Raw genomic sequence first — 87,241 nt, 5'->3', positions numbered from 1 at the left:
CCCCCCCCCCCCGCCCCCCCCCCCCCCCCCCCCCCCCCGCCCCCCGCCCCCCCCCCCCCCCCCCCCCCCCCCCCCCCCCCCCCCACAGGCGTTTCAGGGGTTGCATCGAGGCCTGGCATCACGTTTTTTTCAAGTTCGATCCCTCACAATCCCCCCGAATTAAATTTTATTCATTCACCTCTCCGGCAGCGCGGGCGTGTAGCGCTGTTGTCGCCCATACTCCTAAAATGCGACGGTTTTTCAAGGCCGTTGCAATACGGCACCTTCAACTCCATCGAGTCTACTCGCGTGAAAATCCGTCTTTCGATCCTCAGCCTGTTCTTCGCTTTCACAGGCACCTTCATCACGCACAATGCCAGCGCGCAGGAAACGATCGCCGCCCCACGGGACACCACCAAGCTGCAAGTCGCCTCGGGCAGCGCGCTGCTGCTGGATTTGCAGACGGACAAGGTGGTCTATTCGAACAATCCGGACGTGGTGGTTCCCATCGCGTCGGTGACCAAGTTGATGACCGGCCTGATCGTGCTGGATGCCAAGCAGAACCTCGACGAGTACATCTCCATCACCATCGCCAACACCCCGGAAATGAAAGGGGTGTTTTCCCGGGTCAAGCTCAACAGCGAACTGTCGCGCCGGGACGTCCTGCTGATCGCCCTGATGTCATCGGAAAACCGCGCCGCCGCCAGCCTTGCCCATCATTACCCGGGCGGCTATGCGGCATTCATCGCCGCCATGAACGCCAAGGCCAAGGCGCTGGGCATGACCAGCACCCATTACGTCGAGCCTACCGGCCTGTCGATCCACAACGTTTCCACGGCGCGTGACCTGACCAAGTTGCTGATCGCCGCGCGCAAATACCCGTTGCTGAGTGAACTGAGCACCACCAAGGAAAAGACCGTTACGTTCCGCAAACCCGTGTATAGCCTGGGTTTCCGCAACACCGACCACCTGGTCCACAAGGCCAATTGGGACATTCAGTTGACCAAGACGGGCTTCACCAACGAAGCCGGCCACTGCCTGGTGCTGGTGACGAAGATGGGTAACCGGCCGATGGCGCTGGTGATCCTCGACGCGTTCGGCAAGTACACGCACTTCGCCGATGCCAGTCGGATTCGCAGCTGGGTGGAAACCGGCAAAAGCGCGAGCGTGCCGGCGGTAGCGCTTCAGTACAAGGCCGCCAAGAACCTCAAGAGCCGCCAGACCGGGGTGGTGGAAGCGTCCAAGTAATCACTTGGACGAAAGGGGGGGGGGCGCTCGCTCCCGCAGGCTGCGCAGTGGCGCTCGATCCTGAGCGCCTCGCCCTCCAAGGGACCAGGCCCCTCGTCCCGGTGATCGATCTCAGGGTTTCAAGTCGCCCAGCGGGTCATAGGCCCGGGACTCCTTCTTCTCCTGCTTTTCCTTGTCCAGCGGCGCCTTGGCCGGCCCGACCGGATCGACCTGCGGATCATCAAGATCCGGCGAATCCGGGTCGAAGCCCAAATCATCACCAGACGAGTGATCTGACGAATGTGGCCCGGTAGGTGTTTTCGTCTGTGCCATGGTTGCCTCCTCGAATCATGGCCGGGAAAACCCCGGCCCTGACGGTAAGAGCCTCAGGCGCGTCGGGTCGTGCCCGCCAAGTGACGAACGGGGCAACCATCACTTCGCGGCATTCAGCGCCTGGGTGGCTCTTGCGGCGGCTTGCTCCTGCCCTGCCCCGGCCAATTCCTGCGCGGCCTTCAACCAACGCTGTGGGTCGACGTTGGCCGGGAGCTGCGTCGGCCGTTGCATCAACACTGCCCAACTGCCTGCACCTTGATAATCGGATTCGAAGGCGTTGAAGCTCATCGATTCGCGACGATTCATGCCCGAGCGCAACAGGACGGTCTGCTTCTGGCGGTTGTAGCCGGCCAGGATTGCGTACCGTGGCTCGGGCCAGAACGGCGTCCCGCCGTTGTAGCGCACCAGGACCGGATAGCCCGCGGCGACCTGCTCCAGCAACGCGGGCAACTGTGCACCCAGTGGATACACCACCAATCCGTACTCCCGCGCCAGGGTGGGCATGCTGCGCTGCAAATCGGCTTCGCCGCCAGGCAGGTGCAAGGGCTTCTCCAGCAATCCCGGTGTGATCACCGTGCCTTGGAACGTCAACAAGGCCGCCAGTGATTGTGGCGCCCCCTGGTACATCTCGCCTCGGTAGAACGGCACGCTGTTGAGTTCCACCCGCTCGGGCAAGCGCTGGATCCGTGGCGACACATCGCTCGCGCAACCGGCCAGGGTCGCCAGGACCGCCGCCAGGACCAGTGATCGAAAAGAGGGAATGACCGGCAACATGAGGACTCTCTTGTTCAGGCACCCGGCATTCGGACCGGGCTTGGGCTGTCGATCATAAAGCGCCCATAGGCCTGGGTATAGCGTTAAACAGCAGTTCCAGGGGCTGGATAGAACCAACCGGTCCGCTTCCGTCGCCACCGATCGACTGCCTGAAACACTGCATCGACTAGACTGTCCATTGAACTGAGTGCGTTGTCCCGGAATGGGATACAAGGAGGCACAGATGAGCCTGACGACGACAATTCTGATGCTTATATTTGGTTGGCTGAGCGTAGCCACGGCCATGCTGTGGGGTGTGCTGCGAATCGCTCGACGCCATCATCCCGCGCCGTCCGCCCAAGCGAAAAAACCCGCAGGACCCGCCCGGCGCCACGCTGCGGCACATTGACGTCCACTTTTGCCAACCTGAAAAAAACCGCCCGGACCTGAGCCCGGGCGGCTTGCGTGTGCCTGGAATCAGGCGTTGTCAGCCAGCGCCTTCTGCTTGGCGCGTCGGGAGAGCATGTTCAACACCTCGATCGCGGCCGAGAACGCCATCGCGGCATAGATGTAGCCCTTGGGCACGTGGGCGCCGAAGCCTTCGGCAATCAGCGTCATGCCGATCATGATCAGGAAGCCCAGGGCCAGCATGACCACCGTCGGGTTGTCGTTGATGAACTTGGCGAGCGGTTCAGCCGCCAGCAACATCACCAGCACCGAGACCACGACGGCGATGATCATGATCGGCAGGTGCTCGGTCATGCCCACGGCGGTGATGATGCTGTCGATGGAAAACACCAGGTCCAACATCAGGATCTGACCGATCGCGGCGGCGAAACCCAGGGTCACGCCGGAGGTGGCGGTCTTCGGGTCATGGGGCGCCGGGTCCATGCTGTGGTGGATTTCGGTGGTGGCTTTCCACAGCAGGAACAGCCCGCCGGCGATCAGGATCATGTCTTTCCAGGAGAACGCCTGGCCAAGGATCTCGATGACCGGTTCGGTCAGTTGCACAATGAAGGCGATGGTGCTCAGCAAGCCCAGGCGCAGGATCAGCGCCATGCCGATACCGATCCGCCGCGCCTTGGCACGATGCTGCTGGGGCAACTTGTTGGTCAGGATCGAAATGAAGATCAGGTTATCGATGCCGAGCACGATTTCCATCACGACCAAGGTTGCCAGGGCGATCCACGCGGTGGGGCTGGCGGCGAGCTGTAGAAGATAATCCATGGGTCAGTCCTGGCGGGTAGGGGCTTAAAGGGTCTTGGTCGAGGTTTCCGAAGCTTCGGTGTCGTCCGCTGGCTTCTTGCCAGGGTTGATCAACCCACCACTGGCTTCGCTGAGGGCCTGCTCGGCGGCCTTGTAGGTGTCATCGATGGCCTGCTTGGCCGTTTCCGCGGCCTGGCCCATCAACTGCTGGGCGCTTTTTTCGGCTTGCTCGCACCCCACCAGCGTCATTGAAACGGTGACCAACATTGCAGCGAGTCCCAGGGTTTTATAGCGCATGAATGAATGCCTCTTCAGAAATGACAAAGCGCACGAAAGGTGGCCCTCCAATGGCAAGGCATTCTAAAGACGGGAATACTTCAGGAAAATTCGTATTTTTAGCGGTTATACTTCGTTTTTTACGAACTGTGTGAGGCCATGCTCAATTACCGGCAACTGCATTATTTCTGGGTCGTGGCCAAAACCGGCAGCATCGTGCGCGCCTGCGAACAGCTGAACCTGACTCCGCAAACCATCAGCGGCCAGATCGCCCTGTTCGAACAGACCTACAACCTCAAGTTGTTTCGTCGCGTCGGGCGCCAATTGGAACTGACCGAGGCCGGCCGCCAGACGCTGCCCTACGCCGAACACATGTTCCAGATTGGCGGGGAGCTGGAGTTGATGCTGCGGGCCCAGCCCAACGAGCAACAGACCCTGTTTCGGGTCGGGGTGGCCGACGTGGTGCCCAAGTCCATCGTCTATCGGCTGCTGGCACCGACCATGGAGCTGGAGGAAGCGCTGCGCATCACCTGTCGCGAGGACAAGCTGGAGCGATTGCTGGCGGACCTGGCGATCCAGCGCCTGGACCTGGTGATCTCCGACAGCCCGATGCCGACCCACCTGGACATCAAGGGCTACAGCCAGAAGTTGGGCGAATGCGGCATCAGTTTCTTCGCTACCGCCGCGCTGACCGAACGCTATGGACAGGATTTTCCCCATGGCCTGCATGACGCCCCGCTGCTGATTCCCGGCCCGGAAACCGTGGTGCGCAGCCGCCTGCAACGCTGGTTCGCCGAACAGCAGATCCAGCCGCGGATCGTTGGTGAGTTCGATGACAGCGCATTGATGCAGGCCTTCGGCCAATCAGGCAGCGGGATCTTCATTGGCCCGAGCGTGATCGCCGAAGAGGTGAAGCGCCAATACGGCGTGGAGGTGATTGGCCAGACCGACGCAGTCAGCGAATCCTTCTACGCCATTTCGGTGGAACGCAAAGTCAGCCACCCGGGCATCGTCGCGATTGCCGAGGGCGCGCGCCGCGAGCTGTTCAGCGCCTAGTGGAACACGCTGGGCGGGGCTTGAAGGTCATCAGCGCCATCGCCAGCAGAATCGAGACCAGGATGAACCCGGCCGCGGCAAACCCCACCTTGCCCAGGCCGAGGGTATCGATGACGCGTCCGCCGATCATCGCTCCCAGGCCAATTCCCAGGTTGGCACCGGCGATGTTCAACGAAGCGGCGAACGCCGGCGCTTGCGGGGCCGCCTTCATCAACCGGACATGGCTGACCAGGAACAGCGCCGCCTGGGTCACGCCCCAGATGCCCATGGCCGCCGCCAGCCCGAGGGTCGAATGAATGCTCGGCACCAGCGCCACCATGCCGCCAATCATGAACAGGCAAAACACCATCGACGCGATCAACGGATGCCGGTCCACCGCGCGACCGCCCAGGGAGTTGCCCACCAGCCCCACCGCGCCGAAGCCCATCAGGCACCAGCCCACCAGGGTGCCGTCGAAACCGGCCAGGCGTTCGAGGATGTCCGCCAGGTACGTGTAGGCGGTGAACATGCCGCTGAAGACCAGGATCGACAACAGCACGTGGCCCTGCATCAAGGGGCTGCGCAGGATCTTGAATTGCGAGCGGAAGCTCACCTGCTGCTGGTGCAGGTTGGTTCTGGGCAAGTAGATGAACAGCAGCAACGCCTTGGCGAAGGCAATCACCGCCAGGATCGCGAAGGCACTGCGCCAGCCGAACGCATCGGCCACCAACGTGCCCACCGGAATGCCGAACACCGTGGCGCAGACGATACCGAAGCCGATCCGGGCGATGGCGCGTCCGGCGTGTTCCGGCCCGACGATGTCCACCGCCGTTTCGCTGGCCAGCGCCCAGAACACCGGCAGGCCCAGGGCAGGCAGCAACCGGGCGATGGCCATTACCCAGATGTTGGGGGCGAACGTCGCCAGCAGATTGGCCAGGCCGAACATCACCAGCACGCTGATGAACAGTTTGCGCCGCTCGACGCGAGCGAACCAGGCCGTCAGGAACGGTCCGAACGCCGCCACGGTAAACGCGAACAACGTCACCAGCAGCCCGGCCTGGGGAATGCTCACCTGCAGGTCTCGGGCGATGGAAGGCAACAGGCCAACGATGACGAACTCCGTGGTCAGCACGGTGAACCCGGCGGCCGACAACAGGAAAATCGGTAACAACATGCAAAACTCCAGCGAAACGACGACACCAGCGTCAGCCCGAGGGCTCGCTGGCGGATAAGGAAAGTGAGAAGGACACAGCCTAACAGAATGCGCCCGGGAGCAAAACGCAGTTGGGCCACGCAGTGACGGATCGTCACAGGTCCGTCAGATTTTTCAGCGGGCTGTGATAAAGTCCGCGGCCTGCAAACGCCGTCGTTCTCCCGGTCCGCTCATGTGGCCTGCCCGCTTGTTGCCCTGATGCATCGACCGTCGCACACAATAAAATCAGAGATGCCGCTATGACTGCTTCGTCCCCGTCCTTTTTCCAACGTCTCACGCGCACCAGCCTGGTGACGCAAATCATCATCGGCCTGGTCGCCGGTATTGTCCTGGCATGGCTGGCGCCCGAGCTGGCGAAATCCACCGCCTTCATTGGCAAGGTCTTCGTCTCCGCGCTCAAGGCCGTGGCACCGATCCTGGTGTTCGTGCTGGTCATGGCGTCGATCGCCAACCATAAGCACGGCCAGGAAACCCATATCCGGCCGATCCTGTTCCTCTACCTGCTTGGCACGTTCGCCGCGGCTGTGGTCGCGGTGGTGGCCAGCACACTGTTTCCGTCCAGCCTGGTGCTGTCGACCCAGGACGTTGCCGTCACGGCACCCGGCGGCATTGCCGAAGTGCTGCAGAGCCTGCTGCTCAGCGTGGTGGACAACCCGGTCCGGGCACTGATGGACGGTAACTTCATCGGCATCCTGGCCTGGGCCATCGGCATGGGCGTCGCCATTCGCCATGCCGGCGAAACCACGCGCACGGCGCTCGATGACCTGTCCAACGGCGTCACGGTGATTGTGCGGGTGGTGATTCGCTTCGCCCCACTGGGGATTTTCGGCCTGGTGGCCTCGACCCTGGCCACGTCCGGCTTCAGCGCCCTGCTCGGCTACCTGCACCTGCTGACCGTGCTGATCGGCTGCATGCTGTTCGTGGCCCTGGTGGTCAACCCGCTCATCGTGTTCTGGAAGCTGCGTCGCAATCCGTTCCCGCTGGTGTTCACCTGCCTGCGCGAGAGCGGCATCACCGCGTTCTTCACCCGCAGTTCGGCGGCGAACATCCCGGTGAACCTGGAGCTGAGCAAGCGCCTGGGCCTGCACGAGGACACCTATTCGGTGTCGATTCCGTTGGGCGCGACCATCAACATGGCCGGCGCCGCCATCACCATCACCGTGCTGGCCCTGGCGGCCGTGCACACCCTGGGGATCGCGGTGGATGTACCGACCGCCGTACTGTTGAGCGTCGTCGCGGCCATCTGCGCCTGCGGCGCATCCGGCGTGGCGGGCGGCTCGCTGCTGCTGATTCCGCTGGCGTGCAGCCTGTTCGGCATTCCCAGCGAAATCGCCATGCAAGTGGTCGCGGTGGGGTTCATCATCGGCGTGCTGCAGGATTCGGCGGAAACGGCGCTGAACTCGTCCACGGATGTGCTGTTCACGGCGGCCGCCTGCCTGGGCGAGGAAGAGAAGCTCGCCCGCTCGGCGTAGGGCTTGCGGTAGCGTGGCTGCCATTTTCGCGAGCAGGCTCGCTCCCACATTGGATCGCTGTGTCCTATGGGCGCGAGCCTGCTCGCGAAACGCCGAGGCATCCACCCGCGAGGTAACGGGCCCGCACAAAAAAGCCCGGAACGGCTCACACCGTTCCGGGCTTTTTCATGGCCGAGGGGGTTAGAACGCGCCCATGTAGTCGCGCTTGCCCACTTCCACGCCGTTATGGCGCAGCAAGGCGTAGGCGGTGGTGACGTGGAAGAAGAACTGCGGCAGGCCGTAGGTCAGCAGGTAGTTCTGGCCGCTGAAGCGCTTCTCCTTCGGGGTGCCCGGGCGCGTGACGATCTCGATGCCTTCCTTGCCGTCGACCTGCGCAGGGCTGATGCCGTCGATGAACGCCAGGACCTTGGCGATCAGGGCTTGCAGCTCGGCGAACGTGGTTTCGCTGTCGTCATACTTCGGCACTTCGATCTCGGCCAGGCGCGCGGAGACACCCTTGGCGAAATCCACCGCGATCTGCACCTGGCGCACCAGGGGAAACATGTCCGGGTACAGGCGGGCTTGCAGGAAAGCCTCGGGGGCGATGTTCTTCGCGGTGGCGTGAGCTTCAGCCTTGTTCAGGACGTCGCTCAGGGCGTTGAGCATCTGCTTGAAAACCGGGATGGAAGCGGCGTACAGGGAAATGGTCATGGCGATCTCTTGCAGGTGGCGGGGATGGGCAAAACAAACGGATGCGATTATAGCCACGACGTGTTGCATCGCTTGTCTTTTATTGCGCAAGGATTAGGCTAGGCGGCTTCCACAGCATAGGGAACGCGCGATGAGCATCGAAGAACAACACCAGGCTGAAGAACCACGGCTCAATAGCACGGAAATCCGCATCCTCGGTGCGCTGGTCGAAAAACAGGCCACCAACCCCGAGACCTACCCGCTGACCCTCAATGCCCTGGTCCTGGCCTGCAACCAGAAGACCAGCCGCGAACCGGTGATGAACCTCAACCCTGGCCAGGTCGGCCAGAGCCTGCGGGCGCTGGAAGGACGCGGCTTTACCAGACTGGTCATGGGCAGCCGCGCCGACCGTTGGGAGCATCGCATCGACAAGGCCCTGGAGCTGGTTCCGGCCCAGGTGATCCTGATGGGCCTGCTGTTCCTGCGTGGCCCGCAAACGGTCAATGAACTGCTGACCCGCAGCGGGCGCATGCACGACTTCGAGGACGCCGAACAAGTGGTGCACCAACTGGAGCGCCTGATTGCCCGCGGCCTGGCACTGCTGGTGCCGCGCCAGGCCGGCCAGCGCGAAGACCGCTATGTGCACGCCATGGGCGACCCGGCGGACATCGAGGCGATCCTCGCCGCCCGCCACCAACCCGGCGAACGTCAGGCTGCCGGCGGCGTGTCGCTGGAGCGCATCGAAGAACTCGAGGCGCGGATCGCCGCCCTGGAAGAGCGCCTGGCGCGACTGGAGTGATCAGGACCGGGCGAAAGCCACGGCCTTTTCGAACTGCTCCAGGCTGGGCCGCACGCCGGTGTACAGCACGAACTGCTCCAGGGCCTGGATCGCGATCACTTCCAGGCCGGTGATGACCCGCTTGCCTTCGGCCCGGGCGCGCACGATCAGCGGCGTTTCCGGGGGAATCGCCACCACATCGAACACGGTTTCGGCGGCGGCGATGGCCTCGGGAGCGAACGCCAACTGGTCGGCTTCCGGGCCACCGGTCATGCCGATCGGCGTGACATTGACCAGCATCTGCGGCCGCAGGTCACCCAGTTCCGCCTGCCATTCATAGCCCAGGGATTCGGCCAGCGCCCTGCCGGCGGTTTCATTGCGGGCCACGATCAGCCCCTTGCGGTAGCCACCGTCGCGCAAGGCGCTGGCCACGGCCTTGGCCATGCCGCCGCTGCCGCGCAGGGCGAAGGTCGAATCCTTCGGCACTGCATGGGTCTGCAGCAACTGCGCAACGGCGATGTAGTCGGTGTTATAGGCTTTCAAATGGCCATTGGTGTTGACGATGGTGTTGATGGACTGGATCGCCGCGGCGGAAGGATCCAACTCATCGACCAGGGCGATGCAGGCTTCCTTGAACGGCATCGACACCCCACACCCACGAATACCCAGCGCGCGAATCCCACCCACCGCGCCCGGCAGGTCCTGGCTGGTGAACGCCTTGTAGTAGAAATTCAGGCCCAGTTGTTCATAGAGATGATTATGGAAGCGCAGGCCGAAGTTTCCGGGCCGCCCCGACAGGGACATGCACAACTGGGTGTCTTTGTTGGGACTGATCTGCATGCGGTTCTCCTTGCATTCACTTTCAGACAGACGGGATCGCCGCCCCGGCCGACCTTACACAATATTTACCCAAGGGCGTTGCGAATCCTGAGAAAATCGCGGTCATAGCAAGTAACCCCGCGACCCTAATCGGGTCTGCTACAGACCACAGGCGACGGGGCCGGAACGAGGAACAGCCATGAAACGTAAACTTCCCATCATCGCCCTGCTCGTGGGGGCACTCGCGGTCACCGGCCAGGCTTCCGCCCATGGCCACGGTGGTTGGGAGGGGCCCGCCGTGTTTGGCGCAATCGTCGGTTCGGCCATCGTTGGCTCAGCCATCATCAACCGCGATCGGCCGGTGTATGTGCAGCAACAACCGGTCTACGTCCAGCCGCAGCCGGTCTATGTGCAACAGCCACCACCGGTCTACTACCAGCCGCAACCGGTGTATGTGGAGCAACCGATCTACTATCGCCCAGCGCCGGTGTATTACGGGCCACCACGTGGCTATTACTACGGCCCTCCCCGTGGTCATTACGGCCGCTGGTAATCCACTGCCATGACACATAAAAACCAGCCTGTGATCGAGCGTCACAGGCTGGTTTTTCCAATCAAGGGCCAGGAAAAGATGTCGACTGGACCGCGGCTTTCGCGAGCAGGCTCGCTCCCACATTAGGTCCGGGGCGGTCCGGGGTTGGTGTACCGCCGCAAATCCCCGTGGGAGCGAGCCTGCTCGCGAAGGCGGTGGGCCAGAGAATGTCGACTGACCTGCCGTCAGCGCGAGCAGCCTCGCTCCACCGTCGGTGTTGCTTGGCGTCAGACGTGCTCGCTGCTTTTCAGCCGCACTGGCGGCTGTTCGATGGAAGAGTGGGCGGGCTCGGCCACCACGGGGATTTCGTTGCCGTCACAGTCGTGCAGCTTGCCGTCGCTGAAGTAATCACCTTCGCGCAGCGCCGCCAGGTCCTGGTAGCGCAGCACCCTTTCGGTGCCGGCGGCGAAGACCGACTGCTGGTCGGAGTTGCCCGTGGTGAAGTGGTTGAACGCCAGGTTCAACACGATCGCCATGATGGCCGAGGAGCTGATGCCCGAATGGAAGATGGTCGCGAACCAGCTAGGGAAATGATCGTAGAAATTCGGGGCGGCGATGGGGATCATGCCGAAGCCGATTGAGGTGGCGACGATGATCAGGTTGACGTTGTTGCGGTAGTCGACCTTCGACAGCGTGCGGATACCACTGGCCGCCACGGTGCCGAACAGCACGATGCCGGCACCGCCGAGCACCGAGGTCGGCACTGCGGCGATCACCCGGCCCATGAACGGCAGCAGGCCAAGCACCACCAGGAACACCCCGCCGGTGGCGACGACGAAACGGCTCTTGATCCCGGTCACCGCCACCAGCCCGACGTTCTGGGCGAAGGCACTCTGGGTGAAGGAGCCGAAAATCGGCGCGATCATGCTCGACAGCATGTCGGCCCGCAAGCCATTGCCCAGGCGCCGAGAGTCGACCTTGGTGTCGATGATCTCACCCACCGCCAGGATATCGGCGGAGGTTTCCACCAGGGTCACCATGATCACGATGCACATCGACAGGATCGCGGCGATGTGAAAGGTCGGCATGCCGAAGTGAAACGGCGTCGGGAAGCCGAACATCGGGCCCTGGCTGACCGATGAAAAATCCGCCATGCCGAGGAACACCGCGATGACGGTACCGATGACCATCGCCAGCAGAATCGACAGGCGCGAGATGGTTGCACTGCCCATCTTGCTCAGCAGCAACACCAGCACCAGGGTCACCGCCGCCAGGCCGATGTTGGCCATGCTGCCGAAGTCGGCGGCGTGGCTGTTGCCCCCCATTGCCCAGCGCGCGGCCACTGGCATCAGGGTCAGGCCGATGGTGGTGATCACGATGCCGGTGACCAGCGGCGGGAAGAACCGGGTGATGCGCGAGAACACCGGGGTAATCAGCAAACCGATCAGCGATGCGGCGACCACCGCGCCGAGGATGGCCTGGAAGCCGCCCTCCCCGCCGGTGCCGACAATCGCCACCATGGTCGCGACGCCGGAGAACGATACGCCTTGCACCAGGGGCAACTGGCAACCGAAGAATGGCAGGCCGAGGGTCTGCAACAGCGTCGCCAGGCCCCCCGCGAACAACGACGCGGCAATCAGCAGACCGATGTCCGCCGGTGACAGCCCGGCCGCCTGGCCGATGATCAACGGCACGGCGACGATGCCACCGTACATGGTCAACACATGTTGCAGGCCGTAGGCCATATTCGCGCCGACGCCAAGGTTTTCATCCTCGGGCCGTGGAAGTGAAACATGGGGCGTTTTCATGGTTCGGGGGTTCCCTGTTTTTTGTTATGCGCACACTGTATTCAAAACTCGGAACAAATGTCCATAGAGTTGTATACAACTTGCAAGTCGCATCATGAACAGGAAGTCACCCCGATAACCGGGTAACCCCCGCTCCCGGTTTCAGAGAAGCCCCAGCACGGCCGGGCGCAGGATCTCCCTGGGCGGCAGTCGCAGGTCGAATGCCTGCTCCAACAGCGCCATCAATTCATCGGCATCGTCGATCACCCGTCGCTCGCTCTCCTGCCCTATCCGGTGCACGGCGTAGCTGTTGCCGTTCAGCGTCTTGCGAAAGCCGTCACCGGTGCGGGCCACCATCAGGCGCCCCATGAACGGCGAGTCCGGGTGACTGCACACGTACCAGTTGCCGACGGTGTAGTCGATGTCTTCCTGGCGTTGCAGGTCGAACAGGTACATCGGGCGCCATTCGTCGCCAACCTTGGCACGCAACAGGTAGCCGTCCTCGTGGGTATCGATGCGATACGGCTCATGGGGAGTGGATTGGCTGTCCCGGCTGTCCAGCAGCAGCGGCGCCGTGGGGACCATGCCGCCAAAGCCGACATCAGTGATGTAGCGCACGCCGTCGAACGTCACCAGGCTCAGGCGATGGGTCCGCGCCGGCCAGGCCCCTTCGGGGGCATTCATCACCACCCGTCCGGTGATGCCTCGGGCGTCGAAGCCCAATGCCTGTAGCAGGGCCAGGAACAGTTGGTTGAGTTCATAGCAATAACCACCCCGGCCCTGCTCGAAGACCTTTCGCTCAACCGACTCGAGGTCGATGGCCACCGGCTGGCGCAGCAGCGTCGACAGGGTTTCGAAGGGGAATTCGGCGGTGTGGCGGTTTTGAAGTCGACCCAGTGCTTCGAGCGTCGGCGCCGGTGGCGCGTCGAAACCCAGGCGCCGCAGGTAGCGGGCCGTATCGCTCAGTTGTGCATGGCTCATGGCGGTGTCCTTCCCCGGTCTGGCGCAGCGCCACCGGCAGCGCGCTGCTGATGGCCCCAGGTATAAGGCATTCCCCGCCGGGTGACAACGCTACCGTCGTTTGCGCGACGCCAATCGGATCCAGGTGGGCGCGTGATCGCTGGGGTGTTCCTGGTTCCGCACCCAGGCGTCCACGCCCGCCTCGCTCAGGTAAGGGCTGGCCACCGGGTTGAGCAGCAAATGGTCGATGCGCAGCCCGGAGTTTTTCTGCCAGTGCTGGCGGAAATAGTCCCAGAAGGTGTAGATCCGCTCGTCCGGATACAGGTGGCGCAACGAGTCGGTCCAGCCCTGGTCCAGCAGGCGCTGGTAGCACTCGCGGCTTTCAGGTTGCAACAGCGCATCCTTGAGCCAGGAGCGCGGGTTGTAGATGTCCATGTCGGTGGGTACGACGTTGTAGTCACCGGCCAGCACCACCGGATGATCGCTGGCCTGGAGCGCCCGGGCGTAGTCGATCAGCCGCTCGAACCAGGCCAGCTTGTACTCGAACTTCGGCCCCGGCTGCGGGTTGCCATTGGGCAAGTAAAGACACCCCACCAGCACGCCATGCACCGCCGCTTCCAGGTAGCGGCTGTGGCTGTCGCCCTCGCCACCGGGCAGGCCGCGGCGGCTCTCCAGCGGCTGCGCATCACGGGCGAGGATCGCCACGCCGTTCCACGACGCCTGGCCGTGCCAGATCGACCCATAGCCCACCGATTCGATCTCCGCCGCCGGGAAATCCTTGTCGAGCGCCTTGAGCTCCTGCAAGCAGACGATGTCCGGCTTCTCTCGTTCGAGCCATTCCAGCAGGTTGGGCAGCCGGGCCCGGATGCCGTTGATATTGAAGGTCGCGATACGCAGGTTTTTCATGGGCCACCACTCGAAATACCGGGACACTGGCTGTGACCGACGACAAGCCCCGGTGGTTGCAACGAATACTCAGGAACCGGTCCTGGGCAACGACTGGCGGTCCTGCAGCAGGTCGGCGAACGCCTGCTTGTCGATCGGACGGCTGAGGAAGTAGCCCTGGACCTCATGGCATTGATCCGAACCCAACGAACCCAGCTGGGCCAGGGTTTCCACGCCTTCGGCGGTCACGGTCAGGCCCATGGCCTTGCCCAGGTTGATGATCGCCTGCACCACCGCCCGGTCATTGCTGCTGTTGCTCATGGACGCGATGAAGCGCTTATCGATCTTGATACCGTCGAACGGGTACGTGCGCAGATAACCCAGGGACGAATAGCCGGTGCCGAAATCGTCCATGTTCAAGCGCACACCCAGTTCCTTCAGGGCGTTCATGGTGTGCAACGCGCCGTCCACGTCGTTGAGCATCACGTTTTCGGTGATTTCGAGCTCCAGGCGACTGGCTGGCAGACGGGTCTCGATCAACACCCGACGCACGTCTTCCACCACATCGCTGCGCTCGAACTGCGCTGGCGACAGGTTGACCGAGACCATCAGCTCACCCGGCCAGCTCAGCGCGGTTTCACAGGCTTCGCGCAGCACCCAGTGGGACAACGGGACGATCAGGTCGGTCTGCTCGGCCAACGGAATGAAGGCGTCGGGGCCCAGTAACCCCTGGATCGGGTGCTGCCAGCGCACCAACGCCTCGACGGCGACAATGTCACGCCCGTCGACGGTGTAGCGCGGCTGGAAGTGCAAGACGAATTCATGATTGCGCACGGCCTGGCGCAGGTCGTTTTCCAGTTGCCGCCGGTGCTGGATCTGGTCGTTCATCTGCGAGGCGAAATAGCACCAGGTTCGCTTGCCTTCGGACTTGGCCTGGTACAAGGCGATGTCGGCGCAACGGATCAGTTCACCGGGGACGTAGCCCTGGCGCCGGCTCACGGCGATGCCGATGCTGGCACCGATGTGCAGCGCATGGGTTTCGTAATGGATCGGCTGCTGCAAACTGGCGATCAAGCGCTCGCAGAAACGGTCGATCTCGGCGGTGTGCTCCATGCCGCTGAGGACCACCACGAACTCATCCCCGCCGAGGCGCGCCACCAGGTCCTGTTCACGGGTGCAGTCGCGCAAGCGTTGGGCCACTTCCAGCAGCACCGCGTCACCGGCCGGATGGCCGAGGGAGTCGTTGATCGGCTTGAAGTTGTCCAGGTCCACCATGAGCAGCGTCAGCGGCGCAGAGTGCTCCTTGGCCAGCAGCGCGTCGTCCAGGTGGCGTGCCAGTTTGTTGCGGTTCGGCAAGCCCGTCAGCGCATCGTGCAGCGACAGATGCTGGACCTGGGCATGGGCCGCCACTTCATCGGTGATATCGCTGGCCGTACCGCGATAGCCCACGACTGCCGCCTTGTCGACGATCGGTCGCGCCGACACCCGGCAGAAACGCAATTGTCCGGAATGATCGCGGTAGGAACAACGCAGGTTGCTGGAACTCTGCTCCTGGGTGAGGCTGCCCAGCCACAGGGCAATCGGCGTGGTGTCGCAGTACAGCAGTTGTTCGATGTCCTGCCCCAGCCATTGCCGGTCGGAAAACCCGGTGACGGTATTGAAGCGTGCGGACAAATAGGTGATATGCCCTTGGCCGTCGATTTCCCAGATCCAGTCGGAGGCCGCCTCCGCCACCGCGCGAAAGCGTTCTTCGCTGGCCTCCAGGGCCTGCGTCGAGCGTTCCAGGCTGTCGTAGCTGGCGTCCACCTGCCGTGCCGTGCGCAGGGCATAGCGGAAAAAATACCCGGTCAGCAGCGCCAGGATCAGCAACGCGCCGCCCAAGGGCGGCAACAGTGACCACAGCAGTTGCTGGCCGGGTCGCTCCAGCCGGGAGACCAGGCTGTAGCCCGTGCTGTCCAGCGGCACGGCGGGCTGGCCCGGCGCCAGTTCCGCATCCTTGACCAAGTGCAGGTCGGTCAGGCCGTAGCTCTTGCCCAGGGCACGCAGCTTGACGTGGGTCAGTTGGTCGACGAACAACAGCACCGACGTGCCCTTGGGGTCGACCCGGGGCCGCTCGTCATTGGGCAGGATCACCGAGGCGGTGACAATGGCCGGCCAGCCTTCGAACAGGGTGTAGTGGACCGCTGGCGCGGTCAGGTCGGCCTGGGCCTGCAACTGGTCCACCAGCGGTTCCAGCGGCATGTCCATGTAGGTAGTTGCCTCGGCCGGCAGGTTCTGCCCGCGCACCACGGCATACTTGGTGCGCTCGCGGTCGATGACGAACACGCCTTCGTAGCCATCGTTGGTGAACAGGGTCTTGCCCATGTTCTGGTCGGCATAGGCCCATTGCACGTCGACCTCGCCGTTGAGGTGTTCGTAGGCCGTGGTCCAGTAGGTGTAGCTGGTGATGTAGTTCTTCGACGCGGTGATCCGGTTTTCGACCGCCCGCTCGGTGTAGAAGAGGGTCTTGCGCACGTCTTCGACATCGAGTTTCCGGGCGATATTGAACAGCGCCGCCACGGCCACCAGCACACCCACGACGAAAAGCCCGCCGACCACCAGCACCAGGCGCCGGGTGATCGGGGTGTGACGGGGGGTCTGGGAAAGTGTAGTGGCTGCAAAATCCATGGCCTGCTCCTGTCCTGTCGACGCCGGCTTCGGTGTGAAGAAGCGGAGTGTCTGAGCAATGGACCTTGGCCAGGCCCCGATGATTCCAACCAATCTCAGCGATCCGAGCGCTCCAGCGCATCGAGGCCGCCTTCCATGGACAAGGCCGCCACGCGGTTGCGGCCGTTGTGCTTGGCTTGATAGAGCGCCGCATCGGCCCGCTGGATGAACACTTCGATGCTGTCCAGGCTGCTGGGGACGAAGCAATAGCAGCCCAGGCTCACCGTCAGGTACCCGGTGGGGGAACCGGAATGGGTGATGTGCTTGTCGATCACCCGGCAACGGATCTGTTCGGCCAGCGCCAGGGCGCCTTGCAGGTTGGTATCGGGCAGCAGCACCCCGAATTCCTCGCCGCCATAACGCACCGCGAGGTCGGCCTTGCGATGGCAGCAGTCCTTGAGCACCTTCGCTACTTCCGCCAGGCAGTGATCCCCAGCGACATGCCCGTAGGTATCGTTGTAGCGCTTGAAGAAGTCGATATCGACCATGATCAGGCTCAGAGGGCTGCGCTGGCGGGCACCGCGGCCGAATTCGACGTCCAGGGCCCGTTCGAACAGCCGGCGGTTCGCCAGCCCGGTCAGGCTGTCGTGGGTGGCGATCATCTCCAGGGTTTTCTGGGCCTTGCGCAGGTCCGCCTCGACCCGCTCGCTGTTGCGCACCTGGCGCACGAAGACCCAGCCGAACAGGCAGATGCCCACGACCACCAGGGCCACGATCAGGCTGGATTGGAAAGCCCTGTCGTGCCAGCCGGCCAGGATCGCGTCTTCGGACATCGCGGCGGTGACCACCAGCGGATAGCTGCGCAGATGATCGTGCCCATAGAGCCTGACGACCCCGTCGACAGCGGAGCGAATGGTCACATCGCCAGCCATCACGCCCGGCAGGTCATGGTTGAACAGATGCTCCTCGGTCAGCGGCCGGCCGATCCGCGCCTCATCGAAGGGCCGCCGGGCCAGCAGCGTCCCGTCGGACAACGCCAGGGCCATCTCGCCTTTGTCGTCCAGGCTGAAGCTTTGGAAGAACTGCTCGAAATAGGACATCTTGATGCCGGCCATCAGCACGCCCTGGAACTCACCGTTCTCGTCATTCAGGCGCCGGGAAACCGGAATGATCCACTCGCCGTTCTGCCGACTGCGGATCGCCGGCCCGATATGGGCGATCAGCGAGGCGTTCTGCTGGTGGAAAAGGAAGTACTCCCGGTCCGCCACCCCTGCACCCCTCTGCAGATTGTCGAAGGAGGTCACGACCCAGTGGCCGTGCTTGTCGAACAGGAACAGGCCGTGCAACTGCTCGAGGGATTGCACCCGTCGAGCGAAGTTCTTTTGCAGGCGCGGTTGCTGGTCCGGGCCGAATCCGTCGATCTGGATCCAGTCCGCCAGGCTGTCCAGGACCACGTCGGCCTGCAAGAAGGTGTCCTGGGCCTGCTGGGCCATGGCCCGGGTGAGGTTGGCCGAGGCGATGCGGGCCGTTGCCAGGTCGTGGCGGCGGGACTGCTCCACCTGCAAGTACAGCAAACCACACAGGCACAGGCACACCGTCGCGATGAAAATGACTGCGGCCTTGAGCAGGGGTAGGCGTTTGAGGGCACCGCCGGGGGGATGGAACGGGTCGATAATGGGGACTGGCAAGCGAATTCCTGAGGGGGGCAAACCCCGAGCAGTTCGCTCAAAGCCCCCAATATCCGTGAGCTTATCCTACCGCTTGAGGGGCGGCAATTTGCCTTTATTGGCCAGCCGATAGGTGGCCGGATGGATCCAAAATTCGCTCGTTGGCCTCTACTCAAGCCGTCCGCGGGAAACGCCGTTGATCTCGCTTGACTGCCAGGCATCTGCCCGGCTACTAGTGGCGCCAATCGCCTTCGACAGCCCAGTGCCCTCGCCGACCATGAATACACCGCCCCCGATCGCCGATGCTCCTTTGTCCCGCCCTCGCACCGTCGGCCTGCGTGAGGCTTTCTGGTTCTGGCTCAAGCTGGGTTTCATCAGCTTCGGCGGCCCCGCCGGACAAATCTCGATCATGCACCAGGAACTGGTGGAGCGCCGGCGCTGGATCTCCGAGCGCCGTTTCCTGCACGCGCTCAACTACTGCATGGTGTTGCCCGGGCCGGAAGCCCAGCAACTGGCGACCTACCTGGGCTGGCTGATGCATCGCAGCTGGGGTGGCGTCATCGCCGGGGTGCTGTTCGTGCTGCCCTCGCTGTTTATCCTCATCACCTTGTCGTGGTTGTACATCGCCTTGGGCGAAGTGCCGGTGGTGGCGGGCATCTTCTATGGAATCAAGCCGGCCGTGACGGCCATCGTGGTGCACGCCGCCCACCGGATTGGCGCCCGCGCATTGAAGAACAGTTGGCTGTGGGCAATCGCCGCCGCCTCGTTCGCCGCCATCTTCGCCTTCGACGTGCCGTTCCCGTTGATCGTGCTGGGCGCCGCCGCCATCGGCTACCTGGGCGGTCGCTGGGTGCCTGGGAAATTCAGCCTGGGCGGCCAGGAGGCCCGGCACGAATCCTTCGGCCCGGCGCTGATCGACGACGACACCCCGACCCCGGAACACGCCCGGTTCAGCGGCTTGAAGCTCGCTCGGCTGGCGCTCATCGGCGCGTTGCTGTGGAGCTTGCCGATGGGCCTGCTCACCGCGCTATACGGTTGGGACGGCACCTTGACGCAAATGGCCTGGTTCTTCACCAAGGCCGCGTTGCTGACCTTCGGCGGCGCCTATGCGGTCTTGCCCTACGTGTATCAGGGCGCCGTCGGCCACTTCGGCTGGCTGACGCCGACCCAGATGATCGACGGCCTGGCCCTGGGCGAAACCACCCCCGGCCCGTTGATCATGGTGGTGGCGTTCGTCGGCTTCGTCGGCGGCTACGTGATGCAAGTGTTCGGCCCTGACCAAGCCTTCCTCGCCGGTGCGGTGGCCGCCGCGCTGGTGACCTGGTTTACCTTCCTGCCCTCGTTCCTGTTCATCCTGGCGGGCGGCCCCCTGGTGGAATCCACCCACAACGCGCTGACCTTCACCGCACCGCTCACCGCAATCACCGCCGCCGTGGTCGGCGTGATCCTCAACCTCGCCTGCTTCTTCGGCTACCACGCGCTGTGGCCCCACGGCTTCTCCGGAACACTGGACTGGCCGTCGGCAATCCTCGCCAGCGCCGCGGCCGTGGCGCTGTTCCGCTACAAGCGCGGGGTGATCCAGGTATTGCTGGCGTGCGGGCTGACGGGGTTGGTGGTGCATTTGTTGCGTTAGGTGCGTGGGCGAAATCCATCAAACGGCAGATGCCAAGACCAGGCGCCACCGCGGCAGCGCTTGTATCAAGGCCTCATGACACAGCGCAAGGCAAACGCCATGCCCCTTCAGCTAAGCTCAACCCATCATCACGACAGGGACTATCGACATGAGCAAGGCAGACGAGTTGGCCGCCAAACTGAGGCAGGCCCAGCGGACACAGGCCGACAACGACCACTGCGCCGACCTGGCCATCGAACATTGGCCTGCCCAGGTCAACGAGCTGTACCGCCAGATCGAAACCTGGCTGGCCCCGGTCTGCGAGGCCGGGCTGGACATTCGGCGTAACCCCACCCATGTATTCGAAAGTCATTTCAGCGGGTCGACGTACAGCTATGCGATCGATCAACTGGTCATCGAAGGCAATGGCCGGCGCCTGACTTTCGACCCCGTCGCCCGCTTTACCCCAGGCGGAGCCGGACGCGTCGACATCCACCTGCACGGCCAGGAAAGCTACCTGCTGCGCACCCTGGGCGAGCACGGTGAATCGATTTGGCACATCAACACCGTGCCTCAAGGGCTGCAATCGCGCCTGGACCCCATTGCCGTGGACGAAGAAGCGTTGCTCTCGGTAGTGGAAAAAGGCCTGGGGCTCTAACGCAAATGGGCGACCTTCACAGGTCGCCCATTTGCGTTAACGGAACCGGTCAGCCGGCGGAGGGATTGACCGCGGCGACGAGCCCATCGGGCAGGATGTCGATCGACAGCGGCGTCGCGCCGGTCCTGGGCCTGCCCATGAGCTGGTTCAAGGCGTTGTCGATCTCGTCCGCCGCGCCCTGGGCATGATGGGCATTCGCCCAGGTCCAGTAGCGCTCGGACAGCAGCCCGCCTACCGCCTGTGCGCACAATTCGTCGCTGCTGATACCCATTTTCCCCGCGGCAGCGATCACGGCCATAAGGGCTTGTTCCAACTGGGAAATACGCTCGGTGGTCACAACGCAAACTCGAAGATCACGAGTTCGAAGTCTATCAGCATATCAATATGCCACCAACCGCAGGCGCTCAACGGTCGTCTTCGACGCTGTCGAGACGGACTGGCGGCTTGCTGACAACGTCTGCCGCCCTGGAGAAACTCATCAGGAGCGGCATCCTGTCCGCCAGTCAGGTACGACAGGTCAGTCATTGGCGATCAAAGGCTGTTCACGCTGGGTCCAACCCAGGCCTCTCGGCCCTTGCGCCGAGGGTAATCCGCTTGCCAACTTGCTCCCTCACCTCCAGGGCCTGCCCATCCCGTTGCTTGCCCTGGCGTGCCTGACCGACCAGGTGCGGAATCAACCCGCCCTCCGGCAAGTGCTGCCAGAAGCGCCCGGGCATGTGCTGCCGCAGCGCCTGGGGGTTGAGCCGCGCCGGGTTGAAGATGTGTCGGTAGTAGGTGCGCCACAACTCGGCGCCGGGATCGTCGGCGTGGCGCGCCCATTGCCGCCACTGCTCGGGGCACTGGCGCCTGTAGTCCAATGACTGGCCGTCGAAGCGGATGCCATCGCGGGGTGTTGCGATCAGCCAGCGTTGACGGCCCAGGCGTTCGGCAAAATGACCGCTGGCGCTTTCGAGGATGTCATGAGCGGGCTCATGGAAAGACACCAGATCCAGTTGCAGTCGTTCAGCCAATGCCGGCGGCAGGGGAACGAAGCGCACGAAGGCGTGCAAATGGTGGGCTTCGCGGCTGACCTGCTTGATTCGACGTTGCAGTTCACTGCCCAGGCGATCGCCGGCGAGCATGGCGGTGCGGTCGCCATGGGCGACGCGCCAGAGCACTTCATACAGCAGGTTCCAGCGTTGCTCGCCAAGGTACCGGCCGGCCTGTTCGAGTTGCGTCAACAAGGCCGCGGGCACCCGCGTGCGAAACGGCCCCGGGCCTGGCGGCAGTGGCGTCGGCAAGGCCAGCAGGTCAGTGATGGGCCCCTGGGCCCAGGTCACGTCACTGGGGTCGATGCCGTGGCCGAGCAGCGTCCGGGCCTGGTCGCGCCAGGTCGAGAAGTCGTCGTCGCAATCCAGCGCGATCATCCCCACAGCCCCATCTGCACCGGCCGTTGGGGATCGCGCAGGCGCGCGCGCAGCAGGCCGCTGCGCACCTGCGCTTCAACAGGACGGTAATCGCTGGTGATGATGAACGGCCGGGCCTTTTCCAGCACGCAACGCAGTTGCACCAGGTCGTCATAGCGGACCCGCCGCTCGCGCCGCAGCGCCACCAGCCGTTGCACGCTGCGCAGGCCGATCCCCGGAATACGCGCCAGCAATGCCGGCTCGGCGCGGTTGACGTCAAGCGGGAAGACCTCGCGGTTGGCCAGCGCCCAAGCCAGCTTGGGGTCGATGTCCAGGTCCAGGTTGCGGGTTTCGCTCAACAGTTCACCGGCCTTGTAGCCGTAGCCGCGCATGAGAAAGTCGGCCTGGTAAAGCCTGTGTTCACGCAGCAACGGCGGCGCCGCCAATGGCACGCTGGCGGGGCTGTCGGGGATCGGGCTGAATGCCGAATAATAGACCCGGCGCAAACCGTAGCCCTGGTAGAGCGATTCGGCGTTCTGCAGGATCGCGTGGTCATCGGTGGCATCGGCGCCGACGATGACCTGGGTGCTTTGCCCGGCCGGGGCGAAACGTGGCGCCCTCACCTCCCCGGCCACCGCCTGCTGCCCGTCATGGATGGTGCCCATGGCCTGGCGGATGGTGGTCAATTGCTTTTCCGGTGCCAGCCGCTTGAGGCTCACCTCGCTGGACAACTCGATGTTCACGCTCAAGCGATCGGCCAGGCGACCGGCCTCTTCGATCAACAGCGGGTCGGCGTCGGGGATGGTCTTGAGGTGGATATAGCCGCGGAACTGATGTTCCTCGCGCAGCAATCGCGCCACTCGCACCAATTGTTCCATGGTGTAGTCGGCCGAACGAATGATGCCGGAACTCAGGAACAGGCCACTGATACAGTTGCGACGATAGAAATCCAGGGTCAGCCGCACCACCTCCTCCGGCGTGAAGCGTGCCCTCGGCACGTTGCTGGAACGACGATTGACGCAGTACTGGCAGTCATACAGGCAGAAATTGGTCAGCAACACCTTGAGCAGCGAGACGCAGCGCCCATCCGGCGTATAGCTATGACAGATGCCCATGCCATCGGTGGCGCCCAAGCCGTCGCGCCCCCGGGAACTGCGCTTGGGAGCACCACTGCTGGCGCAGGACGCGTCATACTTGGCAGCATCGGCGAGAATGCCGAGCTTGGCGATGAGCTCCATGGAATATTCCCTGATACTGGATATAAACACAGTATTTTGAGAAGCACCGTATTGCAAGGGCCATTGATCGGTTCAATGCACTCGGAAAAGCCCATAGACCCCATCCCATAGGCCGGCTCCGGGCAGATGGGCTATAATCGCCTCAACTTCGCCATTGAGATCAAGCCCCATGGGCACTGTCAGCCTTGAAGCGAAAAAAGCCTACGCGGCCAGGACGCGTCGCTCCAATTACGCGGCCAGCCTGCGCCTGGAAGGCTTCAAAGTGAGCGTTAGCGAAGGCGAACGCAAACTGCCAACGCGGGAAGAGGTCTTGAAGGCCTTCACCCGGACCAGCACCTGATGCCGGACAAATATGGTGTCGGTGAAGACGCCTATTGCTATCCCGGCTCCGCCGTCCTGCGCAACAAACTCGGCATCCGCGACGAATCCACCTTGAGCGAAGCCGAACAACAGCTCTCGGCCATCGCGGCGGACAACGTCGAATTCAACCCTCCTCCCTATGGCCTGGCCTATCTCCAGGGCATCCACCAGGTGCTCTTTTGCGACCTGTATGAATGGGCCGGGCAGCTGCGGACGGTGGGCATGGCCAAGCAGGACACGCGTTTCTGCCAGCCTTCATTCATGGAGGCGGAAGCCGGGAAAATCTTCAAAGACATGGCGGCACAGAACTGGTTCGAGGGCCTGTGCCGCCTAGACCTGATCGGTGCCGTTGCGCAAGCTTATTCAGACATCAATGTGATCCATCCCTTTCGCGAGGGAAATGGCCGCGCCCAACGGATTCTCTTCGAGCACCTCATCATGAACGCCGGTTTTGAGATCAGTTGGTGGGGTATCGAGAAAGAAGAGTGGATCGACGCCAACATCGCGGCCTACTACTGCTCCCTCGGACCCATGCAGCAGGTGTTCGAAAAATGTATCGGCAACCCGCTTCGCCCGTAAGATAGCGGCAGCTGATACAGGCGGTTCCTGCCTTCACCTACTTTCGACCCCAGAACGCCGGCATGAATACGATCAACACATTTCCCTGCAACCCGGAAGGCCGTGACTTTGTCGTGGGCGACGTTCACGGCCACTTCAAACTGCTCAGTGCACTGTTGCAGCGCTCGAAGTTCGACGGTGAACGGGATCGCCTTTTTTCCGTCGGCGACCTGATTGATCGCGGCCCCGACTCCATGGAAGTGCTCGATTGGCTTTCGCGACCCTGGTTTCACACCGTGCGAGGCAATCACGAACAGATGCTCATCGATTGCATCTGCGGCGATGGCGATATACCCCGGCATACCCGAAACGGCGGGGCCTGGCTCTATGAACTGGCGCCACAGCGTCAACAAGAACTCGCCGAGGCCCTCCAGGCGCTGCCCTGGATCATTGAAGTCGAATTACCCGACGGCAAGACCATCGGCATCGTGCACGCCGAAGCCCCGTTGACCCAAAAAGGTGACAACTGGCAGCAAGCCAAACAAGCCTTGTCCGGGCAACTGGGAGAAATCTGCCGCCTGCGCGCGTTGAGCATGGCCCTGTATGCCCGGGAAAAAATCGAAGAGCGAAATCACGATGCGATCAAGGGGATCCATCAGCTCTACGTCGGTCATTCGACCGTGCCGAGCGTCACGCGCCTGGGCAACGTTGTCTATATCGACACCGGCTGCTCATTCGGGGACGGCGCCTTGAGCCTGATCGAGCTCAACAGCGAGACCGTCACCCACATGACCATGAGCCCATGACGCCATGGTTCATCCGTCAGGCCGATAGACTCAACCCTCCCTACCTTGAAATCGCCCCCACCATGTAGTGGTTCAGATCGCGCAGATCCTGAACCCTCCAGGCAAACGGTGGCAGCTTCACCCCGTTCTCTCTTAATGTCCTCGGAATCAAGTCGCCGTTGGGGCGCAATATGATCGACGAGACAATGACGCCCGGATAATCCTTCAGCCTTTTCTGGAAGAAAGACGTAGTCAGGTCAGGCGTGGGCGGATTACTTTTCCTGGCCAAGGGACCTGTGCCCTTGAGATCCGCCCCGTGGCACATGGCGCATCGCTGTGAATAGAGATCCTTCCCATTGGTCGTGTCCGCGAAGGACAGCAACGGGGGAACGAGCGATAACATGCCCAATGCTGCGATGAAGCCTACTTTCATTCTCAACTGTCCTTGTCGTTTCAAATCAGCACGGGATCAAGCACCAATGCCTGGGAACGCTGCGCGGTCGTTGGGATGCGGCTATATTCCACGCCGTGAACTGGAGAACGTCATGCACGAGCAACCTGACCCCCAACGCCTTCACGAGCTGCTGGCCCTGATCGACCAACGTGTCACGCCGGAGGTGGCCACGACGCTTCGCCCACCCGCCGCCCACGCCGATATTACCCGGATCGAACAGATCCTGGGTGCTCCCCTGCCTTCAAGCCTGTCTCAATTGCTGCTCTGGCATGACGGCCAAGCGTGGAACGCTCCCCTGCGGGAAAGCGACAACCGCCGCCTTCTTGCCGCCAGTGAAATAGTTGAAGCACTAGAGTTTTTTCTCGATCCAGATGAGGAGTTCCTGGAACCCTGGGGACGTTATTGGGTGCCGTTCCTGACCAATGACTCGGGCGATTATGTCGTCATCGATGCTTCCCCAACCGGTAGCGGGGAGCTCCTTGAGTATTGGCATGACTGGGAAAATCGAGATGTGTTGCATCACTCGCTGGTTGAGTGGGTGGTTGGGTTTGTTGAGGAGTTGGGGTGATTGAACCAACATTACCGGTCGAAAGTGTAGCTGATTGCTACACGCATCTATACACTAGCTACACGGACGGTTCGACTCATTTACAGCCTGAACACCGGACCTCAACGAAACACCTGAACGGAAGGGCCCACCATGACTGTTACAACTGAAACTATCGAGAGATCGAAACCCGTTCCTATCAACATGAGAGCGGACGAAAAGAAACGAAAGCTGATTGACCTTGCGGCAGCTATGTCCGGTCGCGATCGGACCAGCTTTATCTTGGAAGCTGCTTGTCAGAAAGCAGAGGAAGTCATCCTGGATAAGCGGCTGTTCCTTCTCGACGACGTTGCATTTGACGCATTCGAACAGGCCATGGAAGCGAACCCGCTCCGAGGTAACAAATGCCTACAACAACTTCTCGAAAGGCCCAAGCGGTGGAGCTGAGCGCCCCAGTAAAGCTGAACGATGAACACATCCTGGATCAATTCGATTCGGGCGTGCCATCAATCAACGATTACCTTCAACGGCAAGCCCGCAAAGCCCAATTAGCCAAGCAGGCGGTGGTCTACGTGGTCTGCCAGAAAGGGACACTTGTCGTAATGGGGTACTACACGTTGTCGAACGGATCCATCGCCCGCGAGCATGTCGTACCGAAGAGCCACCAACGCAACTCCCCCAACGTGCACCCTGTGACGCTACTGGGCAGGATGGGAATAACGTTGGAGGCCCAAGGCCAAGGCTTTGCAATCGATCTTTTACAGGACGCAATCGAGCGGGCGATCAGCGCCTCAGAAACCATCGGTTCTTCCGCGATAATCGTGCACCCGCTCAATGAGCGCCTATCGCGCTTCTATACCAAATACGCGGGATTCGCCCCGTGTCCGGAGCTTTCACCTATTACGCTGATGTTGCCGCTCCGTTAACGTTTCGTCATTCAGGCGCCAGGCAACAGCCCTGACGAGTGACGTTGATTCTTTGATAGCGTGCTGCCGCTATGTGCCGCCGCTCTAACTGATCAAGGCAGACAGCTGGATCGTTGAGCGGCATCGTTTTCAGTTCCTCGACGTCCATTTCCCACCAATGGCTTGCCAACATGCGTTCAATTATTTCCGGCGCGTGTCTGTAGCGCACGACCTTGGCAGGGACCCCAGCGACAATGGCGTAAGGTGGCACATCCTCTACAACTACCGCTCGCGTAGCAATCACAGCCCCAGTACCGACGTTGACCCCTTCCATGATCATCGCGTGGCTTCCCATCCAGACATCGTGCCCTACGGTAGCCATATTGGTTCTGGCGATGTAGCTCCTGACGTCCCAGCGCTACGATGCCGGAGATTGCATCAGGGTCTGAAGTGAATGTATGTCAGGCCATTCCGAAATGATGCTGAGTTGTGGCCGCAACGCGGTCCTGCAGGCGCTGGCCGGGCTCATCCAGGTAGGACCCGCGCGCGCCCAAGCCTGCGCCGCCTGTTTTCGGGCGAAGGTCTGGCTCTCTTGATAGACTTGCACTCCATCGCACTTGATGCGGATCTGAGCCGTGTAGCTAACAGACCCATCTGCCAGTTTTCTTGCCCTGATAGTTGCCATATCGAAAGTGGTACGCGTCATTTTGGAGTGGTACGTCGTGCCACCGAGCCCTAAAAAACGCCTGAAAACGCCCGAAATCACGCCCAGAACATGTTGAGTAAAATGCTAGATAAACAGAGCCTTAGCCCAGTAAACTCACGGCCTACGCTGTCTCGACGCTTCAGTATTGCACCCATGATGGATTGGACAGACCCCCACTGCCGCTACTTCCTGCGCATCCTGTCCAAGCACGCCCTGCTCTACACGGAAATGGTCACCACCGGCGCCTTGCTCAACGGTGACCACGAACGTTTCCTGCGCCATCACCCCTCCGAACACCCCCTGGCCCTGCAACTGGGCGGCAGTGTTCCGGCTGACCTGGCCGCTTGCTCGCGCATGGCCCAGGCGCACGGCTACGACGAGGTGAACCTCAATGTTGGCTGCCCCAGCGACCGGGTGCAGAACAATATGATCGGTGCTTGCCTGATGGGGCATCCGGGGTTGGTGGCCGATTGTGTGAAGGCGATGCGTGATGCGGTGTCGATTCCGGTGACGGTGAAGCACCGGATCGGGATCAATGGGCGCGACAGCTACGAACAGTTGTGCGAGTTCGTGGGGACCGTGCATGAGGCCGGCTGTACCAGTTTTACCGTGCATGCACGGATTGCGATCCTGGAGGGCTTGTCGCCGAAGGAGAATCGCGACATCCCTCCGCTGCGCTATGACGTGGTGGCGCGATTGAAGGCGGATTTTCCGCAGTTGGAAATCGTGCTCAACGGCGGGATCAAGTCCCTGGAGGCCTGCCACGAGCATTTGCAGACCTTCGACGGTGTGATGCTGGGCCGCGAGGCGTATCACAACCCTTACCTGCTGGCCGAAGTGGACCAGCAACTGTTCGGCAGTACCGCGCCGGTCATCAGCCGGGCCGAGGCGCTGGCGCAGTTGCGGCCTTATATCGCCGATCACCTGGCGGCCGGTGGCGCGATGCACCACATCACCCGCCATGTGCTGGGGCTGGGCACCGGGTTCCCGGGGGCGCGGCGGTTCCGCCAGTTGTTGTCGGTTGATATTCACAAGACCCAGGACCCGTTGGCATTGCTGGACCAGGCCGGGCAGTTGCTGGAAGGACACTAGCCGTCACTTGCGTTGAACCTGCGCGCGCTTTTGGCATCGTATCTACCGATACCGCCCCGGCCTTTCAAACAGCCGTTTTCAGGTTGTTGCCGCTGGGGCCTTTGGATACCTCTACACGCCCTTGAGTGGCTGCCGGCCCTCGGGTAATGTCAACAGACCCATAGGACAGAGCACGCTCATGACTTCCAAGCTGGAACAACTCAAGCAATTCACCACCGTCGTTGCCGATACCGGCGACTTCGAAGCCATCTCCCGCATCAAACCGGTGGATGCCACCACCAACCCTTCCCTGTTGCTCAAGGCTTCGGCCATGAGCGGTTACGCCGAGTTGCTCAACGCTTGCGTGGCGGATTGCAAGGGCGACGTGGGCCTGGCCAGCGATCGCTTTGGCGTGGCGGTTGGCGGGGAAATCCTGAAGGTGATTCCGGGGCGTATCTCCACGGAAGTGGACGCGCGCCTTTCGTTCGACACCGACGCCATGCTCAAGCGGGCGCATCGCCTGATCGACCTGTACGAAAAAGCCGGCATCGGCCGGGATCGCGTGCTGATCAAGATCGCTTCCACCTGGGAAGGCATTCGCGCCGCCGAGCAGTTGGAGCGCGAAGGCATCCAGTGCAACCTGACCCTGCTGTTCTCCTTCGCCCAGGCCGCCGCCTGCGCAGACGCCGGGGTGTTCCTGATTTCGCCGTTCGTGGGCCGTATCTACGACTGGTACAAGAAAGCCAATGGCAACGACTACACCGGGGCTGATGATCCGGGCGTGCAGTCGGTGACGCGCATCTACAACTACTACAAGGCCAATGACTACAAGACCGTGGTCATGGGCGCGAGCTTCCGTAACCTCAACCAGATCGAACAGCTGGCCGGTTGCGACCGCTTGACCGTGAGCCCGGAACTGCTGGAGAAACTGGCCGCCGACGAAGGCAAGCTGGAACGCAAGCTGGCGCCGGGGCAAGCGGGCGAAGCACGCCTGAACCTCAATGAAGCGCAGTTCCGCTGGTTGTCCAACGAGGACGCCATGGCGACCGAGAAACTGGCCGAAGGCATTCGTCAGTTCGCCCGTGACCAGGAGAAGCTGGAAGCGCTGCTGCAAGCCAAGCTCTGAAGGCCCGGCAGGCCGATGAAAAAAGGGCGAACCTTGATGGGTTCGCCCTTTTTTCATGCTATGCGTAAAGCCTTCGTGAACAGGCTCGCTCCCACAGTGGGCGTGGGCATGCCTTAGCCGCCGGGACGCTCCAGGGCGTTCACCAGGTCATGGAACGCTTCACGATTGGAGTCGTTCAGGCCCATCAGGATCTTGTGGGCTTCGAGCACCTTGATACGCACTTCTTCTTCGGATTGGTCTTGGTCCGGCAGGTCGTCCAGGCATTCCGGGCACGGCACGGGATCGCCGACGATGTTGAAGACCTGGTCGAAGCCCATCGATTGCAGGAGGCGGGTGATGTCGTTGTGGGTGGTGACGACCGTCGGCAACAGGCCGACCTTCTGCCGCGACAGGATCGACAACTTGGCCAGCAGGCCCAGGGTGGTGCTGTCGATGCTGCGGGTTTCGGTCAGGTCGATCACGATGGCGCTGAAGTTCAGCGCCGTGAAGATCCGCTCAATAGTCGCATCCAGCGCCGAACACAGGGTCAGGCGCACTTCACCGACAAACTTCAGGACGAAGGTGCCGTCCTGCTCGGCGAACTGGATTCTACCGGTACTCATCAAAGGTTCCTGCTCAACACTAACAGGGCGATATCATCCGGCATCTCCCCGAGCGTGGCTAATCCAAACACTTGGCGCAAGCCTTCCAGGCTGCCACCCGCCGCACTCACCCGCTCGGGCAAGGCCGCTTCTTTCTCTTTGAGTGTAGGTTCTGTCAAAAGATCCAAAATGCCATCAGACATCAGCGTCAGGCTGAACGCCGGCGGCAGTTCCAGCACGTGGTCCTCGTAGGTGGCCTCGTTGAACAGGCCCACCGGCAGGCCACGCCCTTCCAGGTAACGAACACTGTCTGGCGTATACAACACAGGCAACGGCAGGTGCCCGCCGATGCTATAGGTCAACAAACCAGTCTCCTCGTCGATGACTCCACCGACCATCGTGACGTGTTTGCCCAGCTTACAACTGATCAGGCCCCGGTTGATATGCCCCAGGACCTCTGAAGGCTTGAACTCCGGCAAGGTGCCGTTGCGCTTGGACTCGAACAGCAGGCGCGTGGTCATGAACTTCAACAGCACGGTGACGAATGCCGACGACGCGCCGTGGCCGGAAACGTCCGCCAGGTAGAACGCCACGCGGCGTTCATCGACGCGGAAATAGTCCACGAAATCCCCCGACAGGTACAACGACGGGATGATCTGGTGGGCAAACCGGAAGCCATCGACGGTCCACGGGCTGACCGGCAGCATGTTCATCTGCACCTGGCGACCGGCGTTCTGGTCTTCCTGCAGCAGGTTCAGGCTGGCTTCCAACTCGCGGTTGGCGGTCTCCAGCTTCTCGCGGTAGCGCTGGTTCTCCACCAGCAGGCGCGAACGGTCCAAGGCCCGGCGCACGGAGTGTTCGAGCACCGCCAGGTCTTCAAGGGGCTTGATCAGGTAGTCTGCCGCGCCCAGGCGCAACGCCTCGACCGCATCGTTCATCACGCCCGCGCCCGACACCACGATCACCGGGGTCTGCGAGGAAATCCCGCTGACCTGGCGAATGAGTTCGAGTCCGCCCATCTGCGGCATGCGCAGGTCGCAGATGACCAGGTCGGGCTTGTCTTGCTCGAATACCTGAAGACCCTGTTGGCCATTGCTGGCCTGCAGGACGCTGAAACCACTGTCTTCCAAGTAGGCCGCGAGGCTCGCTCGCACCACTTCGTCATCATCGATTATCAGCAGCGTGGCACTGGTTTTTGGCATGTGGGCAAACGGCGCCAGAATTAGGTTGGCGTAGCGGGCCGGGCCGTCTGGCCTTGCACGCACTACTGGATTCGCTTTCTAGCCTCTCTGTCGCACCGGTTCCAGGTCGTTGCCCTGCACGCGGTTTCATCAGAGGTGCCCTTCTAAGGCGCAGACGGTACTCCCATCCGCCGGGCGTTTCAAGCTCAGGCAGATCGCCGCTTGCGGTCTTTATTTGTCAAAGTACAGAGAGTTATAAGAACCGAGCGAAGCGTAACCCAATGGAAGGTCCAAGCCCTTGAACCCGCCGTAAAAACACGAAAGGCGGCCTGTCGGGGGCCGCCTTGCGCTCAATCAGGCATCGTTATCAGAAATCGTCTTCGACCTGGCCGTCCTTGACCTTGAATTCACGGTTTTGCAGATAGGCGTTGCGAATGAAGACGTATTTGTCGCCGCTCACCAGCTTCTCGGCCGACAGCAGACTGGCACGGGTGTCGACGATGTTCAGGCCGAAGATCGAGTTACGCACCGAGACGTTGTCGATATAGCGATAAGGGCCGGTGTAGCTGTCGACGTACTTGGCCGGCGCATCCCGCAGGGTGCTTGGGCCCAGCAGCGGAAGCACCACGTAGGGACCGCTGCCCACGCCCCAATAGCCCAGGGTCTGGCCGAAATCCTCGTCGCTGCGCTGCAGGCCCATCTGGGTGCCTACGTCGAAGAAGCCCAGCAGGCCGAAGGTGGTGTTGAAGATCAAGCGGGCGGTATCGACCCCGGCGGCGGCCGGCTTGGCCTGCAGCACGTTGTTGGCCAGGTTGCCCACGTCGCCGATGTTGCGAAACATGTTGTGGATGCCGTCTTCCAGGAACTGCGGCGTCATGTACTGATACCCCTGGGCCAGCGGCTTGAGCGCATAAGTATCGAGGGTATCGTTGAAGGTGAAGATCGGACGGTTGATGCTTTCCCAAGGGTCCTCTTCCGTGGCGGCCTGGGCTGCAAACGGAACCAGCAGGACGCTGGCGGACAGACACAGCTGAGCGAGACGATGGCTCCAGCGCATAGGGGAAAACTCCTCGGTTTATTCAGGCAAGGGCGCCGAGCCCAGGCGGTAAGGCCGCTAGTATAAGACGGAAAGCGTGGATAGGCAGCATCGAAAAGAGAAGCCAGCCGTAGGACCTTTCCGCCCCCCAGCGCCTTCACGCCCCTGTCACCGGACTGTCATCGGGCCACGTTAGGCTGCGGGTTATTTCAAGGACGTCCCCATGCCCCGCGCCGAAGCCCTACCCCTCCCTGTTCCCGGCCTGACCGCAGTCCTGTTCGGCCTGAGCGGTTGCCTGGTGGACTTCGGGGCCAGGGTGCGGCACCCCGGGGCCAAGCCGGCCGAGCATGGGCAGCCGACGCCTGGGGCACTGGAAAGCCTGCACCACTTGCAGCAGCTGGGCATTCCCTGCGCCTGGCTCGACGACCTGCCTCCCGCGACCAGCCATGCCCTGGCGGGGAGCCTGCCGGCCTGGATCAAACCGCCGCAACTTCCTGCAACAAATAATCCTTGGCCGGCCCCCCACGCCTGTTGGCAAGCGCTGATGGCGCTGAATGTCCAGCAATTGGATGGTTGCGTGCTGGTCAGTGGCGAACCGGGGTTATTGCAATCGGGGCTCAACGCCGGCTTGTGGACCATCGGCCTGGCATCCTGTGGCTCGCTGTGCGGCCTGGCGCCGGGCGAGTGGCAGGCGCTGGATCAACAGGCGCGGGAGTCACGGCGGGCCAAGGCCACCGTGCAACTGTTCAGCCTGGGCGTGCACTCGGTGATCGACCACTTGGGCGAACTGGACACCTGCCTGGCCGACATCAGCCTGCGCCGACTCAAGGGCGAGAAGCCATGACCGGGATCATGCACGGTGCGTGAGGGTGGATTACTCTTAAGGCAAGCCACGGACTTTTGACGCACCGTCGCGGTCCATGGCTGTGCCTATCAATAAAGGGAGTACGCCAATGCCTGCCCGCCGCGAACTGCAAGCACAACTCGATACCCTGCGCGAGCAATTGGACCAGAACCCGCCGCTGTCCGAGCCGGAGCGCGAGAATCTGCATCAACTGATGGATAAGATCGAGGCTGAGATCCAATTGGAAAACCAGCTCCAGGACAGCAGCCTGGTGGACGGCGTGAACCTTGCCGTGGAACGCTTCGAAGTGGAACATCCCACCATTGCCGGGACGTTGCGCCACATTGTGCAGACGCTGGGTAACATCGGGATCTGAGTCACCCGGACAATAAAAGCCCCGCACCATGGCGGGGCCTTTCATTTCCTGCAACCTGAAACGCAATCCAGTGGCAGCGAGCCTGCTCGCGAAAGCGGTAGCCCATTCAACCCCGGGTTGGCCGGCCCCTCGCTTCGCGAGCAGGCTCGCGCCTATAGTAACTTACTGGCGAACCAGGCGCTGGTTGGGCAGTTGCGTTGCCTCCGTGCTGCGATACGGATTGATATCCAACCCGCCACGGCGCACATACCGCGCGTACACCGTCAATTTCTCCGGCTTGAGCAGGCGCTGCAGGTCGAGAAAGATCCGCTCCACGCATTGCTCATGGAAGTCCGAATGCTGGCGGAAGCTGACCAGGTAGGCCAGCAGGCTCGCATGATCCAGCGCGGCACCGCGATACTCCACCGCCACGCTGCCCCAGTCCGGCTGGCTGGTGACCGGGCAGTTGGACTTGAGCAAGTGGCTGTGCAGGCTTTCCTCGACGATGCGCGAATCGTCGCAACGCAGCAGTTCGGGGCGCGGATGCTCGTAGGAATCGACGCGGATGTCCAGGTCATCGATGCACACACCCGGCAACGCCACGACGCCTTCGCGCTCCACGTCCTGGAGGCTGCGAATGCGTACGCCCACCGGCTTGCCGGCGGCGGCCGACAGGTCCTGGCGAAGGGTCGCTTCCAGGCGCGCGACGTCGTCGAACGGCGTCTGGTTCAGGGAGTTGAGGTACAGCTTGAAGGATTTGGATTCGATGATGTTCGGCGAGTCCGCCGGGATCGCGAATTCACCGATGGCCACCACCGGCTTGCCGGACGGCAACAGCCACGACAGTTCGAAACAGTTCCAGAAATCCACGCCCTTGTAGGGGAGGGTCTCGGCCGTCAGCCCCAGTTCCGCCCATTTCGCGGTGCGCGGGATCGGGAACAGCAGAGACGGCGTGTACGTGGCGATGTATTCGCTGGACTTGCCCAGCGGCGAATGTTCGGCTGCGGGATGCATGGCGGAAACCTGACTGAAGAATCAGGCGATTCTACCAGCCTTTGCCGCCGCCTTTGAGTGCTTACTGACTGACCGTCAGGTCCCCCTTCATTCCCGCCTGGTAATGGCCGGGGATGTTGCAGGCGAATTCCAGGCGCATGGCCTTGCTGAAGGTCCAGGTCAGCTCGGCGGTCTTGCCCGGCTCCACCAACACGCTGTTCGGGTCATCGTGGCGCATGCCAGGCGCGCCGTGATCCATGGCGCCATGGCCCATGTCGTGCTTCATGGCGGTTGGCGTCAACTGGCCACTTTGCTGCATCTTGAGCATTTCCTGCTGGTGCTCGGCGTGCATGGCGGCGTTGCCCAGGTTGAACTCGTGCAACAGCCGACCGTTATTGATGAGCACGAAGCGCACGGTTTCCCCAGCCTTGATCTCCAGCGTGGCGGGATTGAAGGACATGTCCCCCATGACCACCTCGATGCTGCGACCGGCCGCGCTCGCCGGTGCCGGCTGGCCGAAATCGAAATGCCCCGGCGATGCCCATGCCGACGCACCGACCATCAACGCGCAGGCCGCCAGGACCCGGCGACTTCCTCTCAACATGTTTCAAACTCCATTGCGATTCAGGCTGTGGGACACTCTATCTCGCCGCGCCTGCCAACCGGCTGACGGCTTGATTACAACTTTGTCAGGTTGCCCCACGGCCCAACCTGCCACGGTATAACCCCCCTCGCCCCAACCCTGTCTTGAGCTGACCATGAAACTGCTGATCGTCGAAGACCAAACGAAAACCGGCCACTACTTGCGCCAGGGCCTGGGTGAAGCCGGCTTCACGGCCGACCTGGTGGCCGATGGGATCAGCGGCCAGCAGTTGGCCCTGACTGGCGAATACGCCTTGCTGATCCTCGATGTGATGCTGCCCGGCCGCGATGGTTGGCAGATCCTGCAAGCCGTCCGCGGGGCCGGCCTGGATACGCCAGTGTTGTTCCTGACGGCGCGGGACGCGGTACAGGATCGGGTGCACGGCCTGGAGTTGGGCGCCGACGATTACCTGGTCAAGCCGTTTGCCTTTGCCGAGCTGCTGGCGCGGGTCCGTAGCCTGTTGCGCCGTGGCGGCTCCACACCCCAGGAAACCAGCCTGCAACTGGCAGACCTGCGCCTGGACCTGATCCGTCGCCGTGTCGAGCGCGCCGGCCGACGCATCGACCTCACCGCCAAGGAGTTCGCCTTGCTGGAAATGCTTCTGCGCCGCCAGGGCGAAGTGCTGCCCAAGTCGCTGATCGCCTCCCAGGTCTGGGACATGAATTTCGACAGCGACACCAACGTCATCGAAGTGGCGATCCGGCGCCTGCGGCTGAAGATCGACGATGAATTTCCCGACAAACTCATCCACACCGTGCGGGGCATGGGCTACGTGCTTGAAGAGCGTGGCCTGTGAGGGCGCGATGGTCGCTGAGCAGCCGCCTGGCGCTGTTGTTCGCCGGCTGCACCGCCGTGGTCTCGCTGTTCGCCGGGGTGCTGTTCAGCCGCGCCAGCGAGGCGCATTTCATCGAACTGGACCAGCAACTGCTGGAAGGCAAGCTGATCGGCCTGCGCCGCGCCTTGCAGGATCTCGATGCCGCGCAGGCCCAAGGCCGCCTGGAGGATGAACTGAGCCGCCAGGCCGACCTGGCGCTGCGTATCAAGGGCAGCGACGGGGTGCGCTGGTATGACAGCTCGATAAGGATTCCGGCTCGACTGCCGGAGCGTCCCGGCCTGTCGACCGTCAACGAAGCGGACAGTGACTACCGCGTATTGAACGCGCCGCTGTACCCCGATCATGCGGATTCGCCGCAATTGACGCTGCTGCTGGACATCACCCACCACCAGCATTTCCTCCAACGCATGCAACGGCTGATCTGGCTGACCGTCGGCCTGTCGGCCCTGGCCACCGCCCTACTCGGTGCCTGGGCGGCCCGGCGTGCCTTGCGTCCGCTGCGGCGCATGGGGGCCATCACCGCCAGCGTCTCGGCCCATTCCCTCAACGCCCGACTGCCCGAAGCGCAAATGCCCGCCGAGCTGGCGGAACTTGCCCACAGCATCAACGCCATGCTCGGACGCCTCGATGACGCCTTTCAACGGCTCTCGGCGTTCTCCGCCGATATCGCCCACGAGTTGCGCACGCCCCTGTCGAACCTGCTGACCCATACCCAGGTCACCCTCACCCGCGAGCGCTCACTGGAGGATTATCGCGAAGCGCTGCACAGCAACCTCGAAGAGCTGCAATGGATGGCGCAACTGGTCAACGACATGCTGTACCTGGCCAAGGCCGACCATGGCCTGTTGGCGCCGAACCGCGAGCCGCTGGTACTTGCCGAGGAAGTGGACGTGTTGCTGGAGTTTTTCGCGCCCCTGGCCGAAGACGCCGGCGTTCGCTTGAGCCGCGAGGGCGATGGCCATCTCGACGGCGACCGCAACATGTTGCGCCGGGCCCTCTCCAACCTGCTGGATAACGCGCTGCGCTTCACGCCCGAGGGCGGCGAAGTACGAGTACGCATGGTCGAAGGCGCTCAAGGGGTGAGCGTTAGCGTGGAAAACAGCGGCGAGGGGATTGCAGCGCCCTTGCTGCCGCGCCTGTTCGACCGGTTCTACCGCGCCGACCCGGCCCGCCAGGAAGGCAGCAGCGAACACGCAGGGCTCGGGTTGGCTATCACCCACTCGATCATCCGCGCCCATGGCGGGCAGATCCGCTGCGAATCAGCCGATGGCTGGACGCGGTTTGTGATCGAGTTGCCAAAGGAGATTAATTAGAAGGCAGCAGAACCCTGTGGCGAGGGGATTTATCCCCGCTGGGTCGCGAAGCGACCCTAAACTCTGGCACCTGCGTTTGGCTAGCAGGTTGAGTTGTCTGTTTTGGGGCAGCTTCGCAGCCCAGCGGGGATAAATCCCCTCGCCACAGAGTGTCCATTTGACACAAGGCTGCGCGGCCTCAGGAATACCGCAACGCCTGCGCCGGCTCGATCTTCGCGGCACGCCAGGCCGGGTAGACAGTGGCGAGGAAACTCAGGATGAACCCGGCCGAGCAGATCAGTATCACGTCGCCGCGCTGCAGCTCCGAAGGCAGGTTGCTGACGAAGTACACGTCGGAGCTGAAGATGTGCTGGCCGCTGACCCGTTCCAGCCAGCCCACCAGCGCGCTGACGTTCAGTGCCGCAATCACCCCGAGCACGCCGCCGATCAGCGTACCGACGATGCCGATCACCGTGCCCTGGACCATGAAGATCGCCATGATCTGCCGGGGCGTGGCGCCGATGGTGCGCAGGATCGCGATGTCCGCGCCCTTGTCGTTCACCACCATGATCAGGGTGGCGATGATGTTGAACGCCGCCACGGCGACAATCATCAACAGCAGCAGGCCAATCATGGTCTTTTCCATTTTCATGGCACTGAACAGGCTGCCCTGGGTGTGGGTCCAGTCGTCGGCCTTGTAGGCCGTGCCAAGGCTGGCGGCGATGTCACCGGAGACCTTCGGCGCGGCGTACAAATCCTTCACCGCCAGGCGCACGCTTTGTACCTGGTTCGGCTGCCAATGCTGCATCTGCGCGGCGTCGGCCAGGTGGATCAGCGCCATGGAGCCATCCAGCTCGGCGCCGACCTTGAACACACCCACCACATTCAGCCGCTGCATCCGTGGCGTGATGCCGCCGGGGGCAGTGCTCACCTCAGGCACGATCAGGGTCAACTTGTCGCCGACGTTCAGGCGAAAGCGCCGGGCGGTGATTTCCCCGATCACCACGCCAAACTCGCCCGGTTTCAACGCGTCGAGACGCCCCTGGACGATGTGCTGGGCGACGATGGACACCTTGCCTTCCTGGGCGGGATCGACCCCGCTGATCTGGATCGGCTGCATCGAGCCCTTGTAGCTCAGCATGCCTTCGAGCTCGGTGAACGGCACGGCGGCGGTCACCTCGGGATTCTTCAGCGCGGCAGCGGCGACCGGCTGCCAATCGTCGATCGGGTTGACCCCGACGAGGGTGGCGTGAGGCACCATGCCGAGGATGCGCGAGCTCATTTCGCGCTGGAAACCGTTCATCACCGACAGCACCACGATCATTGCCAGCACGCCCAGGGCGAGGCCGATCATCGAGGTCATGGAAATGAACGAGACAAAGCGATTGCGGCGCTTGGCGCGGGTATAGCGCGTGCCGATAAAGATCGATAACGGTCTGAACATTCGCGGGGCACCGTATGGAAATAAAAGACCCGGCACCTGCGTCGGTGCCGGGTTGCGGTCGGTCAGATGGGCGTCAGGCAACCTTCCTGCAAGTGCAGGACGCGGTCCATCTGCCGGGCCAGGTTCATGTCGTGGGTCACCACCAGGAACGCGGTGCGCATCGAGGTGCTCAGTTCCAGCATCAGGTCCTGGATGCCTTGGGCGGTGTGGGAGTCGAGGTTACCGGTCGGCTCGTCGAGCATCACCAGGCCCGGCTTGTTGACCAGTGCCCGGGCGATCGCCACGCGCTGGCGCTCGCCGCCAGACAGTTCGGCCGGCTTGTGCTCCAGACGATGCCCCAGCCCTACCCGCTCCAGCAACGCCGTGGCCCGCTGGCGGGCTTCGGGAATCGCGGTGCGGCCGATCAGCAGCGGCATGCAGACGTTTTCCAGGGCGGTGAATTCGGGCAACAGATGGTGGAACTGATAGACGAAGCCCAGGGCACGGTTGCGCAGCAGGCCCCGGGCCTTTTCGTTCAGCGCCGAGAGCTCCTCGCCCGCCAGCCAGACGCTGCCGGTCGTCGGCGTATCGAGGCCGCCCAACAGGTTGAGCAAGGTACTCTTGCCCGACCCGGAGGTGCCGACGATCGCCACGCGCTCACCGGGATGCAGCTCCAGTTGCAGGCCCGACAACACCACCACGGACTCCGGGCCTTCCTCGTAGGATTTGCCCAGGTTGCGGCAACTCAAGATCGCTTTTTCACTCATGCCCGACTCACTCATAACGTAACGCCTCCGCCGGCTGGGTGCGCGCGGCACGCCAGGCTGGATACAGGGTGGCGAGGAAACTCAGGACCAACGCGGCGCCGCAAACCATCAACACGTCATCGGCCTGCAGTTGCGAAGGCAGGTAGTCGATGAAGTACACGTCGGCGTTGAGAAACTTGTGCCCGATCAGGCCTTCGAGGGCGGCGATCGCGGCGCTGACGTTCAGCGCGGCGAACATGCCGACCAGGGCGCCGGCGACCGTGCCGATCACGCCGATCACGGTGCCCTGGACCATGAAGATCCGCATGATCTGCCCCGGCGTGGCGCCCAGGGTACGCAGGATGGCGATGTCGCCCTTCTTGTCGTTGACCACCATCACCAGCGTGGAAATGATATTGAACGCCGCCACGGCGACGATCAGCAGCAACAGCAGGCCGATCATGGCTTTTTCCATGCGGATCGCCTGGTACAGGTTGCCGTGGGTGCGGGTCCAATCCCGGGCGTAGTAACGATCTTCGCCAAGCTGCTGGGCGATGTTCCAGGCAGCGCGTGGCGCCTGGAACAGATCGTCGAACTTCAACCGCAGGCCCTGGACCTGGTCCGGTTTCCAGCGATGCAGGCGCGCCAGGTCCTGGAGGTTGGTCACCCCCAGGTAACCGTCCAGCTCGCCGGCGCCGACATGGAAGATACCGACCACGGTAAAGCGTTTCATGCGCGGGAACATGCCCCCCGGGGTCACGGTGACTTCCGGCGCGACGAAGGTCAGCTTGTCGCCGATGGCGGCGCCGAGCTTGGCCGCGGCCTTGTCGCCGATGACGATGCCAAAGCTGCCGGGCGCCAGGTCATCGAGCCGGCCCTGCGTCATGAAGTTGTCGATGATCGACACCTGCCGCTCCAGCCCGGGGTCGATGCCGTTGAGCAGCACCTTGGACACCTTGCCATTGTTGGTCAGCAGCCCCTGCATCTGGGTGAACGGCGCGACGGCCAGCACCTGCGGGTTCTGCTTGACCTTGGCGGCCAGGCTCGGCCAGTCGCTGATGGCTTCGCCGGTTTCGAGGGTCGCGTGGGGGACCATGCCCAGCACGCGGGTGCGCATTTCATGGTCGAAGCCGTTCATCACCGACAGCACGACGATCATCACGACCACGCCGAGGGCCAGGCCGATGATGGACGTCAGGGAAATGAACGATACGAAATGGTTGCGACGCTTTGCACGGGTATAACGCGTGCCGATGAATACGAAGAGAGGTCTGAACATGTCGGGGCTTGTTCGGAGGGAAAAGGAACGTCCTTGTGGCGGGGGTCACAAACCAGCTTTACACTCAGACCACCGCCGCTACCATGGGTTCGCCATGTCGACATTAGATGAAGAAGATCGCCGCGAATACTACCGTATCGAGGACATGATCGCACTGGAAATTCGGCCCCTCTCCATTCCTGAAGCTGCTGGCCAGGACGTGTTGCAGGATGCATCTCCATTGTTCAACCTGCTCAGCGAACTGCACCTGAGCGAATTCGAGTCACAGCACCTGCTGCGCCAGATCAGCGAGCGCGAACGCAGCATCGCGGCCTACCTCAAGGCCATGAACCGACGCATCGACCTGCTCAGCCAGGTCATCGCCCTGACCGTGCTGGGCGAGATCGGCGAACCGCAGCCGGTGATCATTTCCGAAGGCGGCATCGATTTCCAATACCCCACCCCCATCGCGGTTGGCGCCCACCTGTCCATCAAGCTGGTGCTGATGCCCCAGGCCCTCGGCCTGCTGTTACGGGCCCGGGTGACCCATTGCGACCCCAAGGGCGACGGCTTTGACGTCGGCACCGAATTCGAACGCCCGACCGACGCCCAGCGGCAGTTGCTGGCCCGCTACATCCTGCAGAAACAGGCGCAAGAACGGCGCCTGGCGCGGGAACTGAACGAATCTGGTATCAATAAGGAAGAACCGTGACCCTCATCTATGGCCACCGCGGCGCCAAGGGCGAAGCACCGGAAAACACCCTGGCCGGCTTCCAGGAATGCCTCAAGCACGGCGTGCGCCGTTGCGAACTGGACCTGCACCTGTCCATGGACGGCGAGCTGATGGTGATCCACGACCCGACCCTCAAGCGCACCACGGATCGCCGGGGCAAGGTGGTGGAGCATTCCGCCGCCGAACTGGTGACCTACGATGCACGCAAGGGTGGCCCGGGCTGGATCAAGCCGTGCCCGATCCCACGCCTGGAAGAGCTGTTCGAGAAATGCGATTTCGAGCATTGGCAGCTGGAGGTCAAGAGCGCCTCGCGCACCCGGGCGGCGGCCACGGTGCTGGGCATTCGCGAAATGGCCCAGCGTTTCGGCTTGCTGGACAAAGTCACCATCACCTCCAGTTCCCGGGAAGTGCTCAAGGCAGCCCTGGAGCTGACCCCGGACATCTCCCGCGGCCTGGTGGCCGAGTACGCCTGGCTCGACCCATTGAAGGTCGCCCAGAGCTACGGTTGTGAAATCCTGGCGCTGAACTGGACCCTGTGCACGCCGGAACGCCTGATCAAGGCGCAACGCCAGGGGCTGCACGTGTCGGTCTGGACCGTCAACGAACCCGCGCTGATGCGCAGGCTCGCCGACTTTGGCGCTGACAGCCTGATTACAGACTTTCCCGGTTTGGCCACTGCCACCCTTGGGAAGGGCTGAAATCGGTCTCCCCGGCCGGCTCAGGCCACCGGCCGGAGCCGCTCAAAAAAGCCGGTTGAGGCCGTCGTAGGCGGCGACCCGATAGGCCTCGGCCATGGTCGGGTAGTTGAACGTGGTGTTGACGAAGTACTTCAGCGTGTTCAATTCGCCCGGCTGGTTCATGATCGCCTGGCCAATGTGCACGATCTCGGAGGCCTGGTAGCCGAAGCAGTGCACGCCGAGCACTTCCAGGGTCTCGCGGTGGAACAGGATCTTCAGCATGCCTTGCGGCTCGCCGGCGATCTGCGCCCGCGCCATGCTCTTGAAGAAGGCCTTGCCCACTTCATACGGCACCTTGGCCTGGGTCAGTTCCTGCTCGTTCTTGCCGATCGAGCTGATTTCCGGAATGGTGTAGATACCGGTCGGCACGTCGTTGACGAAACGCCAGCTGCCGTTGTCGACAATACTGCCAGCGGCCGAACGGCCCTGGTCGTGGGCGGCACTGGCCAGGCTCGGCCAGCCGATCACGTCACCGGCGCCATAGATGTTCGGCACGCAGGTGCGATAGTTCTCGTCGACTTCGATCTGGCCCCGGCTGTTGACCTTCACGCCGATGTTTTCCAGGCCCAGGGTATCGGTGTTGCCGGTCCGGCCGTTGCACCAGAGCAAGGCGTCGGCCTTGATCTTCTTGCCGGACTTGAGGTGCAGGATCACACCGTTGTCGACACCTTCGACGCGGTCGTACTCTTCATTGTGGCGCACGGTGATGTTGTTGTTGCTGAAGTGGTAGCTCAGGGCCTGGGAGATTTCCGAGTCAAGGAAGCTCAGCAACTGGCCACGGTTATCCACCAGTTCCACCAGCACGCCCAGGCCGCTGAAGATCGAAGCGTATTCGCAACCGATCACGCCCGCACCGTAGACGATCAGCTTACGCGGGGTGTGACCCAGGCTCAGGATGGTGTCGCTATCGTAGATACGTGCATGGTTGAAATCGATGTCGGCCGGACGGTAGGGGCGCGAGCCGGTGGCGATGATGATGTGCTTGGCCACCAGTTTCTCGACCACGCCATTGCCGCAGACCACTTCCACCGTCTGTTCGTCGGCAAAGCTGCCGGTGCCGAAGAACACGTCGACGCGGTTGCGAGCGTAATAGCCCGTACGCGAGGCCACCTGCTTGGAGATGACCTTCTCGGCGCTCTTGAGCACGTCCGGGAACGAGAACCAGCGCGGCTCACCGATGGCTCGGAACATCGGATTGGTGTTGAACTGCATGATCTGCCGGACCGAGTGACGCAAGGCCTTGGACGGGATGGTACCCAAGTGGGTGCAGTTGCCGCCGACCTGCCGACGGCTGTCGACCATCGCCACCTTGCGCCCTGCCTTGGCGGCGTTCATTGCCGCGCCTTCCCCCGCCGGGCCGGAACCCAGTACCACCACGTCGTAGTTGTAGACAGCCATGCGTACTCCTCAGAACAGGCCGCGCCGCCACATTGGCGCCGACGGCTAAATCATGCCGGCCAGCGGCATGAAGGAACAATTTGGGGCCGATTCACGCGCCCGGCCCACAGTCTATAGAAGCGTCAACGCCGCGCACATTACCCCTTGGTCGCGTCGTAGGCTAGGGGGCGCTGTCATCATTGGGTTTTTTCCCTGCTGATCCGTTCAAACGCATCATTGGTACGGGTGACAAAACGATTGCCATCGCGCAACACGAAAAATACCCCGATGCCATGCTCCTGGGCATAGTCCCAACCCCGTTCGGGCCCGAGAATCAGCAACAGCGTCGATAGTCCATCGGCCATCAGCGCCGAAGGATGAATCACCGTGACTGACGCCAGGTTATGCAGGACCGGTGCACCGCTGTGCGCATCGAAGGTGTGGGAATAGCGTGCGCCGTCCTGCTCGAAATATCGGCGGTAGTCACCGGATGTTGAAACCCCGTAGCCATTGACCTCGATGACGCGCTCGGCCACCTGCCGGTCGTCCCGGGGTTCTTCCAGGGCGACGCGCCAGGCCGAGCCGTCGGGCTTGCGTCCGACAGCCTTGAGCTCGCCGGTGGCTTCGGCCAGGTAACTGTCGATGCCCAGGGCGTGGAGCCGGGCGGCGATCCGGTCGACCGCGTAGCCGGCGGCGATGCTGTTGAAGTCGACCTCCACCGCGGCGTCCTTGCACAAGCGGTCGCCGTCGATGCGCAAATGACCATGGCCGACGCGCTGGCGAACCCGGGCCAAGGCTTCGGCGCTGGGCACTTTCTCCTCCCGCGACTGCGGACCGAACCCCCACAGGTTCAACAGCGGCTCCACCGTCAGGTCGAAGGCGCCGTCGCTCTGCAAGGACAGCTGCTCGCCGACCCGGATCAACTCCAATACCGCGGCAGGCATTGCCTGGCAGTTATTGGCCGGTAGAGCGTTGAAGTGTTCGATGTCCGAGTCGCTGCGGTAGGTCGAGAACTGCCGGTCCACCTCGGCCAGGATGTTTTCCACCTCGGCCTGCACCGTTTTCGCAGTGGGCCCGGCGGAATGTCTGACGTACTGAATCGAATAATGACTGCCCATGGTCGGGCCGTCGAAGCGCTCCAGGGTGTCGCCGTTGCCACAACCCGACAACACGGCAACCACCACAAGCCCAATCCATCGTCCAGTTAACAAATCTTCATCTCCCGTCAAAACCGAGCCGGCCATTATGAACTCCAGCGCACGCAAAAAACCTGTGGGAGCCAATGGAGCCCCTGTGGGAGCAAAGCTTGCTCGCGATGCAGGCGACACGGTTCAACTGCAAGACCGGGTCATCGCTCATCGCGAGCAAGCTTTGCTCCCACAGGCTCCAAGGCTCTCATATTCCCGCAAGGTTCCTGCAAGGCTCTCTCCGGGGCGTCAGCGCTTTCATACAAGATTTGCCAGAGTGAGTAACTACCCATGCCTTCCAACACGAGCAACGGCAAGGCGATTTTTCGCGTTGTCAGCGGCAACTTCCTGGAGATGTTCGACTTCATGGTCTATGGCTTCTACGCCACGGCCATCGCCAAGACGTTCTTTCCGACCGACAGTGCGTTCGCCTCGCTGATGCTGTCCCTGGCGACGTTCGGTGCCGGGTTCCTGATGCGCCCCCTGGGGGCGATTTTCCTCGGCGCGTACATTGACCGCCACGGCCGCCGCAAAGGCCTGATCATCACCCTGGCGATGATGGCCGCCGGCACGATACTGATCGCCTGCGTGCCGGGCTACGCCACCCTGGGCCTGGCCGCGCCCTTGCTGGTGCTGCTGGGCCGCCTGCTGCAAGGCTTCTCCGCCGGGGTCGAACTGGGCGGCGTGTCGGTGTACCTGGCGGAAATCTCCACGCCGGGGCGCAAGGGCTTCTTCGTCAGTTGGCAATCGGCCAGCCAGCAAGCCGCCGTGGTCTTCGCCGGCCTGCTGGGGGTTGGCCTCAATCATTGGCTCAGTCCCCAGGCTATGGGCGAATGGGGCTGGCGCGTGCCGTTCCTGGTGGGTTGCATGATCGTCCCGGCGATTTTCATGATCCGTCGCTCCCTGGAAGAAACCCCTGAGTTCCAGGCAAGAAAACATCGCCCCACCCTGTCGGAAATCATCCGCTCCATCGGTCAGAACTTCGGCATCGTCTTGGCCGGCATGGCGCTGGTGGTGATGACCACGGTGTCGTTCTACCTGATCACCGCCTACACGCCGACCTTCGGCAAGGCCGAGCTGAACCTGTCGGACCTGGACGCGTTGCTGGTCACGGTGTGCATTGGCTTGTCGAACTTCTTCTGGCTACCGGTGATGGGGGCGCTTTCAGACAGGATCGGACGCAAACCGCTGCTGCTCGCCGCCACGATCCTGGCCATCCTGACGGCTTATCCGGCGCTGTCCTGGCTGGTGGCGAACCCCAGCTTCAGCCATTTGCTGATCGTCGAATTGTGGCTGTCGTTCCTGTACGGATCGTACAACGGTGCGATGGTAGTGGCCTTGACGGAAATCATGCCGGTCGACGTGCGCACCACCGGCTTCTCCCTGGCCTACAGCCTGGCGACCGCGACCTTCGGCGGATTCACCCCGGCGGCGTGCACGTACCTGATCCATGTACTGGACAACAAGGCGGCGCCCGGGATCTGGCTCAGCGGCGCGGCGGTGCTGGGGTTGATTGCGACCCTGGTGCTGTTCAGGGGCAATCGGCATGAGCTGCGCACTGCGCGGGCCTCGGTGGCCGGCGGCGCCTGAACGATCGCCATCGCGAGCAAGCTCGCTCCCACAGTCGATCGCGTACACCCTGTGGGAGCGAGCTTGCTCGCGATGAGGCCCGCCCAAACACAGCAAAACCCAGATACAAAAACGCCCCGACAAGTCGGGGCGTTTTCACAAACGGCTAAGGCTTAGCGCGGGAACGCTGGCGGGTTCACACCGGCCATGTCTTCCATCACGCGGACCACCTGGCAGCTATAACCGAATTCGTTGTCGTACCAGACGTACAGGACAACGCGGTTGTCTTGGCTGATAGTGGCCTCGGCATCCACGACACCGGCGTGGCGCGAGCCCACGAAGTCGGTGGACACCACCTCCTGGGAATTGACGAAGTCGATCTGCTTGTGCAGCTCGGAGTGCAGCGCCATGTAGCGCAGGTACTCGTTCATCTCTTCACGGGTAGCGGCTTTCTCGAGGTTCAGGTTGAGAATGGCCATCGACACGTTCGGCGTCGGCACGCGGATCGCGTTGCCGGTCAGCTTGCCGGCCAGTTCAGGCAGGGCCTTGGCGGCGGCGGTGGCCGCACCGGTCTCGGTGATGACCATGTTCAGCGCGGCGCTGCGGCCACGGCGATCGCCCTTGTGGAAGTTGTCGATCAGGTTCTGGTCGTTGGTGTACGAGTGAACGGTTTCGACGTGGCCGTTGACGATGCCGAACTTGTCGTTCACGGCCTTGAGCACCGGCACGATGGCGTTGGTGGTGCAGGAGGCGGCGGAGACGATCTTGTCGTCGGCGGTGATATCGCCGTGGTTGATGCCGTGGACGATGTTCTTCAGCTTGCCCTTGCCAGGTGCGGTCAGGACCACGCGGTCGACACCCGGGCAGGCCAGGTGCTGGCCCAGGCCGTCGGCGTCACGCCATACGCCGGTGTTGTCCACCAGCAGCGCATCCTTGATACCGTACTGGGTGTAGTCCACCTCGGTCGGGTTCTTCGCGTAGATGACCTGGATCAGGTTGCCGTTGGCGGTGATGGTGTTGTTTTCTTCGTCGATGGTGATGGTGCCGTTGAACGAACCATGGACCGAATCGCGACGCAGCAGGCTGGCGCGCTTGGTCAGGTCGTTCTCGGCGCCCTTGCGCACCACGATGGCCCGCAGGCGCAGGCCGTCGCCACCACCGGTTTTTTCGATCAGGATGCGCGCCAGCAGGCGGCCGATGCGACCGAAACCGTACAGCACCACGTCAGTGCCCTTGCGAGCCGAAACGTTCTGCTGGCCAACCACGTCAGCCATCTCTTCACGCACGAACTGCTCGGCGCTGCGGCCATTGCCTTCGTTGCGGAACTTGAACGCCAACTTGCCCAGGTCCACCGAAGCCGCGCCGAGCTTGAGCTCGCTCATGGCCTTGAGCAGGGGGAATGTTTCGTGGACGGAGAGTTCGCTGTCGTCGGAAGAACGGTGGCGAGCAAAGCGGTGGGCCTTGAGGATCGCGATGACAGACTGGTTGATCAGGCTGCGGCCATAGATCGAGCTCACCACGTTGTTATTGCGGTAGAGCTGACCGATGAGAGGGATCATCGCTTCGGCGAGCGCTTCACGATCAATCCATTCACCAAGACACTGGTCGGGCTTCTGAGTCACGGTAACCTTCCACATGTAGGGGCTGAAAAAAGGGGCTACATTATGCCGCCGAGTCCTCGGCGGAGCAATGCGCGCCCGTCGCACCGCGGTTTTCCTGTCTGCCAGGGCAGTCTGCGACTGACAGCAGCCCCCTTCCCCCGCTACACTTGTCGACTTTGTCGCAACGCTGGAGCTCAATCTTCCGTGCCCGTTCTGCGTCTTCCGCTTCTCCCTGCCGCGGCAGGTAAACAGCACTGGGGCAACCTGCCCGGTGCCGCCCTGAGCCTGGCCATCGCCGAGGCTGCCAGCGCTGCCCAGCGCTTTACCCTGCTGCTGACCGCCGACAGCCAAAGTGCCGAGCGGCTGGAACAGGCGCTGGGGTTCTTCGCGCCGGACTTGCCCGTGCTGCATTTCCCGGACTGGGAAACCCTGCCCTACGATCTTTTCTCGCCCCACCAAGACATCATTTCCCAGCGAATCGCCAGCCTCTATCGGCTGCCGGAGCTCAGTCATGGCGTTTTGGTAGTGCCCATCACCACGGCCCTACATCGCCTGGCGCCGACCCAATTCCTGCTCGGCAGCAGCCTGGTGCTGGACATCGGCCAGAAGCTCGACGTCGAGCAGATGCGTACTCGCCTGGAGGCCAGTGGCTATCGCTGCGTCGACACGGTGTACGAGCACGGCGAGTTCGCGGTACGCGGCGCGCTGATCGACCTGTTCCCGATGGGCAGCAAGCTGCCGTATCGCATCGACCTGTTCGACGATGAAATCGAGACCCTGCGCACCTTCGACCCGGAAAACCAGCGCTCCATCGACAAGGTACAGTCGATCCGCCTGCTGCCGGCCAAGGAATTCCCGCTGCAGAAAGAGGCCGTGACGCGCTTCAAGGCACGCTTTCGCGAACGCTTCGACGTGGATTTCCGCCGCTGCCCGATCTTCCAGGACTTGAGCAGCGGGATCACCCCGGCCGGCATCGAGTACTACCTGCCGCTGTTCTTCGAAGAAACCTCGACCCTGTTCGACTACCTGCCCCAGGACACCCAGGTGTTCTCTTTGCCGGGGATCGAACAGGCGGCGGAAAACTTCTGGAACGATGTGCGCAACCGCTACGAAGAGCGCCGCGTCGACCCTTCCCGTCCCCTGTTGCCTCCGGCCGAACTGTTCCTGCCGGTGGAGGACTGCTTCGCCCGTCTCAAGAGCTGGCCGCGCGTGGTGGCGAGCCAGCAGGACGTGGAAACCGGCGTCGGTCGCGAGCGCTTTCCGGCCCGCCCGTTGCCCGACCTGGCGATCGAAGCCAAGGCTTCGCAGCCGCTGGCGGCGCTGGCCGGTTTTCTCGACGGGTTCCCTGGCCGCGTGCTGTTCACCGCCGAGACCGCAGGCCGCCGCGAAGTGCTGCTGGAGCTGCTCGACCGCCTGAAGCTGCGGCCCAAGACCGTCGAGAGCTGGCCGGACTTCGTCGCGAGCCAGGATCGCCTGGCAATCACCATCGCGCCGCTGGATGAAGGCCTGGTCCTCGACGACCCGGCGTTGGCGCTGGTGGCCGAAAGCCCGCTGTTCGGCCAGCGCGTCATGCAGCGTCGACGCCGCGAGAAACGCGCCGACGCCGCCAACGACGCGGTCATCAAGAACCTCACCGAACTGCGCGAGGGCGCGCCGGTGGTCCACATCGACCACGGCGTGGGCCGCTACCTGGGCCTGGCGACGCTGGAAATCGACGGCCAGGCCGCCGAGTTCCTGACCCTCGAATACGCCGAGGGCGCCAAGCTCTACGTCCCCGTGGCGAACCTGCACCTGATCGCGCGCTACACCGGCAGCGACGACGCCCTTGCGCCCTTGCATCGGCTGGGTTCGGAGACCTGGCAGAAAGCCAAGCGCAAGGCCGCCGAACAAGTGCGCGACGTGGCCGCCGAGCTGCTGGACATCTACGCCCGTCGCGCGGCCCGCGAGGGCTATGCCTTCGCCGATCCGAAAGCCGACTACGAAACCTTCAGCGCCGGTTTCCCGTTCGAGGAAACCGTCGACCAGCAGACCACCATCGAAGCCGTGCGCGCCGACATGCTCGCGCCCAAGCCGATGGACCGCCTGGTGTGCGGCGACGTCGGCTTCGGCAAGACCGAAGTGGCGATGCGCGCCGCGTTCATCGCCGTGCACGCCGGCAAGCAGGTGGCGATCCTGGTGCCCACCACCCTGCTCGCCCAGCAGCACTACAACAGTTTCCGCGACCGCTTCGCCGACTGGCCGGTGACCGTGGAAGTGATGAGCCGCTTCAAGTCCGCCAAGGAAGTGAACGCTGCCGTCGCCGACCTGGCCGAAGGCAAGATCGACATCGTCATCGGCACCCACAAGCTGCTGCAGGACGACGTCAAGATCAAGAACCTCGGGCTGGTGATCATCGACGAGGAACACCGCTTCGGGGTGCGCCAGAAAGAGCAGCTCAAGGCCCTGCGCAGCGAGGTCGACATCCTCACCCTGACGGCCACGCCAATCCCGCGCACGCTGAACATGGCGGTGTCGGGCATGCGCGACCTGTCGATCATCGCCACGCCGCCGGCCCGTCGCCTGTCGGTGCGCACCTTCGTCATGGAGCAGAACAAGAGCACGGTCAAGGAAGCCCTGCTCCGCGAGCTGCTGCGTGGCGGCCAGGTCTACTACCTGCACAACGACGTGAAGACCATCGAGAAATGCGCCGCCGACCTGGCCGAACTGGTGCCGGAGGCGCGCATCGGCATCGGCCACGGGCAGATGCGCGAACGCGAGCTCGAACAGGTGATGAGCGACTTCTACCACAAGCGCTTCAACGTATTGATCGCCTCGACCATCATCGAGACCGGCATCGACGTGCCCAGCGCCAACACCATCATCATCGAGCGTGCCGACAAGTTCGGCCTGGCCCAGCTGCACCAGTTGCGCGGCCGGGTCGGGCGCAGCCACCACCAGGCCTACGCCTACCTGTTGACGCCGCCGCGCCAGCAGATCACCCCGGATGCGGAAAAACGCCTGGAGGCCATCGCCAATACCCAGGACCTGGGCGCCGGCTTCGTGCTGGCCACCAACGACCTGGAAATCCGCGGTGCCGGCGAACTGCTGGGCGATGGCCAGAGCGGCCAGATCCAGGCCGTCGGCTTCACCCTGTACATGGAAATGCTCGAACGGGCGGTCAAGTCGATCCGCAAGGGCGAACAGCCGAACCTCGACCAGCCACTGGGCGGCGGCCCGGAAATCAACCTGCGGGTGCCGGCGCTGATCCCCGAGGACTACCTGCCGGATGTCCACGCCCGGCTGATCCTCTACAAGCGCATCGCCTCGGCCAGCGACGAGGAAGGCCTCAAGGACCTGCAAGTGGAGATGATCGACCGCTTCGGCCTGCTGCCGGAACCGACCAAGCACCTGGTCCGCACCACGCTGCTCAAGCTCAAGGCCGAGCAACTGGGCATCAAGAAAGTCGACGGCGGCCCGAATGGCGGGCGCATCGAGTTCGAGGCCCAGACCCCGGTCGATCCGCTGGTGCTGATCAAGCTGATCCAGGGCCAGCCCAAGCGCTACAAGTTCGAAGGCGCCACGACGTTCAAGTTCATGGTGCCCATGGAACGCCCGGAAGAGCGTTTCAATACCGTAGAAGCGCTGTTCGAGCGCCTTACCCCGACCACTGCTTGAAGGACGCCACATGCGCCTGTTTCGCTCACTGACCTTGTTGATGACCCTGGTCGCTCCGCTGGCGTTTGCCGACGACCTGTACCAGGTCGAAATGATCCTGGTGCGGCAGAACGCGGAGCCGGCCATCATCAGCCGCGCCGCGCCGGAAGACTGGGATGCCGGCGCGAAACGCCTGGACGCCGATGCCCAGCGCTCGCCGGCATTGGGCGGCATCGTGGAAAAACTCAATGCCAGCGGCCAATACACGGTGTTGATGCACAAGGCCTGGCAGCAACACGTCGGCGAACAGGGCAGCAAGATCGCCGTCAGCGACGGCGCCGAACAGTTCGGGCAATTTCCCATCGAGGGCACCCTGGAACTGAAACTGGGCCGTTTCACCGACGTCGACGCCGACTTCTGGATCAACCAGATCGACGCCAATGGCCTGGTCACCGCCAGTGAACGCCTGAAACAGCAGAGCCACACCAAGAATGGCCAGTTGAATTTCCTCGACAACGGCCACCTCGGCCTGCTGATCAAGCTCACCTCGCTGACCGCGCCTACACCCCGGCAGTCCCCTGACGTCATCCCGGACTGATCGGCGCGCCTATGCCCTCGCCCCTGAGCAAACCCCTGGCCCCTTCCTGGGTCAATCGATTCAAGGAACAGAGTCTGGAGCGTGGGCGCCGCTATGCGCTGGAAAACCGGGTCAGGATCGTCGAGGCCGGCGACAGCACCATCACCGCCAGTTGCGAAGGCTCCGGCAGCAGCGTCTATCGCCAGACCATTCGCCTCAAGGAGTCGGCCAAAGGCACGTTGATCCTGCTCGAAGCCGCGTGCTCCTGCCCGGTGCGCATCAATTGCAAGCACTGTGCGGCGGTCCTCCTGCAAGTCCAGGAAACCCTGGCCTACCCGGCCGCCGAGAAAGACGCGCAACTGCTGGAAAAACTCCAGTCGGTGCTGGACAACCGCAGCCCCAAGGCACCGCCCCAAGTGCTGGTGGACAACGTGCAACCGCTGCCGCGCCTGTGGCTGGCCAGCATCGAGTTCAGCGCCTTCGAGCCGCGCAACGGCAAGATGCAACGCTACATCCAGCACCGCGCCGCCCTCTCCTTCAGCTACCTGGGCGAGTACGTCAGCGGCCAGCGCAACAGCGACGTGCTGCTGCGCCAGGAAACCCAGACCCTGCGGATAAAGCGCCAGACCGATGTGGAGCAATCCTGCCGCGAGCAGTTGCGAATCCTGGGCTTCAAGGTCGCCACCCGGCAGAGCAAGGCGTTGCCGGAAACCGCCGGCGAGCTGTACGAGATGGTCAACGACAGCGCCTGGCTGACCTTCACCCTCAATGACCTGCCGAAATTGCGCGAACAAGGCTGGGAGTTGCAGATCGACGAGGAATTCGGCTTCGACCTGACCGCCGTGGACGACTGGTATGCCACGGTGGAGGAAACCCCGGAGCGGGACTGGTTCGACCTGGAGCTGGGGATCATCGTCAACGGCGAGCGCCTGAGCCTGCTACCGATCCTGTTGAACCTGATGCGCTCGCACATCGAGCTGTTCAACCCGGAACGCCTGGCCAGGCGTCGCGACGACGAACTGATCCTGGTCAACCTGCCCAACCGCCCGAATTCCGAGTTCGGCCCGCAACAGGTGGCCTTGCCCTATGGTCGATTGAAACCGGTGCTGGCGACCCTGGGCGAGTTCTACCTGCAAGAACCCGGCACCACCAAGCTGCGCCTGAACAGCGCGGACGCCCTGCGCCTGAACCCATTGCAAGACATGCCATTGAGCTGGGAAGGCGGCGAATACGTTCGAGGCCTCGCCCAGCGCCTGAGGGACATCAAGGACTACTCCGCTGCCGCCCCCGAAGGCCTGAACGCCACATTGAGGCCTTACCAGCTCGAAGGCCTGAGCTGGATGCAATCGCTGCGACAACTGGAAGTGGGCGGCATCCTCGCCGACGACATGGGCCTGGGCAAGACCCTGCAGACCCTGGCGCACATCCTCAGCGAAAAAAATGCCGGGCGCCTCGACCGGCCATGCATGGTGGTGATGCCCACCAGCCTGATCCCCAACTGGCTCGACGAAGCGGCCCATTTCACCCCGCAGCTCAAGGTGCTGGCCCTGTACGGCGCCGGGCGCAAGAAACACTTCGGGCGACTGGCCGACTACGACCTGGTCCTCACCACCTATGCGCTGCTGCCCAAGGATGTCGAGCGGCTGGCGGCGCAACCGCTGCACGTGCTGATCCTCGACGAGGCCCAATACATCAAGAACCCCACCAGCAAGGCCGCCCAGGCCGCCCGTGAACTCAACGCCCGGCAACGGCTGTGCCTGTCCGGCACACCGCTGGAAAATCACCTGGGCGAGCTGTGGTCGCTGTTCCACTTCCTGTTGCCGGGATGGCTCGGCGACGTCAAGAGCTTCAACCGCGATTACCGCGCCCCTATTGAAAAACGCGGCAGCGACGCCAGGCTGCAGCACCTCAACGGCCGGATAAAACCCTTCCTGCTGCGCAGGACCAAGGAGCAAGTCGCGACCGAGCTGCCGCCCAAGACCGAGATCATCCACTGGGTGGAACTCAGCGATGCCCAGCGGGACGTCTACGAAACCATGCGCCTGGCCATGGACAAGAAAGTGCGCGACGAAATCACCCGCAAAGGCGTGGCCCGCAGCCAGATCATCATCCTCGAAGCCCTGCTCAAGCTGCGCCAGGTGTGCTGCGACCTGCGCCTGATCAACGACGCCGCCCTCCCTGCCCGGGGCAGTACGTCGGGCAAGCTCGACAGCCTGATGGAGATGCTGGAGGAGCTGTTCGAGGAAGGTCGGCGGGTGCTGCTGTTTTCCCAGTTCACGTCCATGCTCGCGCTGATCGAAGAGGAGCTGAAGAAACGCGGCGTCGACTACGCCATCCTGACCGGCCAGACCCGCGACCGGCGCACCCCCGTGAAGGAATTCCAGAGCGGCAAGCGTCAGATTTTCCTGATCAGCCTGAAGGCCGGTGGCGTAGGCCTGAACCTGACCGAAGCCGACACCGTGATCCATTACGACCCGTGGTGGAACCCGGCCACCGAAAACCAGGCCACCGATCGCGCCTATCGTATCGGCCAGGAAAAACCGGTGTTCGTCTACAAGTTGATTGCCCGGGGCACCGTGGAAGAGAAGATCCAACTGCTGCAAAAGGAAAAATCCGACCTCGCCGCCGGCGTCCTGGACGGACGCGTGGCCGGGGATTGGAAATTGCAGAGCGACGATATCGAGGCGTTGTTCGCACCGCTGCCGGACAAACTGGAGAAACGCTGAGGTCCTCCTCAATGCTTGTGAGAACCGAGCTTGCTCGCAATGGCTGGCTATCAGGCGACATAGCCAAGTGATTGTGTCGGTGAATCAGGTCTTGGGCAGCGGTGCAAACAACGCTTCGATATCGCTCTGCTCAAGCTTCCATCCACCCATTGTGCCACCGTCTAGCACACTGCCAGCCAACGCAGCCTTATCCTGCTGAAGGGCTTGTATCTTCTCTTCCACGGTGCCTTGGGCAATCAGTTTATAGACGAACACAGGGTTGTTTTGCCCAATCCGGTAAGCTCGGTCGGTGGCCTGGTTTTCCACCGCCGGATTCCACCAAGGATCAAAATGAATCACCGTGTCGGCAGCCGTCAGATTGAGCCCTGTACCGCCCGCCTTCAGACTGATCAGGAAAAGCGACACCTTGCCGCTCTGAAAGTCCCTCACCGGGGTGCGGCGATCCGTGGTGGAGCCGGTCAATAACGAATAAGTAAGGCTTCGCTTTTGCAGCTGCTCTTCAATCAAGGCCAACATCGAGGTGAATTGGGAAAACAGTAGAATCCTGCGCCCCTCGCTGAGCAACTCATCGACCATTTCCATCAAGCTGGCCAGCTTGCCGCTGCCGGAACGCAACGCTTTGGCCGTCTGCACCGTATTGAGCAACCTCAGGTCGCAGCAAACCTGACGCAACTTGAGCAACGCATCAAGAATGATGATTTGGCTACGCGCCACGCCGCTGCGGGCGATTTCGTCCCGAACCTTCTTGTCCATGGCTATGCGCACGGTTTCATAGACATCCCGCTGCCCCTCACTGAGTTCGACCCAATGCACTATTTCTGTCTTAGGTGGCAGCTCAGTGGCGACTTGTTCCTTTTTGCGCCGTAGCAAAAACGGTTTTATCCTCGCCGTCAGATGGCGCATTCGCTCGCTATTGCCGTGCTTTTCGATCGGCGTTCGATAGTCCCGATTGAAGCTTTTGCTGTCCCCCAACCAGCCTGGCAGCAGGAAATGAAACAGCGACCAGAGTTCGCCCAAATGATTTTCCAGGGGCGTACCGGACAGGCACAGGCGCTGCCGGGCATTGAGTTCGCGGGCAGCCTGGGCGGCCTTGCTGGCGGGGTTCTTGATGTTCTGGGCTTCATCGAGAATCAGTACACTCCAGGCCCGGGGCTTTAGCACCTCCAGATCCCGTGGCAACAAGGCGTAAGTCGTCAATACCAGATCGTACTGTGCAAGGCTGGCGAAATCTTTTTGCCGGGCTGCGCCATGCAGCGCCACGACGTTGAGCTGCGGTGCAAAGCGCGCGGCTTCGTCAAGCCAGTTGGGAATAAGACTGGTGGGCATGACCGCAAGCGCCGGTAGATCCAGCCGCCCGGCCTCCTTCTCGCAAAGCAGGTGAGCCAACGTCTGCAAGGTTTTACCCAAGCCCATGTCATCGCCCAGGATGCCGCCGACTTCCAGCTCGCGCAGCGTCTGCATCCAGTTGAGCCCTTCGAGCTGATAAGGTCGCAGCGTGGCTTTGAGCCCTGCCGGCGCAAGAACATGTGCGTGAGTCGACTCATGCAATCGCTTGGCGAACGTGCGCAATCGCTCCCCGCCCTGCCAGGTCAATGGCACGCCTTCCAGCACATTCAACCTGGCCGCATCAAAGGCGCTCAGCCGTATCGAGTCACCCCGGTGCTCCTTCATGTACAACTCGCCAAGCGTTGCCATCAACGGCTTGACCCGCCCATACGGCAACGCGACCTTCACGCCAGGACCCGCTGTGAGCTTTCCACCGTTGAGATCAATCAACATCAACTGATCATCACTGCGCCGATCGAGATTGCCCGGATCCATCATCTCGGGGCTTGAGCGAAGCAAGTGAAGCAAGATCGGCAATAGACTGTGCCGTTTGCCATTCACGACAATGCCCAGTTGTAAATCGAACCACTCTCGGCCGGGAGACTCCTCGATATCGGCGTACAACTGCTCCACCGGCTGCAGATCAAAATGAAAGCCCGCTTCGATATCGATCTGCCAATTGGCGGCATGCAGTTGCGGCAGGCCTTTATCCATGAATGCCAACCAGGCCGCGTCATCCGCCATTTGGAACAGCTCACCACCGGTACCTGCCAGCGCAAGGCTTTTGCGACTGGCTTTATTGAAACCTACCTTACGCAGAACGGTGCGAAAGGCTTGCTCGACATCCGGCTTACGCTCAATGCGCAAGATTTCGGTCCCGGACAGGACCAGCAGCTCGCTGGATGCGTTATCGTCCGCCACATGACCATCATAAAGGAAGGTCAATGCCGCGCGATGTTCTGGAACAGGCTTCCAGCTCTGAAACTCGAGCGCACTTCCCAACGTCAACACCGCTCGCGGCTCAACACTGTCGATAATGCGCTCAGTCAGTTCTTTTGGAGGCGGGATTGAGCGGTCAATAGCGTTGATCCGATGACTGAAGAGCACGACATCTCGAACGGGTACCTCCGGAGCACGGCATAAATGGCACGCCAATTTGTCGTCCATTTCATAGGACAACCGGCCAAGCTCCCTGCGCGACAAATCCAGATAATGAAGCGGCTCAAGCAACAGGACGTTATCAAGCACCTGATTGCCATTTCGCCACCGAGGCCGATAATTGCCGTTGGCCTGCTCTTCCCAGACGAACTGCGCATTTTTTTGCGGCCCTGCGCTCAATGGCTGCGGCGGGTCGAAATCCAGGAACAGGCGTGAGGACTGTAATGCCAGCGCCAGCACCTCGGCGCCACTGCGCTCTTGCAACGGGAAACTGTTCTGACTGTGATAATGCTGACTGCTGATAAGCGACTGACCAATCTGCTTGTCGATGTCGGACATGTAATTCGGAAAACGATTCAGCATATCCCTCAGTTGGCCAAACGCTTTCAGATCCTTCAGGGAGCCATCATCGAGCTGGCGCCCCTTGAAGAGCTCCAAAACCCATTGCCCTATGTACGTCTTCTTGAGTTTGTAGAAGATCCGGACATCGGCGTCTTTTTTTCCGGGTAGCGAATCGGCGCCCCGCTCGGGAATACACTTGATCCAGCTTTCAAGTTCAGAACTCAGGCGCTCGCTGGCGGATCCCGCCCTCAATGCTTGCGGATCCGACATTAAATGGAACATGACGGCGGCGCAGTGCTTGCAGCTGTCACCGACCGGGCACGAGCATTCGTAACGAACGTCGTCGTATCCCTGGTAACGAGTGAGCTCGATCACCTGCTGATAGACATTATCGCCGCTGCCCTCGCATTCGGCGTGAATCGACTGCTCGTCTATCCGCAGTATTCGTACTCGCGCTCTGTCGGCGTAGTCGAACCCGCGCTCAAGGGAGCGCGGATGGAAGCATTCGCCCCATTCCGTCTCGAGAAGCGCCTCAATTGACAGGGTCATGGGTACCGCCGAACATTATGCATACCAGTCACGGCCCCCCCTTAATCAATCAGCTGGGCAGCCCTCAGCGCCCCGACCGCCGTCAACCAGCGCGGATCCTGGCGGTACTCGGTGGAGGCAAAGGCGCGGCCGCGCATCCGCGCGATTCGCGCCGACGGCGTGACCTCCAAGCGCTGTGCGGCACTCAGGGCCAACTCCGCGGCAGCCCGATCGTTGCACACCAGGCCCATGTCGCAACCGGCCGTCAAGGCGGCCTCGATGCGACTGGCGGCGTCACCCACCACGTGGGCGCCGGCCATCGACAGGTCATCACTGAAGATCACACCGTCAAAACCCAACTCGCCCCGCAGGATGTCCTGCAGCCAACGCCGGGAAAATCCGGCCGGGTTGGGATCGACCTGTGGATAGATCACATGGGCCGGCATGACCGCCGCGAGTTGCTGGCTGAGCCTGGCGAAGGGCACCAGGTCGTTGGCACGGATCTGTTCGAGGCTGCGTTCGTCGTTGGGTATCGCCACGTGGGAATCCGCCTCGGCCCAACCATGCCCCGGGAAATGCTTGCCGGTGGCGGCCATCCCGGCAGCGCTCATGCCCCGGATGAACGCTGCGGCCAGCAGCGCCGCGCGCTCGGGATCGCCTTCGAAGGAACGACTGCCGACGACCGCGCTGCGCTGGTAGTCGAGGTCCAGCACCGGGGCGAAACTCAGGTCCAGGCCGACGGCCAGCACCTCGGTCGCCATGATCCAGCCACACTGCTCGGCCAGGTATTCGGCGTTCGGGTTGTCGGCGATGGCGCGCATCGCCGGCAATCGCACGAACCCCTGGCGCAGGCGCTGGACGCGCCCGCCTTCCTGATCCACCGCCAACAGGAGATCGGGGCGGATAGCGCGGATCGACGCACTCAACTCACGCACTTGGCGCGGATGCTCGATGTTGCGCGCGAAAATGATCAGGCCGCCCACCTCGGGCTGACGCAACAGGTGGCGATCTTCGGCCGTCAGCCAGGTACCGGCGACGTCCACCATCAACGAGCCTTGCAGGCCAGCAGTCATAGCATTTCCTTGATAAAGATGAACCCGCATGGCAATGCAACCACGCCCCTGGCGCCAGGGTCCAGCCCCGGCAGGTCGCGGTGATGCAATGGGGAATAGGACGGGTTCGAAACGAGAGTCGGCATGGGCGGCTAGCTTAGCGGATGCAGGCCGCCGCGCCCACCCATGCCCTTACGCCTTGGCGAGCGCCGGGGCGGATTTGCTGCGCGGACGCAATTGCGCGGCCGCCATGGCTTCATCGGTCACGCCACTTTCGGCACGCATGCCGGCCGCCAGGAACGGCACCATCAGCCGCATCACCTGCTCGATCGAGGTGTTCACGCCGAAGTCGGTTTCCGCGATGGCCCGCAGTGCCTTGATACCGGACATGCTGAAAGCTGCGGCACCGAGCATGAAGTGCACGCGCCAGAACAGTTCGATCGGCGGGATACGTGGCGCGGCCTCATTGACCAGCAACATGTAGCGGCGGAACACCTTGCCGTACATGTCTTCCAGGTAACGCCGCAGGTGCCCCTGGCTCTGGCTGAAGGCCAGGCCCAGCAGGCGCATGAAGATGGACAGGTCGTTGCCGCTGCGGGGCTGCACGACAAGGGCTTGCTCGACCAGGATTTCCAGCAGTTCCTCCAGGGTCGGCTTGACCTCAGGCTTGGCCTGGCGTCGCTCCAGTTCCCGATCGAGGCTCAGGCAAAAAGGCCCGAGGAACCGCGAGAACACAGCCTGGATCAGGGCCTTCTTCGAACCGAAGTGATAGTTCACCGCTGCCAGGTTGACCCCGGCCTTGCTGGTGATCAGGCGCAACGAGGTTTCGGCGAAACCTTTTTCCGCGAACAACTGCTCGGCAGCATCGAGAATGCGTTCAACGGTTTCCGACTGGGCCATGGCTACTCCGCCTGACAAACACTTGTTTGAAACATACGTTTCAGCCTGTGGCTTGTCAAGCCTGCCGGGGCGTTTTGCGAACGCCCGGTCAGCTATTTAACCACACCTTTTCACGGGCTGTAGCCATGCCGCAGGCGACCGTCCAGCGCCTGGTGGAAAAAGGAGGATTGCCAAGCGCCGTCCACTGTATATAATCCCAGTCACTGTATAAAAAGACAGAGCGATCAATATGCTAAAGCTGACGCCACGCCAAGCAGAGATTCTGGCCTTCATCAAACGCTGCCTCGAAGACAACGGCTACCCCCCGACCCGTGCGGAAATCGCCCAGGAACTGGGGTTCAAGTCGCCCAACGCGGCTGAAGAACACCTCAAGGCGCTGGCCCGCAAAGGTGCGATCGAAATGACCCCGGGCGCCTCCCGCGGCATCCGCATCCCGGGCTTCGAAGCCAAGGCCGACGAAACCACCCTCCCGATCATCGGCCGCGTGGCCGCCGGCGCCCCGATCCTCGCCGAGCAGCATGTCGAGGAATCGTGCAACATCAACCCTTCGTTCTTCCACCCTCGTGCCGACTACCTCCTCCGGGTGCATGGCATGAGCATGAAGGACATCGGCATCTTCGACGGCGACTTGCTGGCCGTCCATACCACTCGCGAAGCCCGTAATGGCCAGATCGTGGTGGCACGCATCGGCGACGAAGTGACCGTCAAGCGCTTCAAGCGCGATGGCAGCAAGGTCTGGTTGATTGCCGAGAACCCCGAGTTCGCGCCTATCGAAGTAAACCTGAAAGATCAGGACCTGGTCATCGAAGGCTTGAGCGTCGGCGTGATTCGCCGCTAAAGGAGGCTTTATGCAATTCCCTCACACCCCGCAGCACACACAACTTCCGCTGTTCGAGGCATTCATGGCCCAACCGCTGGTTCCAGTCCTGAAAGAGGTTATCGAATCGCCCTGGGGCGTCGAGCCCGAGGCTTTCAGCGAACTGTCGTTACGGGGTGCCGCCGGGAATTGCCTGAACCTGCTGGCGCCGATCCTGCGGGAATTGAGCCAGGACCAGGATGCTCGCTGGTTGACGCTGATCGCCCCACCCGCCAGTGTCACCCAGGCCTGGCTGCGGGATGCCGGCCTGAATCGCGAACGGATCCTGCTGCTGCAACCGCGCGGCACCCAAAGCGCGCAACAGTTGACCTGCGAAGCGTTGCGCCTGGGTCGCAGCCATACCGTCGTCAGCTGGATCAATCCGTTGAACGCGACAGCACGGCAGCAATTGATCAGCGCGGCTCGCACCGGAGACGCGCAGAGCCTGAACATTCGATTGGGCTAAGACAAGCGCAGGGCTTCTCCAGGACAGAGAAGCCGGTCAGTACATTGCTTCTAAAAAGCCGACGGACGGGATCAATGAAGAACCCGTGGCCCCTCTTCCTTGTTGAATTCGCCCTCGACCAGGCGCCCTGCCATCTGCACACCCACGCTCAGCATCGCCTTGGCGACCTCGACGTGTTGGCCTTGGAGGAACTCCTTGGCGTCTTCGGAGAAGTTCAGCGTCACCAGGGAACCCTCATCCTCGGCCCTGCGCAGCTCGATGCGGCCATCAGGAAGTTCGACAATTTCTAGAAAGGACGTTGGCATAAAAGTCTGTTCTCCACGAAAGGCGAGGATTATATAGTCATCGGAACCGCTTCGCTCGGGATCTTGACCAAGCGGTGTCGGCGAACGTCATTGGGCCGAGCGGTCACTCAGCACTCGTTCAGGCCCTCGCGAAAGCGTAACGCCAGGCTCTTGAGGTTCTGTCGCCAGCTTTCCAGTTCCTCCCGGCTCAACACTTCTTCAGGCTCCTCCTCGTCCAGGTTGACCGCCACGATCAGTGGCTGGGTCACGTCTCCCTTCGGCTTGCGGGGGGCCCGTGGCGGCTGGAAGAGCGCTGCATGGGCGGCCAACAGCTTCGCCAGCCAGGTTTCCGGGTTATGGGCCAGCTCGACCATTTCGGCCAATTCCGGGATAGCGATGGTTTCCAGCACTTCACGGGTCAACAACAGCTCGGCACGGGATGCATTCGCCTGTGGCAGGCGGTAGAAACCGGCAATTTCATGGCACAACCCCAATAACGCCCCGTAAAGATGGAACAGCACGGACTCACGCCCCGCCTGCAACAGCGCCGGGGCATTCATCGCGCGCCCCTCCTCGGCCCTGGCGAGCGCTTCGAGCGACAGGCCGGCGAAATAAATCTTCTGGTTGGTGCGGGTGTAGAGTTCGTGGGCCATGGCGGCATCCCCCCAGCGAAATAAAAGCGTCACGCAAGGGCGACAGTGTCGTGGATCGACCGAGGGCCCGCAAGCCAAAAACAGGAAGGCCGCATGAAAACCCGAGGGTTATCATGCGGCCTTTCATTTCCTGCAGGCTGGCGGGGGCGACGCCCGTCAAGCCGGCTATCGGTCAGCGCTTGTCTTCAACGGTCCACTTGCCACCGTCGTAGAACGCCTTCCAGCCGGTCGGCTTGCCATCGACTTCGGTCTGCACGTACTGCTCCTTGGTCTTGCGGCTGTAGCGTATGACCGCCGGACGACCCTCCGGGTCCTTCTGCGGGGCTTCGCAGAGGAAATGGTACTTCGGATCGATCTCGTCCTTGTGCGGCACGATCTCCATCACCAACGGCGCGCGGGTCTCACGATTCTTCGGGAACTGGCTGGCCGCCAGGAACAGGCCGGAAGCACCATCGCGCAGGATGTAGGTGTCGTTGACCTTCTCGCACTGGAGCTCAGGCATCTTCACCGGGTCCATCTTCGGTGGCGCCGCGTCGCCGCTCTTGAGCAGTTTGCGGGTGTTCTTGCAGGTCGGGTTGGTGCAGCCGAAGAACTTGCCGAAACGACCGGTCTTGAGCTGCATCTCGCTGCCACACTTGTCGCATTCCAGGCTCGGGCCTTCGTAACCCTTGATGCGATAGCTGCCCTCTTCGATCTCGTAGCCGGCACAGTCCGGGTTGTTGCCGCAGATGTGCAGCTTGCGCTTTTCATCCAGCAGGTAGGCGTCCATCGCCGTGCTGCAGATCGGGCAGCGATGCTTGCCACGCAGCACCAGGGATTCGGACTCGCCCTCGTCGTCCGCGGCGATTTCATCGCCCGGCACCAGGTTGACCGTGGCCTTGCAGCGCTCCTTGGGAGGCAGGCTGTAGCCCGAGCAACCGAGGAACACGCCCGTCGATGCCGTGCGGATCTGCATCGGGCGACCGCAGGTCAGGCACGGGATGTCGGTCATGACCGGCTGGTTCGCACGCATGCCGCTGTCCGGGCTCTCGGCCACCTCGAGTTTTTTCTTGAAGTCGCCATAGAACTCGTCGAGCACGTTTTTCCAGTCGCGCTCGCCTTGGGCCACGTCGTCGAGGTTTTCTTCCATGCCGGCGGTGAAGCCGTAGTCCATCAGGTTCGAGAAACTCTCGGACAGGCGTTCGGTCACGATGTCGCCCATCTTCTCCGAATAGAAGCGACGGTTGTGCAGCGCCACGTAGCCACGGTCCTGGATGGTGGAAATGATCGCCGCATAGGTCGAAGGACGACCGATGCCACGTTTCTCCATCTCCTTGACCAGGCTGGCTTCCGAGTAACGGGCCGGCGGCTTGGTGAAATGCTGCGTCGGATCCAGCTTGACCAGCTTCATCACATCGCCCTGGGCCATGTCCGGCAGGACGTCGTCATCGCCAGGCTTGGTGATTTGCGGCATGACGCGGGTGTAGCCGTCGAACTTCAGGATGCGGCCCTTGGCACGCAGCTCGAAATCGCCGGCAGCGACGCTGACGGTGGTCGACAGGTATTGCGCCGGCAGCATCTGGCAGGCCAGGAACTGGCGCCAGATCAGCTCGTAGAGGCGCTCGGCATCGCGTTCCATGCCCGACAGCTTGCTCGGCTCGGTATTGGCGTCGGACGGACGAATCGCTTCGTGAGCCTCTTGAGCGCCTTCCTTGCTGCTGTAGACGTTCGGTGTGTCCGGCAGGTATTTCTTGCCGAACTCGCTTTCTATATAGGAGCGCGCCATCGCCACGGCATCGGCCGAGAGGTTGGTCGAGTCGGTACGCATGTAGGTGATGTAGCCGGCTTCGTACAAACGCTGGGCCATCATCATGGTTTTCTTCACGCCAAAGCCCAGGCGATTGCTCGCGGCCTGTTGCAGCGTGGACGTGATGAACGGTGCCGACGGCTTGCTGCTGGTCGGCTTGTCCTCGCGCTTGACGATGCTGTAGCTGGAGGCCTTGAGCTTTTCCAGCGCGGCCATGGCCTGGGCTTCGTTGAGCGGCTTGAAGGCCTCGCCTTTCTCGCGGGCCACTTCGAAGCGCACGGTGGCGCCCTTGGTGGTGCCGAGGTCGGCGTGGACTTCCCAATACTCCTCAGGGATGAACGCACGGATCTCCCGCTCGCGCTCGACCACCAGTTTCACCGCGACCGACTGCACGCGCCCGGCCGACAGGCCACGGGCGATCTTGGCCCACAGCAGCGGCGAGACCATGTAGCCCACCACGCGATCGAGGAAGCGCCGCGCCTGCTGGGCGTTGACCCGATGGATGTCCAGCTCGCCCGGCTGGGAGAAGGCTTCCTGGATCGCCTTCTTGGTGATTTCGTTGAACACCACGCGCTTGTAGCGGCTGTCATCCCCACCGATGGCTTCGCGCAGGTGCCAGGCAATGGCTTCCCCTTCGCGGTCCAAGTCCGTCGCGAGATAGATGGTGTCGGCATCCTTGGCGAGCCGACGCAGTTCTTCGATGACCTTTTCCTTGCCCGGGAGGATCTCGTACTTGGCTTTCCAGCCGTGTTCCGGATCGACGCCCATGCGCGAGACCAGCTGCTTGCGCGCCTTTTCCTTCGGCGACAGCGCCGGCGCTTCACCGGCAGCCGCCTTGCCGCGCTTGGCGGCTGGCTCCTTGCTGGCGCTAGCCGAACCGCTGGTGGGCAGGTCTCGGATATGGCCGATACTCGACTTCACCACGTATTGGTTGCCCAGATACTTGTTGATGGTCTTGGCCTTAGCCGGGGATTCCACAATGACCAGCGATTTGCCCATGGATCAGAAAATTCCTGAATGCTAAAAAGTGAAAGGCGGTTGGCGCCTGACGCGGCACCGCTATATATAGTGGCTGCAAGGTGAGGTCAAGCGCAGGGTTGCCCGCAGGTTGGCCTCAAGCCTTGGGAAAAATGCTCTCTTCGGCCTGCACCAAAGCAAAGCGTGGCACCTGTTCGCCGTCAACCTCGACGGACTCCTGGAACATGCTCAAGGGACGCACCCAAAAGCCGTAATCGCCATACAGGGCTTGATAGAAGACCACTTCCTCTTCGGTCTCGGAATGCCGCGCGATGCTGAATACGCGGTACTGCGGACCTTTGTAATGCTGGTAGAGCCCAGGTTGTATCGGCATGCTTCGGCCCTCACTGAAATCTTTTCAAAATAAAAACAAAATCTTTTTTACTGAACCCGAAAAAACAAAAACCGGGGCACTTGGCCCCGGCTCCCATCGACGCAACGCTTAGACGCGTTCGAAGACAGTGGCGATGCCCTGGCCGAGGCCAATGCACATGGTGGACACGCCAAAAGTGCCGCCGTTCTGTTTCATGACGTTCAGCAACGTGCCGGAGATACGTGCACCGGAGCAACCGAACGGATGACCCAGGGCGATCGCGCCGCCGTGCAGGTTAACCTTCTCGTTCATCTTGTCGAGCACTTTCAGATCTTTCAGCACGGGCAATGCCTGTGCGGCGAACGCTTCATTGAGCTCGAAGAAGTCGATATCGGCAATGCTCAGGCCGGCACGCTTCAAGGCTTTCTGCGTGGCCGGTACTGGACCATAGCCCATGATCGCCGGGTCCACACCCGCCACGGCCATCGAACGAATCACCGCCATCGGCTGGATGCCCAGGTCCTGGGCGCGCTGGGCCGACATCACGATCATGCACGAGGCGCCGTCGGTGATCTGCGACGAAGTACCGGCCGTCACGGTGCCGCCCTTCGGGTTGAAGGCCGGCTTGAGGGTCGCCAGGCTTTCCAGGGTGGTTTCCGGACGAATGGTCTCGTCGTAGTCGAACAGCTTCAGGAAGCCGTTCTCGTCGTAGCCCTGCATCGGGATGATTTCGTCCTTGAACTTGCCTTCCACGGTCGCCTTGTGGGCGAGTTGGTGGGAGCGCACGCCGAAGGCGTCCTGCTGCTCACGGGTGATACCGTGCATCTTGCCGAGCATTTCCGCGGTCAGGCCCATCATGCCCGAGGCTTTCGCCGCGTACAGCGACATGTGCGGGTTCGGATCGACGCCGTGCATCATGCTCACGTGGCCCATGTGCTCGACGCCGCCGACGACGAACACATCGCCGTTGCCGGTCATGATCGCCTGGGCGGCGGTGTGCAGCGCGCTCATGGAAGAACCGCACAGACGGCTGACCGTCTGGCCGGCGGCCGTGTGAGGAATCTGGGTCATCAGCGACGCCATGCGGGCGATGTTCCAGCCCTGCTCCAGGGTCTGGTTCACACAACCCCAGATCACGTCCTCGACTTCATTCGGGTCGACCTTGACGTTGCGTTCCAGCAATTTGCTGATCAGGTGCGCCGACATGTCTTCGGCGCGGGTGTTGCGGTGCATGCCGCCCTTGGAGCGGCCCATCGGCGTACGACCGAAGTCGACAATCACGACGTCTCTAGGATTCAAGCTCATAAATGTTCTCTCGCTCTAGTCGTTGGGCGCTTAACCGAAGAAGCTCTGGCCGTTCTTGGCCATGTCACGCAGCTTCGCGGTGGGGTGGTACAGCGCGCCCAGATCAGCGTACTGGTCAGCCAGGGCAACGAACTCGGCCACACCGATCGAATCGATATAGCGCAGCGCACCGCCACGGAATGGAGGGAAACCGATACCGTAGACCAGACCCATGTCGGCTTCGGCGGCGGTTTCGACAATGCCATCTTCCAGGCAACGCACGGTTTCGAGGCACAGCGGAATCATCATCCAGTTGATGATGTCCTCGTCGGTGACTTCGCGCTGCTCGTAGACGATCGGCTTGAGCACTTCCAGTACCGACGGATCGGCTACTTTCTTTTGCTTGCCGCGCTTGTCGGTCTCGTAGGCGTAGAAGCCCTTGCCGTTCTTCTGGCCCAGGCGCTTGGCTTCGTAGAGCACATCGACAGCCGAACGGCGGTCGTCTTTCATGCGGTCCGGGAAGCCCTCGGCCATGACGTCGCGACCGTGGTGACCGGTGTCGATGCCGACCACGTCCATCAGGTACGCCGGGCCCATCGGCCAGCCGAATTTTTCCATGATCTTGTCGATACGCACGAAGTCCACGCCGGCGCTGACCAGCTTGGCGAAACCGCCGAAGTATGGAAACAGCACGCGGTTGACCAAAAAGCCCGGGCAGTCGTTGACGACGATCGGGTTCTTGCCCATTTTCTTGGCGTAGGCCACGGTGGTGGCAATCGCCTGTTCGCTGGACTTCTCGCCACGGATCACTTCCACCAGCGGCATCATGTGCACCGGGTTGAAGAAGTGCATGCCGACGAAGTTTTCCGGACGCTTGAGGGCCTTGGCCAGCAGCGAAATGGAAATGGTCGAGGTGTTGGACGCCAGGATGGTGTCCTCCTTGACCTTGTCTTCGACTTCAGCCAGCACCGCCTGCTTGACCTTCGGGTTCTCGACAACGGCTTCGACCACCAGGTCGACATGGCCGAAATCACCGTAGGACAGGGTCGGACGAATGCCGTTGAGCACTTCGGCCATCTTCGCCGCGGTCATGCGCCCCTTGTCGACGCGGCCCACCAGCAGCTTGGCGGCTTCGGCCAGGCCCTGTTCGATCCCGTGCTCGTTGATGTCCTTCATCAGGATCGGCGTGCCCTTGGACGCCGACTGGTAGGCGATGCCGCCACCCATGATGCCGGCGCCGAGTACGGCGGCCTGCTTCACGTCGCGGGCGATCTCGTCGTAGGCCTTGGCCTTTTTCTTCAATTCCTGGTCATTCAGGAACAGGCCGATCAGGCTGTGTGCAGCCGAAGTCTTGGCCAGCTTGACGAAGCCGGCGGCCTCGACTTCCAGGGCCTTGTCGCGACCGAAGTTCGCAGCCTTCTGGATGGTCTTGATCGCCTCGACCGGTGCCGGGTAGTTCGGACCCGCCTGGCCAGCGACGAAGCCCTTGGCGGTTTCGAAGGCCATCATCTGCTCGATGGCGTTGAGCTTGAGTTTTTCCAGCTTCGGCTGGCGCTTGGCCTTGTAGTCGAACTCGCCGCTGATGGCGCGCTTGATCGTTTCAAGGGCGGCATCCTGGAGCTTGCCAGGTTCGACCACGGCATCCACGGCGCCGACTTTCAGCGCGTCCTCGGCACGGTTTTCCTTGCCGGCGGCAATCCACTCGATGGCGTTGTCGGCACCGATCAGGCGCGGCAGGCGCACGGTGCCGCCGAAGCCCGGGTAGATGCCCAGCTTGACTTCCGGCAGGCCGATCTTGGCCGTGGTGGACATGACGCGGTAGTCCGCCGCCAGGCACATTTCCAGGCCGCCACCGAGGGCGATGCCGTTGATGGCCGCAACGGTCGGGACGTTGAGGTCTTCGAAATCGCTGAAAATACGGTTGGCTTCGAGGTTGCCAGCGATCAGTTCGGCATCGGGCAGCTTGAAGTTGTCGACGAATTCGGTGATGTCGGCGCCGACGATGAACACGTCCTTGCCGCTGCTGACGATCACGCCCTTGATCGAAGCATCTGCCTTGATAGTGTCCACGGCCTGACGCAGTTCATTCAGGGTAAGACGGTTGAACTTGTTGACGGACTCACCCTTGAGATCGAACTTCAGTTCGACGATGCCACTTTCAAGAGCCTTAACCGTGATGGCTTTACCTTCGTAAATCATCAACTGATCTCCACGATATGGAAGCTGAACAGTACACGTTGAACGCTGACCGCAGGTGTGGCATTGACGCTACCGTCGATGCTACGCCAATCCGCCAGGCACACCCGTCAACGCGATAGTCGGGATCTGTAGGAACGTTCTGAAAATACAAACGCTCAATTCATACGCCCGTTTGATTTGGGTACGTCACCTTCACGGAATTTCCGACAATTGTCAATCGCCCTAAACAGAGCGTACCCACGCGACTTTACGGTCATTTTCGTACCGTACGGATCCGCAACACTCGGCCGCATGAACAGCCATTCATAAGATCAATTATTAGAAAAGTCGCCCTAATCCCGGGCAAAGCCGACACAACCAGCTAGGCTGTTGCAGACGTACTGGATTTTGCGCAAGCAAGGGCGCTGCGAATGAACGCCCGGAGATGACTTGGTTACCGGCCTGCCTGGCCAACCCGCCCGATGCAACTGTCGGGCTTTTTTACGCCTCAGGCCAGGGCCTTGAGCGTCTCGGCAATTTGCTGCAAGACACGGGTTTCGCCTTTTTCGCCCCAGTACAGGGCGATCATTTGCCGATCGGCCTCGACCTTGTAGACGTTGGCCGGCAATTTTTCGAAGTGCCCGAGCAACGCCTCGTCCTGGCAGGCCTCCCGCCATTGATTGACCCACACCCCGGGCGCGGCCTGCCAGTAGCTCCAGCAGTCCGGTTGCTTGCCGCGCCGCGGCCGATGGTACTGGGCACACGGGTTTGGCGGCTGCTGGCCGAGCCAATGAGGCCACTCCTGCGGCGCCAGTTGCATGGCCAGGCCAAGGCGGCGTGCCTCCATGCGCAGGGCCATCCGACCACTCTGAACACGGGAGGGTCGCAACCATGCCAGGGGGCTTAACACCACCAACAGGATTGACACCACTATCCAGACCGTCATATTCGTACTCCCGAATTTTGAGGAGCCATTGACCCACGTCGCCGTCAATGCGCTTGAAACCAGCCATACTTACCGTATCGCAATTCTCTGGAGTGCCTTCCATGTACTACGAACACGTTCTGGTCGCCGTCGACCTCACTGAAGAATGCGATCCCGTCGTCAAGCGCGCCCTCGCCCTTTGCGAAGGCCGGGAGACCAAACTGTCGCTGGTGCACATCGTCGAACCGATGGCCATGGCCTTTGGCGGCGACGTCCCCATGGACCTGTCCCAGTTGCAGCAACAGCAATTCGACCAGGCCAAGGAGCGCCTTGATCGGTTGATCGTGAAATACCCGGCACTGAAAAAGGAATTCAGCCACCTGACCTACGGCCAGCCGCGCCAGGAAATCCACCACCTGGCCAAGGAACAGGGTTGCGACCTGATCGTCGTCGGCAGCCATGGCCGCCATGGCCTGGCGCTGCTGCTGGGCTCCACCGCCAACGACGTGCTGCATGGCGCACCGTGCGATGTGCTGGCGGTGCACCTGATCAAGCGCACCTGAGACCTAACCCTGTGGGAGCGAGCTTGCTCGCGATAGCGGTGTGACAGCCAGCATCAATACTGCTGATCCACCGCTATCGCGAGCAACCCCGCTCCCATAGGGAATGATATTTCAAATAAAAATCCCGGCGTTCATTGCTGAAATCCGGGATTTTTTTCAGCAGCGGATCAAGCGTCCAGTTCGGCCCAGCGCTCGACCAGGGCATCCAATTCGGCCTGCAACTGCTCCAGGTGGGCGATCACCTTGGCGGTTTCGGCCGCCGGTCGCTGGTAGAAGCCGGCGTCGGCCATTTCGGCCTCCACCGCTGCGATCTGCTGTTCCTTCGCCTCGATATCGCCTGGCAGGGCTTCCAGCTCACGCTGCAGCTTGTAGCTGAGTTTCTTCTTGGCCGGGGCTGGCGCCGCAGCCGCGGCAACCGGGGCGGGCTCGGCCTTGACCACGGCCGAGTTCAGGTCGGCCTTGCCGGACTTGCTCTCGGTCACGCCCAGCAGACGCGGCGAGCCGCCCTGGCGCAGCCAGTCCTGGTAACCACCGACGTATTCGCGAACCAGGCCTTCGCCTTCGAACACCAGGGTGCTGGTGACCACGTTGTCGAGGAACGCCCGGTCGTGGCTGACCATCAGCACGGTGCCGTTGAAGGTCAGCAACACTTCTTCCAGCAGCTCCAGGGTTTCCACGTCCAGGTCGTTGGTAGGTTCGTCGAGCACCAGCAGGTTCGCCGGCTTGCTGAACAACTTCGCCAGCAGCAGACGGGCACGCTCACCGCCAGACAGTGCCTTGACCGGCGTGCGGGCACGCTGCGGGCTGAACAGGAAGTCGCCGAGGTAGCTCAACACGTGGCGGCTCTGGCCATCGATCTCGATGAAGTCGCGGCCTTCGGCGACGTTGTCGATCACGGTCTTTTCCAGGTCCAGTTGATGGCGCAACTGGTCGAAATAGGCCACGTCGATCTTGGTGCCCTCTTCCACCTTGCCGCTGCTCGGGACCAGGCCACCCAGCATCAGCTTGAGCAGGGTGGTCTTGCCGGTGCCGTTGGCGCCCAGCAGGCCGATGCGGTCGCCACGCTGCAGGACCATGGAGAAATCCTTGACCAGGAACGGACCGCCGGGATGGGCGAAGCTGACGTTCTCCAGCACCATCACCTGCTTGCCGGATTTCTCTGCCGTCTCCAGCTGGATATTGGCCTTGCCGGTACGCTCGCGGCGTTCGCTGCGCTCGACGCGCAGGGCCTTGAGGGCGCGCACGCGGCCTTCGTTACGGGTACGACGGGCCTTGATGCCCTGGCGGATCCAGACTTCTTCCTGGGCCAGGCGCTTGTCGAACAGGGCATTGGCGGTTTCTTCCGCCGCCAGCACCGCTTCCTTGTGCACCAGGAAACTGGCGTAGTCACCATTCCAGTCGATCAGGCCGCCACGGTCCAGCTCAAGGATGCGGGTGGCCAGGTTTTGCAGGAAGGAACGGTCGTGGGTGATGAACAGCACCGCGCCCTGGAAGTCCTTCAGGGCTTCTTCCAGCCAGGCGATGGCGCCGATGTCCAGGTGGTTGGTGGGTTCGTCCAGCAACAGCAGGTCGGGCTCGGACACCAGGGCCTGGGCCAGCAGGACGCGACGACGCCAGCCGCCGGACAATTCGGCGAGGGTCTTGTCAGCGGGCAGCTGCAGGCGACTCAGGGTGCTGTCGACCAATTGTTGCAGGCGCCAGCCGTCACGGGCTTCGAGGTCTTGCTGGACATGCATCAGCTTATCCAGGTCGGCATCGGTGACGATGTTCTGGCTCAAGTGGTGATATTCGGCCAACAGCGCGCCGACACCGTCGAGGCCTTCCGAGACCACGTCGAACACAGTCCGCTCGTCGGCTACCGGCAATTCCTGCGGCAATTCGCCGATCTTCAGGCCCGGCGCGCGCCAGACCGACCCGTCATCGGGCTTCTGATCGCCCTTGACCAGCTTCATCATGCTGGACTTGCCAGTGCCGTTGCGGCCGATGATGCACACCCGCTCACCACGGGCGATCTGCCAGGACACCTTGTCCAACAACGGCATGGCGCCGAAAGCAAGGGACACATCGCTGAATTTGAGCAGGGTCATGAGCTTCTCCAAAAACCGGGCGCGCATTCTACCTGAGAAGCGCCCGGCGAGGGCCGCCAATTTCGTTGCCAAGGCGCTCTTTCGCGGTTATGCCGTGCAAATGTTGCGAACTTATACCGACGGCCCCGCAAAGCTTTCGCCCGTTGCTGGCAAAAGGCTAAGCTACAAGCAGTTACCCCGGGCTCACCCCTGGGCTTGTCATGTTTTTTCTGCCCGGATGTCTCATGCGCAGTCGCCTTCTCAGTGTTTTATCGTGTCTATTCGTGTGTGCCACTGCCGTTCAATCCGCCCAGGCCGTGGATATCTCCACCCAGCGCCAGTACTACGATGAGGCCAAGCGCGCCTTGGCCAAGGGCGATTCCGGTCCCTATTTCCGCTATAGCCAGGCCCTGCGCGACTATCCGCTGGAACCGTATCTGGCTTATGACGAACTAACCGCTCGCCTCAAGAGCGCCAGCAACGCCGAGATCGAGAAGTTCCTCGCCGAACACGGCGACCTGCCCCAGGCCAACTGGATGAAGCTGCGCTGGTTGCGCTGGCTGGCCGAGCGCGGCGACTGGGACACGTTCGTCAAGTACTACGACCCCAAGCTGAACTTCACCGAACTGGACTGCCTCAACGCGCAATACCAGCTCAACCACGGCCTGAAGGCCGAGGGCTACGCCAACACCGAAAAGCTCTGGCTCACCGGCAAATCCCAGCCCGACGCCTGCGACACCTTGTTCGGCCTGTGGGCCGCCCAGGGCCAGTTGACCGAACAGAAGCGCTGGGAGCGCGCCAAGCTCGCCGCCCAGGCGCGCAATTACCCCTTGGCCAACAGCCTGGTCAACGGCCTGACCACCCTCGCCCCCCGTGGCAAGCTGTTGGTGGACGTGGCGCAGAAACCCGAACTGCTCAACCAGCCGTCGCGCTTCCTGCCGGCCGATGAGCCGATGTCCGACATCGTCAGCCTCGGCCTGCGTCGCCTGGCCCGCCAGGACCCGGACAAGGCCATGGCGCTGCTGGACGGCTACGCCAGCACCATGCGCTTTTCCCGGGATGAAAAAGTCGCGATCGCCCGGGAAATCGGCCTGACCCTGGCCAAGCGCTTCGACAGTCGCGCCCTGGACGTCATGACCCAATACGACCCGGAACTGCGGGACGACACCGTTTCCGAATGGCGCCTGCGCCTGCTGCTGCGCCTGGCTCGCTGGGACGACGCCTACCAATTGACGCGCCGCTTGCCCGAGTCGCTGGCCAGCACCAACCGCTGGCGTTACTGGCAAGCTCGCACCCTCGAACTGGCCCAACCGCAAAACCCCGAGGCGCTGGCGCTCTACAAGCACCTGGCCCGTGAGCGGGACTTCTACGGTTTCCTGGCCGCCGACCGCTCCCAGTCGCCATACTCACTGGTCAACAAGCCCCTGGTGATGAGCCAGGCGTTGATCAACAAAGTGCGCAATACGCCGGGCGTACGCCGTGCGCTGGAGTTCCACGCCCGTGGCGACATCGTCGATGGGCGCCGCGAGTGGTATCACGTCAGCCGTCACTTCAACCGCGACGAGATGGTCGCCCAGGCCAAGCTGGCCTACGACCTGAAGTGGTATTTCCCGGCGATCCGCACCATCAGCCAGGCCAAGTACTGGGACGACCTGGACATCCGCTTCCCGATGGCCCACCGCGACACCCTGGTGCGCGAAGCCAAGGTCCGGGGCCTGCATTCGAGCTGGGTGTTCGCGATCACCCGCCAGGAAAGCGCCTTCATGGACGACGCCCGCTCCGGCGTCGGCGCCGCCGGCCTGATGCAATTGATGCCCGGCACGGCCAAGGAAACCGCGCGCAAGTTCAGCATTCCCCTGGCCTCGCCACAGCAAGTGCTGAACCCGGACAAGAACATCCAGCTGGGCGCCGCCTACCTGAGCCAGGTCCACAGCCAGTTCAACGGCAACCGCGTCCTGGCCTCGGCGGCCTACAACGCCGGCCCGGGTCGTGTCCGCCAATGGCTGCGGGGCGCCGACCACTTGAGCTTCGATGTGTGGGTGGAAAGCATCCCCTTCGACGAAACCCGCCAATACGTGCAGAACGTGTTGTCCTACTCGGTGATCTACGGCCAGAAACTCAACTCGCCGCAACCACTGGTGGACTGGCATGAGCGGTACTTCGATGACCAGTGAGTGTTAGCCGACAGCTGCGCCTGAGCAGAAAAATGCCCGCACTGGAAGATGCGGGCATTTTTTTGGCCGGTTGCTGGCCCTTGTTTGGGAACCTGCTCGCGATGGCGGCAGGCCCGCAACATTGACGCCGAATGTCACACCGCTATCGCGAGCAGGCTCGTTCCCACATTGGGTTTCAGTGGGCCACGAGCTTATGCCTCGGGCCCACCCTGCTGATTGAACTGCAACGCCGCCAATCGCGCATACAGCGCATTGCTGGCGACCAGTGCCTGATGAGTACCCACGGCAACGACCTTGCCCTGGTCCATCACCGCGATCCGGTCGGCGTTCTTGACCGTGGCCAGGCGGTGGGCGATGACCAGGGTGGTGCGGTTTTTCATCAGGCTCGGCAAGGCTTGCTGGATCAGGTGTTCGCTCTGGGCATCGAGGGCGCTGGTGGCTTCGTCCAGCAGCAGGATCGGCGCATCCACCAGCAGCGCCCGGGCAATGGCCAGGCGCTGGCGCTGGCCGCCGGACAGCCCGAGGCCGCCGTCGCCCAGGTGGGTCTGGTAGCCGTCGGGCATTTTCTCGATGAAGTCGTGGGCGTGGGCGATCTGCGCCGCTTCGCGGACCTGTTCGGAGGTCGCCTGCGGGTTGCCGTAGCGGATGTTTTCTTCGACCGTGCCGAAAAACAGCGCCGGGCTTTGGGAGACCAGGGCGAAATGGCGGCGCAGGTCCAGGGGATCGAGCTGGGTCAATGGCACGCCGTCGATGAGAATGCGCCCCTGCACCGGATCGTAGAACCGCAGCAACAGGTCATACACCGTCGACTTGCCCGCCCCGGAAGGCCCGACCAGGGCCAGTGTCTCACCGGCCTGGATGGTCAGGTCGAGACCGTCGACCGCATAGCTGTCCGGCCGGGAGGGATAGGAAAAACGCACGCCTTCGAGGCGCAGGTCGCCCCGGACCCGCTCCGGCAACGTCACCAGGCCGGTGCTCGGTGGCTGGATGATGTTCTCCGAGCGCAGCAACTCGGCGATACGCTCCGCGGCCCCCGCCGCCCGTTGCAACTCGCCGATCACTTCGCTCAGCGTCCCGAAGGCACTGCCGACGATCAGGCTGTAGAACACGAAGGCGGCCAGCTCGCCGCCGGAAATCCGCCCGGCAATGACGTCCATGCCACCCACCCACAGCATGACGCCCACCGCTCCCAGGACCAGCACGATCACCAGGGTAATCAGCCACGCCCGCTGGGCGATACGCTTGCGGGCGGTGTCGAAGGCCTGCTCCACGGTCACGCCAAACCGCTGTTCATCCTGGACCTGGTGGTTGTAGGCCTGCACGGTCTTGATCTGGCCGAGGGTTTCGGAGACGTAGCTGCCGACGTCGGCGATGCGGTCTTGGCTGAGCCGCGACAGGCTGCGCACCCGGCGGCCGAACAGCAGGATCGGCGCCAGTACCAGCGGCAGGGCAATTACCACGATGCTGGTCAGCTTGGGGTTGGTGACGAACAACAGCACGATGCCCCCCACCACCATCAAGGCATTGCGCAGGAACAACGACAGCGACGAACCGATCACCGACTGCAGCAAGGTGGTATCGGCGGTCAGGCGCGACTGGATTTCCGAACTGCGGTTGTTTTCGTAGAAGCCGGGGTGCAGGTAGACCAGGTGGTTGAAGACCTGCCGGCGGATGTCGGCCACCACCCGCTCGCCGATCCACGACACCAGGTAGAAACGCGCGAACGTGCCGACCGCCAGCGCCAGTATCAACACCATGAACAGGCCGATGGACTGGTTGAGCAGGTGCGGCGAGCGGGTCATGAACCCCTGGTCCACCAGCAACCGGATGCCTTGCCCCATGGACAAGGTGATGCCGGCGGTGACAATGAGCGCCAACAAGGCGCCAGCGACCTGTTTGCGATACGGCGCGATGAAGCCACTGGCCAGGCGAATGGCGCGGCGATGTTGGGAAGAAAGCATCAGAAACGTCCGATAAAGGGAAAAGAGCCGCCAACGGCACCGAAACGCAACGGAACCAAGTTGAATCAGAATGAGTCCGCTTGAATATGACCGCAACGACTAGCGGCTAGATGTTATCGGTCTAAAGTCTGGCTGGAAACGCGACAGTGTTTCTGGTTGAGTACAGGGGTCGCCATGGACCCACAAGGAGTGTCATGGCTCGGTCACCTGGCGACATTACAGTAGGCACACAACCTGATGAGGAGACAGGCCATGTCCTTGCAATACAGCAGCGACGACAAGATCCAAGTAATCCGCACGCAACCGGACCAGTCCCTGGGCTGTTCGTTCATCGATGCCCAAGGGCGCGAAGTTCCGATCACCGAGGACATGATCCAGAAGGCTTGCAGCGAGCTGGAAAAACGACTGGTCAAGCCTGCCGAACAAAAGTGATACAGCCCGTCTTCGCCTGAACCCGACCCTCGTGTCGGGTTTTTTGTGCCTGCCGATTTTTGCAGACGACTGGGAGCGCGCCGCCTTTAAAGGACACTAGCACCCAGCGCCGTGACGATCTGGTGCAAGACCGGCGACGGCCCGTCGATACGAACCTTCAGGCTGTCGATCTCCCGGCGTGGCGGGTAGTGCTTGCGCAACGCATCGAAGGCACTGCGCTGCTCGCTGGCAGTGCCCACCAGGCTGCGGCGAAAGTCCGCATCGTCGCGGCGCGGGTCGTACACGCCACGGCACAGCGCGGCCAATGCCCACGCCGGGTCGGTGGCGGCGTCCAGGGTGAGGCCGCCGAGCCAGGGCCGAGGCAACAGGTCGCCGAGGCTGACTTCAACCGGCTGTTGCAGGAAATCGCACAAGGCTTCGTAGATCTGCGCGGTGCCGCGCTGGCGACCATCGAGGCTGTAGCCGGCGATGTGCGGGGTGGCGATGACACACAGGTCGGCCAGGTCCACGTCCACGGTCGGCTCCTGCTCCCAGACGTCCAGCACCGCTTGCAGGTCTTCGCGCTCCAGCAGCACCTGGCGCAACGCCGCATTGTCGATCACCGGCCCACGGGCCGCATTGATCAGCCAGGTCCCGGGCTTGAGCCGGTTCAAACGCTCCGCGTCGAAGAGGTGCCAGGTCGGTTGTTCGCCGTCGCGGGTCAGCGGCGTGTGCAGGCTGATGACGTCGCATTGCTCGATGATCTGCTCCAGGCTGACGTAGTCGCCCCCCTCGGCGGCCTGGCGCGGCGGATCGCAGACCTTCACGGCCCAGCCAAGCCCCTTGAGCACCTCGATCAGGCGCCCGCCCACCTGGCCTGCGCCGACCACGCCGAACGTCCGTTGCCCGAGGTCCGCGCCCTCTATTTCAGCCAGGGTCATGAGACTGCCCAGCACGTAATCCACGACACCCCGGGCGTTGCAACCCGGGGCACTGGCCCAGCGGATCCCGGCTTCGGCGAAATAGTCCAGGTCCAAGTGATCGGTGCCGATGGTGCAAGTGCCCACGAAGCGCACCTTGCTGCCTTCCAGCAACGCCCGATTGACCTGGCTGACCGAGCGCACCAGCAATACATCGGCCTGCTCGACCATCGCCCGATCGATACTCCGTCCGGCCACACGGCGGATTTCACCGAAACCATGGAAAAAGGCATCGAGCAGGGGGATGTTTTCGTCGGCGACGATCAGCATGGCAGGGCTCCTTTGGCGGGGTGGGCAGTGTAGGCGTTCCGTTGGACCTGTGCATTAACCGAAGCGAATGATGTTGTGGCGAGGGGATTTATGTGGGAGCAAAGCTTGCTCGCGATGCAAGCACCTCGGTTCCTAGGGAGACCGCATCATCTTCGTCGCGGGCAAGCCTTGCTCCCACAGGTGCTCGGAAATTGAAAAAGCGATTACAAATCCCCAACACAGGTTTTTTCCTGACCAGTGCGTCAAGGCGTAGAATTCGCCGCCTTGCGCTTATTCTTTCGGACGCTTCGCCTGTGAAACCTGTGATCAACACACCGCCCCTCCTCTCCCGCCCTGCCCGGGTCCGCCTGGAGTTCAAGACGCTGCTGGCCCTGGCCGTGCCGATCATGGTGGCGCAACTGGCGACCACTGCCATGGGCTTCGTCGATGCGGTGATGGCCGGCCGCGTCGGCCCCCGGGACCTGGCGGCGGTGGCGCTGGGCAATTCGATCTGGGTGCCGGTGTTCCTGTTGATGACCGGTACGTTGCTGGCCACCACCCCGAAAGTCGCCCAGCGCTTCGGCGCCGGCACATTTCACGAAATCGGCCCGCTGGTGCGCCAGGCCCTGTGGCTGGCGCTGGCGGTGGGGTTGATCGCCACGCTGGCGCTGTTCAGCGCCGAACCGATCCTGCACATCATGAAGGTCGATCCCGAATTGATCGGCCCGTGCATGGAATACCTGCGTGGCATCGGCACCGGCCTGCCGGCGGTGGCGCTGTACCACGTGCTGCGCTGCTTCAGCGACGGCCTGGGACGTACCCGGCCGGCGATGGTGCTGGGGTTGTGCGGGCTGGCCCTGAACATTCCGCTCAACTACATCTTCATCTACGGGCACCTGGGCGTGCCGGCCATGGGCGGCGTCGGTTGCGGCTGGGCCACGGCCATCGTGATGTGGTTCATGGCCCTGGGCATGGCCGGTTGGGCCCGGTGGGCGCCGGCCTACCAGTCGAGCCGCGTGTTCAGCCGTTTCGACTGGCCACAATGGGCCGTCCTCCAGCGCCTGCTGGGAATCGGACTGCCGATTGGCATCGCGGTATTCGCCGAGTCGAGCATTTTCGCGGTGATTGCGCTGTTGATCGGCAGCCTCGGCGCCACGGTGGTGGCCGGGCACCAGATCGCCCTGAACTTCAGTTCCCTGGTGTTCATGATCCCCTATTCCTTGGGCATGGCCGTGACGGTACGGGTCGGCCAGGCACTGGGCCGCGGCCAGCCCCGTGAAGCGCGCTTCGCCGCGGGCGTGGGCATGGGCACCGCGCTGGCGTATGCGTGCCTGTCGGCGAGCCTGATGTTCGCCCTGCGCGGGCCGATCGCCGCGATCTACACCGCCGATCCGGTGGTGATCGAGGTCGCATCGATGCTGATCGTCTACGCGGCGCTGTTCCAGTTTTCCGACGCGATCCAGGTGACAGCGGCGGGCGCGCTGCGCGGCTACCAGGACACGCGGGTGACGATGATCCTGACGTTGTTCGCCTATTGGGGCATCGGCCTGCCCGTGGGCTACGCCCTCGGCCTGACCGACAGGCTCGGCGCGGCCAGCGGCCCGAGCGGCTTGTGGCAGGGCCTGATCGTGGGCTTGAGCTGCGCGGCGCTGATGCTGTCGATCCGCCTGGCCCGCAGTGCGCGCCAGCAGATTCGCCTCAGTCGTTAGGCGAGTTTCTTGCGGATCCAGTAGCGGTAGGTGCCGTCCACTTCGTCTTGGCCCACCAGCTCGTGGTCGAGAAACACACAGAACTTAGGGATGTCGCGGCGCGTCGAGGGATCGGTGGCGATGACTTTCAGCAGCCCGCCGGGCGCCAGGTCGCGGATGTGCTGGTGCAGCATCATCACCGGCTCGGGGCAATTGAGGCCGGTGGCATCCAGCGTGCCGTCGACCGGCGTGTCGTTCATTTCACTCATGTTCTACTCCTGGAACTGGCCGGCATTGTCGCGCAATGTCGGTCCTGAGCAAAGTCTGTGGGGCAGCAAACATGTCGGAGCAAGACTGTGGGAGCAAGGCTTGCCCGCGATGCAGGCACCTCGGTCTCCCTGACCGCGTCATCGTTCATCGCGAGCAAGCTTTGCTCCCACGGGGCTTTTTCGTGTCCAACCGCCGCAGATGGCACGTCACTTCCTCGCGGTCGTGGTACAGCTGCTTGCAACCGATCTCGACTGTGATCCCCCGAGCCTTGAATCCGTCGGCGATACGTTCAAGCAGGCGCTTCACTTCGGTATAGCGCTGTTTCATCGGCAACTTGAGGTTGACCACCGCCTCGCGACAATGCCCCTCGCCGATCCACTCCTCCAGCATCGCTGCGTTGCGCGCCGGTTTCTCGACGATGTCGCAGACCATCCAGTCCACCGGCTGCCTGGGCTTGAAGGTGAAGCCGTCCGCCATCAGGTGCTGCACCAGGCCGGTGTCCATCAGGCTCTCGGCCATCGGCCCGTTGTCGATGGCCGTGACGAGCATGCCCCGGTTGACCAGTTGCCAGGTCCAGCCGCCTGGCGCCGCGCCCAGGTCCACCCCGGTCATGTCGCTGTGCAGGCGCTCGTCCCACTCCTCGCGAGGAATGAAATGGTGCCAGGCCTCTTCGAGCTTGAGGGTCGAACGGCTGGGCGCTTCCCGGGGGAACTTCAGGCGCGGGATGCCCATCGGCCACATCGCCGAATTGTCGGCCGGGGCCAACCCCAGGAACACTTCGCGGCCGCTCTTGAAGGTCAGCAGCAGGCGCGGCTTGTGCGGGTCTTGCACCAGCTTGCCGGCGGCGGCCAACGCCTTGCGCAACGGGCCTTCGAATTTCCTGCAGAAGTTCGACAGTTCCTTGCCATCGTTGGTGTCCAGCACCTCCAGCCACAGGCTGCCACAGGCCGGGAACTGCGCCATGTGCGCCAGGATGACGCTGATGCGGTCGGTTTCCGGCAACTCGATGAAGGTGCCGCGGGCCCATTGGCGCGGGAAAATCAGTTCGGCGAACCGCTGGCCGCGCATCAGCCGTTCGGCGCCGTCCTCTTCGGTGCAGACAAATTCGGCACAGGCGCTGGCCGGCTTGGCCTTGGCGTAGCCGGCCACGTTGAGCCGGGCCGCGTGTTCGGCGATCTCGGAGCAGACCTCGCCCTCGAAGCCGGGCCGGCAGTGCATGAAAAGCGTGTTCATTGAAACTCCGTAGCAAAGCCTGTCACGAAAACCGGCGCATGATAGCGGACTTCGGAACCCCGAACCTGTCCATAGAGTCCAGTGATTAGTCATACGCTCGAAACAGAGCTAGGTTAAAGGCTCTGTCCGTCCCCGTCAGTCCGTAGCCGTGCGGACTCAAAGGAGTGATTTCAATGCCGTCCCTCGATAGCCTGAAGACCCTTAAAACACTGCAAGTCGACGCCAGGACCTACCACTATTTCAGTCTCCCGGACGCTGCCCGCAGCCTGGGCGACCTGGACAAGCTGCCCATGTCCCTGAAAGTGCTGCTGGAGAACCTGCTGCGCTGGGAAGATGAAAAAACCGTCACCGGGGCCGACCTCAAGGCCGTGGCCGGGTGGCTCAAGGACCGGCGCTCCGACCGCGAGATCCAATACCGTCCGGCCCGGGTACTGATGCAAGACTTCACCGGCGTCCCGGCGGTGGTCGACCTGGCCGCCATGCGTGCCGCCGTGGAAAAGGCCGGCGGCGATCCCCAGCGAATCAACCCGCTGTCACCGGTGGACCTGGTGATCGACCACTCGGTGATGGTGGACAAATTCGCCAGCAGCCAGGCGTTCGAGCAGAACGTCGACATCGAAATGCAACGCAACGGCGAACGCTACGCCTTCCTGCGCTGGGGCCAGAGTGCCTTCGACAACTTCAGCGTGGTGCCACCGGGCACTGGCATCTGCCACCAGGTCAACCTCGAGTACCTGGGCCGCACCGTGTGGACTAAAGAAGAAGACGGCCGCACCTATGCCTTTCCCGACACCTTGGTGGGCACCGACTCCCACACCACCATGATCAACGGCCTCGGCGTACTGGGCTGGGGCGTCGGCGGGATCGAAGCGGAAGCGGCCATGCTCGGCCAACCGGTGTCGATGCTCATCCCCGAGGTGATCGGGTTCAAACTCACCGGCAAACTGCGCGAAGGCATCACCGCCACCGACCTGGTGCTGACGGTCACGCAGATGCTGCGCAAGAAAGGCGTGGTGGGCAAATTCGTCGAGTTCTATGGCGACGGTCTTGCCGACCTGCCCCTGGCCGACCGCGCCACCATCGCCAACATGGCCCCGGAATACGGCGCCACCTGCGGTTTCTTCCCAGTGGACGAAGTGACCCTGGATTATCTGCGCCTGTCCGGGCGGCCAGCGGAAACCGTGAAACTGGTGGAGGCCTACTGCAAGGCCCAGGGCCTGTGGCGCTTGCCTGGCCTGGAGCCGGTGTTCACCGACACCCTGGCGCTGGACATGGGCAGCGTCGAGGCCAGCCTCGCCGGTCCGAAGCGCCCTCAGGACCGGGTCTCGCTGCCCAACGTCGGCCAGGCCTTCAGCGACTTCCTCGGCTTGCAGGTCAAGCCCACCAGCAAGGAGGAAGGCCGCCTGGAAAGCGAAGGCGGTGGCGGGGTCGCGGTAGGCAATGCCGACCAGGTCGGCGAAGCCGAGTATGAATACGAAGGCCACACCCATCGGCTGAAGAACGGCGCGGTGGTCATCGCGGCCATCACCTCCTGCACCAACACGTCCAACCCCAGCGTGATGATGGCCGCCGGGTTGCTGGCCAAGAAAGCCGTGGAAAAGGGCCTGACGCGCAAACCCTGGGTCAAGAGTTCCCTGGCGCCCGGCTCCAAGGTGGTCACCGACTACTACAAGGCCGCCGGCCTGACCGAGTACCTGGACCAACTCGGCTTTGCCCTGGTGGGCTACGGTTGCACCACCTGCATCGGCAATTCGGGGCCGCTGCCGGACCCGATCGAGAAAGCCATCCAGAAAGCCGACCTGACCGTCGCGTCGGTGTTGTCGGGCAACCGCAATTTCGAAGGCCGGGTCCATCCCCTGGTGAAGACCAACTGGCTGGCCTCGCCACCGCTGGTGGTGGCCTACGCCCTGGCCGGCACCGTGCGCATCGACATCAGTAGCGAGCCCCTGGGGAACGACCGGGACGGCAAGCCGGTGTACCTGCGCGATATCTGGCCGAGCAGCCAGGAGGTCGCCGACGCCGTGGCCCAGGTCAACACCAGCATGTTCCACAAGGAATACGCCGCCGTGTTTGCCGGTGACGAACAATGGCAGGCCATCGAAGTGCCGCAAGCGGCGACCTACGTCTGGCAGGACGACTCGACCTATATCCAGCACCCACCGTTCTTCGATGGCATTGGCGGGCCGCCACCGGTCATCAAGAACGTCGAAGGCGCCCGGGTCCTGGCGCTGCTCGGCGATTCGGTCACCACCGACCACATCTCCCCGGCCGGCAACATCAAGGCCGACAGCCCGGCCGGTCGCTACCTGCGCGAACAAGGCGTGGAGCCGCGGGACTTCAACTCCTACGGTTCGAGGCGCGGCAATCACCAGGTGATGATGCGCGGCACGTTCGCCAACATCCGCATTCGCAACGAGATGCTCGATGGCGAAGAAGGCGGCAACACGATCTACATCCCCAGCGGCGAAAAAATGCCGATCTACGATGCCGCCATGCTCTACCAGGCCACCGGCACCCCCTTGGTGGTGATCGCCGGCCAGGAGTACGGCACCGGCTCGAGCCGCGACTGGGCGGCCAAAGGTACCAACCTGCTGGGGGTCAAGGCGGTGATCGCCGAAAGCTTCGAGCGTATCCACCGCTCCAACCTGGTGGGCATGGGCGTACTGCCCTTGCAGTTCAAGCTCGACCAGAACCGCAAGAGCCTGAACCTCACCGGCAAGGAAACCCTGGACATCCTCGGGCTGGACGGCGTCGAACTGACCCCGCGGATGAACCTGCCCCTGGTGATCACCCGCGAGGACGGGCGCCAGGAACGGATCGAGGTGCTGTGCCGGATCGACACGCTCAATGAAGTGGAATACTTCAAGGCGGGCGGGATCCTGCATTACGTCCTGCGCCAGCTGATCGCCGGGTAAACACGATCCCGTGGGAACGGGCCTGCCCGCGAATACCATCGGTCCCTCATGAAGGGATGACGGATAAACGGCATTCGCGAGCAGGCTCGCTCCCACCGGTCTGTCCTTGGAAGACGCTATCTATCACCCTCTTTGTCTCAGCCTGCCTATAATCCCTCCCCCACTGACGCTCAAGGAACGGCGTCAGCCAGCGAGTGCCCACGCCTGCCCTTGAGTCGGCGCGGACACCCATTGTGCTCTTTGCGCGACATGGCAGCGTCGTAGACGCGGCGGCCACGTTCGCCCGAAGCTCCACCGCCTAAAAGGATGTTGTATGCCCGCTCTCCCCTGGCCGTACCTGGCCCTTCTCTCACTTGGCTATGCCATGGCCCTGGCCTATGGGCAACTGGCGTGGACGGCCGTCATTACCGTCGCCTTGCTGCTGTTCGCCGGCTATGCCGTTCGCCAGCCATCGATGCCGATCGGCCGGTTTCTCGGGCATGCCCTGTTCCTGGTGATGGCCCTGGCATTGGCGATGCACTGGATGCCCGGCTTTTTCAACGGGCGGGCGATCGCCCCGCAGCGCCTGACCGACGACGCCGCGCGGTTCGCCATGTACCTGAACCAGGACAAACCCTTGATCGGCTTCTGGCTGCTCCTGGCCTGTCCGTGGATCGTCGGCCGACGCTCATTGCGCCTGGCGGTCTACGCCACGGCCCTCGGCCTGGGCTTGAGCGCGGTCCTTGCACTGGGCGGGGCGCTGCTGCTGGGCATGATCCACTGGGCACCGAAATGGCCCGACCAGGCATGGATCTGGCTGGCCAACAATCTTTTACTGGTGACGCTGGTGGAGGAAGCGCTGTTTCGTGGCTACATTCAAGGAGGCCTGGGCCGGCGCTTCAGGCATTTGCCCTACGGCGACAACTTGGCCTTGCTCCTGGCCTCGCTGCTGTTCGGCCTGGTGCACGCCGGCGCCGGTTGGCAATGGGTGCTGTTGTCGGGCCTGGCAGGGATCGGTTATGGCCTGGCCTACCGCTTCGGTGGCCTGGGCGCGGCCATCGCCACGCATTTTCTCCTCAACCTGCTTCATTTCGCCCTATTTACCTACCCGATGCTGGCGTGATAGCGACAGGCAAAAATAACTTCAACTAAAACCTGACGACGCCGACAACCTTTGAAAGCCTTGTGGATCTATACACCATGCGTAATAACCAACCCATTACCCAACGCGAAAGGACCTTCCCGGCCCAGCAACGATTGATTTCCACCACCGACGCCAAAGGCGTGATCACCTACTGCAACGATGCATTCGTCGAGATCAGCGGGTTTTCCAAGGAGGAACTGATTCGTTCACCGCACAACCTGGTACGCCACCCCGACGTTCCTTCAGCCGTGTTCGCCCATATGTGGGGCACCCTGAAACAAGGCTTGCCATGGATGGGCATCGTCAAGAATCGCTGCAAGAGCGGCGACCATTACTGGGTCAACGCCTACGTCACGCCCGTGTTCGAGGGCAACCAGGTGGTCGGCTACGAGTCGGTACGGGTCAAGCCTACCGCTGAACAGATCAGCCGGGCCGAAGCGCTGTATCGACGCATCAACCAGGGCAAGCCGGCGATCCCGCGCAGCGACAAATGGCTGCCGCTGCTGCAGGACTGGCTGCCGTTCATCCTGGTCAGCCAACTGAGCTTCGTCGTGGGCGCGTTCCTCAATTCCCACTGGGGCTTCGCCCTCGCGGCGGTGTTGTCGGTGCCGTTGGGCCTGATGGGGCTGCAATGGCAGCAACGCGGGATCAAGCGCCTGCTGCGCCTGGCCGAACAGACCACGTCCGACCCGTTGATCGCCCAGATGTACACCGACAGCCGCGGCGCCCAGGCACGCCTGGAGATGTCGATCCTCAGTCAGGAAGCACGCCTGAAAACCTGCCTGACCCGATTGCAAGACACCGCCGAGCACCTCAACGACCAGGCTCGCCAGTCCAACACCCTGGCCCACGACAGCTCCAGCGGCCTGGAACGCCAGCGCCTGGAAACCGAACAGGTCGCCACCGCGGTCAACCAGATGGCCGCCACCACCCAGGAGGTCGCCAGCCATGTGCAGCGCACCGCCGACGCGACCCAGGAAGCCAATCGCCTGACCGGGCGCGGGCGCGACATTGCCGGGGAAACCCGCGAGGCCATCGAGCGCCTGTCGGTGGTCGTGGGTGAAACGGGCCAGACCGTGACCCAACTGGCCAAGGACAGCGACGAGATCGGCGGCGTGGTGGACGTGATCAAGGGCATCGCCGACCAGACCAACCTGCTGGCCCTGAACGCCGCCATCGAAGCGGCTCGTGCCGGCGAGATGGGCCGCGGCTTTGCCGTGGTGGCCGACGAAGTGCGACAACTGGCGCAACGCACCAGCGAATCCACCGGGCAGATCCATGCCCTGATCGCCAAGCTCCAGCAGACCGCCACCAACGCCGTGCAAACCATGGACGCCGGCCATCGCCAGGCCGAAGAGGGGGTGGCGCGGGTCATGGAAGCGGACCAGGCACTGGTGGGCATCAGCGAAGCGGTGGCCAACATCACCGACATGACCACCCAGATCGCCGCCGCGACCGAAGAGCAAAGCTCGGTGGCCGAGGAGATCAGCCGCAACATCAGCAATATCTCGGAGCTGGCCGACCAGACCTCGGGGCAGGCCCACAGCTCGGCGCTGCTGAGCGAAGAACTG

General features: G+C 62.6%; 76 protein-coding genes and 2 pseudogenes (1 of these 78 only partly in view). 34 read left to right on the top strand and 44 right to left on the bottom strand.

Annotated elements, in window-relative coordinates; genetic code table 11:
- The first annotated feature begins 288 nt into the window (after positions 1 to 288).
- Positions 289 to 1,227 carry a D-alanyl-D-alanine endopeptidase gene (gene pbpG, locus Q6A48_RS08115; protein ID WP_304553347.1) on the top strand — a complete coding sequence of 313 codons (939 nt, stop codon included), beginning with the start codon at positions 289 to 291 and terminating at the stop codon, positions 1,225 to 1,227.
- Positions 1,228 to 1,338: 111 nt separating this feature from the next.
- Here pbpG and Q6A48_RS08110 read toward each other — a convergent pair whose 3' ends face one another.
- The 4 genes from Q6A48_RS08110 to Q6A48_RS08095 all read right to left on the bottom strand — a co-directional run bounded on the left by Q6A48_RS08110 (position 1,339) and on the right by Q6A48_RS08095 (position 3,795).
- On the bottom strand, positions 1,339 to 1,539 hold the full coding sequence (locus tag Q6A48_RS08110; RefSeq protein ID WP_304553346.1) for a DUF6021 family protein: 201 nt from the start codon (positions 1,537 to 1,539) through the stop codon (positions 1,339 to 1,341).
- A 99-nt stretch (positions 1,540 to 1,638) separates the two neighbouring features.
- Entirely contained in the window at positions 1,639 to 2,313 is a 675-nt protein-coding gene (locus tag Q6A48_RS08105) for a PA2778 family cysteine peptidase (RefSeq protein ID WP_304553345.1), read from the bottom strand.
- Positions 2,314 to 2,769: 456 nt separating this feature from the next.
- Positions 2,770 to 3,519, bottom strand: a complete 750-nt coding sequence (locus Q6A48_RS08100; protein WP_304553344.1) for a TerC family protein — start codon at positions 3,517 to 3,519, stop codon at positions 2,770 to 2,772.
- Between the two features lie 24 nt (positions 3,520 to 3,543).
- On the bottom strand, positions 3,544 to 3,795 hold the full coding sequence (locus Q6A48_RS08095; protein WP_304553343.1) for a hypothetical protein: 252 nt from the start codon (positions 3,793 to 3,795) through the stop codon (positions 3,544 to 3,546).
- Between the two features lie 138 nt (positions 3,796 to 3,933).
- Here Q6A48_RS08095 and nhaR point away from each other — a divergent pair, with 138 nt between their 5' ends.
- Entirely contained in the window at positions 3,934 to 4,830 is an 897-nt protein-coding gene (gene nhaR, locus Q6A48_RS08090) for a transcriptional activator NhaR (RefSeq protein ID WP_304553342.1), read from the top strand.
- Here nhaR and Q6A48_RS08085 read toward each other — a convergent pair.
- Complete coding sequence (locus Q6A48_RS08085) at positions 4,820 to 5,983, bottom strand: MFS transporter (RefSeq protein WP_304553341.1); 1,164 nt, start codon at positions 5,981 to 5,983, stop codon at positions 4,820 to 4,822. The genes nhaR and Q6A48_RS08085 overlap by 11 nt on opposite strands.
- Positions 5,984 to 6,261: 278 nt before the next feature.
- Between Q6A48_RS08085 and sstT the strand changes: the two genes are divergently transcribed.
- A complete protein-coding gene (gene sstT / locus Q6A48_RS08080) occupies positions 6,262 to 7,494 on the top strand; it encodes a serine/threonine transporter SstT (RefSeq protein ID WP_304553340.1) in 1,233 nt (410 codons plus the stop codon).
- Between the two features lie 180 nt (positions 7,495 to 7,674).
- On the opposite strand, the gene Q6A48_RS08075 is transcribed toward sstT, so the two are convergent.
- Positions 7,675 to 8,184, bottom strand: coding sequence for a DUF1993 domain-containing protein (locus Q6A48_RS08075; protein WP_304553339.1), 510 nt, complete (start codon positions 8,182 to 8,184; stop codon positions 7,675 to 7,677).
- Between the two features lie 130 nt (positions 8,185 to 8,314).
- On the opposite strand from Q6A48_RS08075, the gene Q6A48_RS08070 reads away from it, so the two are divergent.
- Positions 8,315 to 8,962, top strand: a complete 648-nt coding sequence (locus Q6A48_RS08070; RefSeq protein WP_304553338.1) for a YceH family protein — start codon at positions 8,315 to 8,317, stop codon at positions 8,960 to 8,962.
- Here Q6A48_RS08070 and Q6A48_RS08065 read toward each other — a convergent pair whose 3' ends face one another.
- Entirely contained in the window at positions 8,963 to 9,781 is an 819-nt protein-coding gene (locus Q6A48_RS08065; protein WP_304553337.1) for a shikimate 5-dehydrogenase, read from the bottom strand.
- A 178-nt stretch (positions 9,782 to 9,959) separates the two neighbouring features.
- On the opposite strand from Q6A48_RS08065, the gene Q6A48_RS08060 reads away from it, so the two are divergent.
- Positions 9,960 to 10,313: a hypothetical protein gene (locus Q6A48_RS08060; protein WP_304553336.1), complete on the top strand. Its 354-nt coding sequence runs from the start codon at positions 9,960 to 9,962 to the stop codon at positions 10,311 to 10,313.
- A 266-nt stretch (positions 10,314 to 10,579) separates the two neighbouring features.
- On the opposite strand, the gene Q6A48_RS08055 is transcribed toward Q6A48_RS08060, so the two are convergent.
- From Q6A48_RS08055 to Q6A48_RS08035, 5 genes are all read right to left on the bottom strand, one after another.
- Complete coding sequence (locus Q6A48_RS08055) at positions 10,580 to 12,100, bottom strand: nucleobase:cation symporter-2 family protein (RefSeq protein ID WP_304553335.1); 1,521 nt, start codon at positions 12,098 to 12,100, stop codon at positions 10,580 to 10,582.
- A gap of 141 nt (positions 12,101 to 12,241) precedes the next feature.
- Positions 12,242 to 13,060 carry an arylamine N-acetyltransferase family protein gene (locus Q6A48_RS08050; protein WP_304553334.1) on the bottom strand — a complete coding sequence of 273 codons (819 nt, stop codon included), beginning with the start codon at positions 13,058 to 13,060 and terminating at the stop codon, positions 12,242 to 12,244.
- Between the two features lie 90 nt (positions 13,061 to 13,150).
- Positions 13,151 to 13,945, bottom strand: coding sequence for an exodeoxyribonuclease III (gene xth, locus Q6A48_RS08045; protein ID WP_304553333.1), 795 nt, complete (start codon positions 13,943 to 13,945; stop codon positions 13,151 to 13,153).
- A 69-nt stretch (positions 13,946 to 14,014) separates the two neighbouring features.
- The gene (locus Q6A48_RS08040) at positions 14,015 to 16,591 is read right to left on the bottom strand and encodes a bifunctional diguanylate cyclase/phosphodiesterase (protein WP_304553332.1); all 2,577 of its coding nucleotides are present in this window, start codon (positions 16,589 to 16,591) and stop codon (positions 14,015 to 14,017) included.
- A 95-nt stretch (positions 16,592 to 16,686) separates the two neighbouring features.
- A complete protein-coding gene (locus Q6A48_RS08035; RefSeq protein ID WP_304553331.1) occupies positions 16,687 to 18,258 on the bottom strand; it encodes a sensor domain-containing diguanylate cyclase in 1,572 nt (523 codons plus the stop codon).
- A 256-nt stretch (positions 18,259 to 18,514) separates the two neighbouring features.
- Between Q6A48_RS08035 and chrA the strand changes: the two genes are divergently transcribed.
- Together chrA and Q6A48_RS08025 are read left to right on the top strand one after the other, a co-directional pair.
- The gene (chrA, locus tag Q6A48_RS08030) at positions 18,515 to 19,870 is read left to right on the top strand and encodes a chromate efflux transporter (RefSeq protein WP_304553330.1); all 1,356 of its coding nucleotides are present in this window, start codon (positions 18,515 to 18,517) and stop codon (positions 19,868 to 19,870) included.
- Positions 19,871 to 20,018: 148 nt separating this feature from the next.
- Complete coding sequence (locus tag Q6A48_RS08025) at positions 20,019 to 20,507, top strand: hypothetical protein (RefSeq protein WP_304553329.1); 489 nt, start codon at positions 20,019 to 20,021, stop codon at positions 20,505 to 20,507.
- Between the two features lie 49 nt (positions 20,508 to 20,556).
- Here Q6A48_RS08025 and Q6A48_RS08020 read toward each other — a convergent pair whose 3' ends face one another.
- The 3 genes from Q6A48_RS08020 to Q6A48_RS08010 all read right to left on the bottom strand — a co-directional run bounded on the left by Q6A48_RS08020 (position 20,557) and on the right by Q6A48_RS08010 (position 23,130).
- On the bottom strand, positions 20,557 to 20,805 hold the full coding sequence (locus Q6A48_RS08020; protein WP_304553328.1) for a hypothetical protein: 249 nt from the start codon (positions 20,803 to 20,805) through the stop codon (positions 20,557 to 20,559).
- 244 nt (positions 20,806 to 21,049) lie between these two features.
- On the bottom strand, positions 21,050 to 21,919 hold the full coding sequence (locus Q6A48_RS08015; RefSeq protein WP_304553327.1) for a TIGR03915 family putative DNA repair protein: 870 nt from the start codon (positions 21,917 to 21,919) through the stop codon (positions 21,050 to 21,052).
- Positions 21,910 to 23,130, bottom strand: coding sequence for a putative DNA modification/repair radical SAM protein (locus Q6A48_RS08010; RefSeq protein ID WP_304553326.1), 1,221 nt, complete (start codon positions 23,128 to 23,130; stop codon positions 21,910 to 21,912). Before Q6A48_RS08010 ends, Q6A48_RS08015 begins: the two co-directional genes overlap by 10 nt.
- A gap of 169 nt (positions 23,131 to 23,299) precedes the next feature.
- Here Q6A48_RS08010 and Q6A48_RS08005 point away from each other — a divergent pair, with 169 nt between their 5' ends.
- The 3 genes from Q6A48_RS08005 (at position 23,300) to Q6A48_RS07995 (ending at position 24,854) form a co-directional block, all read left to right on the top strand.
- Positions 23,300 to 23,470: a YhfG family protein gene (locus Q6A48_RS08005; RefSeq protein WP_304553325.1), complete on the top strand. Its 171-nt coding sequence runs from the start codon at positions 23,300 to 23,302 to the stop codon at positions 23,468 to 23,470.
- Positions 23,470 to 24,069: a putative adenosine monophosphate-protein transferase Fic gene (locus tag Q6A48_RS08000; RefSeq protein ID WP_304553324.1), complete on the top strand. Its 600-nt coding sequence runs from the start codon at positions 23,470 to 23,472 to the stop codon at positions 24,067 to 24,069. Before Q6A48_RS08005 ends, Q6A48_RS08000 begins: the two co-directional genes overlap by 1 nt.
- A 62-nt stretch (positions 24,070 to 24,131) precedes the next feature.
- Positions 24,132 to 24,854, top strand: coding sequence for a metallophosphoesterase (locus Q6A48_RS07995; RefSeq protein WP_304553323.1), 723 nt, complete (start codon positions 24,132 to 24,134; stop codon positions 24,852 to 24,854).
- A gap of 40 nt (positions 24,855 to 24,894) precedes the next feature.
- On the opposite strand, the gene Q6A48_RS07990 is transcribed toward Q6A48_RS07995, so the two are convergent.
- On the bottom strand, positions 24,895 to 25,266 hold the full coding sequence (locus Q6A48_RS07990) for a c-type cytochrome (RefSeq protein ID WP_304553322.1): 372 nt from the start codon (positions 25,264 to 25,266) through the stop codon (positions 24,895 to 24,897).
- Positions 25,267 to 25,378: 112 nt separating this feature from the next.
- On the opposite strand from Q6A48_RS07990, the gene Q6A48_RS07985 reads away from it, so the two are divergent.
- From Q6A48_RS07985 to Q6A48_RS07975, 3 genes are all read left to right on the top strand, one after another.
- A complete protein-coding gene (locus Q6A48_RS07985; protein WP_304553321.1) occupies positions 25,379 to 25,855 on the top strand; it encodes an SMI1/KNR4 family protein in 477 nt (158 codons plus the stop codon).
- Positions 25,856 to 25,987: 132 nt separating this feature from the next.
- Positions 25,988 to 26,281 carry a type II toxin-antitoxin system TacA family antitoxin gene (locus Q6A48_RS07980; protein WP_304553320.1) on the top strand — a complete coding sequence of 98 codons (294 nt, stop codon included), beginning with the start codon at positions 25,988 to 25,990 and terminating at the stop codon, positions 26,279 to 26,281.
- Complete coding sequence (locus tag Q6A48_RS07975) at positions 26,272 to 26,760, top strand: GNAT family N-acetyltransferase (protein ID WP_304553319.1); 489 nt, start codon at positions 26,272 to 26,274, stop codon at positions 26,758 to 26,760. The genes Q6A48_RS07980 and Q6A48_RS07975 overlap by 10 nt, the downstream gene beginning before the upstream one ends.
- A gap of 7 nt (positions 26,761 to 26,767) precedes the next feature.
- On the opposite strand, the pseudogene Q6A48_RS07970 reads toward Q6A48_RS07975, so the two are convergent.
- A pseudogene (locus tag Q6A48_RS07970) lies at positions 26,768 to 27,139 on the bottom strand (CatB-related O-acetyltransferase); the annotation flags it as partial.
- A gap of 93 nt (positions 27,140 to 27,232) precedes the next feature.
- Positions 27,233 to 27,424, bottom strand: a pseudogene (locus Q6A48_RS07965) (site-specific integrase); the annotation flags it as partial.
- Between the two features lie 102 nt (positions 27,425 to 27,526).
- On the opposite strand from Q6A48_RS07965, the gene dusA reads away from it, so the two are divergent.
- Complete coding sequence (gene dusA / locus Q6A48_RS07960) at positions 27,527 to 28,537, top strand: tRNA dihydrouridine(20/20a) synthase DusA (protein ID WP_304553318.1); 1,011 nt, start codon at positions 27,527 to 27,529, stop codon at positions 28,535 to 28,537.
- A 178-nt stretch (positions 28,538 to 28,715) separates the two neighbouring features.
- Complete coding sequence (gene tal / locus Q6A48_RS07955; RefSeq protein WP_304553317.1) at positions 28,716 to 29,642, top strand: transaldolase; 927 nt, start codon at positions 28,716 to 28,718, stop codon at positions 29,640 to 29,642.
- 113 nt (positions 29,643 to 29,755) lie between these two features.
- Here the strand turns inward: tal and rssC are convergent, their stop codons facing one another.
- The 3 genes from rssC to Q6A48_RS07940 all read right to left on the bottom strand — a co-directional run bounded on the left by rssC (position 29,756) and on the right by Q6A48_RS07940 (position 32,461).
- Positions 29,756 to 30,244, bottom strand: a complete 489-nt coding sequence (rssC, locus tag Q6A48_RS07950) for an anti-sigma factor antagonist RssC (RefSeq protein ID WP_003183367.1) — start codon at positions 30,242 to 30,244, stop codon at positions 29,756 to 29,758.
- On the bottom strand, positions 30,244 to 31,425 hold the full coding sequence (rssB, locus tag Q6A48_RS07945) for a two-component system response regulator RssB (protein ID WP_304553316.1): 1,182 nt from the start codon (positions 31,423 to 31,425) through the stop codon (positions 30,244 to 30,246). Before rssB ends, rssC begins: the two co-directional genes overlap by 1 nt.
- Before the next feature lie 346 nt (positions 31,426 to 31,771).
- Positions 31,772 to 32,461 carry an MlaA family lipoprotein gene (locus Q6A48_RS07940; RefSeq protein WP_304553315.1) on the bottom strand — a complete coding sequence of 230 codons (690 nt, stop codon included), beginning with the start codon at positions 32,459 to 32,461 and terminating at the stop codon, positions 31,772 to 31,774.
- 202 nt (positions 32,462 to 32,663) lie between these two features.
- Between Q6A48_RS07940 and pcrP the strand changes: the two genes are divergently transcribed.
- Positions 32,664 to 33,284 carry an HAD superfamily inactivated hydrolase PcrP gene (gene pcrP, locus Q6A48_RS07935; protein WP_304553314.1) on the top strand — a complete coding sequence of 207 codons (621 nt, stop codon included), beginning with the start codon at positions 32,664 to 32,666 and terminating at the stop codon, positions 33,282 to 33,284.
- 109 nt (positions 33,285 to 33,393) lie between these two features.
- Positions 33,394 to 33,660 carry a DUF4404 family protein gene (locus Q6A48_RS07930; RefSeq protein ID WP_304553313.1) on the top strand — a complete coding sequence of 89 codons (267 nt, stop codon included), beginning with the start codon at positions 33,394 to 33,396 and terminating at the stop codon, positions 33,658 to 33,660.
- A 162-nt stretch (positions 33,661 to 33,822) separates the two neighbouring features.
- Here the strand turns inward: Q6A48_RS07930 and queF are convergent, their stop codons facing one another.
- Positions 33,823 to 34,653, bottom strand: a complete 831-nt coding sequence (gene queF / locus Q6A48_RS07925; protein ID WP_304553312.1) for an NADPH-dependent 7-cyano-7-deazaguanine reductase QueF — start codon at positions 34,651 to 34,653, stop codon at positions 33,823 to 33,825.
- Positions 34,654 to 34,714: 61 nt separating this feature from the next.
- A complete protein-coding gene (gene copI / locus Q6A48_RS07920) occupies positions 34,715 to 35,236 on the bottom strand; it encodes a copper-resistant cuproprotein CopI (protein WP_304553311.1) in 522 nt (173 codons plus the stop codon).
- 154 nt (positions 35,237 to 35,390) lie between these two features.
- Between copI and Q6A48_RS07915 the strand changes: the two genes are divergently transcribed.
- Positions 35,391 to 36,071 carry a heavy metal response regulator transcription factor gene (locus tag Q6A48_RS07915; protein WP_304553310.1) on the top strand — a complete coding sequence of 227 codons (681 nt, stop codon included), beginning with the start codon at positions 35,391 to 35,393 and terminating at the stop codon, positions 36,069 to 36,071.
- A complete protein-coding gene (locus tag Q6A48_RS07910; protein WP_304553309.1) occupies positions 36,068 to 37,423 on the top strand; it encodes a heavy metal sensor histidine kinase in 1,356 nt (451 codons plus the stop codon). Before Q6A48_RS07915 ends, Q6A48_RS07910 begins: the two co-directional genes overlap by 4 nt.
- A 178-nt stretch (positions 37,424 to 37,601) precedes the next feature.
- On the opposite strand, the gene Q6A48_RS07905 is transcribed toward Q6A48_RS07910, so the two are convergent.
- The 3 genes from Q6A48_RS07905 to Q6A48_RS07895 form a co-directional block, all read right to left on the bottom strand.
- Positions 37,602 to 38,846: a lipoprotein-releasing ABC transporter permease subunit gene (locus tag Q6A48_RS07905; protein ID WP_304553308.1), complete on the bottom strand. Its 1,245-nt coding sequence runs from the start codon at positions 38,844 to 38,846 to the stop codon at positions 37,602 to 37,604.
- A gap of 62 nt (positions 38,847 to 38,908) precedes the next feature.
- Positions 38,909 to 39,592, bottom strand: coding sequence for a lipoprotein-releasing ABC transporter ATP-binding protein LolD (gene lolD / locus Q6A48_RS07900; RefSeq protein ID WP_304553307.1), 684 nt, complete (start codon positions 39,590 to 39,592; stop codon positions 38,909 to 38,911).
- Between the two features lie 7 nt (positions 39,593 to 39,599).
- The gene (locus Q6A48_RS07895) at positions 39,600 to 40,850 is read right to left on the bottom strand and encodes a lipoprotein-releasing ABC transporter permease subunit (RefSeq protein ID WP_304553306.1); all 1,251 of its coding nucleotides are present in this window, start codon (positions 40,848 to 40,850) and stop codon (positions 39,600 to 39,602) included.
- Positions 40,851 to 40,944: 94 nt separating this feature from the next.
- Between Q6A48_RS07895 and Q6A48_RS07890 the strand changes: the two genes are divergently transcribed.
- A complete protein-coding gene (locus Q6A48_RS07890; protein ID WP_304553304.1) occupies positions 40,945 to 41,541 on the top strand; it encodes a PilZ domain-containing protein in 597 nt (198 codons plus the stop codon).
- Positions 41,538 to 42,260 carry a glycerophosphodiester phosphodiesterase gene (locus Q6A48_RS07885; protein WP_304553303.1) on the top strand — a complete coding sequence of 241 codons (723 nt, stop codon included), beginning with the start codon at positions 41,538 to 41,540 and terminating at the stop codon, positions 42,258 to 42,260. Before Q6A48_RS07890 ends, Q6A48_RS07885 begins: the two co-directional genes overlap by 4 nt.
- 42 nt (positions 42,261 to 42,302) lie before the next feature.
- Here the strand turns inward: Q6A48_RS07885 and sthA are convergent, their stop codons facing one another.
- Positions 42,303 to 43,697 (bottom strand): Si-specific NAD(P)(+) transhydrogenase, encoded by a 1,395-nt coding sequence (sthA, locus tag Q6A48_RS07880; RefSeq protein WP_304553302.1) that lies wholly within the window; start codon positions 43,695 to 43,697, stop codon positions 42,303 to 42,305.
- 176 nt (positions 43,698 to 43,873) lie between these two features.
- Positions 43,874 to 44,920 carry an FAD:protein FMN transferase gene (locus Q6A48_RS07875; RefSeq protein WP_304553300.1) on the bottom strand — a complete coding sequence of 349 codons (1,047 nt, stop codon included), beginning with the start codon at positions 44,918 to 44,920 and terminating at the stop codon, positions 43,874 to 43,876.
- 234 nt (positions 44,921 to 45,154) lie between these two features.
- On the opposite strand from Q6A48_RS07875, the gene Q6A48_RS07870 reads away from it, so the two are divergent.
- Positions 45,155 to 46,453, top strand: coding sequence for an MFS transporter (locus Q6A48_RS07870; RefSeq protein ID WP_304553298.1), 1,299 nt, complete (start codon positions 45,155 to 45,157; stop codon positions 46,451 to 46,453).
- A gap of 152 nt (positions 46,454 to 46,605) precedes the next feature.
- Here the strand turns inward: Q6A48_RS07870 and Q6A48_RS07865 are convergent, their stop codons facing one another.
- Positions 46,606 to 48,069 (bottom strand): glyceraldehyde-3-phosphate dehydrogenase, encoded by a 1,464-nt coding sequence (locus Q6A48_RS07865; protein WP_092326913.1) that lies wholly within the window; start codon positions 48,067 to 48,069, stop codon positions 46,606 to 46,608.
- Between the two features lie 168 nt (positions 48,070 to 48,237).
- Here Q6A48_RS07865 and mfd point away from each other — a divergent pair, with 168 nt between their 5' ends.
- The 3 genes from mfd to Q6A48_RS07850 are packed head-to-tail and all read left to right on the top strand — an operon-like array spanning position 48,238 to position 54,969.
- Positions 48,238 to 51,687 (top strand): transcription-repair coupling factor, encoded by a 3,450-nt coding sequence (gene mfd / locus Q6A48_RS07860; protein WP_304553296.1) that lies wholly within the window; start codon positions 48,238 to 48,240, stop codon positions 51,685 to 51,687.
- 10 nt (positions 51,688 to 51,697) lie between these two features.
- Positions 51,698 to 52,264 carry a CsiV family protein gene (locus Q6A48_RS07855; protein ID WP_304553295.1) on the top strand — a complete coding sequence of 189 codons (567 nt, stop codon included), beginning with the start codon at positions 51,698 to 51,700 and terminating at the stop codon, positions 52,262 to 52,264.
- An 11-nt stretch (positions 52,265 to 52,275) separates the two neighbouring features.
- Positions 52,276 to 54,969, top strand: coding sequence for a DEAD/DEAH box helicase (locus Q6A48_RS07850; RefSeq protein WP_304553293.1), 2,694 nt, complete (start codon positions 52,276 to 52,278; stop codon positions 54,967 to 54,969).
- Positions 54,970 to 55,053: 84 nt separating this feature from the next.
- Here the strand turns inward: Q6A48_RS07850 and Q6A48_RS07845 are convergent, their stop codons facing one another.
- The 3 genes from Q6A48_RS07845 to Q6A48_RS07835 all read right to left on the bottom strand — a co-directional run bounded on the left by Q6A48_RS07845 (position 55,054) and on the right by Q6A48_RS07835 (position 60,275).
- Positions 55,054 to 58,344, bottom strand: a complete 3,291-nt coding sequence (locus tag Q6A48_RS07845; protein ID WP_304553292.1) for a DEAD/DEAH box helicase — start codon at positions 58,342 to 58,344, stop codon at positions 55,054 to 55,056.
- 41 nt (positions 58,345 to 58,385) lie between these two features.
- Complete coding sequence (nagZ, locus tag Q6A48_RS07840; protein WP_304553348.1) at positions 58,386 to 59,384, bottom strand: beta-N-acetylhexosaminidase; 999 nt, start codon at positions 59,382 to 59,384, stop codon at positions 58,386 to 58,388.
- Between the two features lie 183 nt (positions 59,385 to 59,567).
- Positions 59,568 to 60,275, bottom strand: coding sequence for a TetR/AcrR family transcriptional regulator (locus tag Q6A48_RS07835; RefSeq protein ID WP_304553290.1), 708 nt, complete (start codon positions 60,273 to 60,275; stop codon positions 59,568 to 59,570).
- A 229-nt stretch (positions 60,276 to 60,504) separates the two neighbouring features.
- Between Q6A48_RS07835 and lexA the strand changes: the two genes are divergently transcribed.
- On the top strand, positions 60,505 to 61,113 hold the full coding sequence (gene lexA / locus Q6A48_RS07830) for a transcriptional repressor LexA (protein ID WP_047227210.1): 609 nt from the start codon (positions 60,505 to 60,507) through the stop codon (positions 61,111 to 61,113).
- Positions 61,114 to 61,123: 10 nt separating this feature from the next.
- The gene (gene sulA / locus Q6A48_RS07825; protein WP_304553289.1) at positions 61,124 to 61,597 is read left to right on the top strand and encodes an SOS-induced cell division inhibitor SulA; all 474 of its coding nucleotides are present in this window, start codon (positions 61,124 to 61,126) and stop codon (positions 61,595 to 61,597) included.
- Between the two features lie 71 nt (positions 61,598 to 61,668).
- On the opposite strand, the gene Q6A48_RS07820 is transcribed toward sulA, so the two are convergent.
- The 7 genes from Q6A48_RS07820 to Q6A48_RS07790 all read right to left on the bottom strand — a co-directional run bounded on the left by Q6A48_RS07820 (position 61,669) and on the right by Q6A48_RS07790 (position 70,058).
- Entirely contained in the window at positions 61,669 to 61,902 is a 234-nt protein-coding gene (locus tag Q6A48_RS07820; RefSeq protein ID WP_304553288.1) for a hypothetical protein, read from the bottom strand.
- A 107-nt stretch (positions 61,903 to 62,009) separates the two neighbouring features.
- Positions 62,010 to 62,534 (bottom strand): DUF6586 family protein, encoded by a 525-nt coding sequence (locus Q6A48_RS07815; RefSeq protein WP_304553287.1) that lies wholly within the window; start codon positions 62,532 to 62,534, stop codon positions 62,010 to 62,012.
- 172 nt (positions 62,535 to 62,706) lie between these two features.
- Positions 62,707 to 65,319: a type I DNA topoisomerase gene (gene topA / locus Q6A48_RS07810; protein ID WP_304553286.1), complete on the bottom strand. Its 2,613-nt coding sequence runs from the start codon at positions 65,317 to 65,319 to the stop codon at positions 62,707 to 62,709.
- A gap of 115 nt (positions 65,320 to 65,434) precedes the next feature.
- Positions 65,435 to 65,671, bottom strand: a complete 237-nt coding sequence (locus tag Q6A48_RS07805) for a DUF1653 domain-containing protein (RefSeq protein WP_304553285.1) — start codon at positions 65,669 to 65,671, stop codon at positions 65,435 to 65,437.
- 108 nt (positions 65,672 to 65,779) lie between these two features.
- Positions 65,780 to 66,955: an acetyl-CoA C-acyltransferase FadA gene (gene fadA, locus Q6A48_RS07800; RefSeq protein WP_041020098.1), complete on the bottom strand. Its 1,176-nt coding sequence runs from the start codon at positions 66,953 to 66,955 to the stop codon at positions 65,780 to 65,782.
- Positions 66,956 to 66,985: 30 nt separating this feature from the next.
- A complete protein-coding gene (fadB, locus tag Q6A48_RS07795; RefSeq protein WP_304553282.1) occupies positions 66,986 to 69,133 on the bottom strand; it encodes a fatty acid oxidation complex subunit alpha FadB in 2,148 nt (715 codons plus the stop codon).
- Positions 69,134 to 69,620: 487 nt separating this feature from the next.
- Complete coding sequence (locus Q6A48_RS07790) at positions 69,621 to 70,058, bottom strand: hypothetical protein (RefSeq protein ID WP_304553280.1); 438 nt, start codon at positions 70,056 to 70,058, stop codon at positions 69,621 to 69,623.
- A gap of 101 nt (positions 70,059 to 70,159) precedes the next feature.
- On the opposite strand from Q6A48_RS07790, the gene Q6A48_RS07785 reads away from it, so the two are divergent.
- A complete protein-coding gene (locus Q6A48_RS07785; protein WP_304553279.1) occupies positions 70,160 to 70,600 on the top strand; it encodes a universal stress protein in 441 nt (146 codons plus the stop codon).
- Positions 70,601 to 70,767: 167 nt separating this feature from the next.
- On the opposite strand, the gene Q6A48_RS07780 is transcribed toward Q6A48_RS07785, so the two are convergent.
- Positions 70,768 to 72,687, bottom strand: a complete 1,920-nt coding sequence (locus Q6A48_RS07780; protein WP_304553277.1) for an ATP-binding cassette domain-containing protein — start codon at positions 72,685 to 72,687, stop codon at positions 70,768 to 70,770.
- A 224-nt stretch (positions 72,688 to 72,911) separates the two neighbouring features.
- Here Q6A48_RS07780 and Q6A48_RS07775 point away from each other — a divergent pair, with 224 nt between their 5' ends.
- Positions 72,912 to 74,840: a transglycosylase SLT domain-containing protein gene (locus Q6A48_RS07775; protein ID WP_304553276.1), complete on the top strand. Its 1,929-nt coding sequence runs from the start codon at positions 72,912 to 72,914 to the stop codon at positions 74,838 to 74,840.
- 191 nt (positions 74,841 to 75,031) lie between these two features.
- Here Q6A48_RS07775 and Q6A48_RS07770 read toward each other — a convergent pair whose 3' ends face one another.
- Positions 75,032 to 76,801 carry an ABC transporter transmembrane domain-containing protein gene (locus tag Q6A48_RS07770; protein WP_304553275.1) on the bottom strand — a complete coding sequence of 590 codons (1,770 nt, stop codon included), beginning with the start codon at positions 76,799 to 76,801 and terminating at the stop codon, positions 75,032 to 75,034.
- 252 nt (positions 76,802 to 77,053) lie between these two features.
- On the opposite strand from Q6A48_RS07770, the gene Q6A48_RS07765 reads away from it, so the two are divergent.
- Positions 77,054 to 77,233, top strand: a complete 180-nt coding sequence (locus Q6A48_RS07765; RefSeq protein WP_304553273.1) for a PA1571 family protein — start codon at positions 77,054 to 77,056, stop codon at positions 77,231 to 77,233.
- Positions 77,234 to 77,319: 86 nt separating this feature from the next.
- On the opposite strand, the gene pdxB is transcribed toward Q6A48_RS07765, so the two are convergent.
- A complete protein-coding gene (gene pdxB, locus Q6A48_RS07760) occupies positions 77,320 to 78,462 on the bottom strand; it encodes a 4-phosphoerythronate dehydrogenase PdxB (protein WP_304553272.1) in 1,143 nt (380 codons plus the stop codon).
- A gap of 293 nt (positions 78,463 to 78,755) precedes the next feature.
- On the opposite strand from pdxB, the gene Q6A48_RS07755 reads away from it, so the two are divergent.
- On the top strand, positions 78,756 to 80,150 hold the full coding sequence (locus Q6A48_RS07755; RefSeq protein ID WP_304553270.1) for an MATE family efflux transporter: 1,395 nt from the start codon (positions 78,756 to 78,758) through the stop codon (positions 80,148 to 80,150).
- On the opposite strand, the gene tusA is transcribed toward Q6A48_RS07755, so the two are convergent.
- Both tusA and rlmM read right to left on the bottom strand, forming a co-directional pair.
- The gene (tusA, locus tag Q6A48_RS07750) at positions 80,147 to 80,398 is read right to left on the bottom strand and encodes a sulfurtransferase TusA (RefSeq protein WP_304553268.1); all 252 of its coding nucleotides are present in this window, start codon (positions 80,396 to 80,398) and stop codon (positions 80,147 to 80,149) included. The two genes, Q6A48_RS07755 and tusA, sit on opposite strands and share 4 nt — an antisense overlap.
- A gap of 145 nt (positions 80,399 to 80,543) precedes the next feature.
- Positions 80,544 to 81,632: a 23S rRNA (cytidine(2498)-2'-O)-methyltransferase RlmM gene (gene rlmM, locus Q6A48_RS07745; RefSeq protein WP_304553267.1), complete on the bottom strand. Its 1,089-nt coding sequence runs from the start codon at positions 81,630 to 81,632 to the stop codon at positions 80,544 to 80,546.
- Positions 81,633 to 81,805: 173 nt separating this feature from the next.
- Between rlmM and acnA the strand changes: the two genes are divergently transcribed.
- From acnA to Q6A48_RS07730, 3 genes are all read left to right on the top strand, one after another.
- Positions 81,806 to 84,547, top strand: a complete 2,742-nt coding sequence (acnA, locus tag Q6A48_RS07740; protein WP_304553265.1) for an aconitate hydratase AcnA — start codon at positions 81,806 to 81,808, stop codon at positions 84,545 to 84,547.
- Between the two features lie 313 nt (positions 84,548 to 84,860).
- On the top strand, positions 84,861 to 85,649 hold the full coding sequence (locus tag Q6A48_RS07735; RefSeq protein ID WP_304553263.1) for a CPBP family intramembrane glutamic endopeptidase: 789 nt from the start codon (positions 84,861 to 84,863) through the stop codon (positions 85,647 to 85,649).
- A 77-nt stretch (positions 85,650 to 85,726) separates the two neighbouring features.
- Positions 85,727 to 87,241, top strand: partial view of a methyl-accepting chemotaxis protein gene (locus tag Q6A48_RS07730; RefSeq protein ID WP_304553261.1) — the 5' portion only. The gene runs 51 nt beyond the window's last position; the window shows 1,515 of its 1,566 coding nt (coding positions 1–1,515); the start codon lies at positions 85,727 to 85,729; its stop codon lies beyond the right edge, outside the window.

The organism is Pseudomonas citrullilanati (assembly GCF_030580855.1).
GTDB lineage: Bacteria > Pseudomonadota > Gammaproteobacteria > Pseudomonadales > Pseudomonadaceae > Aquipseudomonas > Aquipseudomonas citrulli.
Note: the sequence above shows the minus strand (reverse complement) of the source record. Positions and strands in the feature narration are given on the sequence as shown.

Coding starts and splice junctions, on each gene's coding strand:
- Q6A48_RS08100 (WP_304553344.1), bottom strand. CDS start 3,519: ATGGATTATCTTCTACAGCTCGCCGCCAGCCCCACCGCGTGGATCGCC.
- Q6A48_RS08065 (WP_304553337.1), bottom strand. CDS start 9,781: ATGCAGATCAGTCCCAACAAAGACACCCAGTTGTGCATGTCCCTGTCG.
- Q6A48_RS07790 (WP_304553280.1), bottom strand. CDS start 70,058: ATGACGGTCTGGATAGTGGTGTCAATCCTGTTGGTGGTGTTAAGCCCC.
- lolD (WP_304553307.1), bottom strand. CDS start 39,592: ATGAGTGAAAAAGCGATCTTGAGTTGCCGCAACCTGGGCAAATCCTAC.
- Q6A48_RS08110 (WP_304553346.1), bottom strand. CDS start 1,539: ATGGCACAGACGAAAACACCTACCGGGCCACATTCGTCAGATCACTCG.
- Q6A48_RS07835 (WP_304553290.1), bottom strand. CDS start 60,275: ATGGCCCAGTCGGAAACCGTTGAACGCATTCTCGATGCTGCCGAGCAG.
- rssC (WP_003183367.1), bottom strand. CDS start 30,244: ATGAGTACCGGTAGAATCCAGTTCGCCGAGCAGGACGGCACCTTCGTC.
- Q6A48_RS07785 (WP_304553279.1), top strand. CDS start 70,160: ATGTACTACGAACACGTTCTGGTCGCCGTCGACCTCACTGAAGAATGC.
- Q6A48_RS08025 (WP_304553329.1), top strand. CDS start 20,019: ATGAGCAAGGCAGACGAGTTGGCCGCCAAACTGAGGCAGGCCCAGCGG.
- chrA (WP_304553330.1), top strand. CDS start 18,515: ATGAATACACCGCCCCCGATCGCCGATGCTCCTTTGTCCCGCCCTCGC.
- copI (WP_304553311.1), bottom strand. CDS start 35,236: ATGTTGAGAGGAAGTCGCCGGGTCCTGGCGGCCTGCGCGTTGATGGTC.
- Q6A48_RS07930 (WP_304553313.1), top strand. CDS start 33,394: ATGCCTGCCCGCCGCGAACTGCAAGCACAACTCGATACCCTGCGCGAG.
- xth (WP_304553333.1), bottom strand. CDS start 13,945: ATGAAAAACCTGCGTATCGCGACCTTCAATATCAACGGCATCCGGGCC.
- acnA (WP_304553265.1), top strand. CDS start 81,806: ATGCCGTCCCTCGATAGCCTGAAGACCCTTAAAACACTGCAAGTCGAC.
- sulA (WP_304553289.1), top strand. CDS start 61,124: ATGCAATTCCCTCACACCCCGCAGCACACACAACTTCCGCTGTTCGAG.
- fadB (WP_304553282.1), bottom strand. CDS start 69,133: ATGATTTACGAAGGTAAAGCCATCACGGTTAAGGCTCTTGAAAGTGGC.
- Q6A48_RS08020 (WP_304553328.1), bottom strand. CDS start 20,805: ATGGCCGTGATCGCTGCCGCGGGGAAAATGGGTATCAGCAGCGACGAA.
- topA (WP_304553286.1), bottom strand. CDS start 65,319: ATGGGCAAATCGCTGGTCATTGTGGAATCCCCGGCTAAGGCCAAGACC.
- Q6A48_RS07735 (WP_304553263.1), top strand. CDS start 84,861: ATGCCCGCTCTCCCCTGGCCGTACCTGGCCCTTCTCTCACTTGGCTAT.
- Q6A48_RS07905 (WP_304553308.1), bottom strand. CDS start 38,846: ATGTTCAGACCGTTATCGATCTTTATCGGCACGCGCTATACCCGCGCC.
- Q6A48_RS07780 (WP_304553277.1), bottom strand. CDS start 72,687: ATGACCCTGCTCAAATTCAGCGATGTGTCCCTTGCTTTCGGCGCCATG.
- Q6A48_RS08075 (WP_304553339.1), bottom strand. CDS start 8,184: ATGACCATTTCCCTGTACGCCGCTTCCATCCCGGTTTTCAAGCAGATG.
- Q6A48_RS08060 (WP_304553336.1), top strand. CDS start 9,960: ATGAAACGTAAACTTCCCATCATCGCCCTGCTCGTGGGGGCACTCGCG.
- dusA (WP_304553318.1), top strand. CDS start 27,527: ATGCTAGATAAACAGAGCCTTAGCCCAGTAAACTCACGGCCTACGCTG.
- pcrP (WP_304553314.1), top strand. CDS start 32,664: ATGCCCCGCGCCGAAGCCCTACCCCTCCCTGTTCCCGGCCTGACCGCA.
- Q6A48_RS07765 (WP_304553273.1), top strand. CDS start 77,054: ATGTCCTTGCAATACAGCAGCGACGACAAGATCCAAGTAATCCGCACG.
- Q6A48_RS08085 (WP_304553341.1), bottom strand. CDS start 5,983: ATGTTGTTACCGATTTTCCTGTTGTCGGCCGCCGGGTTCACCGTGCTG.
- Q6A48_RS07845 (WP_304553292.1), bottom strand. CDS start 58,344: ATGACCCTGTCAATTGAGGCGCTTCTCGAGACGGAATGGGGCGAATGC.
- queF (WP_304553312.1), bottom strand. CDS start 34,653: ATGCATCCCGCAGCCGAACATTCGCCGCTGGGCAAGTCCAGCGAATAC.
- Q6A48_RS07875 (WP_304553300.1), bottom strand. CDS start 44,920: ATGGCCGGCTCGGTTTTGACGGGAGATGAAGATTTGTTAACTGGACGA.
- Q6A48_RS08040 (WP_304553332.1), bottom strand. CDS start 16,591: ATGGATTTTGCAGCCACTACACTTTCCCAGACCCCCCGTCACACCCCG.
- Q6A48_RS08105 (WP_304553345.1), bottom strand. CDS start 2,313: ATGTTGCCGGTCATTCCCTCTTTTCGATCACTGGTCCTGGCGGCGGTC.
- Q6A48_RS07915 (WP_304553310.1), top strand. CDS start 35,391: ATGAAACTGCTGATCGTCGAAGACCAAACGAAAACCGGCCACTACTTG.
- Q6A48_RS07870 (WP_304553298.1), top strand. CDS start 45,155: ATGCCTTCCAACACGAGCAACGGCAAGGCGATTTTTCGCGTTGTCAGC.
- rlmM (WP_304553267.1), bottom strand. CDS start 81,632: ATGAACACGCTTTTCATGCACTGCCGGCCCGGCTTCGAGGGCGAGGTC.
- Q6A48_RS07855 (WP_304553295.1), top strand. CDS start 51,698: ATGCGCCTGTTTCGCTCACTGACCTTGTTGATGACCCTGGTCGCTCCG.
- Q6A48_RS08055 (WP_304553335.1), bottom strand. CDS start 12,100: ATGAAAACGCCCCATGTTTCACTTCCACGGCCCGAGGATGAAAACCTT.
- Q6A48_RS08005 (WP_304553325.1), top strand. CDS start 23,300: ATGGGCACTGTCAGCCTTGAAGCGAAAAAAGCCTACGCGGCCAGGACG.
- nhaR (WP_304553342.1), top strand. CDS start 3,934: ATGCTCAATTACCGGCAACTGCATTATTTCTGGGTCGTGGCCAAAACC.
- Q6A48_RS07940 (WP_304553315.1), bottom strand. CDS start 32,461: ATGCGCTGGAGCCATCGTCTCGCTCAGCTGTGTCTGTCCGCCAGCGTC.
- Q6A48_RS07775 (WP_304553276.1), top strand. CDS start 72,912: ATGCGCAGTCGCCTTCTCAGTGTTTTATCGTGTCTATTCGTGTGTGCC.
- pdxB (WP_304553272.1), bottom strand. CDS start 78,462: ATGCTGATCGTCGCCGACGAAAACATCCCCCTGCTCGATGCCTTTTTC.
- Q6A48_RS07815 (WP_304553287.1), bottom strand. CDS start 62,534: ATGGCCCACGAACTCTACACCCGCACCAACCAGAAGATTTATTTCGCC.
- Q6A48_RS07980 (WP_304553320.1), top strand. CDS start 25,988: ATGACTGTTACAACTGAAACTATCGAGAGATCGAAACCCGTTCCTATC.
- tusA (WP_304553268.1), bottom strand. CDS start 80,398: ATGAGTGAAATGAACGACACGCCGGTCGACGGCACGCTGGATGCCACC.
- Q6A48_RS07820 (WP_304553288.1), bottom strand. CDS start 61,902: ATGCCAACGTCCTTTCTAGAAATTGTCGAACTTCCTGATGGCCGCATC.
- Q6A48_RS07865 (WP_092326913.1), bottom strand. CDS start 48,069: ATGTGGAAGGTTACCGTGACTCAGAAGCCCGACCAGTGTCTTGGTGAA.
- Q6A48_RS07890 (WP_304553304.1), top strand. CDS start 40,945: ATGTCGACATTAGATGAAGAAGATCGCCGCGAATACTACCGTATCGAG.
- Q6A48_RS07985 (WP_304553321.1), top strand. CDS start 25,379: ATGCACGAGCAACCTGACCCCCAACGCCTTCACGAGCTGCTGGCCCTG.
- Q6A48_RS08010 (WP_304553326.1), bottom strand. CDS start 23,130: ATGGAGCTCATCGCCAAGCTCGGCATTCTCGCCGATGCTGCCAAGTAT.
- Q6A48_RS07770 (WP_304553275.1), bottom strand. CDS start 76,801: ATGCTTTCTTCCCAACATCGCCGCGCCATTCGCCTGGCCAGTGGCTTC.
- Q6A48_RS07990 (WP_304553322.1), bottom strand. CDS start 25,266: ATGAAAGTAGGCTTCATCGCAGCATTGGGCATGTTATCGCTCGTTCCC.
- Q6A48_RS07805 (WP_304553285.1), bottom strand. CDS start 65,671: ATGCCGATACAACCTGGGCTCTACCAGCATTACAAAGGTCCGCAGTAC.
- tal (WP_304553317.1), top strand. CDS start 28,716: ATGACTTCCAAGCTGGAACAACTCAAGCAATTCACCACCGTCGTTGCC.
- Q6A48_RS07995 (WP_304553323.1), top strand. CDS start 24,132: ATGAATACGATCAACACATTTCCCTGCAACCCGGAAGGCCGTGACTTT.
- fadA (WP_041020098.1), bottom strand. CDS start 66,955: ATGAGCTTGAATCCTAGAGACGTCGTGATTGTCGACTTCGGTCGTACG.
- rssB (WP_304553316.1), bottom strand. CDS start 31,425: ATGCCAAAAACCAGTGCCACGCTGCTGATAATCGATGATGACGAAGTG.
- lexA (WP_047227210.1), top strand. CDS start 60,505: ATGCTAAAGCTGACGCCACGCCAAGCAGAGATTCTGGCCTTCATCAAA.
- Q6A48_RS08000 (WP_304553324.1), top strand. CDS start 23,470: ATGCCGGACAAATATGGTGTCGGTGAAGACGCCTATTGCTATCCCGGC.
- sthA (WP_304553302.1), bottom strand. CDS start 43,697: ATGGCTGTCTACAACTACGACGTGGTGGTACTGGGTTCCGGCCCGGCG.
- Q6A48_RS08070 (WP_304553338.1), top strand. CDS start 8,315: ATGAGCATCGAAGAACAACACCAGGCTGAAGAACCACGGCTCAATAGC.
- sstT (WP_304553340.1), top strand. CDS start 6,262: ATGACTGCTTCGTCCCCGTCCTTTTTCCAACGTCTCACGCGCACCAGC.
- Q6A48_RS08050 (WP_304553334.1), bottom strand. CDS start 13,060: ATGAGCCATGCACAACTGAGCGATACGGCCCGCTACCTGCGGCGCCTG.
- Q6A48_RS08095 (WP_304553343.1), bottom strand. CDS start 3,795: ATGCGCTATAAAACCCTGGGACTCGCTGCAATGTTGGTCACCGTTTCA.
- Q6A48_RS07895 (WP_304553306.1), bottom strand. CDS start 40,850: ATGTTCAGACCTCTCTTCGTATTCATCGGCACGCGTTATACCCGTGCA.
- Q6A48_RS07850 (WP_304553293.1), top strand. CDS start 52,276: ATGCCCTCGCCCCTGAGCAAACCCCTGGCCCCTTCCTGGGTCAATCGA.